This window comes from Desulfuromonas carbonis (assembly GCF_054658035.1).
The window spans coordinates 2,151,352-2,257,745 of the sequence record NZ_BAAHXR010000003.1 but is presented as its reverse complement, the minus strand read 5'-3'; the positions used below and the strand labels follow the sequence as shown (position 1 = coordinate 2,257,745).

At 62.5% G+C, this 106,394-nt stretch carries 113 protein-coding genes, 5 tRNA genes and 3 pseudogenes (1 of these 121 running past the window's edge); 23 read left to right on the top strand and 98 right to left on the bottom strand.

The features are described from left to right. Positions 1-122: 122 nt before the first annotated feature. From ACYQ8E_RS17305 to ACYQ8E_RS17280, 6 genes are all read right to left on the bottom strand, one after another. Positions 123-1,499 (bottom strand): response regulator, encoded by a 1,377-nt coding sequence (locus ACYQ8E_RS17305; protein ID WP_066727902.1) that lies wholly within the window; start codon positions 1,497-1,499, stop codon positions 123-125. Positions 1,500-1,535: 36 nt separating this feature from the next. Continuing rightward, positions 1,536-1,733, bottom strand: coding sequence for a hypothetical protein (locus ACYQ8E_RS17300; protein ID WP_459861608.1), 198 nt, complete (start codon positions 1,731-1,733; stop codon positions 1,536-1,538). Further along, positions 1,645-1,950 carry a chemotaxis protein CheW gene (locus ACYQ8E_RS17295; protein WP_459861569.1) on the bottom strand — a complete coding sequence of 102 codons (306 nt, stop codon included), beginning with the start codon at positions 1,948-1,950 and terminating at the stop codon, positions 1,645-1,647. Before ACYQ8E_RS17295 ends, ACYQ8E_RS17300 begins: the two co-directional genes overlap by 89 nt. Next, on the bottom strand, positions 1,947-2,372 hold the full coding sequence (locus tag ACYQ8E_RS17290) for a chemotaxis protein CheW (protein WP_066727904.1): 426 nt from the start codon (positions 2,370-2,372) through the stop codon (positions 1,947-1,949). Before ACYQ8E_RS17290 ends, ACYQ8E_RS17295 begins: the two co-directional genes overlap by 4 nt. A 100-nt stretch (positions 2,373-2,472) precedes the next feature. Continuing rightward, entirely contained in the window at positions 2,473-2,958 is a 486-nt protein-coding gene (locus tag ACYQ8E_RS17285) for a deoxyguanosinetriphosphate triphosphohydrolase family protein (RefSeq protein ID WP_459861566.1), read from the bottom strand. A 14-nt stretch (positions 2,959-2,972) separates the two neighbouring features. Beyond that, positions 2,973-3,239, bottom strand: a complete 267-nt coding sequence (locus ACYQ8E_RS17280; RefSeq protein ID WP_459861564.1) for a hypothetical protein — start codon at positions 3,237-3,239, stop codon at positions 2,973-2,975. On the opposite strand from ACYQ8E_RS17280, the gene ACYQ8E_RS17275 reads away from it, so the two are divergent. After that, positions 3,183-3,515, top strand: coding sequence for a hypothetical protein (locus ACYQ8E_RS17275; RefSeq protein ID WP_459861606.1), 333 nt, complete (start codon positions 3,183-3,185; stop codon positions 3,513-3,515). The two genes, ACYQ8E_RS17280 and ACYQ8E_RS17275, sit on opposite strands and share 57 nt — an antisense overlap. Positions 3,516-3,916: 401 nt before the next feature. Next, on the top strand, positions 3,917-4,297 hold the full coding sequence (locus ACYQ8E_RS17270; protein ID WP_459861562.1) for a MucR family transcriptional regulator: 381 nt from the start codon (positions 3,917-3,919) through the stop codon (positions 4,295-4,297). A gap of 150 nt (positions 4,298-4,447) precedes the next feature. Here the strand turns inward: ACYQ8E_RS17270 and ACYQ8E_RS17265 are convergent, their stop codons facing one another. Then, positions 4,448-4,837 carry a DUF2914 domain-containing protein gene (locus tag ACYQ8E_RS17265; RefSeq protein ID WP_459861560.1) on the bottom strand — a complete coding sequence of 130 codons (390 nt, stop codon included), beginning with the start codon at positions 4,835-4,837 and terminating at the stop codon, positions 4,448-4,450. A 133-nt stretch (positions 4,838-4,970) separates the two neighbouring features. On the opposite strand from ACYQ8E_RS17265, the gene ACYQ8E_RS17260 reads away from it, so the two are divergent. Next, positions 4,971-5,753 (top strand): PilZ domain-containing protein, encoded by a 783-nt coding sequence (locus ACYQ8E_RS17260; protein ID WP_066727908.1) that lies wholly within the window; start codon positions 4,971-4,973, stop codon positions 5,751-5,753. A gap of 7 nt (positions 5,754-5,760) precedes the next feature. Here ACYQ8E_RS17260 and ACYQ8E_RS17255 read toward each other — a convergent pair whose 3' ends face one another. From ACYQ8E_RS17255 to ACYQ8E_RS17220, 8 genes are all read right to left on the bottom strand, one after another. Continuing rightward, a complete protein-coding gene (locus tag ACYQ8E_RS17255) occupies positions 5,761-6,951 on the bottom strand; it encodes a phosphopentomutase (protein ID WP_066727909.1) in 1,191 nt (396 codons plus the stop codon). After that, positions 6,948-7,619 (bottom strand): deoxyribose-phosphate aldolase, encoded by a 672-nt coding sequence (deoC, locus tag ACYQ8E_RS17250; RefSeq protein ID WP_066727910.1) that lies wholly within the window; start codon positions 7,617-7,619, stop codon positions 6,948-6,950. The genes ACYQ8E_RS17255 and deoC overlap by 4 nt, the downstream gene beginning before the upstream one ends. Before the next feature lie 16 nt (positions 7,620-7,635). After that, on the bottom strand, positions 7,636-8,817 hold the full coding sequence (gene argJ, locus ACYQ8E_RS17245) for a bifunctional glutamate N-acetyltransferase/amino-acid acetyltransferase ArgJ (protein WP_066729849.1): 1,182 nt from the start codon (positions 8,815-8,817) through the stop codon (positions 7,636-7,638). A 78-nt stretch (positions 8,818-8,895) separates the two neighbouring features. Continuing rightward, positions 8,896-11,592: a preprotein translocase subunit SecA gene (secA, locus tag ACYQ8E_RS17240; RefSeq protein WP_459861557.1), complete on the bottom strand. Its 2,697-nt coding sequence runs from the start codon at positions 11,590-11,592 to the stop codon at positions 8,896-8,898. A gap of 201 nt (positions 11,593-11,793) precedes the next feature. Beyond that, positions 11,794-12,663 (bottom strand): M23 family metallopeptidase, encoded by an 870-nt coding sequence (locus ACYQ8E_RS17235; RefSeq protein ID WP_459861555.1) that lies wholly within the window; start codon positions 12,661-12,663, stop codon positions 11,794-11,796. A gap of 111 nt (positions 12,664-12,774) precedes the next feature. Next, a complete protein-coding gene (locus ACYQ8E_RS17230; protein WP_459861553.1) occupies positions 12,775-13,224 on the bottom strand; it encodes an N-acetyltransferase in 450 nt (149 codons plus the stop codon). Positions 13,225-13,270: 46 nt separating this feature from the next. Next, positions 13,271-14,938, bottom strand: a complete 1,668-nt coding sequence (gene recN, locus ACYQ8E_RS17225) for a DNA repair protein RecN (RefSeq protein WP_459861551.1) — start codon at positions 14,936-14,938, stop codon at positions 13,271-13,273. Between the two features lie 59 nt (positions 14,939-14,997). Next, positions 14,998-15,852, bottom strand: a complete 855-nt coding sequence (locus ACYQ8E_RS17220) for an NAD(+)/NADH kinase (RefSeq protein WP_066727915.1) — start codon at positions 15,850-15,852, stop codon at positions 14,998-15,000. Between the two features lie 222 nt (positions 15,853-16,074). Here ACYQ8E_RS17220 and ACYQ8E_RS17215 point away from each other — a divergent pair, with 222 nt between their 5' ends. Together ACYQ8E_RS17215 and ACYQ8E_RS17210 are read left to right on the top strand one after the other, a co-directional pair. Then, on the top strand, positions 16,075-17,409 hold the full coding sequence (locus ACYQ8E_RS17215) for a replication-associated recombination protein A (protein WP_066727916.1): 1,335 nt from the start codon (positions 16,075-16,077) through the stop codon (positions 17,407-17,409). Between the two features lie 79 nt (positions 17,410-17,488). Next, a complete protein-coding gene (locus ACYQ8E_RS17210) occupies positions 17,489-19,462 on the top strand; it encodes a monovalent cation:proton antiporter family protein (protein ID WP_066727917.1) in 1,974 nt (657 codons plus the stop codon). Between the two features lie 58 nt (positions 19,463-19,520). On the opposite strand, the gene ACYQ8E_RS17205 is transcribed toward ACYQ8E_RS17210, so the two are convergent. The 6 genes from ACYQ8E_RS17205 to ACYQ8E_RS17180 form a co-directional block, all read right to left on the bottom strand. Beyond that, positions 19,521-19,715: a hypothetical protein gene (locus ACYQ8E_RS17205; RefSeq protein WP_066727918.1), complete on the bottom strand. Its 195-nt coding sequence runs from the start codon at positions 19,713-19,715 to the stop codon at positions 19,521-19,523. A 24-nt stretch (positions 19,716-19,739) separates the two neighbouring features. Beyond that, positions 19,740-19,961: a NifU family protein gene (locus tag ACYQ8E_RS17200; protein WP_066727919.1), complete on the bottom strand. Its 222-nt coding sequence runs from the start codon at positions 19,959-19,961 to the stop codon at positions 19,740-19,742. A gap of 106 nt (positions 19,962-20,067) precedes the next feature. Then, positions 20,068-21,234: a class I SAM-dependent methyltransferase gene (locus tag ACYQ8E_RS17195; RefSeq protein ID WP_066727920.1), complete on the bottom strand. Its 1,167-nt coding sequence runs from the start codon at positions 21,232-21,234 to the stop codon at positions 20,068-20,070. 100 nt (positions 21,235-21,334) lie between these two features. Continuing rightward, a complete protein-coding gene (locus ACYQ8E_RS17190; RefSeq protein WP_066727921.1) occupies positions 21,335-21,979 on the bottom strand; it encodes an HAD family hydrolase in 645 nt (214 codons plus the stop codon). A gap of 59 nt (positions 21,980-22,038) precedes the next feature. Continuing rightward, positions 22,039-22,833, bottom strand: coding sequence for a glycerophosphodiester phosphodiesterase (locus tag ACYQ8E_RS17185; RefSeq protein WP_066727922.1), 795 nt, complete (start codon positions 22,831-22,833; stop codon positions 22,039-22,041). Beyond that, on the bottom strand, positions 22,830-23,225 hold the full coding sequence (locus ACYQ8E_RS17180; RefSeq protein WP_231875335.1) for a rhodanese-like domain-containing protein: 396 nt from the start codon (positions 23,223-23,225) through the stop codon (positions 22,830-22,832). Before ACYQ8E_RS17180 ends, ACYQ8E_RS17185 begins: the two co-directional genes overlap by 4 nt. Before the next feature lie 164 nt (positions 23,226-23,389). On the opposite strand from ACYQ8E_RS17180, the gene glpX reads away from it, so the two are divergent. The 12 genes and pseudogenes from glpX to ACYQ8E_RS17120 form a co-directional block, all read left to right on the top strand. Further along, a complete protein-coding gene (gene glpX, locus ACYQ8E_RS17175) occupies positions 23,390-24,343 on the top strand; it encodes a class II fructose-bisphosphatase (protein ID WP_066727924.1) in 954 nt (317 codons plus the stop codon). Between the two features lie 110 nt (positions 24,344-24,453). Next, positions 24,454-25,290: a cytidylate kinase family protein gene (locus tag ACYQ8E_RS17170; RefSeq protein ID WP_066727925.1), complete on the top strand. Its 837-nt coding sequence runs from the start codon at positions 24,454-24,456 to the stop codon at positions 25,288-25,290. Positions 25,291-25,472: 182 nt separating this feature from the next. Continuing rightward, entirely contained in the window at positions 25,473-26,219 is a 747-nt protein-coding gene (locus ACYQ8E_RS17165) for a YebC/PmpR family DNA-binding transcriptional regulator (RefSeq protein WP_066727926.1), read from the top strand. 87 nt (positions 26,220-26,306) lie between these two features. Next, positions 26,307-26,810, top strand: a complete 504-nt coding sequence (gene ruvC, locus ACYQ8E_RS17160) for a crossover junction endodeoxyribonuclease RuvC (RefSeq protein ID WP_066727927.1) — start codon at positions 26,307-26,309, stop codon at positions 26,808-26,810. Positions 26,811-26,819: 9 nt separating this feature from the next. Further along, on the top strand, positions 26,820-27,416 hold the full coding sequence (gene ruvA, locus ACYQ8E_RS17155; RefSeq protein ID WP_066727928.1) for a Holliday junction branch migration protein RuvA: 597 nt from the start codon (positions 26,820-26,822) through the stop codon (positions 27,414-27,416). Positions 27,417-27,467: 51 nt separating this feature from the next. Beyond that, positions 27,468-28,490 carry a Holliday junction branch migration DNA helicase RuvB gene (gene ruvB, locus ACYQ8E_RS17150; RefSeq protein WP_066727929.1) on the top strand — a complete coding sequence of 341 codons (1,023 nt, stop codon included), beginning with the start codon at positions 27,468-27,470 and terminating at the stop codon, positions 28,488-28,490. Positions 28,491-28,538: 48 nt separating this feature from the next. Then, the gene (locus tag ACYQ8E_RS17145; RefSeq protein WP_066727930.1) at positions 28,539-29,867 is read left to right on the top strand and encodes a GGDEF domain-containing protein; all 1,329 of its coding nucleotides are present in this window, start codon (positions 28,539-28,541) and stop codon (positions 29,865-29,867) included. Further along, positions 29,864-30,253: a hypothetical protein gene (locus ACYQ8E_RS17140; RefSeq protein WP_066727931.1), complete on the top strand. Its 390-nt coding sequence runs from the start codon at positions 29,864-29,866 to the stop codon at positions 30,251-30,253. Before ACYQ8E_RS17145 ends, ACYQ8E_RS17140 begins: the two co-directional genes overlap by 4 nt. Positions 30,254-30,430: 177 nt before the next feature. Continuing rightward, the gene (locus tag ACYQ8E_RS17135) at positions 30,431-32,788 is read left to right on the top strand and encodes a hypothetical protein (RefSeq protein ID WP_066727932.1); all 2,358 of its coding nucleotides are present in this window, start codon (positions 30,431-30,433) and stop codon (positions 32,786-32,788) included. 112 nt (positions 32,789-32,900) lie between these two features. Next, positions 32,901-33,440 carry an epoxyqueuosine reductase QueH gene (locus ACYQ8E_RS17130; RefSeq protein ID WP_459860513.1) on the top strand — a complete coding sequence of 180 codons (540 nt, stop codon included), beginning with the start codon at positions 32,901-32,903 and terminating at the stop codon, positions 33,438-33,440. 2 nt (positions 33,441-33,442) lie between these two features. Next, a complete protein-coding gene (locus ACYQ8E_RS17125; RefSeq protein WP_459860515.1) occupies positions 33,443-33,697 on the top strand; it encodes a DUF2905 domain-containing protein in 255 nt (84 codons plus the stop codon). 81 nt (positions 33,698-33,778) lie between these two features. Then, positions 33,779-34,879: pseudogene (locus ACYQ8E_RS17120) on the top strand (IS4 family transposase); the annotation flags it as partial. Between the two features lie 169 nt (positions 34,880-35,048). Here the strand turns inward: ACYQ8E_RS17120 and ACYQ8E_RS17115 are convergent. The 11 genes and pseudogenes from ACYQ8E_RS17115 to ACYQ8E_RS17065 all read right to left on the bottom strand — a co-directional run bounded on the left by ACYQ8E_RS17115 (position 35,049) and on the right by ACYQ8E_RS17065 (position 49,376). Further along, positions 35,049-35,171, bottom strand: coding sequence for a FitA-like ribbon-helix-helix domain-containing protein (locus ACYQ8E_RS17115; RefSeq protein ID WP_459861549.1), 123 nt, complete (start codon positions 35,169-35,171; stop codon positions 35,049-35,051). A gap of 15 nt (positions 35,172-35,186) precedes the next feature. Beyond that, positions 35,187-35,795, bottom strand: a complete 609-nt coding sequence (locus ACYQ8E_RS17110) for a DUF1318 domain-containing protein (protein WP_459861547.1) — start codon at positions 35,793-35,795, stop codon at positions 35,187-35,189. Positions 35,796-35,880: 85 nt separating this feature from the next. Next, positions 35,881-39,120: a hypothetical protein gene (locus ACYQ8E_RS17105; protein ID WP_459861545.1), complete on the bottom strand. Its 3,240-nt coding sequence runs from the start codon at positions 39,118-39,120 to the stop codon at positions 35,881-35,883. Positions 39,121-39,688: 568 nt separating this feature from the next. Beyond that, positions 39,689-40,111 carry a hypothetical protein gene (locus ACYQ8E_RS17100; protein ID WP_459861544.1) on the bottom strand — a complete coding sequence of 141 codons (423 nt, stop codon included), beginning with the start codon at positions 40,109-40,111 and terminating at the stop codon, positions 39,689-39,691. Next, a complete protein-coding gene (locus ACYQ8E_RS17095; protein WP_459861541.1) occupies positions 40,092-40,703 on the bottom strand; it encodes a nucleotidyltransferase domain-containing protein in 612 nt (203 codons plus the stop codon). The genes ACYQ8E_RS17100 and ACYQ8E_RS17095 overlap by 20 nt, the downstream gene beginning before the upstream one ends. Before the next feature lie 305 nt (positions 40,704-41,008). Continuing rightward, a complete protein-coding gene (locus tag ACYQ8E_RS17090) occupies positions 41,009-41,284 on the bottom strand; it encodes a type II toxin-antitoxin system RelE/ParE family toxin (RefSeq protein ID WP_459861539.1) in 276 nt (91 codons plus the stop codon). Continuing rightward, the gene (locus ACYQ8E_RS17085; RefSeq protein ID WP_459861537.1) at positions 41,284-41,556 is read right to left on the bottom strand and encodes a prevent-host-death protein; all 273 of its coding nucleotides are present in this window, start codon (positions 41,554-41,556) and stop codon (positions 41,284-41,286) included. Before ACYQ8E_RS17085 ends, ACYQ8E_RS17090 begins: the two co-directional genes overlap by 1 nt. 620 nt (positions 41,557-42,176) lie before the next feature. Then, entirely contained in the window at positions 42,177-42,932 is a 756-nt protein-coding gene (gene istB, locus ACYQ8E_RS17080) for an IS21-like element helper ATPase IstB (protein ID WP_066723645.1), read from the bottom strand. 14 nt (positions 42,933-42,946) lie between these two features. Next, complete coding sequence (gene istA / locus ACYQ8E_RS17075; RefSeq protein ID WP_066723643.1) at positions 42,947-44,473, bottom strand: IS21 family transposase; 1,527 nt, start codon at positions 44,471-44,473, stop codon at positions 42,947-42,949. Positions 44,474-44,720: 247 nt separating this feature from the next. Continuing rightward, positions 44,721-45,905 (bottom strand): annotated as a pseudogene (locus ACYQ8E_RS17070) (IS256 family transposase); the annotation flags it as partial. Between the two features lie 339 nt (positions 45,906-46,244). Then, a complete protein-coding gene (locus ACYQ8E_RS17065) occupies positions 46,245-49,376 on the bottom strand; it encodes a DEAD/DEAH box helicase (protein ID WP_459861535.1) in 3,132 nt (1,043 codons plus the stop codon). A gap of 86 nt (positions 49,377-49,462) precedes the next feature. On the opposite strand from ACYQ8E_RS17065, the gene ACYQ8E_RS17060 reads away from it, so the two are divergent. Next, positions 49,463-50,536, top strand: coding sequence for an IS630 family transposase (locus ACYQ8E_RS17060; RefSeq protein WP_082820209.1), 1,074 nt, complete (start codon positions 49,463-49,465; stop codon positions 50,534-50,536). Here the strand turns inward: ACYQ8E_RS17060 and ACYQ8E_RS17055 are convergent. From ACYQ8E_RS17055 to ACYQ8E_RS16740, 64 genes and pseudogenes are all read right to left on the bottom strand, one after another. After that, complete coding sequence (locus tag ACYQ8E_RS17055) at positions 50,520-50,927, bottom strand: (deoxy)nucleoside triphosphate pyrophosphohydrolase (protein WP_459861533.1); 408 nt, start codon at positions 50,925-50,927, stop codon at positions 50,520-50,522. The two genes, ACYQ8E_RS17060 and ACYQ8E_RS17055, sit on opposite strands and share 17 nt — an antisense overlap. Before the next feature lie 513 nt (positions 50,928-51,440). Next, positions 51,441-52,184: an enoyl-CoA hydratase/isomerase family protein gene (locus ACYQ8E_RS17050; protein WP_459861531.1), complete on the bottom strand. Its 744-nt coding sequence runs from the start codon at positions 52,182-52,184 to the stop codon at positions 51,441-51,443. A 480-nt stretch (positions 52,185-52,664) separates the two neighbouring features. Beyond that, positions 52,665-52,919: pseudogene (locus ACYQ8E_RS17045) on the bottom strand (mobile mystery protein B); the annotation flags it as partial. Between the two features lie 47 nt (positions 52,920-52,966). After that, on the bottom strand, positions 52,967-54,181 hold the full coding sequence (locus tag ACYQ8E_RS17040; protein WP_066722594.1) for an IS256 family transposase: 1,215 nt from the start codon (positions 54,179-54,181) through the stop codon (positions 52,967-52,969). A 69-nt stretch (positions 54,182-54,250) separates the two neighbouring features. Further along, the gene (locus tag ACYQ8E_RS17035) at positions 54,251-54,586 is read right to left on the bottom strand and encodes a mobile mystery protein B (RefSeq protein WP_459861529.1); all 336 of its coding nucleotides are present in this window, start codon (positions 54,584-54,586) and stop codon (positions 54,251-54,253) included. Next, positions 54,583-55,053 (bottom strand): mobile mystery protein A, encoded by a 471-nt coding sequence (locus ACYQ8E_RS17030; RefSeq protein ID WP_459861527.1) that lies wholly within the window; start codon positions 55,051-55,053, stop codon positions 54,583-54,585. Before ACYQ8E_RS17030 ends, ACYQ8E_RS17035 begins: the two co-directional genes overlap by 4 nt. A gap of 272 nt (positions 55,054-55,325) precedes the next feature. Continuing rightward, positions 55,326-56,327, bottom strand: a complete 1,002-nt coding sequence (locus ACYQ8E_RS17025; RefSeq protein ID WP_459861526.1) for a methyltransferase — start codon at positions 56,325-56,327, stop codon at positions 55,326-55,328. A gap of 317 nt (positions 56,328-56,644) precedes the next feature. After that, positions 56,645-57,478 (bottom strand): exodeoxyribonuclease III, encoded by an 834-nt coding sequence (gene xthA / locus ACYQ8E_RS17020; protein WP_459861524.1) that lies wholly within the window; start codon positions 57,476-57,478, stop codon positions 56,645-56,647. Positions 57,479-57,502: 24 nt separating this feature from the next. Beyond that, the gene (locus tag ACYQ8E_RS17015; protein WP_459861522.1) at positions 57,503-58,291 is read right to left on the bottom strand and encodes a TIGR00266 family protein; all 789 of its coding nucleotides are present in this window, start codon (positions 58,289-58,291) and stop codon (positions 57,503-57,505) included. Between the two features lie 261 nt (positions 58,292-58,552). Then, positions 58,553-59,767 (bottom strand): MFS transporter, encoded by a 1,215-nt coding sequence (locus ACYQ8E_RS17010; RefSeq protein ID WP_459861521.1) that lies wholly within the window; start codon positions 59,765-59,767, stop codon positions 58,553-58,555. Positions 59,768-59,988: 221 nt separating this feature from the next. Further along, entirely contained in the window at positions 59,989-60,297 is a 309-nt protein-coding gene (locus tag ACYQ8E_RS17005) for a rhodanese-like domain-containing protein (protein WP_066725480.1), read from the bottom strand. Positions 60,298-60,385: 88 nt separating this feature from the next. Continuing rightward, positions 60,386-60,886, bottom strand: a complete 501-nt coding sequence (rplQ, locus tag ACYQ8E_RS17000; protein ID WP_459861518.1) for a 50S ribosomal protein L17 — start codon at positions 60,884-60,886, stop codon at positions 60,386-60,388. A 39-nt stretch (positions 60,887-60,925) separates the two neighbouring features. Continuing rightward, a complete protein-coding gene (locus ACYQ8E_RS16995; protein ID WP_066725474.1) occupies positions 60,926-61,942 on the bottom strand; it encodes a DNA-directed RNA polymerase subunit alpha in 1,017 nt (338 codons plus the stop codon). A 42-nt stretch (positions 61,943-61,984) separates the two neighbouring features. Further along, on the bottom strand, positions 61,985-62,614 hold the full coding sequence (gene rpsD, locus ACYQ8E_RS16990) for a 30S ribosomal protein S4 (RefSeq protein WP_066725471.1): 630 nt from the start codon (positions 62,612-62,614) through the stop codon (positions 61,985-61,987). A gap of 21 nt (positions 62,615-62,635) precedes the next feature. After that, positions 62,636-63,031 carry a 30S ribosomal protein S11 gene (rpsK, locus tag ACYQ8E_RS16985; protein ID WP_066725462.1) on the bottom strand — a complete coding sequence of 132 codons (396 nt, stop codon included), beginning with the start codon at positions 63,029-63,031 and terminating at the stop codon, positions 62,636-62,638. Between the two features lie 11 nt (positions 63,032-63,042). Further along, a complete protein-coding gene (rpsM, locus tag ACYQ8E_RS16980) occupies positions 63,043-63,411 on the bottom strand; it encodes a 30S ribosomal protein S13 (RefSeq protein ID WP_066725459.1) in 369 nt (122 codons plus the stop codon). 20 nt (positions 63,412-63,431) lie between these two features. Continuing rightward, entirely contained in the window at positions 63,432-63,545 is a 114-nt protein-coding gene (rpmJ, locus tag ACYQ8E_RS16975) for a 50S ribosomal protein L36 (RefSeq protein WP_066725456.1), read from the bottom strand. A gap of 80 nt (positions 63,546-63,625) precedes the next feature. After that, complete coding sequence (gene map, locus ACYQ8E_RS16970; protein WP_066725453.1) at positions 63,626-64,372, bottom strand: type I methionyl aminopeptidase; 747 nt, start codon at positions 64,370-64,372, stop codon at positions 63,626-63,628. 1 nt (position 64,373) lies between these two features. Next, the gene (locus ACYQ8E_RS16965) at positions 64,374-65,021 is read right to left on the bottom strand and encodes an adenylate kinase (protein WP_459861514.1); all 648 of its coding nucleotides are present in this window, start codon (positions 65,019-65,021) and stop codon (positions 64,374-64,376) included. An 18-nt stretch (positions 65,022-65,039) separates the two neighbouring features. Beyond that, positions 65,040-66,350, bottom strand: a complete 1,311-nt coding sequence (gene secY, locus ACYQ8E_RS16960) for a preprotein translocase subunit SecY (RefSeq protein ID WP_066725439.1) — start codon at positions 66,348-66,350, stop codon at positions 65,040-65,042. Further along, positions 66,350-66,790 (bottom strand): 50S ribosomal protein L15, encoded by a 441-nt coding sequence (gene rplO / locus ACYQ8E_RS16955; RefSeq protein ID WP_459861511.1) that lies wholly within the window; start codon positions 66,788-66,790, stop codon positions 66,350-66,352. The genes secY and rplO overlap by 1 nt, the downstream gene beginning before the upstream one ends. Before the next feature lie 24 nt (positions 66,791-66,814). Next, the gene (gene rpmD, locus ACYQ8E_RS16950) at positions 66,815-66,991 is read right to left on the bottom strand and encodes a 50S ribosomal protein L30 (protein WP_066725433.1); all 177 of its coding nucleotides are present in this window, start codon (positions 66,989-66,991) and stop codon (positions 66,815-66,817) included. 16 nt (positions 66,992-67,007) lie between these two features. Beyond that, positions 67,008-67,508, bottom strand: coding sequence for a 30S ribosomal protein S5 (gene rpsE, locus ACYQ8E_RS16945; protein ID WP_066725430.1), 501 nt, complete (start codon positions 67,506-67,508; stop codon positions 67,008-67,010). 18 nt (positions 67,509-67,526) lie between these two features. Continuing rightward, on the bottom strand, positions 67,527-67,895 hold the full coding sequence (gene rplR / locus ACYQ8E_RS16940) for a 50S ribosomal protein L18 (RefSeq protein ID WP_459861509.1): 369 nt from the start codon (positions 67,893-67,895) through the stop codon (positions 67,527-67,529). 26 nt (positions 67,896-67,921) lie between these two features. Next, positions 67,922-68,458, bottom strand: a complete 537-nt coding sequence (gene rplF, locus ACYQ8E_RS16935; protein WP_066725424.1) for a 50S ribosomal protein L6 — start codon at positions 68,456-68,458, stop codon at positions 67,922-67,924. 30 nt (positions 68,459-68,488) lie between these two features. Continuing rightward, entirely contained in the window at positions 68,489-68,887 is a 399-nt protein-coding gene (gene rpsH, locus ACYQ8E_RS16930) for a 30S ribosomal protein S8 (RefSeq protein ID WP_066725422.1), read from the bottom strand. 22 nt (positions 68,888-68,909) lie between these two features. Continuing rightward, entirely contained in the window at positions 68,910-69,095 is a 186-nt protein-coding gene (locus tag ACYQ8E_RS16925) for a type Z 30S ribosomal protein S14 (RefSeq protein WP_459861506.1), read from the bottom strand. Between the two features lie 24 nt (positions 69,096-69,119). Next, positions 69,120-69,659, bottom strand: a complete 540-nt coding sequence (gene rplE / locus ACYQ8E_RS16920) for a 50S ribosomal protein L5 (RefSeq protein ID WP_066725416.1) — start codon at positions 69,657-69,659, stop codon at positions 69,120-69,122. A gap of 12 nt (positions 69,660-69,671) precedes the next feature. Beyond that, the gene (gene rplX / locus ACYQ8E_RS16915; protein WP_459861503.1) at positions 69,672-70,001 is read right to left on the bottom strand and encodes a 50S ribosomal protein L24; all 330 of its coding nucleotides are present in this window, start codon (positions 69,999-70,001) and stop codon (positions 69,672-69,674) included. Between the two features lie 23 nt (positions 70,002-70,024). Beyond that, the gene (rplN, locus tag ACYQ8E_RS16910; RefSeq protein ID WP_066725409.1) at positions 70,025-70,393 is read right to left on the bottom strand and encodes a 50S ribosomal protein L14; all 369 of its coding nucleotides are present in this window, start codon (positions 70,391-70,393) and stop codon (positions 70,025-70,027) included. A 12-nt stretch (positions 70,394-70,405) separates the two neighbouring features. Continuing rightward, positions 70,406-70,672, bottom strand: a complete 267-nt coding sequence (gene rpsQ, locus ACYQ8E_RS16905; RefSeq protein ID WP_066725407.1) for a 30S ribosomal protein S17 — start codon at positions 70,670-70,672, stop codon at positions 70,406-70,408. 21 nt (positions 70,673-70,693) lie between these two features. Beyond that, positions 70,694-70,882 (bottom strand): 50S ribosomal protein L29, encoded by a 189-nt coding sequence (rpmC, locus tag ACYQ8E_RS16900; protein ID WP_066725404.1) that lies wholly within the window; start codon positions 70,880-70,882, stop codon positions 70,694-70,696. Then, complete coding sequence (gene rplP / locus ACYQ8E_RS16895) at positions 70,872-71,297, bottom strand: 50S ribosomal protein L16 (protein ID WP_459861500.1); 426 nt, start codon at positions 71,295-71,297, stop codon at positions 70,872-70,874. The genes rpmC and rplP overlap by 11 nt, the downstream gene beginning before the upstream one ends. A gap of 12 nt (positions 71,298-71,309) precedes the next feature. After that, complete coding sequence (gene rpsC / locus ACYQ8E_RS16890) at positions 71,310-71,957, bottom strand: 30S ribosomal protein S3 (RefSeq protein ID WP_066725395.1); 648 nt, start codon at positions 71,955-71,957, stop codon at positions 71,310-71,312. 26 nt (positions 71,958-71,983) lie between these two features. Further along, a complete protein-coding gene (gene rplV, locus ACYQ8E_RS16885) occupies positions 71,984-72,316 on the bottom strand; it encodes a 50S ribosomal protein L22 (RefSeq protein ID WP_066725392.1) in 333 nt (110 codons plus the stop codon). A 22-nt stretch (positions 72,317-72,338) separates the two neighbouring features. After that, the gene (gene rpsS / locus ACYQ8E_RS16880; RefSeq protein ID WP_066725389.1) at positions 72,339-72,617 is read right to left on the bottom strand and encodes a 30S ribosomal protein S19; all 279 of its coding nucleotides are present in this window, start codon (positions 72,615-72,617) and stop codon (positions 72,339-72,341) included. 26 nt (positions 72,618-72,643) lie between these two features. Further along, positions 72,644-73,468, bottom strand: coding sequence for a 50S ribosomal protein L2 (gene rplB, locus ACYQ8E_RS16875; protein ID WP_066725381.1), 825 nt, complete (start codon positions 73,466-73,468; stop codon positions 72,644-72,646). Between the two features lie 34 nt (positions 73,469-73,502). Then, positions 73,503-73,790 (bottom strand): 50S ribosomal protein L23, encoded by a 288-nt coding sequence (locus tag ACYQ8E_RS16870; protein WP_066725378.1) that lies wholly within the window; start codon positions 73,788-73,790, stop codon positions 73,503-73,505. Beyond that, positions 73,787-74,410 carry a 50S ribosomal protein L4 gene (rplD, locus tag ACYQ8E_RS16865; protein ID WP_066725375.1) on the bottom strand — a complete coding sequence of 208 codons (624 nt, stop codon included), beginning with the start codon at positions 74,408-74,410 and terminating at the stop codon, positions 73,787-73,789. The genes ACYQ8E_RS16870 and rplD overlap by 4 nt, the downstream gene beginning before the upstream one ends. A gap of 33 nt (positions 74,411-74,443) precedes the next feature. Then, positions 74,444-75,082 (bottom strand): 50S ribosomal protein L3, encoded by a 639-nt coding sequence (gene rplC / locus ACYQ8E_RS16860; RefSeq protein ID WP_066725372.1) that lies wholly within the window; start codon positions 75,080-75,082, stop codon positions 74,444-74,446. A gap of 39 nt (positions 75,083-75,121) precedes the next feature. Next, a complete protein-coding gene (rpsJ, locus tag ACYQ8E_RS16855) occupies positions 75,122-75,430 on the bottom strand; it encodes a 30S ribosomal protein S10 (RefSeq protein ID WP_066725369.1) in 309 nt (102 codons plus the stop codon). 17 nt (positions 75,431-75,447) lie between these two features. Continuing rightward, positions 75,448-76,647 (bottom strand): elongation factor Tu, encoded by a 1,200-nt coding sequence (tuf, locus tag ACYQ8E_RS16850; protein WP_066725325.1) that lies wholly within the window; start codon positions 76,645-76,647, stop codon positions 75,448-75,450. A 27-nt stretch (positions 76,648-76,674) separates the two neighbouring features. Further along, entirely contained in the window at positions 76,675-78,753 is a 2,079-nt protein-coding gene (gene fusA / locus ACYQ8E_RS16845; protein WP_066725365.1) for an elongation factor G, read from the bottom strand. Positions 78,754-78,795: 42 nt separating this feature from the next. Then, a complete protein-coding gene (rpsG, locus tag ACYQ8E_RS16840; RefSeq protein WP_066725358.1) occupies positions 78,796-79,266 on the bottom strand; it encodes a 30S ribosomal protein S7 in 471 nt (156 codons plus the stop codon). 20 nt (positions 79,267-79,286) lie between these two features. Further along, entirely contained in the window at positions 79,287-79,658 is a 372-nt protein-coding gene (gene rpsL, locus ACYQ8E_RS16835; protein ID WP_066725350.1) for a 30S ribosomal protein S12, read from the bottom strand. A 151-nt stretch (positions 79,659-79,809) separates the two neighbouring features. After that, a complete protein-coding gene (gene rpoC / locus ACYQ8E_RS16830; protein ID WP_066725347.1) occupies positions 79,810-83,991 on the bottom strand; it encodes a DNA-directed RNA polymerase subunit beta' in 4,182 nt (1,393 codons plus the stop codon). A gap of 84 nt (positions 83,992-84,075) precedes the next feature. Then, positions 84,076-88,185 carry a DNA-directed RNA polymerase subunit beta gene (gene rpoB, locus ACYQ8E_RS16825; RefSeq protein ID WP_066725344.1) on the bottom strand — a complete coding sequence of 1,370 codons (4,110 nt, stop codon included), beginning with the start codon at positions 88,183-88,185 and terminating at the stop codon, positions 84,076-84,078. Positions 88,186-88,269: 84 nt separating this feature from the next. Further along, complete coding sequence (gene rplL, locus ACYQ8E_RS16820) at positions 88,270-88,653, bottom strand: 50S ribosomal protein L7/L12 (protein WP_066725342.1); 384 nt, start codon at positions 88,651-88,653, stop codon at positions 88,270-88,272. Between the two features lie 57 nt (positions 88,654-88,710). After that, on the bottom strand, positions 88,711-89,229 hold the full coding sequence (gene rplJ, locus ACYQ8E_RS16815; RefSeq protein ID WP_066725340.1) for a 50S ribosomal protein L10: 519 nt from the start codon (positions 89,227-89,229) through the stop codon (positions 88,711-88,713). A gap of 203 nt (positions 89,230-89,432) precedes the next feature. After that, positions 89,433-90,134: a 50S ribosomal protein L1 gene (gene rplA / locus ACYQ8E_RS16810; RefSeq protein ID WP_066725334.1), complete on the bottom strand. Its 702-nt coding sequence runs from the start codon at positions 90,132-90,134 to the stop codon at positions 89,433-89,435. A gap of 26 nt (positions 90,135-90,160) precedes the next feature. Further along, a complete protein-coding gene (gene rplK, locus ACYQ8E_RS16805; RefSeq protein WP_066725331.1) occupies positions 90,161-90,583 on the bottom strand; it encodes a 50S ribosomal protein L11 in 423 nt (140 codons plus the stop codon). A gap of 105 nt (positions 90,584-90,688) precedes the next feature. Next, positions 90,689-91,222, bottom strand: coding sequence for a transcription termination/antitermination protein NusG (gene nusG / locus ACYQ8E_RS16800; protein ID WP_066725330.1), 534 nt, complete (start codon positions 91,220-91,222; stop codon positions 90,689-90,691). A 23-nt stretch (positions 91,223-91,245) separates the two neighbouring features. Then, positions 91,246-91,431 (bottom strand): preprotein translocase subunit SecE, encoded by a 186-nt coding sequence (gene secE, locus ACYQ8E_RS16795; protein ID WP_066729693.1) that lies wholly within the window; start codon positions 91,429-91,431, stop codon positions 91,246-91,248. A gap of 35 nt (positions 91,432-91,466) precedes the next feature. Next, positions 91,467-91,543, bottom strand: a tRNA-Trp gene (locus tag ACYQ8E_RS16790). Positions 91,544-91,583: 40 nt separating this feature from the next. Continuing rightward, positions 91,584-91,733 carry a 50S ribosomal protein L33 gene (rpmG, locus tag ACYQ8E_RS16785; RefSeq protein WP_066725327.1) on the bottom strand — a complete coding sequence of 50 codons (150 nt, stop codon included), beginning with the start codon at positions 91,731-91,733 and terminating at the stop codon, positions 91,584-91,586. A gap of 62 nt (positions 91,734-91,795) precedes the next feature. Continuing rightward, positions 91,796-92,995, bottom strand: a complete 1,200-nt coding sequence (gene tuf, locus ACYQ8E_RS16780) for an elongation factor Tu (protein ID WP_066725325.1) — start codon at positions 92,993-92,995, stop codon at positions 91,796-91,798. A gap of 121 nt (positions 92,996-93,116) precedes the next feature. Continuing rightward, positions 93,117-93,192, bottom strand: a tRNA-Thr gene (locus tag ACYQ8E_RS16775). Positions 93,193-93,227: 35 nt separating this feature from the next. Then, positions 93,228-93,304 (bottom strand) — tRNA-Gly (locus ACYQ8E_RS16770). A gap of 121 nt (positions 93,305-93,425) precedes the next feature. Beyond that, positions 93,426-93,510, bottom strand: a tRNA-Tyr gene (locus ACYQ8E_RS16765). A gap of 48 nt (positions 93,511-93,558) precedes the next feature. Beyond that, a tRNA-Thr gene (locus ACYQ8E_RS16760) sits at positions 93,559-93,634 on the bottom strand. Between the two features lie 274 nt (positions 93,635-93,908). Further along, on the bottom strand, positions 93,909-94,679 hold the full coding sequence (gene rlmB / locus ACYQ8E_RS16755) for a 23S rRNA (guanosine(2251)-2'-O)-methyltransferase RlmB (protein ID WP_459861489.1): 771 nt from the start codon (positions 94,677-94,679) through the stop codon (positions 93,909-93,911). Beyond that, positions 94,648-95,382 carry an orotidine-5'-phosphate decarboxylase gene (pyrF, locus tag ACYQ8E_RS16750; RefSeq protein WP_066725319.1) on the bottom strand — a complete coding sequence of 245 codons (735 nt, stop codon included), beginning with the start codon at positions 95,380-95,382 and terminating at the stop codon, positions 94,648-94,650. The genes rlmB and pyrF overlap by 32 nt, the downstream gene beginning before the upstream one ends. After that, positions 95,379-96,611 (bottom strand): DUF4388 domain-containing protein, encoded by a 1,233-nt coding sequence (locus tag ACYQ8E_RS16745; protein ID WP_066725317.1) that lies wholly within the window; start codon positions 96,609-96,611, stop codon positions 95,379-95,381. Before ACYQ8E_RS16745 ends, pyrF begins: the two co-directional genes overlap by 4 nt. Positions 96,612-96,732: 121 nt before the next feature. After that, entirely contained in the window at positions 96,733-98,454 is a 1,722-nt protein-coding gene (locus ACYQ8E_RS16740; protein WP_066725314.1) for a proline--tRNA ligase, read from the bottom strand. A gap of 254 nt (positions 98,455-98,708) precedes the next feature. On the opposite strand from ACYQ8E_RS16740, the gene ACYQ8E_RS16735 reads away from it, so the two are divergent. The 4 genes from ACYQ8E_RS16735 to ACYQ8E_RS16720 all read left to right on the top strand — a co-directional run bounded on the left by ACYQ8E_RS16735 (position 98,709) and on the right by ACYQ8E_RS16720 (position 102,060). Then, entirely contained in the window at positions 98,709-100,196 is a 1,488-nt protein-coding gene (locus tag ACYQ8E_RS16735) for an AAA family ATPase (RefSeq protein WP_066725312.1), read from the top strand. A 9-nt stretch (positions 100,197-100,205) separates the two neighbouring features. Continuing rightward, the gene (locus ACYQ8E_RS16730; RefSeq protein WP_066725310.1) at positions 100,206-100,985 is read left to right on the top strand and encodes a TIGR01458 family HAD-type hydrolase; all 780 of its coding nucleotides are present in this window, start codon (positions 100,206-100,208) and stop codon (positions 100,983-100,985) included. Positions 100,986-101,057: 72 nt separating this feature from the next. After that, complete coding sequence (locus ACYQ8E_RS16725) at positions 101,058-101,543, top strand: cupin domain-containing protein (protein WP_066725307.1); 486 nt, start codon at positions 101,058-101,060, stop codon at positions 101,541-101,543. After that, complete coding sequence (locus ACYQ8E_RS16720; protein ID WP_066725302.1) at positions 101,536-102,060, top strand: shikimate kinase; 525 nt, start codon at positions 101,536-101,538, stop codon at positions 102,058-102,060. The genes ACYQ8E_RS16725 and ACYQ8E_RS16720 overlap by 8 nt, the downstream gene beginning before the upstream one ends. Positions 102,061-102,123: 63 nt before the next feature. On the opposite strand, the gene mltA is transcribed toward ACYQ8E_RS16720, so the two are convergent. Then, on the bottom strand, positions 102,124-103,335 hold the full coding sequence (gene mltA, locus ACYQ8E_RS16715) for a murein transglycosylase A (RefSeq protein ID WP_066725299.1): 1,212 nt from the start codon (positions 103,333-103,335) through the stop codon (positions 102,124-102,126). Positions 103,336-103,567: 232 nt separating this feature from the next. On the opposite strand from mltA, the gene ACYQ8E_RS16710 reads away from it, so the two are divergent. Then, the gene (locus ACYQ8E_RS16710) at positions 103,568-106,165 is read left to right on the top strand and encodes a PEP/pyruvate-binding domain-containing protein (protein ID WP_066725295.1); all 2,598 of its coding nucleotides are present in this window, start codon (positions 103,568-103,570) and stop codon (positions 106,163-106,165) included. Positions 106,166-106,304: 139 nt separating this feature from the next. Here the strand turns inward: ACYQ8E_RS16710 and gdhA are convergent, their stop codons facing one another. Further along, positions 106,305-106,394, bottom strand: partial view of an NADP-specific glutamate dehydrogenase gene (gene gdhA / locus ACYQ8E_RS16705; RefSeq protein ID WP_066725292.1) — the 3' portion only. The gene runs 1,257 nt beyond the window's last position; the window shows 90 of its 1,347 coding nt (coding positions 1,258-1,347); the start codon falls outside the window, past its right edge; it ends in the stop codon at positions 106,305-106,307.

Below are 106,394 nucleotides of genomic sequence, written 5' to 3'. Positions count from 1 at the left end.
CATGTAAGTCACAGTCCTTGACCACAAAAGAGTCGCTAGGAGCCGTCCGCCGGCCCAGAAAAGGAAATGGGGATTTTAGCAATCCCCATTTCTTCAGTCAACGCCATTGTCTGGCCCTCGCTTCAGGCCGTTTTTTTCTTGATTTTGCGAATTTCGTCACGGATCAGCGCCTCGGCCAGGTCGGGCACCACCTCCCAGGCTATCTTCTCCAGGATGCTGCCGGCAAGACGCTCGACGACGGCACCGGCGACCTTGGCAACGATCTTCTCCAGGTCGGCCTCGGAGAGGGAGGCGACGCGCTCCTCCACACCGACCGGTGCAGGTTCCGCAACAGGCTCAGCGGCAGGGGTCTTCGGCACTTCCGGTGCCGCCACCGTAACTGCCGGCGGAACGACGGGCTCCGGTTCCGGCTCTTCCGCGAGATCGAAGGCCCAGTCGTCGCTCTCGGCCGCCGCCGGCTCGGCAGTTTCGGTCGTTTCCTCAGCCGGGAACTCCCATGCTTCGGAGGCAGCCGCCATGGCGGTATCGGGCTCGTCGGCGAAGGGGTCCTCAATCTCCAGAGCCTCGGCGGCCTGCTCCAACGACTCTTCTTCGAAGAAAAACTCTTCCTCCGCGGAAGTCCCCTCGGTGGCCTGCTCCACCGCCTCTTCAACCGCGCTGGTGAACTCCTCGTTTTCCTCGTCAGTGAGCTCTTCGGCGTCGAGGATATCGCTCTCGTCGAGGGGCAGAATTTCTTCCTCGAGATCGCCCCAGTCGGGCTCCGCGGGCTTGGCGACCACGGTGGCTGCCGGGGGAGCAGGCGTGGCTGCCGGGGCAGGAGCTGCCGTCTCGGCTGCCACCGGCTCGGCGAAAAGGTCTTCCTCTTCGAACAGAAATTCCTCTTCGAGTTCCGGAGCCGCCGGCTGGAGGTCGTCCTCCTCAAAAGCGATGGACCCCCAGGGATCGTCAACGGGCGCAGCAGGACCCTCGGTAGCGGCGACCTCGACGGCTGTCGCGACTTCGGGCGCGTCAAAATCCTCCCAGTCGGAACCAGCCGACACTTCCTCGGCGGGAGGAGGAGCTGCCGCTACGGCGGCTGGCGTTTCCGGCGGGGGGGAGGGAGCCACGGGCGGAGTAGCCGCCGGAGCCGGTACGGCACTGAGGAGCTGCTCGACCCGATCGATCAGGGCCTGGGACTCGAAAGGCTTGGCGATCCAGCTTTCGGCGCCGCAACTGCGCGCCTTCTCCTCGTCAAACGGTTCGAAGGTGCCGCTCAGGAGCAGCACCGGAACCCCCTTGAGGTCGGGATCCTGTTTGATAGCGGAGCAGAGATCGTAACCGTTCTTGCCCGGCATAAAGACATCAGCAAGGATCAGGTCGGGATGAATCTCCCGGGCCTTCGCCAGAGCGGTATCACCATTATCGACGACTGTCAGTTCGTAGTCTTCGTTGGCAAAGGTGATGCCGATGACCTTTTGAATCGTGATACTGTCGTCGGCCAACAACAGTTTCTTGCTCATCCAGGCCTCCTTGCCCGCAAAAGGGGCATGCAAAAGCTAACGGGGAAGAGTCGCCAGCAATGCTCCAAGGTCGAGCAGCGGATACGTGTTCCCGTTGTAGACAAAACTCTTTTCCGCCGAAAAGCGGTCGCTCTCCGGTTCACATTCACCCAAGGTGCCCAATCGGCATTCGACAATCTGCAGAATCTGGTCGACCGGAAACCCGAAGGGACCGAACTCGCTCCCGCAAACCATGACATAGGGGCATCCCTCCCCGGAACCGAACCGACAGCAGTCCCGGCAAATCCAGGAGGGGCAGGACGTCGCCCTGATGGAGAAAAACCCCCTTGAATCCTGGCCGTATCAATGCCAGTGGGAAAAGCCGCGGTGCCAGCAGGATATGCCAGACATTCTCCAGCGACAGCGCAAACTGCTTCTCCCCAAGCCGAAGCAGAACCAGGCGGGGGGTCACGCTTCGCCCCTGAATTGTTCAAGTTGCGGGGCACGGCAGGCTTGCAGCACCTCACCCCGCCAGAGCGCCAGTCGCTGAAAGGTGGGAAGAACATCCCGCCACAACAGCTCCGGCAAGGGGCGATGTTCAAATTCGCTGGCCGGAAAGATGCCGTCGATATGTTCAACATACAATATCCACGGCTGCGGATTGCCACAGAGAACAACGCGGGCGCCAGCATCGGTATTCGCTTGGCTCAACCCTAATGGGCGGCGCAAATCAACCAGCAAAGACTCATCACCGGCAACGGCAGCAGGTGTCTCCGGCGTTGCTTCGCGAATCTCCACCAGGTCATCGATCGGCAGCACAAAGCCGATCCCGCCCAGACGAAATACCAGGTTCATTTCAGCAGAGTCGGTCATGCCCGAATCCTGGCTCAGCATCAAGCCACTCCCGCAAGCGGCAAACCGGCATCAAAAGTAGCATAGCCAAAGCCGGAGTGTCAAGCCTTCTGAAAGAGAAAAACCGAGAAGTTATGCCAAGTTAAAAGATCTTCCAGGTCTGGGGAAGAAACAGTCGCTGATAGAGATTCATGGCAAAGCGGTCCGTCATTCCGGCGATAAAATCGGCCACCGAAACTTCCCGGGGATCTCCGTCCAGAAATCGTCCCCCATGCTGCTCCAGCGCCTCGGGATGATCCATGAAAAAGCTGAAGAGTTCCTGCAGAATGCGCGATGCCTTTTCAAAATCCTCATGCACACTCCGCACCTGGTAGACATGCTCAAAGAGCCAGCTGCGCAGGGCCACGATCGCTTCGGCCACGGGCTCGGTGAGCCGGACGTCTGCGCCGCCACAGCCAAGAGAGGCCTCAATCATGTCGAGAACCATGGTATTGATCCGGCGTCCATGATCCAGTCCGAGCACTCGTGTAATCACTTCCGGAACCAGCGCGGGGCTGACCAGGCCGGCACGAACGGCATCATCCAGATCGTGGTTGACATAGGCGATGATGTCGGCAAGGCGCACCACCCGCCCCTCCATGGTTAAGGCAAGGGTCTCGGTAGACCTTCTGCAGCGGTCCACGCCCCTTGGAAAACGCCTCTGCGAACAGACCATCCAGAACCTCGGCGGTCAGATTCAGCCGGCCCTTCCCGTTCCAGGACGCTGACGACCCGGCCACTCTGGCGAACGTGGCGGAACCCGCCCGGCACCAAGGAATCGAGGACCCGCTCACCGGCGTGACCAAAGGGCGTGTGACCAAGATCATGCCCCAAGGCGATCGCTTCGGTGAGGTCTTCGTTCAGGGCCAAGGCCCGGGCGACCGTTCTGGCAATTTGCGCAACTTCGAGAGTATGGGTCAGCCGGGTCCGATAGTGATCCCCTTCCGGGGCAAGAAAGACCTGGGTCTTGTATTTCAGACGTCGAAAGGCCTTGCAATGCAGGATCCGGTCGCGATCGTGCTGAAAGACGGTACGAATGGGACAGGGCGGTTCCGGGCGAGCCCGACCGCTGCTGGCGCTGCTCAGGGCGGCCCAGGGGGCAAGAAACTGGCGTTCACGATCTTCTACGCTCGCGGATATTCATAAAGTCCGGAGCATATTGCCTTGATTGCCTGCGATGCTGCTACTCTATACCCTACCCCATTTCATTGTTGCAAATCAAAACACCGGAGCACCACAGCCATAAACACCGGATCACGACAATGAAAACACCCGCAAGCTCTCCTTCAATCACCTTTGAAAGTCAAAAGTAAAAAAAACCCCCCTTGGTTCATCAAAATTTCACGCATACTTACCTGTCAGGATTATCCCCCTACAAACTTTTTCTGCAGCAGATAACAGAAAACATCTGGGTGAGTTTGATAAAACCGGTACAAAATTTTTTGAATTTTTACTTTTATTATTGATTTATCCAAGAATTATTGTAATAGAATGAACTCTACAACAGCAGCTTCCCCGCATAACAAACAGACCAAGGAGGATATTCAATGGCATCACTTCTGAAAATGGCTACTGAAATCGTTTTGTCGATGGCCGCTTCATCCACCATGTCGAAGGAGGAACTTCTGGTAGTATTTCGGCATAAAGGCCTTGCAGCCATCGAGAAGGGCGAGTCCCTACCCGAACAGACCACTGAAGAGCCGACAATGCCCACCATTACGCGCAAAAAGGCATTCGGCAAAGACAAGATCACCTGCATGCTCTGCGGCAAAGAGATGAAGACCCTGGCGCGCCACCTGAAGACCGCCCACGACCTCAAGCCGGGCGAGTACCGCAAGCAGTTTGACATCCCCCGTACCCAGCCGCTGGGCAGCGCGGGCCTATTCGGAAAGCCGCCGGCAGATGGCGGTCGATCGCGGCCTCGGTGAAAACCTCGCCAAGGCGCGGGCGGCGCGGGGCAAAACCAAGAAAAAGAAATAGTATTGCCGCTTTGCACGATCCATCAAAAAGGCCGCCCGGGTAACCCCGGGCGGCCTTTTTGATGGATCGTTCGCGGGAGGCGGCTCCCCTCCTTTCGGCTACTGAATGGTGAAGGGGAGAACCTGCAGCACCGTTCCACCGGCATCCCGCACCTCAACCCGCCAGGCCCCGGTCCAGGCCGGGAGGATCTGCTTGGAACTCCAGGTCCGCCAGTTCCCGGAGTGGACCGGCAGTTCAACCCGGGCCATCTCTTCATCTCCGCGGAACCAGACATGGGTCACCGCCGTCGCATCGGTAGCTCCGACCAGTCGGGTATAGCAATAGAGGGTGCCTACCGTAGGCGGAAAGATCTCGGCGACGGCGACCGGGTTACGATCGACCACCTGGGTGGCAATCACCCCTTCGGCCACGGTCACACTGGAAAGGGCAGTCGCGGGGAAACTTCCGGCCAGCAGGATGGCGATCAACAACAGCGGCAACAGGCGCATGACGTCTTCTCCTCGGTTGGTGTCGTAAGTTACGGGTGGGCAAGGCCGGGCCGGTCCCGGGCTACGATTGCCCTTGACCCGGCCATTAGGATACCGTACATTTGGCGGGCTGAAAAGTACCCGGGAATACACCATGAAACGGATTCTGCTCGGCGACCGCCGGGAAAAACTTGTGGCCACCATCGAGATGATCCTCAAGCATTGGGGTTACCGCGTGATGGCGTCCTGCCAACCCGAGCCGCTGTCCCGGTTCCTGGCCGAAGTCCCTCCCGACCTGGTCATCCTCGGCAGCAACCTGTTGACGAGTAAAAACGCCCCCTTTACTGCGCAGGTAACGGACCAGGTCCGGGAGCGACAGCTTCCGCTGCTGGTTCTCACCGATGACGAAGAGCGGGACGACAACTTACCTCCCCACGAAACGATGACAGTCCCCCTCGACATCTTCCGACTCTTCACCCTGATCCAGGACCGCCTGGAAAGTACCCCGCGCCGCAACCTGCGCCTGAAAATCCAACTTCCCGGCATGTTCTACAGTGGCGGCGCACCGGTGATGGCCGAAGTTTTGAGCCTGAGCGCCTATGGCCTCTTCATCAAAACCGGATGCCGGGTCGACAACCTCGAACAACTTTCGGTGATCTTTCCTCTGCTCGGCATGCAGACCGAAATCGAGGTTGCCGGCAGGGTCCTTTACCGGGTCAAACCGGGGCCTGAAAACAACTATCTCCAGGGCGTCGGCATTGAATTTACCGACATCGCCCCGGAGACGGCGCAAACCATCCAGGACTTCATCGAAAGCCGGGTTCTCGAAGAGCTCGCCGAGAGCCATGAAGGGCCGCGGCATTTTGACCTCGCCCAACTCCAGGTTCACAGTCATCGTGATTTGAGCCTACGCGGTACGCCGGCAGACAGGCCCTAGGCGCACTTCAAACTACCAGCCCACACCCCGCCAGCTCGGCCAGAAAGCTCTCCCCTCCCCCCCGGCCAACCGTAAAGAATTCATCGAGAGTCGCGGCGACATCGGCAAAACTTTCCCGCACCCCGAGAGGCACACCAGCCACCATCCCGAGTCCCCAGGCCAGTACCGGTACCGCCTCGCGGCTGTGGTCGGTTCCCGGAGTGGTCGGGTCGCAGCCATGGTCGGCGGTCAGCAGCAGCAAATCCCCGCGCTCCAGTCGTCCCAACAGTTCCGGCAACCAGCGATCAAAAGCTTCCAGCGCCTGGCCAAAACCGGCCGCATCCTGGCGATGGCCGTAGAGCATGTCGAAATCGACCAGATTGGTAAAGATCAGGCCACCCTGGCACCGGTCGAGGGCAGCCAGGGTTTTTCCCATGCCGTCGGCATTCCCCTTGCTGGGCTGCCCCTCGCTGATCCCCCGCCCGGCAAAGATGTCCGAAATCTTCCCGATCCCCAAGACCGGCAGACCGGCCGCCTGCAAACGGTCGAGGAGTGTTTCGTCACCAGGCGGCAGCGAAAAGTCGCGGCGCCCGGCAGTGCGCTGGAAGGTTACAGCTTTGTCGCCGCGGAAGGGGCGGGCGATCACCCGTCCAATCCGGTAGGGGTCGAGGATCCTGCGCGCCACACGGCAGATTTCATAGAGCTGCGGCGGCGGGATCACCGCTTCGTGGGCAGCGATCTGGAAGACCGAATCGGCGCTGGTATAAACGATCGGCCGGCCACTGCGCAGGTGCTCCTCGCCGAGGCGCTGCAGGATTTCGGTACCGCTGGCGGCGCAATTGCCCAGGGGGTCGAGACCGGTCGCGCGGCGGAAGGCGGCGATAATATCTGGAGGGAAACCGTCGGGGTAGGTCGGAAAGGGCTGCGGCTGGATAATGCCTGCCAGCTCCCAGTGGCCCGTAGTCGTATCCTTCCCGGCCGACTGTTCCAGCATGCGGCCGAAGCCGGCCCGGGGCGCTGCAACAGGCGGCACCCCAGGAAGATCGAGGAGATTGCCAAGTCCCAGCGACTGCAGGTGGGGGAGATAGAGGCCGCCACAGGCGGCGGCGACATGCTGCAGCGTATTGGCCCCGGCGTCACCGTAGGCCGCCGCATCCGGAAGGGCCCCGATGCCGACGCCGTCGAGGGTAATCAGCACGGCCCGGGAAGGGTGGGTCACTGGCACCCTCCCAGGCTGGCCTGCCAACCGGCCACGATGGCTATCCCGGCACTGGTGCCGATGCGGGTCGCCCCGGCAGCGAGCAGGGGCTGACAAGCGGACCAGTCGCGAATTCCGCCGGCAGCCTTGACCTGGATCCGGCCGGCGGCGGCAGTCACCAGCAACCGGACATCGTCCAGAGTTGCCCCGCCGCTGCCGAAGCCGGTCGAGGTCTTGACATAGGCGGCCCCGCCCGCCACCACGCAATCGACCAGGGTCCGTTTCTGATCGTCGCCCAGGTAGCAGCACTCGATGATCACCTTGACGACGGCGCCGCGGGCGGCGCGGACCACCTGCCGGATCTCTTCAGTCACGGCGTCGAAGCGCCCCTCGCGAACGGCGCCGAGGTGAATCACCATGTCGATCTCGCCGGCGCCGGCGCTCACAGCCGCGGCGGCTTCCGCCGCCTTCTGGGCTGGCGGCTGGTAGCCGAGGGGAAATCCGACCACCGTCGCCACCGCGACCCCGGAACCGTACAGGAGATCCGCCGCCTGGGTCACGTAGACGGGGGGAATGCAGACCGCAGCAAAACCGTACTCCACCGCCTCTTCGCAGAGGCGGTGGATATCCGCTGTCGTTGCAACCGCTTGAAGCAGGGTATGATCGATGAAGGGCGCGGGGGAAGTCATGGTTCCAGATGCGGGCTCAGGTGCGGTAGGACGCGTTGATCTTGACGTAGTCGTAGGTCAGATCCGAGGTGTAGTAATCAGCGCTGCCGTCGCCAAGCTGAAGATCGACGGTGACGGTAAACTCGGGCTGTTTGAGAACCCTGGTCGCCTCCGCTTCGAGTTCCTTGCCGGTACCGAGTCCATTTTCGACAACAGCAACCTGGTCGAAGCGGATCGCGACCCGGTCGGGATCAACCTCCGCCCCCGAGTAGCCGACCGCGGCGATGATCCGCCCCCAGTTGGCATCCTCGCCGAAAAAAGCGGTCTTGACCAGGCTGGAGGTGGCGACGGCCACCGCGGCCTGACGGGCCTGGGCCGCGTCCCGGGCACCCTGCAGGTGGATCCGGACCAGCTTGGTCGCCCCCTCGCCGTCGCGCACGATCATCTTCGCCAGGTCGAGCAGGATCTCGTCGAGCAGATGCTGGAATTCCGCCGCCTCCGGCGTTCCGGCGACGATCTCCGGCGTCTCGGCCATGCCGTTGGCGAGGATCAGGACCATGTCGTTAGTCGAGGTATCGCGATCGACGGTGATGCTGTTGAAAGAGCCATCGACCGCGCGACGCAGCGCCTGGTCGAGGAAGTCGGGCGCCACTTTGGCATCGGTGAGGACAAAAGCGAGCATGGTCGCCATGTTCGGATGGATCATCCCCGCGCCCTTGGCAAGGGCAAGCAGGGTGTAGTCCCGCTCGCCGGCAGAGCCCCGGGCGGCGACCAGCTTGGGAAAGGAATCGGTGGTCATGATCGCCGTGGCAACCGCTGCCGCACCGGAGTCGTCCAGCGCGGCGACCAGGGGCGGAATCCCGGCGGTAAAGCGCTCCATCGCCAGCGGTTGGCCGATCACCCCGGTGGAAGAGACCGCCACCAGTTCTTCGGCGATGCCGAGTGCCTGCGCCGCGAGGCGGCCACAGGCGATGGCGTCGCGCAGGCCGGCCTCACCGGTGCAGGCGTTGGCATTGCCGCTATTGACGAGGATCGCCTGGCACTGTCCGGAGCGAACCCGCGGTGAGGTCACCAGCACCGGCGCCGCGACCACCTTGTTGGTGGTGAAGACCCCGGCGCTCGTTGCCGGCACCGCCGAAACGATCAGTCCCAGGTCGAGCTTCCCCGACTTTTTCAATCCCGCCGCCTGCGCGGCAAACCGGAATCCCTTGACTTCGATCCGCTCGTCCCTGTCCATCGCTGTCACTCCGCTTCGCGAGGGGAACCACCCTGCCGTTCCCGATATAAGGCTGAAACGCTACTGCCCACAGCACTTCTTGTACTTCTTGCCGCTGCCGCAGGGGCAGGGGTCGTTGCGCCCGACCTTCTCCTCCTCGCGGGTCACCGGCTTGGCCGGCTGATCGTCCCCGCCGGCCCGGTTGAGGACGACCCGCCGTTTACGCTGTTCCGCCTCCATGCGCTCGACATCGTCCTCGCGGGCGAGCTGGATGCGGAACAGCTTGTTGATCACCTCGAAGCGAATCCGCCCCATCATCGCCATGAAGAGCTCGTAAGCCTCGCGCTTGTACTCCCCCTTGGGATCGCGCTGGCCATAGCCACGCAGGCCGATCCCCTCCTTGAGATGATCGATGGAAAGGAGATGGTCTTTCCATTGCAGGTTCGATCCGCTACTCGCCAGCAGCAGGACCTTCATCAGGTGTTCGAGAACCGGGGTGGTGAACTCCTCTTCGCGCTCGGCAAAGCGGCGCTCGACCTGGGAGCGGAGGTCCGCCTCCAGATCCTCCCGGGTCAGGCTGCGGTCGGGTTCGGCGGGGAGAGTAACCGGAAAGGAAAACTGGCCATGGAAATCCTCGGCCAGGGCATCCCAGTTCCAGTCGGCCGGCAGGGTCTTTTCGGGGCAGAAGGTCGCCACCATGTCCTCGATCGCTTCGCTGATGATCCCCGTCACCGTTTCGCGAACGCTCTCCCCGGCGAGCACTTCGCGGCGCTGGGTATAGATCACCTCGCGCTGCTTGTTCATGACATCATCATACTCGATGAGGTGCTTGCGGATTTCGAAGTTGTGTCCCTCGACCTTCTTCTGGGCATTCTCGATCGCCTTGGAGATCATGCCGTGCTCGATCGGTTCCCCTTCGGGGATGCGCAGTTTCTCCATGACGAAGGCGACGCGGTGCGAGCCGAAGATCCGCAGCAGGTCATCCTCGAGGGAGAGGTAGAAGCGGCTCTCCCCGGGATCCCCCTGACGCCCGGAACGTCCGCGCAGCTGGTTGTCGATACGCCGCGACTCGTGGCGCTCGGTGCCGAGGATATAGAGCCCGCCCGCCTCCAGCACCGCGGCTTTCTCGGCGGCGCATTGGGCACGGAACTTTTCGAGCGCCGCCGGGAAGGCAGCTTCCGGATCCTCGGCGGTGGCCGCTTCGCGCCGGGCCAGCATCTCGGGGTTGCCGCCGAGAACGATGTCGGTACCGCGGCCCGCCATGTTGGTGGCAATCATCACCGCCCCCTTGCGGCCGGCCTGGGCGACGATCTCCGCCTCCTTTTCGTGGTGCTTGGCATTGAGAACGGTATGCGGGATGCCCCTTTTCTTGAGCATCTCCGACAGCTCTTCGGACTTTTCGATGGAGATCGTCCCGACCAGGGTCGGCTGCCCCTTGGCGTGGCGCTCGACAATATCTTCGATCGCCGCCTTGAACTTCTCCCGTTCAGTCTTGTAGATCACGTCGGACTGGTCAATTCGGACCATCGGCCGGTTGGTCGGGATGACCATGACCTCGAGCTTGTAGATCTCGGAAAACTCGGCCGCCTCGGTATCGGCGGTACCGGTCATCCCGGAGAGTTTTTCGTACATGCGGAAGTAGTTCTGGAAAGTGATGGTCGCCAGCGTCTGGTTCTCGCTCTCGATCTTGACCCCTTCCTTGGCTTCCACCGCCTGGTGCAGGCCGTCGCTCCAGCGCCGCCCGGGCATCAGCCGGCCGGTGAACTCGTCGACGATCATCACCTCGCCGTCCTTGACCACGTAGTCGACATCGCGCTTGAACAGGGCATGGGCCTTGAGCGCCTGGTTGACGTGGTGCAGGGTCTCGATGTTGCGCGGCTCGTAGAGGTTTTCGATGCCGAGCAGCTTTTCCACCCGGCTCACCCCCTCTTCGGTGAGGGTCGCGGTTTTGGCCTTCTCATCGACAGTGAAATCGCCGGTATAGGTCTTCTGGGTCTGGCCGAGCTTGCCGTCCCGGTTCTCGATGATCTCCCCCTTCTTGAGCATGGGGATGATGCGGTTGACGGTGTAGTAGAGCTCGCTCGAAGCCTCCGAGGGGCCGGAGATGATCAGCGGGGTACGCGCCTCGTCGATGAGGATGGAGTCGACCTCGTCGACGATGGAGAAGAAGAAGTCGCGCTGCACGTAGTCGGCGAGATCGAACTTCATGTTGTCGCGCAGGTAGTCGAAGCCGAACTCGTTGTTGGTGCCGTAGGTGATGTCGCAGCCATAGGCCGCCTTGCGCTGCGCATCGGTGAGGCCATGGACGATGCAGCCGACGGTGAGGCCGAGAAAGCGATGGATCTGCCCCATCCAGTCGGAGTCACGCTTGGCCAGGTAATCATTGACGGTGACGACGTGGACCCCTTTGCCGGCGAGGGCATTGAGGTAGGATGGCAGGGTGGCGACCAGCGTCTTCCCCTCCCCAGTCTTCATCTCGGCAATCTTCCCCGAATGAAGGACCATGCCACCGATCAGCTGGACGTCGAAGTGGCGCATGCCGAGCACCCGCTTCCCCGCCTCCCGCACCACGGCAAAGGCTTCCGGCAGCAGGTCGTCGAGGGTCTCGCCCGCGGCCAGGCGGGCGCGGAATTCGACGGTCTTGCCGCGCAGACCGGCATCGTCAAGGGCCGCCATCGTCTCTTCGAGGCCATTGATCCGGGCGACGATGGGCTGCAGACGTTTGAGTTCACGATCGTTTTTGCTGCCGACAACTTTTCTGACCAGACTTCCGATCATCGATATCACTCCGTGATAAGGGGCGCTAGCCAGCCGCCCCGGGTCACTGTGCTGGGTGCCGGCAACCTCCGGCAAAGGTTGGAAGTTTAGCACAAAGCCGGAGCCGGCCACAAGTCCGAAAGGGCCACCCGAACCTCTCCAGGCAGAAACAAAAAAGCCCCGGAAAACCGGGGCTTGTAGACAGTCGCGACAAAGTGGTGATTAGAGGTATTTGCGAGGATTGAGCGGAACTCCGTTGCGCCGGACTTCGTAATGGACGTGGGAACCGGTGGAACTGCCGGTATTCCCGACCGCCGAAATGCGTTCGCCGCGCTTGATGCGCTGCCCGACCTTGACGAAGATTTTCGAATTGTGAGCGTAGTAGGTTTTGTAGCCATAGCCATGATCGATGACCACCAGCTTTCCGTAGCCGGGCGCCGTTTCCGCCTGGCTGACGATCCCGTCGGCACAGGCATAGACCGGCGTGCCGGTGCGAGCGGCGATGTCAAGCCCCTCGTGCATCTTGCGCTTGCCGGTGAAGGGGGAATTGCGCATGCCGAAACCGGAGGTCATCCACCCCTTGACCGGCCACCCCTGGGGCTTGGCCGCGAGCAGCGAGCGCTGGTCATTGAGGAACCCCTGGATCTCCTCCTGGCTTTCGCGGCGCAGGTCGATCGCCTGGCGGACTGCGTCGATCTGCTGCTGCAAGGCCGAGAAGCGATCAGAACCCTCCTCCTCGGGAGGTCCGCCCACCCCGGCGAGGGTGTCGCTGCGCGGCTTGGAGAGTTGGGCCAGGACGCGGACCTTGGCATCGTTCTGGGCCAGCACCACCATCTCCTGCTGCAAATCCTGCAGGCTCGCCACCAGGCGCTGCAACTCCATCTGCTGGCTGCGATTCTCTTTCTTCAGGCGGGCAAATTCATGGCGGTCGAGATTGTTGCGGAAGTAATCGACGGCGAAGAGGCCGACTGTTACCAGCAACACCACGCTGACCCCCGCCAGCCACTGCAGCACGCTGCGGCGGAGATTGAACCGGCGGACCTGATGGGAGCCCTCCGGAATAATCAGGATGGTGTACTTTTTGGCAGACAAGACCGAAAACCTCCGCAACACCTTGAAATGACACAAGCCGAATCTGGCACCGTAGCGATTAATACGGCAACTTCCCAGGAAGTGTCAAGCTTTTTAACGCCTTTTGGCGGATTACAGGGTAATACTCAAGGCAATTTCGTCACATTCGGGAAACTTCGCGCACTTCATGCAGTCGCCCCAGATCTTCTGCGGCAGTTCCGATTTTTCAATTTCATGAAAACCGAGCTTGGCAAAGAAAACCGGCTTGTAGGTGAGGGCGAAGACCCGCTTCATCCCCAGATCCCGGGCCTCGACCAGGCAGGCCTCAACCAGTTCGCGACCGAGACCGCGCCCTTCGCAATCGGCGGAGACGGCGAGGCTGCGCACCTCGGCAAGATCCTCCCAGCAGATATGCAGGCAGACGGTGCCGACGGTTTCGCCATTCTCTTCAAATACATAGAAGTCGCGGATGTTCTCATAGATATCCGGCAAGGACCGGGAGAGCATCATCCCTTCGCGGGCATAGCCAAGCAACAGCTTGTGGATCGCCCGGGCATCGGCAATACGCGCTTTGCGCACCATGAACGAACTCCTCAGAAGATCTTAACGAGCCGGCGCCGGGCCGGTCTCAGGCTCGGCACGACTGGCCGATCAATTCCCGGGCGTGCTCCAGGGTCCGCTCGGTAACCCGTGCCCCGCCGAGCATCCGGGCCATTTCCCCGACCCGCGCGGTGTCGTCGAGGGGGAGGATAGTCGTCACTGTCCGCCCCTCGACCTCACTCTTTTCAACCCGGAAATGGTGATCGGCAAAGGCCGCCACCTGGGGGAGATGGGTAATACAGAGCACCTGCAACCCCCGGGCCACCTTGCGCAGCTTTTCGCCGACAGCGGTCGCCGCCGCGCCGCCAACGCCGGCATCGACCTCGTCGAAGATCAGCGTTTGCACCCCTTCGGCCATCGGTGCGGCCCGCCGCAGCGCCAGCATGATCCGGGACAACTCCCCGCCCGAGGCAATGCGCGCCAGGGGCTTCGGCTCCTCACCGGGATTGGGCGCGAGATAAAACTCGACCCGCTCGAGCCCCTGGCTACCAGGCGCTGCCAAGGGAAAAAGCTGGACCACAAACCGCGCTTTGGCCAGGGCGAGGTCGGCCAGTTCCGCCTCGACCGCCTGGCTCAGGCGCACTGCGGCGGCACTGCGGGCACAGCTCAACTGTTTCCCCGACTGGTGCAAGGCCGCCGCGGCGGCATCGAGCTGCCGCATCAGCTCCTCCCGGGTGGCAGCAAGGTCACCGAGTTCAGCAAGTTCCCGCTCGACCTGATCACGATGCTCCAGGACCGCGGCGATGGTTGGCCCATACTTGCGCTTGAGCTGGCTGAGCTGGGCGAGGCGGCTCTCGACCTCCTCCTGCCGCTGCGGCTCGAACTCGATGCGCCGCCGGTAGTCCCGCAGCTGCGCGGCGCAGTCCTCAACGCTGTACTGGGCGCTGCGCAGCGATTCGCCCAGACTGCCGAGCAATGGATCGATCGCGGCCAGACCTTCAAGGTCCGCCGCCACTCGCGCCAGTTCGCCACAAACGGCGGCTTCACCACCGTAGAGGGTCTCGAAACCGCCGCTGGCGGCGGTGGCCAGCCGTTCGGCATGCTGCAGCAGGAGCCGTTCGGCGGCCAGTTCCTCGTCCTCCCCGGGAACGGGCGCGACGGCGGCGATCTCCCGCTGCTGGAATGCGAGCACCTCCAGCCGCTGCTGCCGGTCCCGCTCCGCGGCCTCCAGCCCGTCCAGCCGCTGCTGCAGCTGGCGATGCGCTGCATAGTGGGTGGCATAATCGAGAAGAAGCGGCCCGTGGCCGGCGAAGCTGTCCAGCAGGGCGAGGTGGGTCTCGCCCCGCTGCAGGGTCTGGTGCTCGTGCTGACCGTAGATCGTCACCAGCTGTCCGCTGAAGGCCTGCAACTGGGCCAGCGTGGCCAGCGAGCCGTTGACGTAAACCCGGTTTTTGCCGGCGCGGGAGACGACCCGTCGCACCAGCAGCTCCCCCTCGCCGTCGAACCCGGCCTGCTGCAATTCCTGCTGCAGCCCGGTCTGCCCGGAGAGATCGAGCAGGGCCTCGACACTCGCCTCATCGGCGCCGTTGCGAATCAGTTCCGGCCGCGCCCGGTCACCGAGCAGCAGACCGACCGCATCGATAATGATCGACTTGCCAGCGCCGGTCTCGCCGGTCAGGACGTTGAACCCGGCGGCAAACTGGACCTGTAGCTGGTCGATGATGGCGAGATTGCGGATCTGCAGTTCGACGAGCATGGTGACAAGACCGATTGGTTATTGGTGGCCGATAAAAGAGGAGCACTCAGCACTCAGCACTATCTCTCCCCCCAGCGCAGCTTGGTGCGCAAGACCTCGAAATAATCCCGGGTCGGACTTTGAATCAGCAGGGTACGCTCCCGGGCCTGGCGCAGTTCGACCAGATCCCCCCCCTGCAGCTGCATCCCGACCTGGCCATCGGCGGTGAGAACCACGTGCTGATCCTGGAACTTGACTTCAATGCGGATCACCGCTTCGCTCGAGACGATCAGTGGCCGATTGCTCAGCATGTGCGGACAGATCGGCGAGATGACCAGGCAGGCGACGCCCGGGTCGATAATCGGCCCGCCTGCGGCCAGGTTGTAGGCGGTCGACCCGGTCGGCGTGGCAACGATCAGGCCGTCGGCCTTGAAGGTTGTCAGGTAGACGTCATCGACCCAGACCGCCATATCGATAATCCGGGCCAGAGCCCCCTTGTTGATGACGGCGTCATTCAGGACCGCGTAGCGGGCAATTTCGTCCCCCTGGCGGCGAACCACCACATCGAGCATCAGCCGCCGGGAGACCCGAAAATCCCCCTGCAGGACGCGCTCGAGAGTGGCGAAGGTCTCATCCCGGGTGATCTCGGTCAAAAAACCGAGGCTGCCGAGATTGACCCCCAGGATCGGCTTCATCTGGGCACCGACGTGGCGGGCGACCGAGATCAGGGTGCCGTCGCCGCCGAGGACCACGATCAGGTCGGCCCGCTGCGGAATCTCGTTATCGGCATAATCGCGGGTCACCCCCAGGCTCTGGGCCAGATCCTCCTCCAGGAGAACCTCAAGCCCCCGGGATAGCAGCCACTCCATCACCTCGCGGCCAAAGACAACAGCGTCCGGGTGCTGTTTTTTTGCATAGATACCGACCTGCTGCATTTTCCACTCCCTCGGCCTGTCCATTGCACCACGTTATTACCACACCTCGGGCACGGAGTCCATACAACTACTGACGCCGGCGCGCTCCCCAGGTACACGCAGCTCAGTCTTTGACCCAGCGGCCGTTGCCACAGAGAAGCTATGAGGGCGGTGGTTGCGACACAGTTGAGCCCGGCACCCCCATGTGCTAGAGTCGAGCCTGCGTTTCACTGGAGACAACCAATGGACCTTTTCACCCAGGCCGCCAGCGAATCCTCCGACGCCCCGCTCGCCGAGCGGATGCGCCCGCGCACCCTCGACGAAGTCGTTGGCCAGCGCGAGCTGCTCGGCGAAGGGAAGCTGCTGCGGCGGCTGATTGAGACCGACCAGCTCGCCTCGGTGATCTTCTGGGGGCCGCCGGGGACCGGCAAGACGACCCTGGCGCGGGTCATCGCCGGCACCACCAAAAGCCGCTTCGTCTTCTTCTCCGCCGTCCTCCAGGGAGTCAAGGAGGTGCGCGAGATCGTCGCCCGGGCGAAGGAGGAAAAGGCCTACCACGGCCGCCGCACCCTCCTCTTCGTCGACGAAATTCACCGCTTCAACAAGGCCCAGCAGGACGCCTTCCTCCCCTTCGTCGAAAGCGGCGACATCATCCTCATCGGCGCCACCACCGAAAATCCGAGCTTTGAGATCAACTCGGCGCTGCTGTCGCGCTCGCGGGTCTTCGTCCTTGAGCCCCTCGCCCCCGAGGAGATTCTCCTGCTGCTGCAACGGGCCCTGACCGACCCGCGCGGCCTCATCGCGAAAGAGCTGCAGGTCGCGGACGATGCCCTCGCCTTCATCGCCGCCCAGGCCGATGGCGACGCCCGCATCGCTCTCGGCGCCCTGGAGGTGGCGGCGGCCGCCAGCCGCGAGGAGCGCATCGAGCTGGCGGATGCCCAGCAGGCGCTGCAAAAGAAGGCCCTCCTCTACGACAAGGGGGGAGAGGAGCACTACAACGTCATTTCCGCCTTCATCAAGAGCCTGCGCGGTTCCGACCCCGACGCCGCCCTCTACTGGCTGGCGCGGATGCTAGAGGCGGGGGAAGACCCTCTCTTCATCGTGCGGCGGATGGTGGTCTTCGCTTCCGAGGATGTCGGCAACGCCGACCCGCGGGCGCTGCAGATCGCCCTGGCGGTGCAGCAGGCAGTCCACTTCGTCGGCCTGCCCGAGGCACGCATCAATCTCGCCCAGGGGGTCACCTACCTCGCCACCGCACCGAAGAGCAACGCCAGCTACCTCGGCATCGACCAGGCGCTGGCCGAGGTGCGCAAGAGCGGCGCGCTGCCGGTGCCGCTGCATATCCGCAACGCCCCGACCCGGCTGATGAAGGAGCTCGGCTACCACAAGGGGTACCAGTACGCCCATGACCATGCCGAGGGGATCGCGCCCCAGGATCATCTCCCCGACGCCCTGCGCGGCAAGCGCTACTACCGGCCGACCGCGCGGGGCTACGAGAAGCTGATCGGCGAGCGTCTCGCCCACTGGGCCGACTTGCGCCAGGGGAGAGCAAAACCCGACCCGGACGAGAAGGACTGACCGCCACCGCCACCCGCTAGGTCCCGGCATCTGCTATACTCGTCAAACAATTTGTCACCTTCCACCGCGGCGAGAGCCCATGAACGACCTCCCCTTCCTTCTCGACCTCCTCATCCTGCTCGGCCTGGCCCTCGCCAGCGCCTGGCTCTTCAGCCACCTGCGCCAGTCGCCGATCGTCGGTTACCTGGTCACCGGCCTGGTCATCGGCCCCTACGGCCTGAACCTGGTTCGCGGGGTCCACGAGGTCGAAGCGATGGCGGAACTGGGGGTGATCCTGCTCCTCTTCACCATCGGCCTGGAATTCTCCTTTACCCGGATGCTGCGCATCAAGGGGCTGATGCTTCGCTGCGGAGCGACCCAGATGGCGTCCACCACCCTGCTGGTCTACGGCGCGGCGCGCCTGGCCGGCATCGGCAATGCCGCCGCCTGGGTCCTGGGGATGGCCCTTGCCCTCTCCTCCACCGCCCTTGTCCTCAAGCTGCTTTCGGAGCGGGGGGAGATCGATGCCGCCCACGGCCGGATCGCCCTTGCCACCCTCCTCTTCCAGGACTTGGGCGTCATTCTCTTCCTGTTGCTGCTGCCGCTGCTGGCAGGCAGCGACAGTGGCTTCACCCTGTTTGGCCTGCTCCAGGCAGGAGCGCTCCTCGCCCTCCTCTTCGGCTTTTCGCGCTACCTGCTGCAACCGCTGTTGCGGGGGATCCTCCGCACCCGGACCCCGGAACTCTTTCGCCTGACGGTGCTGACCCTCCTCCTCGGCACCACCTGGATCACCGCCCAGGCCGGGCTCTCCCTCGCCCTCGGCGCCTTCCTGGCCGGTCTCGCCCTGGCGGAATCGGACTACGCGCACCAGGTCCTGGCCGACGTCATTCCGTTTCGGGACGCCTTTCTCGCCATCTTCTTTATCTCCATGGGGATGCTGGTCGATCTGCATGCCGTGGCAGACCACGGCCTGTTGATCGCCGGCGCCTTCCTGCTGCTGACCCTGCTCAAGATCGCCACCGGGACCCTTGGCGCCCTCTGGGCCCGCTATCCGCTGCGCACCGCTCTCACCGCCGGGCTCCTCCTTTTCCAGGTCGGCGAATTCGCCTTCGTCCTGCTGCGCAAAGCCCTCGCCCTGGAGCTCATCTCGCCGCCCCTTTACCAGGGGACCCTAACCGTGATTGCCCTCTCCCTGCTCGCGACACCGCTGCTCGCCGCCCGGGCCGAGCCGTTGGCGCGGCGCCTTGCCGGCCGCTGGGGGAACGGCGCCGAGCTTCCCGACGCCAGCGGTGAGCGAACCGCCAATCTCGAAGGGCATGTCATCATCGCCGGCTATGGGCTCTCCGGGCGCAACGTCGGGCGGGCTCTGCGCGAGATGCGTATCCCTTGTATCCATGTCGAGACCAACGGCACCGTCGTCAGTCAGGCACGCACGGCAGGGGAGCTGATCGTCTTCGGCGACGTCACCGCGGCGGCGGTCCTCGAAGGAGTCGGCATCGGCCGGGCGCGGGCGCTGGTCCTCGCCATCAACGACCCCGCCGCCATCGCCCGGGCGGTGCCGACGGCGCGCGGGCTCAATCCCGATCTCTACATCCTGGTCCGAACCCGCTTCGTGGCCGAGCTTGAATATCTTTCCTCCCTCGGCGCGGACGAGGTCGTCCCGGATGAATTCGAGGCCAGCATCCAGCTCTCCAGCCTGCTGCTGCGCCGTTGCGGCATCGGCGAAGGGCAGGTCCTGAAGCAGATGGCGACCCTGCGCCGGGAACACTATGACCGGCTGCGGTCCCCCGGCAAGACGCCGAGCAACCTCTCCGGCTACCTGTCGGTGCTGGAACAGGGGCAGATCGAGTTTCAGGCGGTCCCGGACGACTCTCCTTGCCTTGGCAAGTCCCTTGGCGAGCTCGCTTTTCGCACCCGCACCGGGACCATGGTCGTCGGCATTATCCGCAACGAGCGGGTCCGCTACAGCCCGGCAGCCAGCCTGGTCCTCGAACCGGGGGACACCCTGCTCCTCCTCGGCGCTCCCGAGAACGTGCTGCAAGCGCGGGAGCTGCTGCACGGGCATCCGGTATAAAAAAAGAAAACGGGAGCCCCAAGAGGCTCCCGCTGAACTGCTTCGCTGCTGTTGTCGGCTATTCTTCGTAAACCAGAACCCGGATCAGGCCGATGGTCGAGCCATTCTCGCTGGTCGGCGAATCGCTGACGGAAATGACCTTGCGGATATTATTCCGGCGGATAAAGTCGTTGATACGTTCGTCCAGTTCCCCAAGTTCGCGCTGGGCCTTGAAGGCCGCGAGCGGTTCACCAAAGGTCTTGACCTTGATCATCGGCACCTCCCCGGAGTAAACGAATCAGACCTGTACCACCGACTTGACGGCGGGAATTTTTTCCCGCAGGGTCTTTTCAATCCCCATCTTGAGGGTCATGGTCGACATCGGGCAGGAACCGCAGGCGCCCTTCAATTTCACGCTGACCACACCGTCCGCACTGATATCGACCAGTTCGACATCGCCCCCGTCGGCCTGCAACGCCGGGCGTACCATTTCGAGAACTTTCTGAACTTCTTCACGCATTGAATGAATCCTCCTCTGTGATGTGTGCTTATTATAGCCCGACCTCCCTGCTACGCAACAGGGGGTCGGGCTAGTCGGACTATTTCGTCTCCTCGTCGTTCTCCCGTCACAGGGACGGCAGGGGGAGGTCCCGCAGACGTCGGGCGCAAAGGAGTTCGGGAGTACCGACGCCTCGCCCCTGCAGCAGCACCTTGAAAGTTTCCCCCATGCCGCCCTCGGGCAGGATCAGGTTTTTCAGGGTCATGCGCAGCGCCTGGGCCCGGCGCGGGTCTTCCTCGCGGGCCTGCAGGGCGATCAGTTCCTCGACAAACCCAAGGCTCATCAGAAACCGGTACTGCTCCCCGAAGTAAAGGGTGGTCAATCCCCCTTCCGTCCCCGCCTGTTGCAGGCTGGTGAAGTCGACGTGGCTGGTCAGGTCCTGCTGGCCGACCAGGCGATAGAGGTCGTCGCTCGCCTGGTGTCGGTGATAGGCGAGCAGGGTTCCCTGACGCCGGAACGGGGCGTAAAGCTCTGCCGCCGGGTAGCCGTAATCGATCGTCAGTACGAAACCGCGCCGCAACAGCTGCGCCACCTGGCGCAGCCAGCGCGGGGCCGCCAGGTTGACCTCGGCCCGGTTTCCCTCTACCGGGGCGACACCGAGCCACTCGAAGTGGGCGGCGAGCGAGGGGGAGGAAAGGGGCCGCAATTCTTCGCCGAAACCCTCGTCCGTGCGGACAACGAAGACCTCCCGCAGCTCCCCGTCGCGCTTTTCCACAAGGTGAACAGGGAAGGCATCGACCAGTTCATTGGAGAGGAAGACCCCTTCCATGCCGGCGAGGTCCGCCAGAGAACACCAGTCGACCACCTGGCGATGGGCAGCCAGCGAATCGGCCTGGCGACGCCGGTTGTCGGGGCTCAGCTCAACGATCCGGTAGCGCAGAGAGTGGTAAAGGTCGGGTGCCAGCTCGCGCAGCGCATCGAGGATATCGAGGGCGAGATGACCCTCCCCGGCGCCCTGCTCGGCAAGCGTCAGCGGGCCGCCGCCGAGCAGTTCGAGGCACTGCCGGAGCTGGCGGGCGAGCAGGCGCCCGAAGAGGGCATGAACACTGGAGCTGGTAAAAAAGTCTCCCTCCTTGCCGATTCGCGACCGGGGGACCATGTAATAACCCCAGTCCGGGTGATAGAGGCAATGCTCCATGAACTCGGCAAAAGGAATCCCTCCCGCGGCATCGATACGTCGTCGCAGAAAGGTCGCCAGATCGGCCTGTCGCTGGTCGCCATTCGTTTCGGTCATCGGCTAGCGTCTCCCCTCTGGGCGGCTTCAAAGTCGGGGATTCTACCCCGGGGAAGGTCTGCTGGCAAGGGGAAGATAGGGAAGATAGGGTGCCGGGGCTTTAGGGGATGATCCCAAGCAGGCGGTGAATCTGCAGCAGGTCGGCCGTTTCCCGCACCAACAGAGTCGCCATGCCGGCGTCTGCGGCGGGGCGCAGATCGACCGGTTCCCGGTCGCCAACGAAGAGGAAACTCTCCGGCAGACCGCCGATGTCCTCAACGACCTTGCGAAAGGCATCGAGGTCGGGCTTGGGTTGGCCGCAGTATTCGATCGTGTAGAGGCGTTCAAAGTACTCCGAAACATCAAGCAGGGCAAGGATTCGCTGGGCCAGAGGATAACTGTTGTTGGTATAGATATAGAGGCGGCAATGCGCACTGAGCGACTCGAGTAACGCCCGGAGAACGGGGTCCGGCACCAGGCAGTCCTCGGGGCGCACCTGTTCCTGAAAAGCCCGGTGCAGGGCCGCAATCTCTATGCCCAGTTCCTGACAGGTACGGGTCAGGGTGGGTTCCTCGTCCCCGGAGTCGGTCAGCGCCCGCCGCGCCCGCCGCAACAGCGCACGGCCATCCACCAGCGACAGCCCGCGGGTGGCCGCGATCAGGGTTTCCGCCGCCCGTTGAATCTGGTCGGCAATGGGTTGCGCCGAGTAGAGCGTACCGTCAAGGTCGAAAACAATCGAGCGGATCGGGGGGATGGCCAGGCTCATTGGGCACCAACCTGTGAAGGAGGGGGACAACCGCAGATTAGCATGCGCGTACGCCGATTTTAAACAGTCCTGCCCTCCCTGTCAAAAGCCTGCCACCACCCCACCCGGAGGGAGGAAAGCTCTGCTGGATAATTGGTAAAGAGACCATCGACCCGAAGCCGCCGCAACCGCAGCGCCTGGCGCGGGCTATTTACGGTCCAGGGATAGACGCGCAGGCCATGCCGCTGACAGGCCTGGACCAGCTGCCGGCTGGTCCGGTCGACCCGCGGATGAAAACTTTCGGCGCCGGCAGCGACAGCGCGGGAGAGGGCGCGATGCCAGAAGAGCGTATCGCAAAGGAATCCGAGGGGGAGCCGGGGCGCTTGCTGGCGCATCAGCGCCAGCAGGCGATGGTCGAAGGAGGAGACCAGGACTCTTACCTGCGGGTAGGCCTGGAGCAGTTCGAGGACCTTGTGCCCGGCCGCAGCGTCCTTGATCTCGACATTGATCCGTAGCCGGTTTTCGGCCCAGGTAAAGACCTCCTCCAGGGTTGGTAATCCTTCTCCGGCAAAAGGGGTGCCGAACCAGCTGCCGGCGTCGAGGCGGCGCAGCTCGGCGAGAGTGAAGTCCCGCACCGGTCCCCGGCCGTCGCTGGTGCGTTCCAGGGTTTCGTCGTGGATGACCACCGGGACTCCGTCCCGGCTCAAATGGACATCGAGTTCGATACCGTCGGCGCCGTCCGCTTCGGCCGCACGGAAGGCCGCCAGGGTATTTTCCGGCGCCCGACCCGAGGCGCCACGATGGGCCCAGATCAGGAGCCGGCGCTCCGTCCCGCCGCCGGGCAGAGGCTGCCCTGTTCCCCCGCGGCCACTCATGGCGGGCCCTGGATGACCGGGTAGCCCCGCAGCTGCCAGCCCCAAATCCCACCGGTCAGGTTGTAGACTTCCGGGTACCCCTGGCTGGCCAGATAATTGGCGACCTGGGAACTGCGTGAGCCAACGGCGCAATAGACCAGGACCGGGCGATCTTTGGGGACTTCACGGGACCGGGCCTGAAACTGGTCGATCGGAATCAGGGTGGCGCCCGCCAGCCGTAATTGCAGGTATTCACCGGGAGTGCGAACATCGAGCAGAAAAGTATCCGGTTGGCGCTGTAACAGCTGGAAGGCCTCGGGCGCCATCATGCTCGTAACCGGCGCACTCCAGGCCTCGGCCGTTAGGAGCAGCAGCAAACCCAGCAACCAGCAGGCGCGATTCACAGTAGCCACAACAGAATCCTCCCCAATGTTAAATATGGGCCATCGGCCCTTGGGACAACTATATTCAGTTTTGCGAATTCCTTCCAGCCCAAACTTGTCTTCCCGGGTGAATCATGCAATGATACCGCCCGTCTCACCCCACCGCCGGCAGCGGTCGGCAAGGAGAATCATCTATGGATCGCAATCTCGCGCTGGAACTGGTTCGGATTACCGAAGCAGCGGCCCTGGCCTGCGGACGCTGGGTCGGCAAGGGGAACAAGCTTGCTGCCGACGAGGCCGCCACCAACGCCATGCGGCGTACCCTTGACTCGGTCGGGATAGATGGCACGGTGGTGATCGGCGAGGGGGAGATGGACGAAGCGCCGATGCTCTATATCGGCGAAAAGGTCGGCAATGGCCAGGCGCCGGCCGTCGATATCGCCGTCGACCCGCTGGAAGGGACCAACATCTGCGCCAAGGGGACCAGTGGCGCGATTGCCACCATCGCCCTCGCCCCCCGGGGCGGATTCCTCCACGCCCCCGACATGTACATGGAGAAAATCGCGGTCGGACCTTCCGCATGCGGCGCCATTGATATCAACGCATCGCCAACGGAGAATCTCAAGCGGGTCGCAGCGGCGAAGGAGTGCTATATCGAGGACCTGACCGTGGTAATCCTCGACCGGCCACGTCACGAGAAGATCATCGAAGAGATTCGCAAGGCTGGCGCCCGTATTCATTTGATCTCCGACGGCGATGTCGCCCCGGCCGTGGCGGCGGCCGTGGAAGGGAGCGGCGTCGACCTGCTGATGGGGATTGGCGGTGCCCCGGAAGGGGTGTTGGCGGCGGCGGCCCTCAAATGCATGGGCGGCGACATTCAGGCGCGACTCGTCTTCATGACCCAGGAGGAGCGGGAGCGCGCCAAGTCGATGGGGATCGATGATTTCGAACGTGTCTACAATTGCGAGGAGATGGCCCATGGCGATGTTTTTTTTGCCGCGACCGGTGTTACCAATGGCGACCTGTTGCGCGGGGTCCGCTATTTTTCCGGTGGTGCCGAGACCCATTCTATCGTGATGCGTTCCAAAAGCCGGACCATCCGCTTCATTGAAGGGCGTCACCAGTTCGACTACAAACCGGTTTACTGAGGCTTGCGAAAGAAGGCCGATTTCCCCGCTTGTCATCGCGGCAGGAAACTGTTAGGATTTTTCGGCTTATTGCCTCCAGTCAAAGAAACCGCACGGCGAAAGGGAACAGTATGGCGATCATTACCATTTCCCGGGAAATGGGCAGCGGCGGCATTCCCATTGCCCACAAGGCAGCGGAAAAACTTGGCTACACCCTGGTCGATGGCGAGGCGATTGCAAAGGTTGCAGCGTCCTACGGCCTGACCCCCGAAGCCCTCGAAAAGGCGGACGAAAAGCCGCCGGCCTTTGTCGATGAAATCGATGCACAGGTTGAAATCGACTCCCACCGCGTCGAGTTGATCATTCTTGAATACGCCCTCAAGGGGAACATCATCGTCTATGGCCGTGGCGGGCAGGATCTCCTCAGCGGAATCAGTTCCGTCTTCCGGGTCCGGATCACCGCGCCCTTTGAGGACCGGGTCGAGCGCTGGGCGGAACGCGAGTGGCTCGATCCGGATCTGGCGCGGATCCTGGTGCGCAAGAGCGATCAGCAGCGGGCCGGCTTCATCAAATACTACTTTGACCGCGACTGGCTCGATCCTCTCGGTTACGATCTTATCGTCAACACCCAGCGCCTCTCCGAAGAAACAGCCGTCAAGCTGATCTGCGAAGGGGTCCGGGATCGCAACCTGCAGGAAAGCAAGGATTCCGGCAAAAAGATACTGCAGGACCGGATCGTGGCCAAGAAGGCGGAAATCGCCCTTCTGGCCAATGGCGTCATCGAAGGACTCCACCACTACCACTTTCACCTCACGGTAAAAGATGGCGTCGCAACCCTTTTCGGCCATGTCCACGCCGAAGAACAGCGGGAGGCGGTGAGAAGAACGGTGGCCGCCGTGGAAGGGGTCCAGAAGATCGATGACCAGCTTGAGATCCGCCAGTACCGCTCCCTGCCTGAAGAGCACTGACCCCGGATTCCTTACCCAAATCTTCCAGCCGGCCCCGAGGGCCGGCTTTTTCTTTGCCTGGCCTCGCCCCGCCCCATGCACTGGCGCTCATGGTTCTTGTCGACGGGTACTGATCATGCTAGGATGGGACGCTTTTTCCGGCTTCGTCCGGAGGATGAATCGAACAAGGAGAGAATATCGGTATGGCTGGACACAGTAAGTGGGCAAACATCAAGCATCGCAAAGGCGCTCAGGATGCCAAGCGTGGCAAGGTTTTCACCAAGCTGATCAAGGAGATCACCGTTGCCGCCAAGATCGGTGGCGGCGAACCGGGGACCAACCCGCGCCTGCGTACTGCCATCGACAAGGCGAAGAGCGAAAACATGCCCAAGGATACGATTGAACGGGCGATCAAGAAGGGGACCGGGGGCCTCGATGGCGTCGAATACGAAGAGGGCACCTTCGAGGGGTACGGACCGGGCGGGGTGGCGGTTATCGTCGAATTCATGACCGACAACCGGACTCGCACCGTGGCCGATGTCCGCCACATCTTCACCAAGCATAACGGCAGCCTTGGCGTTAACGGCAGCGTCAGCTTCCTCTTCGAGCGCAAAGGCCTGATCGCCTTTAATACCGATTGTGACTTCGACCGGATTTTCGAGGCCGCGCTGGAAGTGGGCGCCGAGGATGTCAAGGACGAAGGGGATAGCTACGAGGTGATCACCGACCCGGCCAATTTCATCGAAGTCCGTGAGGCCATGAAGGAAATGGGCCTGAACTGGGAGAGCGCCGAGGTGACGATGCTGCCACAGACAATGGTCCAGCTCGAGGGAAAAGCTGCCGAGCAGATGCTCAAAATGATGGACAAGCTCGAAGATAACGACGACGTGCAGAACGTCTATGCCAACTTCGACATCTCCGATGATGAGATCGAGAAGGCGATGGGCTGAAACCAGGGAGACCGGATTCCGGCGCAGGTAATTAATAGCCTTGGGCACGGATTATGAGACGGGCCCCCGCAACCGGACACCAGGCCTATGAAAATTCTCGGCATCGACCCCGGGAGCCGGATAACCGGGTATGGGGTCATTGCAAAAGAGGGGAATCGCCTGCTGCATGTGGACAACGGGGCGATTGCCACCACCAGTGATACGCCCCTGGCCTTGCGTCTGTTCGAAATTCACCGCGGGCTGGAGCAGGTCATCGCGACCTATCACCCCGATGCCATGGCGGTCGAGCAGGTCTTTCTCGCCAAGAATGCACTCTCCGCCCTGAAACTGGGGCATGCCCGCGGCGTCGCCCTGGTCTGCGGGGTCAATGCCGGGCTGCCGGTTTTCGAATACAGCGCCCTGCAGGTGAAGAATGCCGTCGTCGGGTACGGCCGGGCGGCCAAGGGACAGGTCCAGCAGATGGTCCGGGCCTTGTTGAACCTCCCGGAGATTGCCCAGGAGGATGCCTCCGATGCCCTTGCGGTTGCCATCTGCCATGCCCACAGCCACGGACTTAATGAACGTCTCGACCAACTGCGCCGCGGACGCTGAGGTGAACGCATGATCGCATCACTGCACGGAATCATCGCCTACCGCAGCATTGATCATGTCATTGTCGATGTCGGCGGCGTCGGCTACCGGCTCCTGATTCCGCTTTCGACCTTCTACGCCCTGCCCGAGGAAGGGAGTGTCCGCTTCCAGGTCTATACCCACGTCCGGGACGACGCCATTCTCCTCTTCGGCTTTTTGACCAGCGCCGAACGGGACCTTTTCGTGCTCTTGATCTCGGTTTCGGGCATCGGCCCCAAACTGGCCCTGAATATACTCTCGCATATTCCTGCGCCGGCACTCCTCGATGCCCTCGCCGAGGGGGATGCCAAGCGCCTCGCCACCCTTCCCGGCATAGGCAAAAAGACGGCGGAGCGGCTGGTGCTGGAATTGCAGGACAAGGCCCACAGACTCAACCCCGCTCATCCGCGCGTGCCGCCGCAAACCGGGCCGACCAAGACGACCTCGCTGGAAGACGCCCAGTCGGCTCTGGTCAACCTGGGATACAAGGAGGCCCAGGCCCGCAAAGTCCTTGAGAATATGGAAATCTCACCGGACGCCAGCCTGGAAGAGGTCCTCAAGGGAGCCCTCAAGATCCTGCTCCGCTAACCGGGGCGGCGGTAACCGAATGCTGCGACCGTATCCCAACCCTGGGGAATCATGAGCGAACGGCTGATCACACCTGATATTGCCGGCGACGATGCCTGCGTCGAAGTCTCCCTGCGGCCCCGCACCCTGACCGATTACGTCGGCCAGTGCAAGGCGAAGGAGAACCTGCAGATTTTCATCGATGCCGCCCGGGGACGCCGGGAAGCCCTTGACCACGTCCTCTTCTACGGCCCGCCTGGCCTCGGTAAAACCACCCTCGCCAACATCATCGCTGCCGAGATGGGCGTCAACATCAAGAGCACCTCCGGTCCGGTGATTGAAAAGACCGGCGATCTCGCCGCCATCCTGACCAATCTCGAGGCCGGGGATGTCCTGTTCATCGATGAAATACATCGCCTCTCGCCGGTGGTCGAGGAGATCCTCTATCCGGCAATGGAGGATTACCAGCTCGACATCATGATCGGCCAGGGTCCCTCGGCACGCACCATCAAGCTCGACCTCCCCCGTTTTACCCTGGTCGGCGCCACCACCCGGGCCGGTCTTCTCTCCTCGCCACTGCGCGACCGTTTCGGTGTCATCAGCCGGCTGGAATTCTATACCGACGAGGAACTGGCGATCATCGTCAGCCGCAGTGCCGGGATTCTCGAAATTCCCATCGAGGCACAGGGCGCCCTGGAACTGGCCCGACGCAGTCGTGGAACGCCGCGCATCGCCAATCGCCTGCTGCGCCGGGCCAGGGATTTCGCCCAGGTCAAGGGCGATGGGGTGATCACCAGGGAGCTTGCGGATCTGGCCCTGACCCGGCTGGAAGTCGACAGCCGTGGCTTCGACCACATGGACCGCCGGATCCTGCTGACGATCATCGACAAATTTGGGGGTGGACCGGTCGGCCTCGACACGCTGGCAGCGGCCGTCGGCGAAGAACGGGACACCATTGAGGACGTCATCGAGCCCTACCTGCTGCAACAGGGATATCTCAATCGCACACCCCGGGGTCGGACTGCCACCCCGGCTGCCTACCACCATTTCCAGCGGCTGCCGAAAACGGCCGCCGAGGGTGGCCTGTTCGCCTGACCCAAGAGCGAAGGGTGGTTTCCGGCACCCATTGCAGCGGAGCGATCGATGAAACGTCCTGCCTTCACCGTCTCCCAGAAGATCGCGGCCGGCTACCTTCTCATCGTCCTGTTCAGCCTGATTGCTCTGGGCTACGCCCTCTCCAGCTTGCAGCGACAGACCCAGCGTTCGCGCCAGCTGGTCGGCGTCGAGTTCAAACTCCTCAATCTCTATCGTGATCTGCGGGACACCTTGCTGGCCCAGGAACGGCTGGAAAAGCAGCTCCTGGTACTCCGCGACTCCGACATGCTGAACCTTGCGGCAAACCGTTCCCAGGAGTTTGCAGCCACCTGGGAAAAACTCGCCGCACTCCCCCTGCCGGAATCGGCCCCCAACCTGAGATCCCTTGCCGGGTCCTACATGCAGGCGGACCAGGCCTGTTCGGAGCTGCTGACCGACAAGCGCTGGGCAGCGGCAAGTCAGTGCACTCACGAGCAGACCGGCCCGCGCCGCGAAACCCTGCTGGCGGCCCTCGCCACCCTTACCGATCGTCAGCAGGCGACCCTGGATCAGGCGTTGCAAACCCTCTCCAGCGGCAGTAGCCAGGCCTACAAGGTGACGCTGCTGCTGGTTTTCATCGGACTGGCCCTGTCGGCCCCGGTGGCGATAACGGTTATCCTCGGCATCCATCGCTCAATCCGCACCCTGATCCTGGCCACCAAGCAGATTGCCGGCGGCAGCTTTGACCAGCCGATTGCCATTAGTGGCGTCGACGAATTCACCCTGCTCGCCCGGGAATTCAATGAGATGGGTTTAAAGCTCAAGGACCTGGAGCAGATGTCCCTCGACGCCAACCCGCTGACCCGGCTCCCCGGAAACCTTGCCATCGACCGCGAAATTGCCCGCCGGATCGAAAGCGGCATCCCGTTTTCCCATCTTTATATCGACCTTGACAACTTCAAAGCTTACGGCGACCGTTACGGCTATAAAGCCGGGAGCGAAGTGATCGCCCAGGTTGGCGACCTGATCCGCAAAACGGTGCGTAACTTTGGTACGCCTGAAGATCTGGTCGGCCATATCGGTGGTGACGATTACGTGATTCTCACCCCCCCCGAGCAGGGTGAAAACATAGCCCGGGCCTTACTCACGGAGTTCGACCAGATGGCGCCCTCCTTCTATTCGGAGGAAGACCGGCAGGCCGGTTTTTTCATGGCGCGGGACCGTTTTGGAATCGAACGGACCTTTCCCCTGCTGACCATGTCCGTCGCAGTGATCCGCGTCGACCTTCTTGAGGCACCAACAGCCCTGGCGATCAGCAGGGAGTGTGCTAAGATGAAGGAACATCTTAAGGAACTTCCTGGCAGCAATCTACTTGTCAACCGACGCAAGGTTCTATGACGCGGTTCCTGCTCTCTTGCCTGCTGATTTTCCTCCTGGCGGCCTGTGCGCAGCCTCCCGCCCCAGCCGCAACAGCCATCGTCGAACCGCAGCGGGAATTGTTCTTCCAGGGGTTGGATGAATTGCTGGCAACGGGAACCAGCCCGGCCCTGCAAAGACTTGTTCAGGAGAATGGCGCCTCCCCCTGGAAGGGGCCGGCGCAGAGCCTGCTCGATTGGCAGGCTGCAGCGGCCGCCGAACTCCAGCGCAAGACAGCCGAGCAACAGCAGAAAATCAAACAATGCATCGATAGCAATGAAAAACTCGTCCGCGAGAATGAGACGCTTAATCGCGACCTCCAGGAATTAAAGCGCATCATGGTCGAAATGGAAAAAAGGGCCCTATAGGATTGGACGCCGCCGGACAAAAGGGGTTTTAGAAAACCGGGCAATATGTTACTTTTCACTCAAAGGGGGGGCCTGCACTAGCCCTGCTGAGTTCGCCCCCGGGGCCGTCACTGTGGCGGCCCTTTTTATACCCTGGGCTGCCAACCCTCCGGACCTTGGCCATTGGTTCTCCCTGCGATGAGCAAAGACTCCCTCGATCAATTTACCCGCCAGTTGGCCCGCTGGGCAGAAGAACAGCTGGAGCGAAGCCGCTCTCCGTTGCGCCGGATCGACCTTTCGCCACGGGTGTTGACCCCGCAGGGGGCGCTTTACCCGGATCTGGTCCTCTGGATCAACCGGGACAGCGGCATGGCCGGGGGGGTTATTCTCGTCCCGCCCCGGGAGAGCGATTGTAGTGAGGAGCAGGGACGCCTTTGCGCCCATGCCCTTGGTTTGCGGCATTTTGTCGTATGGGGGGCGGATGAGATTGTCTTCTGGGAAATTCTCCCCGGCGGATTGTCCCGGCACCGGACGGTTGCCGCCCCACCTGCCGGCAGCGACGCCACTAGCTTTCGCCATACCCTGGCCACCGTCCTGGAGGAGATCAAATATCTCACCGTTGCGGGGTCCCTCACCCCGGAGGAGCTTCCGCCCCATTACCTTGTCAACCTTTGTCTGGGGGGACTTGCAGAGGTTGTCCCCGGACTGAAGGAACTGATGCGGGTCGCCTGCAGCGAAGGTCGTTGCAGTGCGACAGGCGTTCCTCCCGAGCAACAGGCGCAAGACAAGGCGTTCTTGACCCTGGTGCGGATTGCGGCACTGCTCCACCTCGACCAGCTGCCGACAGCGGTCCAACCGGAGGGACTGGAGCGGGCGATGCTTTTTGCCATCGATACGCTTCCGGCGGAACTTCGCAAGGCACTGGCTCCCCTCCCGGGCGAATTCCCACTTCCTCTCGATATCGCCGTCCGCTTCCACCACCTGTCGCGGCGCCTGGCCCAACTCGGCGGGTGTCAGGACAGTCAGCGGCTTGCCCGGGTCCTGGAACTGCTGCGGGAGGACCACCAGCTTCCCCTCGGCCAGCACGCCCTGACGGCACCCGTCCCGAAAACCCGCGGACCGCGGTTGATTGCAAACCTGGCCAACATTCCCCCAGGCCCTGAAGATTGGGAGGTAGCGCCACCGTCCCTGCTGGCCTGCTCTGTCCTGTTGCGCCATCTGCAAGGGCAGCCGGCGGCGCGGATTCAGGCCGCTGACCCGTTCCAGCTTCCCGGGACGCCGGCACCGACCCTGATCCTCGCGGCCCTGACCTCCCCGACCACGCTCCCCGCCCGTGAGCGGGCGGCACTGCAGGCCGGTTTGCGAATCTCGTGGCCGACCCGGAGATTTCGCCTCCCCCCGGATCTACCCCGCTGGGGGTGGGAACTTCTCCATCTCGCCGGGCTGGCGGCCCGGGAGGGGAAACTGCGGCTGAAGGTCCCCGGGGACTGGCTCAGCGCCCCCTTTGCCGATGTCTTGCTCGACACACTGCGGGAAGATTTCTCGATCGGCGAGATCCGCCGCATCTCCGCCCATCAAATGGAGATCGACCTCTGTAAAGATGGGGGCGCCGATAGCACCTGCCTTGTCAATCCGGGAAGGGACAACCGCTACCTGGAAGGGGAGCTTTCCCGAAAGGCTCCGGCCCTCTTCTGGGCCCTGGCGCTGGACCTCCCCGACCCGGTCTGGACCCTTTTTGAGAACGGCCACCTCCATCTCGATCCCTCTGGCAACTCGCCGCAAGACCTCGAGGCCGGGGTGAACCTTTTTGTCGCTTCAAGCCTCGGCCGATTGCTCTGGCAGGTGGCCGGCAATAACCAGCCGCTGCCCGGACCAAGAAGGTTTGCTGCGACCTGGGGAAAACGGCCCTTCCCCTTGCCCAACCGGGACATCCTGACCCTGTTGCAACGCCTGGCCGAGGAACACCCCGCCACTCCCAGCACCGCCGAGATCGATGCCGAACTCGCCCCCTGGTTTGCCCTCCCACTTTCCGCCACTGGCAGGGTCGCCAACCACCAGGAGCCAATGGCCACTGCGGCGGCGGCTACGCCCACGCCGACTCTTGATTTGGCCGACCTGAGCAACACGCTTTATCGGGAAGTCTTCAGTGACGGGCTACCGCTCTTCCCCGAGCATTATCTTTTTGACCATTTCCGCCCAGAGCTGCAAGAGTACCGGCTCAGCCTGCCGTTACAGCGAGGAGAGCCATTCTTCGGCCGGGTAGTTCTGACCGGCGCCGACGGCGACAGCTTTGAAGTCTCCTCCGAGCTGGCTGCCCAGGCGGTTGAATTGGCCGCCGCCGCCGGCAGGGAAGTCGTTCTGCTCCCCGCAGACCCCCTGATATTGCAAAATATTCTCGGCCGTTATCTGCAGGACTTGCAGACGCTTCACGAGGCGCTGTTACGCCGGGCCCACCTTCTGCTCACCAATCCCCGGCAGGCAAGGGCAGTCGCGGGAAAACTCTGGGAGAGACTCCCGCTCCCGCCGCCGGAGTTCTTTCGCGCCAAGCAGAGGTAATGCCGGGAACGGCCATCGTAGTGCCGGTGGCCAGGATGGATAAAATCTGCTGAAACTGGCAGAGAAAACTGTTATCATTCGAGAACATGTCCCCTCCATCAAGAAGGTCGCCATGAACGTTCTATTGCACCTTTGCTGTGCGAACTGCGCTATCTACCCGGTCAAGGTTCTACGGGAGCAGAACCACCAGGTCACTGGTTTTTTCTTTAACCACAACATCCACCCGTACCAGGAGTTCAGGCGACGGCTGGAAACGGTCCGCGACTATGCGGCCGGGGTGGAACTCGAGGTCCAGTATCGGGAGGACTACCAGCTGGAGGAGTTTCTGGCCCAGGTCGCCCAGGTCCCGCTCTTGCGCTGCGATTATTGCTACCACTCCCGTCTTGAAGAGACCGCCCGGCGCGCTGCCGACCAGGGTTTCGACGCGTTTAGCACCAGCCTGCTCTACAGCCGCTATCAGCAGCATGAGACAATCCGCAGCCATGGCGAGTCCCTCGCCCATCAACTTGGCATCAAATTCCTCTATCACGATTTCCGGCCTGGCTGGCGCGAGGGGATCGAAACTTCCAAGGCGATGGGGCTCTACCGCCAGCAGTACTGCGGTTGCATCTATTCGGAGAAGGAACGCTACTGTCCACCAGCCCGGACCTGAAGATGCCCCTCGGCAAGCTGCTCATCCTGATCGGCCTGTTATTGGTCTGTGCCGGGGTTTTTCTCTCCCTGGGGGGAAAGATTCCGCCCCTCGGCCGGCTCCCCGGCGATCTTCACATGGAATCGAAGAACTTTTCCTTCTATTTCCCCCTCACCACCTGTATTCTGGTTTCACTTCTCCTCTCCCTCAGTAGTGTCCGGTTAGCAAATTGCATTCACCCAAAGTTGCAGATAATTGTAAATATTTTCACAAGTTAGCGTATTTTTTGCTTGACAAATCGTCGTGAAGTCGGCGCGGCGATTTTCGTAAATACCTATTTTATATGAGGATTTACGAAAATGTCATTACTTGTTCGCTGCCACCGTACCCGGCTTAGCAGGCGCTCCATTGTCCGACTTTTTACCCCGTTCAAGGGCGCTCTCGAACATGCCCCGGTTCTTGAGGCCCGAGGCAACAGGCCACTTCAGATGACGTTTGAAGATCAGTTGAAAATCCTGACCTACTATCACCTCGAAGAGCATTCTTCGGGGCGTCATCTGCTTCAGGTTCTGACGCAGGAAGATTTTGCCGCGACTCATATTGCACCGCCCGGCGGTATCCGGAAAAGCGCCTTCTTTGAGGCGATCAATACCCGAGGGCTGGAGCAGATGATTCATGTTTACGAAGACCTGCAGAAACAGGTCTCACAAAAGATTCCTGTCGCCAAAGACATCTCCGATCTCGGCGATCTGATCGCCGTCGATGGTTCGCTGATTGACGCTACGCTGTCCATGCTCTGGGCGGACTATCGAGACGGAGCCAAAAAGGCCAAGGTTCACCTGGGGTTCGATATCGGTCGTGGTGTCCCCCAGAAAGTCACATTAACCGACGGCAAGGGCGACGAGCGTCCTCAGGCGGAACGGCTCGTGGCTCCCGGTCAGACAGGTGTCTATGACCGCTATTACCAGTGTTACAAAAACTTTGACGACTGGCAGGATCAGGGACGCCACTTTGTCTGCCGCATCAAAGCCAGTTCTCGTAAGACGGAGTTGAGCGCCAATCCTGTTGTCCCCGGCAGTCATGTTTTCTATGACGCCAGGGTGTTGCTCGGCACCAAAGATGTCAACCAGACCGAACGAGAAGTGCGTGTGGTCGGCTACAAGGTTGACCAAAAATCCTATTGGGTCGCCACCGACCGCTTCGATCTGACCGCCGAGCAGATTGCCTTGATCTACAAGCTACGCTGGACGATCGAGTCCTTCTTCGCCTGGTGGAAGCGCCACCTCAAGGTGTATCACCTGATTGCCCGCAGTCCCTACGGCCTGCTGGTGCAGATCCTCGCAGGGTTGATTACTTATTTGCTGCTGGCCATCTACTGCCACGAAGAGCATGGCGAACGTGTCAGCATCAACAGGGTGCGTGAGCTTCGCAACAATATTCGCAACGAGGCCGCCGAGGATGCGGCCGCAGGCTTAGGGCCTCCCGATATCATTGACTTGGACTTCGGAGCCTATGCAACTTCTTAACCGGACACTACTGCCCAAAACAGGCTTTTTAGCTTGTTTTGGGCAGGGTTTTTCATGGATTTGATTTGTATTTCGACCAGTTGGCTTGGTCCGACCCCGGAATTCACAAGGCCTCCCGCAGCAACCGCAAGGTCACGGCGTTGACGCTGACGCCCTCCCGGCTGCCCCGCTCCTTCAGGGCCTGGGCGGTCTGGTCGTCGATACCGCGTAAGGTCATGGTGGCCATGCCCGGAAACTACCCCTACTTGCGCGACCAGCTCCCCGATTCCCCCTCCACATACCATCCCTTGCTCGCCTGTGCCTGCCAGGAATCGGCAAAAATCGCCTGCACTTCATCGGCCTTATCGGGGAAGCCGTTGGCCCGCGCGATCTCCTGGTAGAGGCGCAGCCGGTCGTCGTTTTCCGCCTGGACCAGCCGGGTCGCCTCGGCCCGGGCCTTCAGATCGAGGCCGTCACTGGTGCGCAGCTTGAGCAGACCGTCGTTGCCGATCCCGACCTGTCCGCCGTCAAGATAGGGGAAGAGCCTGGTTGAGCGTGCCTTGATGCTCGCCTGGATGGCGCGGATTTCCGGGGTGCTGACGTTGATATCCTGGGCGGCATAGGCCACCCCCGGCTGCCAGCCGTGGAAAAAGGAGCTGCCCGGGGCTTTCTCCCCGGCAGGCGGCGGGGTCGGGGTGGCGGGAATGGTTGGGGCGGCGGGGGAACCGGGCCGCTCGCTCCAGACTTCATTGACGATGCGATCGGCGGCGCCGCGCATCTCCTCGGCGGGGAAGTAGATATTAATGGTGACGCAGGAGACCGCCAGCAGCAGGCAGGACCACAACAGATAACGCAGCAGGGCAGGCTTCATGAACAGCTCTCCTTCGAAAAGAGGTCAGGGGCAGGTCCCTTGTGTGCCGGATCGTTCCTTGACTATACTCCGCAATCGGGCTATTTCAACGGGGCGCGCCACTGGTACCAGCCCGGTCGAGGCGTTTGAGCCGCCTGACCATCTCCCGGAAGGAGGCGGCCGGGCTGGTGGCGATTACATCGATGCGCGGCGGCAGCCAACCGCCGTACACCAGGTAACGGTCGGAACCTTCGCGGGCGGTCCCACGCAGGCGAAAGAGGTCGTTGTCGAGGGTACAGGCAAAGCCGATGTTCCGATAGCGGTAGAAATCGATAAAGCGATAGATCCCCCGGGAGAGGGCCGCCGAGAGTCCACCCTGGCTGAGAATGGAGAGGTTGTTCAGGGCCTTGACGCTGATGTTGCGGGTACCGCTCTCCCGCGAATGGAGGGTCGCCGCAAAATGGGTGGGGGTCGTGCCGAAGAGGCGCAGCTGGTGGATATGGCCGTCCACGACCCCGTTCATCTCTCCGAAGGCCAGAGTGCTGGTCAGGCGATAGAGGTCGATGCCGGAATAGTCGATATCGGCGAGAAAGACCGGGTAAGGGGAGAAGAGTTCCCGTACCTGCATATTGCGCAGCTCGATCTCCCCGCCAAATACCTCGATGCGGGCCTCCCCGGCGATCTTGAGTTCGCCGCCCAGGTAATGGAGCCGGCCGAGGTCGGCGCTGATGGCGCCACGCAGCTCCGGCCAGGCCAGCTCACGGGTGAGGGTCTGCAGTTCCACGTTGGTGACCCTGATCTGGGCGGCGAGTTCCGGGGCGTGGGGCGGCAGGGCCAACTCGAGATCCACCAGCGCCAGTTCGCCGCCGGCCAGAACGAGGTGCAAAGCCCCCGGCAGGCGCAGCTGGCCGGGGCGCGCAAGGATTGCCATCTCACCCGAAGCGGCGTGCAGGGGGCCGGCGCGCAGGCTGGTCCAGGCCAGGCGGGTGGAAGATTCTCCTGCGGCCGCCAGGGTCCCGAGCTGCAGGGGGACCGTACCGCGAAGCCCGGCGAGCCGGATCGTCTCCCCCCAGCCGAGGGTTGCATCGCGGGGTTCCAGGTTCAATAGCAGGCCCCATTCCGGCGCCCGGCGGAGCCCGCGAACGCCGATCGCCAAGCCGCCGGCCAGGGAGAGCTTTTTCAGTTGCGGGAAGGCCTCCCCGAAAAGGCTGCGCCCCGGCCCTTCCAGGGCCTCCTTCAGGTCCGGCAGCTCGATCACCCCGTCCAGGACAGCGTCTGTCGTACCGATCTCCCCGGTCAGGTCGAGCCTGCCGAGGTGGGGGACCGCCAGATGCGCCGGGGCGACGTGTAGGGTACCCTGAGCGAAGGTTCCCCGCATTCCGAACCGGGCGGAGACTTCCGCCAGGGAGAAGTAATAGGCGCCGAAGAGGAGCTCGCCGCCGGCCAGCTCCCCGTCCAGGGCCAAGCGTATCGGGGTCGCCGGGGCGGCCACCGCCTCCCCACTGATCTTCAGCCGCTCGCCGAGAAGAGCGGCAAGACCGTCGGGCGCCATCCAGGAGGGTTTGCCGACCGCCAGCTCCTTCAGCCGCACCGACCACCCCGCCCCGTCCAACTCCCCCTGAAAGCGCCCGGCGAGGGTGGCGCTCAGCGCTCCCGCCAGGGCGCCGTCCAACCGCCCTTTCCGCAAGCGCCACTTTGCGCCGGCGCGCGACAGGGTCCCGGCGAACTCGCCGCTGAAGGTGCTGAGCGCAGCAGCCCGGGGCAGAGTCACCTCCCCGGCCCGGACCAAAAGGGCCAGCTCCGGCCGCGCAGGACTGCCGCCGATCCCCACCACCAGGGAGAGTTCCCCGGCCAGGGAAGGGAGCCCGAGGCCCGGTTGCTGCCGCGGCAACCGGGCGAGGGCGGGCAGCTGCAGATCGACCGTACCGGCCCAGTTCTTTTCGCCCAGGTGCAGCGTCCCCCGCCAGAGGTTTCCCGCTCCCAGTTCCCCCTCCCCGTTCAGGTTCCAGCTGTCCGTCGCCCCCTCGCCCGCCAGGATAAACGGGCCCAGGCGAAGCGTCCGTTCCCCCGTGCGGACCTCGCCGGAGCCGCCTTCGATTTTGATCCGCAGTCGCCGGCCATCCCAGGCCGGCTCCAGCACCAGTTGCTGCAGAGACCATTGCGGCTCGGCCGGCAGTTGTATCCCCGCCAGGGCGAGCAGGGGCCGCAGTGCCCGGTCATCGAGCTGCGCCAGTTGCAGCGCCGCGCTCAGCTCCCGCCCCGGCCCGGCCGGCGAGAAGCGCAAGGGACGGACAAGAAGCGACTGTCCCCGCCAGTCGAGGCGGGTCAGCTCCAGGGTTGGCGCGGGAGCAGGGCTCAGCTGCCCCGCGAGGGAGAGGGGATCTCCGGCCGGCCCGAGACGGGCCGACAGTTCCCAGAGGAAGGGAGTGCTGGTGCCGGAATGGCCGGTCAGCACCAGGTTCTGCAGCAGGGGCCGGGAAAAGTCCCTCTCCAGGGCCATGGCTCCAAGCTGCATATCGAGGCGCCAGGCGCCGTTGGCCAGCTCCGGGCGCAGGCGAAAGCCCGCGATCCGCCAGGGGAGCTTCCCTGGCAGCGTCGTCCCGAAGGCCCGGGCCAGGGGACGCATCTCACCATCGGTCACTCCGGCCAGCTGAACTTCGCCGCTCAGGGCCACCAGCTTCCCCTGCTCCAGGGTCAGCCGCAGCGGCTCCTGCAAAAGCTCCCGCTCGCCCCAGGCAAGGTGCTCGATCCGGGCCTGCAGGGTCCCGGCCCAGGTTCCCGCGGCCGCGAGAGAGAACCGCTGCTCCGGGTTGCTGGCGGAGCGCAGCTGCAAGGCGAGTTCCCATTGGCGCCCGAGCTTTCCGCGGCCGACGAACCGCCAGCCAGGCCTCCCGGCACCCGTCGACAGCTCTCCGTCGCGGCACTCGATCTCGGCGATGGCGAAGGGGGGCGATTCGGGCCAGGAGAAGGCTGTGCTATCCGTCGCCTTCTCACGGGAAAAGAGCCGGATTTTCGGTCCCACCAAAACCAGCCTCGGCAACCTTCCCGCGGTCAGCAGTTCCCGACCGAGACCGAGCCCCAGGCGTTCCATCTCCAGTTGCCAGTCCCCCGGCCGCCGGACCCTCACCCCGGTGATCTGCAGCCCCTCCCGATCCAGCAGCAAGCGCTCGATCTCCACCTCCGCCTGAAACCGCCGGGCCAACTCGCGGACCAGCAGGGGCCGCACCACCTCCTGCAGCAGTCGATCCCGAAAGAGAAAGACGGCGCTGGCGGCCAACACGGTCACCAGCAGGGTCAGGGCGAAGATTTTCCGAAAACGGCGCAGGAGGATGGAGTGGGCTCTCATGCCCCTGAGTATAGTGGAGAAGGGGGCGGGTGGCGAATTCCCCGGGAATGGCCATCAAAAAGGCAGCGATTTCCCGGGTTCAGAAGATGGCAATGGGGAGGGGGATGCGCGGGACAGCCATTCAGGCCAGACCCTCGGGCCTGCGCAAACAACAACCATCCAGGTTGCAACTTTGCAGGCCTTTGGCCTCCCCCCGGGAGCCCGGTCACCGATACACGTCGTTGTGACTGCCGATGTCGAGGAGGATAATCTCCCTCTCGGTGATCATCAGGCGGGCGCGTCGTCCCCGAGCGCTTTAGTTCCTGGGCAGGGATGGTATTCATGGCTGGTCTCCTCGGGGTACTTGATCTGGTACTGAGAAATCCTGCCGGGACCTTGGAGTGCAACGATTCGCTGCTATTCGGCCTTTCCGTTGCACCTGGTGCAGGCGTCGAGGATTATCAGAGGGGGCACCGCCCATGGCGATTTTAACGCCGAAAACAGGCCTTTAAGCCTGTTTTCGTCAGATATTTTCATGGATTTGATTTGTATTTCAGGTAGTTGGCTTGGTCCGACCCCGGAATTCGAATCAGGTGACGGGTCCCATTTCGTCGACCTTCTCAAGGAGACGCCCTGTTGCTCGTACCAGGTCGGCTACCAGCTGTTCACTGATATCGAGAAATCCTTCGTACTCGCCGCGGTTGCGAAGGTTGTGGCAGTGAGACAAAACTCTCCAGACCTCCGGTCCCACACCCAGGGTATGCGGAAGGCATTGGAACACGATGAAGCGCGTATCTGCACGATAGCCATACCAGCGCAGTGCTGCCAATGCGAGTGCATGCGATGCGTTGTAAGCCAGATCGAACCGGCTTTCCAGGGCAAGGGCGTCTCTGCGAGAATCATTCAAGCGCGCCCGTGCCGAGCGCACGAGGCCATCGAATTCCGCCTGATCGGGTGGTTCCTTCTTCAGCTGGCCGGTATTGGCAAGGTTCTCAAGGTTTGGGGATGTCATTCCTTGTCCCGATCAGAAATATTTTCGGCTGGTCCATGATCCTGGAAAGAAAGCTGCTGTCGGCCAACAGCTTGTCGCGAATTTCGGCCGGCCGGTAAAGCGTTGGATTCACGGTTCTGCCCAGTTTCGATTCAACCGGCGCGAGAACGGAAAAGAGCCTGTCGTAGGACAGATCTTCCGAAATGATCATGACATCGATGTCGCTCTGAGCCTTATCGGTCGCCTTGGCGACCGATCCGTAAACGAAGGCCACCTGGATTTGGTCCGCCAGCTCTGCCAGGGCCAGGCGCAGCAGATCACCGACACCGAAGGTCTTCAGTACGATGCCGCGCAGCTCCTCAAAGATCGGTGATTGCTGGTCGGCCTGGTAGTGCGTCTGGTTGCCGATCTTCCTGACCGACAGCAGCCCGGCCCGGGAGAGCTTTTCCAGCTCCCGCTGAACGGTTCCGATGCCGATGCCGGCGAGCCGGAAAATCTCCTTGGCATAGTAGCTTCTGTCCGGGTTCCCGAAAAGCAGTCCCAGAACCTGGCGCTGCGTCTTGGAGAAAAGGGCTTCGCCCAGGCCGGTATGTTTCGTCTTAATCGTACCCATACTGGGAACTATAGTTCCCATTTTGGGAACGATCAACAAAAAAGTTCCCACGTACCTCGATGACAGAAGGGGAACTTTCGGCTGCCGGGACCTTGGAGTGCAACGAACCCCTTCTATCTCCGGACTTCCCGTGGCGCTTGGTGCAGGCGTCTGGGACTATCAGAGGGGGGGGGGACTGCCTGGGACGATTTTGATGCCAACAACAGGCATTTAAGCCTGTTTTTGGCAGAGATTTTCATGGATTTTATTTTGATTTCAAGGAGTTGGCTTGGTCCGACCCCGGAAATCGACCCGGGCAGCGACCGTCACCGATACACTTCGTCGTGACTGCCGATGTCGAGAAGGACAATCTCCCGCTCGGTGATCATCAGGGTGAGGGTGATGCGGTAGCTGTGGGTCAGGCTCACCGCATGGCAGCCGGAGAGTTTGCCGCCGAGGGGGTGCAACTCCAGGCGCGGCTGGAAAGGGTCGGCCTGCAGCTCTGCAAGGAGTCTGGCAAAGCGGGGCTTTAAGTCGGGATGCTTTTTGAAGAACCTGCGGGCCTGGCGCAGGAACTGTTCGGGCGTAACGAGGGTAAACATCAGGCGGGCTCGTCGTCCCCGAGCGCTTTCAGCAGGTCGTCGGCGGTAACGAACTTCCGCACCCGGCCGGCCTTGACATCCTCGAGGGAGGAGCGCACCCGGGCCAGGTAGGCCTCCTGCGCCTCCGCTACCAGTTGCTGGTAGCGCTCCTCCGAGAGGACCACGTAGTGCGGCTGGTTGTTGCGGATTACGTGGACATCCCCCTTGGCAATGACGTCGTCAACCGCGGCAAGCCCGCGGCGCTTGAGTTCCTGGGCAGGGATGGTATTCATGGTTGGTCTCCTCTGGGTATTTGATCAGGTACTGAAAGATCCTACCCTCTCGGGACCTGGAATGCAACGATTCGCTGCTATTCGGCCTTTCCGTTGCACCTGGTGCAGGCTTCGGAGAGGGGCAGCGGGCACCGTCCGGGGCGATTTTGATGGATTATATTTTGTTTTCAATGGGTTAGCCTGGTCTTACCCCGACAATCAACGCGAAGTTAAGTATACTGTCCCCGGAACTTCGAGGGCCATGAGGATGGCGATGGGGACGAGGATGGTGTAGGGGATGTCTTTGAGGATCGGGATCATGGGGGGCTCCAAGTGAGCTGAGATAGACATTGTCTTGTACTAGGTCAAGGTTCAGTCTTTCAGTCCCGAATCTCAGGACGGTCGAATAAGCTCAACATCCAAAGGTCAGAAGCGTTTCCAGACGAAATACCCACTTGTCAGGCGGTGTAAATCAGTTTGTGTAAATGGCTTGGGTTTTTGTCGTCAGTAAACCGGCAACCTGCCTTCGAACAAGATTGCGGATTCCGATGAAAGTTGCCAGCCGTTCCAGCGCAAAGTTGCCACTCGTTCCAAGGCAAAGTTGCCAGTGATCGGAGCGTAGCGACGCTGGAGTTTTTGTCTTACGCCAAGTTGCCGATCGGGTCAAGCTGGGATCGCCGTTTGCGCATCGATTCTCCTTTCAAGGTGAGCCGGTAGGCGTTGTGGATGAGGCGGTCGAGGATGGCGTCGGCGACCGTCGGATCCCCGAGGTAGTCGTGCCAGGCTTCGACCGGAAGCTGGCTGGTGATCAGGGTCGAACGCAGATTGTGGCGGTCCTCGAGGATTTCGAGCAGATCGCGGCAACCGGCGGCGGTCATGGGGGCGAGCCCCCAATCGTCGAGGACGAGCAGTTGAGTCTTGGCGACTCTATCCATCATCTTGGGGTAGCGGCCGTCGGCCCGCGCGAGGGCCAGTTCCTCCAGGAAGCGGGGCAGGCGCAGGTAGAGGGTCTTGCAGCCGAGGCGGCAGGCCTTGTGAGCCAAGGCGCAGGCGAGGTAGCTCTTGCCGACGCCGGTGGGGCCGGTGATGAGAATGTTGTGGCCCTTGGCGAGGTAGCGACCGCCGGCCAGCGCCAGCACGAGGTCGCGGTCGAGTCCCCGGGGTGCCCTCCAGTCGAGGTCCTCGATGCAGGCGCTCTGACGCAGCCGGGCCGTGCGCAGGCGAGTGGTGAGCCGGCGGCTGTCGCGCTCGGTCTGCTCGCGGTCGACCAGCAGGCCGAGGCGCTCCTCGAAGCTCAAGGCATCGGCGGTCTCGCTAAGGCGCTGTTCCTGAAGGGCCTTGAGCATGCCGGTCAGCTTGAGGGCGCGCAGTTTGTCGTCGGTGGGGTGGCTGAGCATGGTGGTCTCCTTGGTCAGTGGTAGTAGCCGGCGCCGCGGATGTTGTCGTGACTCGGCAGCAATGAGAGTTGGGATTCGGTGGACTCGGGGAGCGACTGGCGGTCCAGTCCGGTTTTGAGGATCGAGGCGACGCTCTTGAGGCGACAGGCGTTTGTTGCCAGGGCCCGCTGGCAGGCCGCTTCCAGGCGCTCGGGCGTGTAGGTCTTGGCCAGCCGGATCAGCCCCAGGACGCTGCGGTAGCCCTGCTGGGGATGGGCCCGTGAGGCCAGGATCTTCTCTGCCAAGGCGGCGGTGTGCGGTCCGGTTTTGGCCGCCCAGGAAACCAGGCGCTGCGGCGTCCATTCGGCATACTCCCTGTGGCTTTTGGGCATGTGCTCGCCGAGAGTGGTGTGGCGACCGCGCTCAGAGGAGCGGACATGGGAGGCCACCCGTTGCCCTTTGTGCAGAAATTCGACGGTGGTCGCCGTCAGGCGCACGTCGAGCTGCTGCTTCACCAGCACATACGGGACCGAGTAGTAGTGGTGGTCGACTTCGGCATGGTAATCGATGTTGACCCGCGCATGGCGCCATTCGGCGAACGTATAGGGGGTCGCCGGCAGAGGATTCAGAGCCGGACGTTCCAGGGTGTCGAAGAGCTGCTGGCGGCAGCCGGGAAGCTTCTTGAAGGGGCGCCGGTTGAGGTGCTCCACCAGCTCCCGAATGGCGGCGTTGGCCTCGGCCAGACTGAAGAAGGTACGGTTGCGCAGCCGCGCCAGGATGAAGCGCTCGGCGACCAGAACCGCCGCCTCGACCTTGGCCTTGTCTTTGGGTTTGCGCACCCGCGCCGGAATCACCGCGCAGCCATAGTGAGCGGCCAGCTCCGCATAGGTGGGGTTGATGTCCGGTTCGTAGCGGCAGGGTTTGGAGACGGCGCTTTTCAGGTTGTCCGGAACAACGATCTCGGGCACTCCGCCGTAGAAGGAGAAGGCCCGGACATGCGAGCCGATCCAGTCCGGCAGCCCTTGGGTCCAGGTGGCTTCGGCAAACGTCTGGGAACTCGCCCCCAGGGCCGCGACGAACAGTTGCGCTTCGCGGATCTCGCCGGTGCGGCGGTCGACGATCGGCAGGGTCTGGCCGGTGTAGTCGACAAACAGCTTCTCGCCGGCTTTGTGCACCTGACGCATCGACAGACGCAGTTTGCCGGACCACTCACGGTACAGATCGCAGAAACGGCTGTAGCGATACCCCTCGGGATGGCTGTTCTGGTATTCCTCCCAGAGCAGCCCCAGGGTGACGCCCTTGCGCTTGAGTTCCTGATGGATGGTCGCCCAGTCGGGCATGGGGCGCTGGTCGGCGGGAATGACTGGCGCTGGCGGAAAGAGCAACTGTTCAAGTCGGGTTTCGTCCAGATTCTCTGGCAGCGGCCAAGACAACCCGGCGTGAGCGGCGCGTCTCAGAAATTCGCCCACCGTGGTGTGTGACGTGCCGACGGAGCGGGCGATGGCCCGCTGTGTCAGGCCGGCTTCGTAATGCAGACGCAGAACGTCCTTGATCTTGCGCATGGATAACCTCGTGTGTGCCAATGGGACCACCTCCTGGAAAAAGTCCAGAAGGTTGTACCCCGCGGTTACCCAGCGTCGCGAGAACTTTGATCAGTCTGACAGATTCACCGACCTCTTCCGCTCAAACTGGAAAGTTTGGATCGGAACGGGTGGAAACCTTGCGTCGGAATGACTGGCAAGTTTGGATCGGAATCAGTGGCAAGTTTGCATCGGAATCGGTGGAAAGTTTGGCTCGGAATACGCACAAGATAGAGAACTGGTTGAGGGCGGCCTTCCAGTCCCGAATCGGCAGGGTCCATTTCTTGGCGATATTGTTCAGCGCCAGGTAGAGCAGTTTGAACATGGCTGCGTCGTTGGGGAATGAGCCCCGGTTCTTGGTGACCTTGCGCAGCGACATGTTTAGCGATTCGATCGCATTGGTGGTGTAGATCACCTTGCGAATCTCCGCCGGGTAGGCGAAAAACGGGGTGATTCTCTCCCAGTTCCGCCGCCAGGACTGGCCGATGGAGGGGTGGGTTTTATCCCACTTCGCTTCGAACTCCGTCAGGTTCATTTCGGCCTGCTCGGCCGTCGCGGCCTGGTAAATGGACTTCAGATCGGCCGCCACTTCCTTGCGCTGTTTCCAGGAGACGTAGCGGAGAGAATGGCGCACCATGTGAACGAGGCAGAGCTGGACCTGGGTGCGAGGAAAGACTGCTTCGATGGCCTCGGGGAAACCTTTGAGCCCGTCCACGCAGGCGATGAAGATGTCTTCGACACCCCGGTTTTTCAACTCGGTCACCACCTGTAGCCAGAACTTGGCGCCCTCGTTCTCGGCCACCCACATGCCCAGGACCTCCTTGATGCCGTCCAGGGTGACGCCCAGGGCCAGGTAGACCGCTTTATTGCTGACGTGGCCGTTGTCTCGCACCTTGACCCGGACCGCGTCCATATAGACGATGGGATAGAGGGCGTCGAGCGGTCGGTTCTGCCAGATCTTGACCTCGTCCGCGACGGCATCGGTCACGCTGGAAATGAGGGCGGGAGAGACCTCGACGCCATAAATCTCTTCCAGATGCCCCTGGATCTCCCGGGTCGTCATCCCCCGGGCGTAGAGGGAGATGATCTTGCCGTCGAAGCCGGCGAAGCGGGTCTGGCCCTTGGGAATGATGAGCGGCTCGAAGCTGCTGTCCCGGTCACGCGGAACCTCGATCGGCAGTTTGCCGAATTCGCCCTTGATGGTTTTGGCCGACTTGCCATTGCGGGCATTGCCGCCTTTCGTGGCCACGGGAGCATGCTTCTCGTGCCCCAGGTGTTGGGTCAATTCCGCTTCCAAAGCTCGTTCCAGAAGGGCCTTGGTGAGCTGTTTAAGCAAGCCGGTTTCGCCGATCAGGTCTTCGGGCTTCTTGTAGTCGGCAAGCAGACGGTCCAGCAGATCTTTTTCGATGGCCATGGGGGCTCCTTAGAGGGTGGGGTCCCGGTGTACCCCTGAATGGCCATTTACACAATCTTTTTTACACCCTCCGCGGGAGTTTTTTACCCTATTGACCGGCGCCTTTTAATGGGTGACCCTGGAGACTTGTTTGCATCCCAAGCATGTCCTGCCCAGTGATGAATGTCTTTTCTGCCCCCCAGAAGGGGGCGAGCCATTCTCCGTTCCGTAGTGCCGCCATGTTCCTCCCTGAATCCCCTTATATGAAGTAGATTATGCGAAGAGAATTTAACTTGCATCTGCATGTGACATTTCAACTAAATCAACGCGACAATCTCTCCCATCCGCGAACAAGGCAATTTACCCACCCCTTCGATTATCCTCAAACATCTCCACCGGCATGGCATACCTGAGCCGCCAGACCATCTTGATCGGCCGCTCGTTCTCGTAACTCACCATATCCACCGGCCCCAGGTAGGTGAACGGCACCGTCACGTTATTCCGCTTCTTCTGCTCACGGGCAAAGACCAGAATCGTGTAGCCCCGCTCTTGATGGTGAATCAGGTTCTGCCCGTCGGTGTGGTGCTGGGCGGTGTTGGCCTGTGACTCCCAGTGCAGCAGCTCCCGGCTGATGGGGTAATCCGCATACATGGTGCTGGGGGAGAACTCCTTTTTCGTCTTCTGGAAGGTCACCAGCAGGGCATAGGTCTTCTGCTCGGCAAAGTGCATCACCCCGACGCCGGCCTGGCCGCTGCTCTCCAGCGTCGCCCGGCCAAAGGCCGCCTGAACTTCCCTGATGCCATACTGGGCGTGCAGCTCCAACGGCACGGCATACGGCAACTCCGGGACGATCCCGGCAACCTCGGTGCTATCCAACGACCAGGCCAGAATCTCATCCAGATCGGCGCAGACCGTCGGGTTAGCGGCGAGCCGGTGGAAGGCATCGGCCAGCGACGCTATACCCACTTTCTCCGCCTTGTCCCCCCAGATGCGGTAATAGAGCAGCATAGCCGATGAACCGGCAAGCTCCAGCGCCTCAGCCACCTGCCCGACCGCCAGCATGGCCAGCACCTGCCGCAGCAGCGCCGCTTCCCGTGGCCCATTGATAAAGGCGGCCCGGATAAGTGCCTTTTTGAGCCGTGCCAGATCGGGATCGACCGGGAGCGGCGCCAGTTGGGCCTTGGCTTTCCACTCGCTCCACGACTCCTTGGCCAGCAGCACTTCCGGCTCGTAATCGTGGTAGCGGATAAAGTTACCAAAGGTCAGCTCCTGGCCGGTCTCGCTGGTGAAGGTCTGGAGACGGTCCGGCACCTGCACGGCCAGTCGTCCGAGGTTCTCCCGGATGTTCTCCAGCACGTACTGGCGGGAGAGCCGGTCAAGCTGGATGGCGCAGCCGGCCGGGAGATGGGGGAAATCCTGCTCTACTTCCTTGTCGATGGAGAAGCGGTGCCGGGGGAGGAGCGCTTTCAGTTTGGTGTCGATGCGGTAGCGGCGGTGGGCCTGACCGACAAAGTCGAGGACGGTGAGACAGTCCTTCTCCGGGGCATGGCGCAGGCCGCGGCCGAGCTGCTGGAGAAAGACCGTCAGGCTCTCGGTGGGGCGCAGGAAGAGGACGGTGTTGATCTCCGGCACGTCCACCCCTTCACTCAATTTGTCCACGGTGAAGAGGAAGGTGAGCTGGCCGTTCTTCAGCCGGGCAAGCAGGTCGGCGCACTGGTCGCTATCGCTATTGGAGGTAAACGCGGCGGACGGGATGCCGTGCAGGCTGAACTGCTCGGCCATGTATTCGGCATGGCGGATGGTGACACAGAAGCCGATCCCCTTGAGGCTCGCCACAATCGGCTCGTAGCGGTGCATGGCGGTGATGATCGCCCCAACCCGCTGGCGAGCGCGAGCCGCATCCAGCACATAGACGTTTTCCAGCGCAGCGGCGTCGTACTTGCCATTGCGCCAGAACTGATCGCCATGGATGGCGATGGGGTCGGCAATGCCGAAATAATGGAAGGGGCAGAGGAGCTTTTCCTCCAGCGCTTCGGGGAGGCGAATCTCGGCGGCAAAACGATTGCCAAAGTCGGCGGCGACGTTGTCGCCATCCATCCGCTCCGGGGTGGCGGTCAGGCCCAATAGAATCTGTGGGGCAAAGTGGTCGAAGATCGGTCGATAGCTGCTGGCAGTGCCGTGATGGGCCTCATCGATGACGATGTAATCGTAGAAACCGCTCCCCACCTGATCCCAGAGACGGCGGGATGCGAGCATGCCGACAGAGCAGAACAGGTGCTCCAGGCGGGTGGCTTCAAAGGGGCCAACCTGCAAATCGCCGAAATTCTGGTCGCGCAGAATGTTACGGAAGGTGCCTAAAGCCTGCTGCAGGATCTCTTGCCGGTGAGCCACAAAGAGCAGCCGCACCTGCCGCTTGCGCTGCTCGAAGAAGCGTTTGAAATCGAAGGCGGCCACCACCGTCTTGCCGGTGCCGGTGGCGGCGATCACCAGGTTGCGCCAGCGGTCGTGGGCGGAGCGCTCCCGCTCCAGGGCTTCGAGAATCCGCTCCTGAAACGGATGAGGACTGAGGTCGAAAAAAACCGCTGGGCTGTATGCCCCATTACTCTTGGCGCGTGCCAGAGCACTGCGAAACTGCTCGGGCCGCTCCGGATCGAAGGGAGTAAACTCGCGGCTGTTCCAATAAGTTTCAAACTCGACAATGAACTTGTCGAGAATGTGCGGCATATCCTGTGCGGTAACCTTAAGGTTCCACTCAAGCCCACTGGTGATAGCCGCTTGGGACATATTGGCCGATCCGATGTAGGCGGTAGAAAAACTGCTCTGCCGCCGGAAGTGGTAGGCCTTGGCATGGAGGCGGGTGCGCTCGGTATCGTAGGAGACGCGCACCTGCACGTTGGGCAGCTTTGCCAGCCACTCTACTGCCGGGGCATCGGAAGCCCCCATGTAAGAGGTGGTAATCAGCCGTACCGGCACCTGCCGGTCGCGCAGGTCTTCAAAGGCCGGTAGCAGCAGTCGCAGTCCGGACCATTTGATGAAGGAGACGAGAATGTCCACGCCATCGGCGGAGCGCATCTCTTCCAATAGTTCGTGGCCGAGTTGCGGCTCCTGTGGGGAGCCGGTGAAGAGAGTGCTTTCGGCAAGCGGCGTGTGAGGCCGGGGGATGCCAGAGGAACCATAGTGTGGAGGAGTGATTTCGAGCAAGAGCGGCTTCTGGTCCGAAACAAGCCGATGCCCCTCCAGGTGATTTCTGCCAGGCTCCTTAGCGACCTGTTCAAGAACATGGTTGCAAAGGGCGCGACGCCTCTCAGGATCAGGCTCTTCACGTAGTGCCTGCTCAAGCACCCTGGCGACAAAAGCGGCGTAGCGGGCCGGCTGCTCCTCTGTGTCGATCTTGCCAAAGACAGTGCGCAGCTCAGGGTGCTTAAAAAGCACATTTTGAAGATCCTCTGAGAGGAGGGCTTCATAGATTCCTGAGGGCGGCTTATTTGCCATTGGTTCCCCCAGCTAGTGTTTAATTGCAAAACTAAGCGTTATAATATAGACTTCTTTCACCCCCACCATCGTGAAAGGAGTCGCTTATGCCGAGAAAATCTCCAATACCCCTGTGCAGCGAAAAGGACCGCCAGACACTCAGGGAATGGGCAAGCAGTCGAAGCATGGAGGCGCGCCTTGTTGAACGTGCCCGGATTATCTGCAAACTCCTTGACGGAGAATCCGTCAGCAAGGTCGCCATGGATCTTAACGTGCGCCCGAACACGGTTATTGAATGGCGGAACCGTTTCTCCGCTGCGGGTATTGCCGGGCTATATGATCGCCCGCGCTCTGGCAAACCGCCGAAATATGACCAGGCGTTTCAAACGCGAGTTCTGAAAGCGTTGGAACTTCCGCCACCGCCCGGCCAGGCATGTTGGGACGGCCCGGCGCTTGCCAAGCAGTTTGGCGCTTCGGATGATGCCATTTGGCGAGTGCTGCGCAAGCACAATATCAGCCTTGCCCGACAACGAAGTTGGTGCGTAAGCACTGATCCAGAGTTCGCACCAAAGGCGGCTGACATTATCGGGCTCTACCTGGCGCCCCCCGAAAAAGCCTTGGTGATCTCAGTCGATGAGAAACCGAGCATCCAGGCGCTTGAGCGCGCCAAAGGGTATGTCTGTACCAGTAGCGGCAAAGTCGTCCAGGGCCTAAAGAGCACCTACAAACGGCATGGAACCCTGAACCTTTTTGCGGCGCTCAACGTAGCGACAGGCGCCGTGCATACGCAGACAACCGAGTTCAAGAGAAGGGTTGATTTCCTAGCCTTCATGGATCAGGTCCTCTCAGAACTTCCGGACAGCGACCAGCGAGAAATTCACGTGATCCTGGACAATTATTGCATTCATAAACGCAACGACGAATGGCTTGCGCAGCACCCAAACGTCATGTTTCACTTTACACCGACTTCTGCAAGTTGGCTCAATCAAGTCGAGATATGGTTCGGCATTCTTTCACGTAAGGCACTGAAGAACGCCAGTTTTCAAAGCATTGACCAGTTGCGTGCGGCCATCGAGGCCTTTATAGAAGCCTATCAGCCCAACGCCAAGCCTTTTGTATGGCGTAAGCGAGAGGTCAAGGGGTCGCAACTGAGAAACACTATCGCTAACTTTTGCAACTAGACACTAGGTACTTGAGATAGTTCTGCAGCACCGGGATGTCAGCGTCAGCCCAGTCAAGGGAAGGGAGTTTCACAGGCACTACCCATGCAACAGCCTTATGCTCGGTTAGGACGATGACGTCCGAATTCATTGTGCATATGAAGGGGTGAAGGGTAATTCCAAAGGCGGGGTATTGCCAGTCCGAGGGAGGGAGGGAATCCTTGATGTGAATGCCAATACCTAATTCCTCTTCAATCTCCCGTTTCAAACACGTGGCAGCGTCTTCATGGGGGTGAAGCTTACCGCCAGGGAACTCCCACTTAAGGGGGAGGCTCATCGACTCGCTGCGTTGAGCGGCTAGAACCAAGCCGTCTTTTTCGATGATTGCGCAGGAGACATCAATCGTTTTCAAGATCCTACCCCTCATCAAACAAAAGAATTAAACCACCATCAAAACAAAGAAGGCCGCGCCACCGGCATTACCCGGCAGTCGCGGCCCTTAATTTTAAACTTCCATTTTCCCGAACGATCCCGCCAACATCATCCCCCCACAGGGTCTAAGAAATAAGACCTTGCCAAGATACGCCGTGGGGGATGAAGGTGTCAATGCGGAATCCGTGGTCGGCGCTGGCAACTGGCGCCTGGCAACGGCGACAATATCGGACGAAAACCCGGTTTCGCGCGGATCAGGTCCGATCAGTTCGGATAAGAATCTGATTAACCCCTGATCTCCTGTTTGAGTCCGACCTTAATCGGACCTGATCCGAAGTTATCCGCGAGAGACGCCTTAAGCCTTTGGGTATCACACGGATCAGGCCCGATCACTTCGGATAAAAATCGGATCAAGCCTTGGTCTCTGGGTCAATCCGAACTTAATCAGACCCGATCCGAATTTATCCGCGTGCGACGCCTCTTACCCTTCCTGTTACGGCTGACCACCCCTCCCCCGCTCCGCCATCAGCGGCAGCAGCACCTCCCGAAACGCCCGGTCGTGCTCCACCGCAAAGGTCGCCTCGAAATCCCCGCCGGCACTGGCGTTCATCATCGCCTTGGCAAAACGCAAGGTCGCCGCCGGCGCCGCCAGGATCTCGGCGGCAAGGGCCAGCGCCCGGTCCAGCAGCCCGTCGCCGGAGACGATCTCGTTGACCAGGCCGATCCGCAACGCCTCGGCAGCATCGATGCGCCGGCCGGTGAGACAGAGTTCGCGGGCGCGGCCGGCGCCGACCACCCAGGCGAGGAGCGAGTAGAGCGGCGGGGCGCCGAACTTTCCCTCGGGATGGCCGAAGCTGGCACTTTCGCTCGCCAGCCGCAGGTCGCAGAGGAGCGCCAGGTCGAGGCCGCCCCCCAGGGCCGGGCCGTCGATGGCGGCGATGACCGGCTTGGGGAAGTGCCAGAGGTCGCGGTGGTAGCGGGCCGAGGAGGCGAAGAGGTCGTCGAAGCGCGCCGGGTCGGCGAAGTCCTTGAGGTCGAAGCCGGCGCAGAAGACCGGCCCGCTGCCACGGATCACCACCGCCCCCACCGCCGGGTCGTCGCGCCAGAGGGCAAGGCAGGCACTCAACTCTTCGCGCAGGGCGATGGAGAGGGCGTTGCGCTGCTGCGGACGGTTAAGGGTAAGGAGGGCGGCGCCGTCGGGGCGGATTTCGGTGGTGAGGTGCTGAAAGCTCGACATCGGTTCCTCCGCTTGCAGTCAAATTCAAAGACGGATTTCGCGCGGATCAGGTCCGATCACTTCGGATAAAGATCGGATCAGGCATTAGTTTCTGGATTGAATCAGAACCTGATCAGATCTGATCCGAAGTAATCCGCGTGACACGCCTTTAAGGCCTTGGGGTTCTCGCGGATCAGGCCTGATCACTTCGGATAAAATTCGGATCAAGCCCTAGCCATTTCGATCAATCAGAACCTAATCAGATCTGATCCGAAGTAATCCGCGTGACACGCCTTTAAGGCTTTGGGTTTCTCGCGGATCAGGTCCGATCACTTTGGATAAAAATCGGATCAGGCCTGGGTTTTTGGTTCAATCCGAAACTAATCAGATTCGACCAGAAGTTATCCGCGCGAGACGCCTATGCCGCACGTGGAAGGGACATTCCCGGAGCAACCACCGGACCAGACGTCAATAAAACCGCGGTATTCGCGGCGAATAGTTTTACGACCGAACAAAAACCAGCAGTGGGCCATAGTCGTGGCGATCTGCTGCCTGCAGGGCCTCAATGTAGCGGCGGCGGCATTCACCAGCGTTGGTCAGATTCTCCTGACCCCAGCTGAAACGTTTCTGCCCCAGCAGATGAACCAGCAGCACATCAGCCATCAGGCGTGCATGGCGACCATTCCCGTTGGCAAACGCATGAATGGCGACCAGGCGATGATGAAACCTGGCGGCAATCTCATCGGGTGGGTAGGATTGAGGCGGTGTAAATCAGTTTGTGTAAATGGCTTGGGTTTTTGTCGTCAGTAAACCGGCAACCTGCCTTCGAACAAGATAGAGAACTGGTTGAGGGCGGCCTTCCAGTCCCGAATCGGCAGGGTCCATTTCTTGGCGATATTGTTTAGCGCCAGGTAGAGCAGTTTGAACATGGCTGCGTCGTTGGGGAATGAGCCCCGGTTCTTGGTGACCTTGCGCAGCGACATGTTTAGCGATTCGATCGCATTGGTGGTGTAGATCACCTTGCGAATCTCCGCCGGGTAGGCGAAAAACGGGGTGATTCTCTCCCAGTTGCGCCGCCAGGACTGGCCGATGGAGGGGTGGGTTTTATCCCACTTCGCTTCGAACTCCGTCAGGTTCATTTCGGCCTGCTCGGCCGTCGCGGCCTGGTAAATGGACTTCAGATCGGCCGCCACTTCCTTGCGCTGTTTCCAGGAGACGTAGCGGAGAGAATGGCGCACCATGTGAACGAGGCAGAGCTGGACCTGGGTGCGAGGAAAGACTGCTTCGATGGCCTCGGGGAAACCTTTGAGCCCGTCCACGCAGGCGATGAAGATGTCTTCGACACCCCGGTTTTTCAACTCGGTCACCACCTGTAGCCAGAACTTGGCGCCCTCGTTCTCGGCCACCCACATGCCCAGGACCTCCTTGATGCCGTCCAGGGTGACGCCCAGGGCCAGGTAGACCGCTTTATTGCTGACGTGGCCGTTGTCTCGCACCTTGACCCGGACCGCGTCCATATAGACGATGGGATAGAGGGCGTCGAGCGGTCGGTTCTGCCAGATCTTGACCTCGTCCGCGACGGCATCGGTCACGCTGGAAATGAGGGCGGGAGAGACCTCGACGCCATAAATCTCTTCCAGATGCCCCTGGATCTCCCGGGTCGTCATCCCCCGGGCGTAGAGGGAGATGATCTTGCCGTCGAAGCCGGCGAAGCGGGTCTGGCCCTTGGGAATGATGAGCGGCTCGAAGCTGCTGTCCCGGTCACGCGGAACCTCGATCGGCAGTTTGCCGAATTCGCCCTTGATGGTTTTGGCCGACTTGCCATTGCGGGCATTGCCGCCTTTCGTGGCCACGGGAGCATGCTTCTCGTGCCCCAGGTGTTGGGTCAATTCCGCTTCCAAAGCTCGTTCCAGAAGGGCCTTGGTGAGCTGTTTAAGCAAGCCGGTTTCGCCGATCAGGTCTTCGGGCTTCTTGTAGTCGGCAAGCAGACGGTCCAGCAGATCTTTTTCGATGGCCATGGGGGCTCCTTAGAGGGTGGGGTCCCGGTGTACCCCTGAATGGCCATTTACACAATCTTTTTTACACCCTCAGGATTGATACTCCAGCCAGCCATTGACCTCTTGAAACAACTGACGCAGCGCGACCGGAACCTGCATCCATTCGATACCGATATTCTTCTGACTCCGGCGAAAGTCACCAGCCCAACGCCAGACGTTGCCGAACATCCTCTTGTGCAGATCGCGAGCGTATTTCTCGGTCAGGATGTCCTTTTGCTTGCGCCTGAGAACCGCGTCCTCTGCCCCCGAGATATTCTCCTGCTCCCAGCGATCGAGCTCTTCTCGCGTGCGGATATGCGGCAACAAAAGCCCCTGCGCCTCATCGGGATCGATCGGTGTGGCCCCTGCAGGATAGTCAAAGTTCATGGGATATCGGACCAGAAATCATTGGGAATGTTGCGGATCAGCTCTTCGACCTTCTCTTCAAGCATCTTTTGCTGTTCATCGTCCGATACCAACTGGTCTTCCAGAAGCATGGTATGCGAAGTCCGGGCGAGACGCCTGGCGGCAACCTTCCGGGCTTGCTGACGTACGGTCTCTTCCAGACTGGTACGTGGCACGACCGCGTAAACAAACTGACAGTCCATGGCTGCGGCGGCCTGCCGCATGCTCTTGAGAGTCAGCGCCCCGGACAGCTCGTCCCTCTCCAGTTGAACGATACGCGGCTGACTGACCTCCAGCCGCTCACCCAGTTGCTTGCCGGACATGCCGAGGGCTTCCCGGATGGAACGCAACCAGCCCTTGACGGGGGGCTGCAGGGCTTTGACATTGGCCAGCTGGGCAAAGGTCTTATCGAGCTGGTCCCGCATGGTACGACGATGTTTTGGCTGCATATATAACCCCTATATTATTAATCTCCATGATTTTTATAATATATGGATTATATTTGTCAACAAAAAGATAACTTATTTATTATACAGCTGCGCATGTTAAGCAGGCCCTCCGACAGCTTCCCCCGGGGGAAAAGCCCTTATGCGGGGTCTCTCGCGGATCAGGACTGATCACTTCGGATAAAAATCGGATCAGGCCTCGGTTCCTGGTTCAATCCGAACCTAATCAGATTCGATCCGAAGTTATCCATGTGACACGCTTTTGCCTTGCTGGTTCAGGGTTTCCGTCCCACCATCACCCCCGCCCCGTTGGGCAGCTCCAGGGGAATCCGCTCGACCGCTTGCAGCCCGGCCTCGCGCAGCATCGCCGCCAGCTCCGGCTCGCTGTAGGACTGGCCGTCAGGAGTGCCGATCAGCATGTTGAGGGAGAAGAGGGCCGGGAAGAGGGGCGAAGTGCGCTCAAGGTCGAGGATGAACTCCTGCACCAGCAGCAGGCCCCCCGGCTCCAGCGCCGCGACTGCCTTGGCGAGAAGCGCCGCGCATTGCCGCGGACCCTCGCTGTGAAGGACGTGGGAGAGCCAGGCGACGTCGAAAGAGCCGGGAATGGCGTCGTCGTTGAAATCGCCGGCGACAAAGTCGATGCGCTCGCGGAGACCGAACCGGGCGACGGTCTCTTCGGCGAAGGGGCGGGTCGTCGGCAGGTCGACGATGGTGGCCCGCAGCTGCGGGTTGCGGCGGCAGAAGTGGATGGCGTAGGTGCCGGGACCGCCGCCGAGATCAAGCAGGTGCCGGCGCCCGGCGAGGTCGACCTGGGCCGCGACCTTGGGGGCGAGGAGGTTGGCGAGGTTGAACATCCCCATCAGGAAGGCTTCGCGCTCTGCCTCCCCGGCATCGTGGGAGGCGCGCCGCCGCACCGGCGCACCGCTGCGCACCGCCTCGTCGAGGCGGCTCCAGCTCTCGACCAGGTGATGGTGGTGCAGGATGATGTGGCCGAGGTAGCCGGGGGCGTTGCGGTCGAGGAAGGCGGCGGCAAAGTCGGTGGCGGCGTAGTTCTCCCCCTCCTTGCGCAGCAGCTCCAGCGCGGCGAGGGCGTCGAGGAGCATCGCCAGCCCGCGCGCGGGGATCGCCAGCGCCGCGGCGAGCTCGGCGGCGCTGCGCGGCTGCTCCGTCAATTGGGTGAAGAGGTCGAGCTTGACCCCGGCGTGCAGGGTGCAGGTCTGCCAGTAGCTGCCGGAGAGTTTGAGCAGCTCGGCGGGGGTCCAGGTGGTCGTTTCCATGGGATCTCCTGTTTGTAAGACTCAAATGGCAAGGGCCTAACTGCGGGGTTTCTCGCGGATCAAGTCCGATCATTTCGGATAAAAGTCTGATCAGCCTTAGGCTCTTGACTCAATCCGAACCTGATCAGATCTGATCCGAAGTTATCCGCGCGAGACGCCTTTAAGGCCTGGGGTTTCTCGCGGATCAGGTCCGATCACTTCGGATAAAAATCGGATCAGACTCAGGCTATAGGTTGAATCCGAACCTAATCAGATCTGATCCGAAGTTATCCGCGCGACACGCTTTGAACTTATCGTCGCCCCGCAAACCTCGCTCCTTAATCGAGCTCCACCCAGACCGGGCAATGATCGGACGGCCGCTCCATGGCGCGGATCTCGTAGTCGATACCGGCGCCGGTGCAGCGCGCCAGCAGTGGCGCGGTGACGAGGATGTGGTCGATGCGCAGGCCGCGGCGCGGGTCGGACTCGAAGCCGCGGCTGCGGTAGTCGAACCAGCTGAAGCGGTCGTCGAACCAGCTGAAGCGGTCGTCGACCTGCGGATGGAGGGCGCGGAAGCTGTCGTGCAGCCCCCAGGTGGTGAGGCGTTCGAACCATTCACGCTCCTCGGGGAGGAAGCTGGTCTTGCCGGTGCGCAGCCAGCGCTTGGCGTTGTCGGCGCCGATGCCGATATCGAGGTCGACGGGGGCGACGTTGAAATCCCCCAGCAGGGCGAGGGGGGTGGCCGGGTCACAGTGCTCCTCAAGGTAGCCCAGCAGATCGGCGTAGAACTGTTCCTTGGCCGGAAACTTGACCGGGTGGTCGCGGCTCTCTCCCTGCGGGAAGTAGCCGTTGAGCACCTGCAGCTCGCTGCCGTCAGCGAGCCGGTAGCGGCCGGCGACGAAGCGCTTCTGCGCCCCGTTGCCGTCGCCGGGAAAACCGATCTGCTCCTGGAGCGGCTGCTGCCGGGAGAGGAGGGCGACGCCGTAGTGGGTCTTCTGCCCGGCGTAGACCGGTTGGTAGCCGAGGGCGGCAATCGCGGCGAGGGGAAAGTCGCCATCCTGGACCTTGGTCTCCTGCAGGCCGATGATCTCCGGCTGGTGGGCGGCAACCAGCGCCTCGAGCTGGTGGAGGCGGCTGCGGATGCTGTTGACATTGAAGGAGACGAGTTTCATGGGCATTTCCTGGTGACCGGTATTTCAGTTGCCGTCGAGGAGCCGGCCGAGGCCGCCGAGGACCGACCCTTCGCCGGTCTGGGCGCCCCCCTGGCGCGGCGCGTTGGCAAGGATGCGGTCGGCGAGACGGCTGAAGGGGAGGCTCTGCAGCCAGACCTTGCCATGCCCGCGCAGGGTGGCGAGAAAGAGCCCCTCGCCGCCGAAGAACATGCTCTTGAGGTTGCCGGCGCGCTCGATGTCGTACTGGACGGTCGGCTCGAAGGCGACGAGGCAGCCGGTGTCGACCCGCAGCGTCTCCCCCTTGAGCTCGCGCTCGACGATGGTGCCACAGGCGTGAATGAAGACCAGGCCGTCCCCCTGCAGCCGCTGCAGGATGAACCCCTCGCCGCCGAAGAAGCCGACGCCGAGCTTGCGCTGGAAGGCGATGCCGAGGGCGGTGCCGAAGGCGGCACAGAGGAACGATTCCTTCTGGCAGAGGATCTCCCCGCCGAGGCGGCCGAGGTCGAGGGGGATGATCCGCCCCGGGAAGGGGGCGGCGAAGGCGACGTGGGCCTTGCCGGGACCGCGGTGGGTGAAGTGGGTCATGAAGAGGGATTCGCCGGTCAAGGCACGCTTGCCGGCGCTGAAGAGCTTGCCGAGCATCCCCTGGTCGGGCCGGGAGCCGTCCCCCATGCGGGTCTCGAAGACGATCCCCTCCTCCATGTAGTTCATCGCCCCGGCCTCGGCGATCACCGTCTCGCCCGGGTCGAGTTCGACCTGCACCATCTGCATATCGTCGCCGATAATCCGGTAGTCGACTTCGTGACATTTCATCGGTCTGCTCCTTGAAAAAAGAAGGGTCAAAGGGGTTGCGCGCGGGTCACTGCAGATCAAACCGCGATTTTTCCATCCGATTCTAGCAGATTCTATTTGACAGAAACCAGGGTCTTAACTGCGTGTCGCGCGGATAACTTCGGATCAGGTCTGATTAAAATCGGATTTTACCAAAGACCTGGGCCTGATCCGATTTTTATCCGAAGTGATCGGACCTGATCCGCGTGAAACCCAGCCTTGGCCTGGATTTGAGCCAGCCAGTCAGGAAGGCCCGGCCCCATTGTAAGGCCGCAATTTAATACGCCAGGCGTAAAAGAAGAGCGGAACCATCAGCAGGCCACCGCAGAGGTACGGCAGGGTTGGATGGAGCTGGTAGAGGCTGGTGCCGATCAGTGGGCCGAGGACGAAGCCGGCCGCCGGACAGGCCGAAACCAGGCCGCCGACCGCCCCCTGCTCCCTCGGACCGACAGCGAGGGAGGCGCCGGCGGTGAAGCCGGGGGCGACCAGGCCGAGGCCGAGGCCGAGCACCGCCATCGCGGCGACCAGCAGCGGGATGCTGCCGGCGGCGAGGAGAGCCGCGTAGCCGAGCAGCAGGATCGGCAGCCCGCTGCGCAGCAGTCGGGTCGGCGTCATCGCCCGCCGCCGCACCACGAAGGTCTGGGCGAAGAGAGACATCACCGCCGAGGCCATCAGCCCCATGCCGATCGCCTGGGCGGTGGCGCGGGCGTCGAGGACGAAGCGGTCCTGGAAGTAGAAACCGATGGTCTGGCTCGTCATCGAAAAGGCGAAGAAGGTCGCGAAACCGACCAGGATAAAGGGGAAGTAGCGCCGGTCGAAGAGCTTGAGGCGCCCGCGGCGGTTGCGCGCCGGCTCCTGCCGCTCCGGCTCACGGACGATCAGCGCCAGCAGCAGCGCGCTCAGCAGGGCAACGCCGGCGGCAATGTAGAGGGGGGCGAGGAGGCCGAGGGCGACCAGCAGGCCGCTCAGGGCCGGGCCGAGGATCGCGCCGAGGGTGCGGGCGGCGCCGAGGCGCCCCATCCCGGCGGTGCGCTCCCCGGCGCTGGTGGTGTCGGCGATATAGGCGGCAGCAGCACTCGGCGCCGCCGACATCAGCGCCGCCATCAGCACCCGCGCGCTGATGGCGAGCAGGTAGAGGGGGAGCCCGGTAAGCAGGCCGCGCAGCCCGACGAAAAAGACGAGGGCGAAGAGAAAGCAGCCGAGGGCATAGCCGAACTGGCCGACGAGGAGCCCCGGCTTGCGCCCCCAGCGGTCGCAGAACCGGCCCCAGACCGGGCTGGCGAGGGTAAAGACGAGGGAGGAGCAGGTGATGATCAGGCCGACCTGCAGTTCGCCGAATCCGACTTCCCGCCCCAGCGGGGCGAGCAGGGCGAAGGTCATCGACTGCCCCATGCCGGTGGCGAGGAGACTGAACAGGACGAGGTTGGTGGCGAGGGTGGCCGAGTGGGCGAATTTCATCTGCGGGCGTCTTGACAGGGTGGAAGAGGTGCAGGCTGCACCGCCACCATACCCCCGGGGGGAGGGAGTGTCAACGGGAGGGGGGGAGTTGAATTTTGAATTTTGAATCAAAAGTTGGGTTCAATTCCCCGCAGCTTGCTGCGCGATTTTTACTAAGGGTGTAGGCTGTTGATACCCCGTAGCTTGCTGCGGGGTAGTTCATTTTTGAATTTTGCGGCAAGCTACCTGGCCAGGGGCAGGCCGGCGCGGCGCCAGCCATTCATGTGGCCGTCGAGGAGTTCGACGTTGCGGTAGCCGGAGAGGGCGAGGAAGGTCCTGCCGAGCTGGGCGCGGGGACCGTGTTCGCAGGTGACGACCAGCTGCGTCCCCTTGTCAGCAGGGAGCTTCGCCAGGCGCAGCAGGATCTGCAGCGCGGGGGCATGGATGGCGCCGGGGATGTGGCCGGCGCGGTATTCGAAACCGCTGCGCACATCGACGACCACGGGCGGTTGTTTGCTCTTCAACTGGCGGGCGAGTTCCCTGGCCTGCATCGGTTCACCTCATCGCACTTGCGCATAACGACAAGAGGGCAGGCCGCCATGCGCCCTGCCCTCCTGTTCGATCCAAACCTAATTTGGCTTACTCGGCCTTCGGCTCTTCCGCCGCAGCGGCTTCCGCGGCCGGGGCCTCTTCGACCGTAGCGGCTTCCTCGACCACCGGGGCCGGCGCAGCTTTCTTCTTGGCGGCAGGCTTGGCCTTGGGCGCCTTCACCTTGGCGGTGAACTCTTCCTCGACCAGCTCGATGATCGACTGCGGCGCGTTGTCGCCGAGGCGGTTGCCGAGCTTGATGATCCGGGTGTAACCACCGGGACGGCTGGCGTAACGGGGTCCGAGGCGGTCGAAGAGCTTGGCGACGACCTTTTTGTCCATGATCGTCTCGGCAGCCTGGCGGCGGGCGTGCAGGTCGCCGCGCTTGCCGAGGGTGATCAGGCGGTCGGCAATCTTGCGCAGTTCCTTGGCGCGGCAGTCGGTGGTGACAATCCGCTCGGAGTCGAGCAGGCTGGTCACCATGTTGCGCATCATGGCCTTGCGGTGGCTGGAGTTGCGTCCGAGCTTGCGGCCGGATTTATTGTGACGCATCGTCTGGTCCTTTCTGGTTTATCCGTCGGGCAAGGAGCCTTAAAGCTCCTCGTTCCCTTTCTGAATCATTCGCAGGTACTCGGGATCGGGGAAGTTGTCGATCTTCATCCCCAGGGTCAGTCCCATCTCGGAGAGGATGTCCTTGATCTCGTTGAGGGACTTGCGGCCGAAGTTCTGGGTCTTGAGCATCTCCGCTTCGCTGCGCTGCACCAGGTCGCCGATCAGGCGGATGTTGGCGTTCTTCAGGCAGTTGGCGCTGCGCACCGAGAGTTCGAGCTCTTCCACCGAGCGGTAGAGGTTCTCGTTGATCTTGCGGCTCTCTTCGCTCGCCGCCTCGTCGGAGGGCTCGCTCGCCTCATCGAAGTTGATGAAGATCTGCAGCTGCTCCTTGAGAATTTTGGCGGCGTAGGCGACGGCGTCCTCGGGCTTGACGCTGCCGTCGGTGACGACTTCGAGGGTCAGCTTGTCATAGTCGGTGATCTGACCGACGCGGGCATTGGAGACCGCGAAGTTGACCTTCTTGATCGGCGAGAAGATGGCATCGATCGGAATCGTCCCGACCGGGGCCTTCTCGTCGCGGTTACGCTCGGCGGGGACGTACCCCTTGCCGTTGGCGACGACCATGTCCATCTCGAGGTCGGCGTCCTTGGAACAGGTGCAGATATGATGCTCGGGGTTGAGGATCTCGACATGGGAATCGGTGATGATATCCCCGGCGGTGATGACCCCGGTCCCCTTCTTGACGATACGGATGTTGCGGCTGTCCTGGCCGTGAATCTTGAGCAGAACCCCCTTGAGGTTGAGGATGACGTCGGTGACGTCCTCGGTTACCCCGGGAATGGTCGAGAACTCATGCAGCACACCCTTGATCCGCACCGAAGTGATCGCCGCACCCTGGAGGGAGGAGAGGAGCACACGGCGCAGCGAGTTGCCCAGGGTCGTACCGAAACCGCGCTCGAAGGGCTCGGCGTAGAACTTGCCATAGGTGTCGCTGAGGGTATCCGTCTCGACCTGGAGGCGCTTGGGCTTGATGAGTTCTCTCCAGTTTTTGTACATTCGATTCCTCCGTGGGAAGTTTGTCGTCGCAGCCGGTCCGGGTTACTTGGAGTAAAGCTCGACGATGAGGTGTTCCTGGAAGACCGGAGTGGTCATCTCGTCCCGCACCGGCAGGGTCTTCAGGCTCCCCTTGAAGGCGGCCCGGTCGAGTTCGACCCAGGAGGGGACGCCGCGGCGCATGACACCATCGAGGGCCTCGTTGACGCGGGCGATCTGGCGGCTCTTCTCGCGCAGCTCGACGACATCGCCGACCCGAACCTGGAAGGAGGGGATGTTGACCTTGCGGCCGTTGACCAGGAAGTGTCCCTGGCGGACCAGCAGCCGGGCTTCGTTCCGGGAGGTCGCGAAACCAATGCGGTAGACGATGCTGTCGAGACGACGCTCGAGGAGGATCAGCAGGTTCTCGCCGGTCACGCCCTTGAGGCGGTCGGCCTCGACGAAGTAGGAGCGGAACTGCTTTTCGAGCAGGCCGTAGGTACGCTTCATGCGCTGTTTTTCACGCAGCTGGGTACCGTAGTCGGAGACCTTGATGCGGCCCTGGCCATGCTGGCCGGGGGCGTAGGCGCGGCGTTCGACGGCGCATTTGTCGGTATGGCAGCGATCGCCCTTGAGAAACAGCTTCATGTTTTCCCTTCTGCACTGACGGCAGACGGGACCTGTATATCTGGCCAACGTTCGTCCTCCTTGTCCTGGTTAGACTCTTCTACGCTTGGGGGGACGGCAGCCGTTGTGCGGAATCGGCGTGACGTCCTTGATCACGGTGATGGCGAGGCCGGCGGCGGAGAGGGCGCGCAGCGCCGACTCACGACCGGCACCGGGGCCCTTGACCTGTACCTCGACGCTGCGCAGGCCATGTTCCTGGGCCTTCTTGGCGGCGCTTTCGGCAGCCATCTGGGCGGCGAAGGGAGTGCTCTTGCGCGACCCCTTGAAACCCTGACCACCGGCGGTGGCCCAGGAGATCACGTTCCCGGCGGCATCCGTGATGCTGACGATGGTGTTGTTGAAGGTCGCCTGGATATGGACCACGCCATTGGCGATATTCTTCTTCTCAACTTTTTTTCTGACGACTTTTTTCCCTGGCTTAGCCATGGTTCCTCCAATTATTTCTTCTTACCGGCGACGGTCTTGCGGGGCCCCTTGCGGGTGCGGGCGTTGGTCTTGGTCTGCTGACCGCGCACCGGCAGTCCGCGACGGTGGCGCAGCCCGCGGTAGCAGCCGAGATCCATGAGACGCTTGATGTTCATGGAGATTTCCCGGCGCAGGTCACCCTCGACCCGCACTTCACGGTCGATGATGTCGCGCAGCTTGCCGACTTCAGCCTCGGTCAGGTCGTCGGAACGGGTGTTCCCGTCGACCCCGGCCTTGGCAAGAATGTTCTGGGACGAGGAGCGGCCGATGCCGTAGATGTAGGTGAGGGCCACCTCGATGCGCTTATTTCTCGGTAAGTCGATACCAGCGATGCGTGCCAATGTCTGTTCCTCCTAATCCCTTAGCCTTGTTTCTGCTTATGCTTGGGGTTCTCGCAGATAATCCGGACGATGCCCTTGCGCTTGATGACCTTGCACTTGTCGCAGATGGTCTTGACCGAAGCTCGGACTTTCATGGGTTGGTTCCTTTTCTGAAACAGTGTCGAAATCGAAAGCTTATGCCCGGCTCCCCCCTGGGGCGGTCCGGGCCACGATGTTAGACCAGGGTCAGAATCTCCGGGCCGTGTTCGGTGATGGCCACGCTGTGCTCGAAGTGACAGGAGAGCTTGCCGTCCAGGGTCACCGCGGTCCAGCCGTCACCGAGAACCTTGACCCCCGGTGCGCCGGCATTGATCATCGGTTCGATCGCCAGGGTCATTCCCGGCTTGAGCCGCGGCCCCTGTCCGGCCGGGCCGAAGTTGGGAATCTGCGGCGATTCGTGCAGGGCGCGGCCGATGCCATGGCCGACGAAATCACGCACCACCGAAAACCCTTCCGCCTCCACACAGGTCTGCACCGCGTGGGAGATATCGGAGAGGCGCCCGCCAGGGACGGCAGCGGCGATCCCGGCGGCGAGGGAACGCTCGGTGACCGTCAGCAGGCGTTGCGCCTCGGCGCTGATGCGGCCGACCGGGGCGGTGAAAGCGGCGTCACCATACCAGCCGTCTTTGATCACCCCGAAGTCGATACTGAGAATCTCCCCCTCCCGCAGCGGTGTGGCGTCGGGAAAGCCGTGCACCACCTTTTCGTTGGGCGAGGCACAGACCGTAAAGGGAAAGCCGCCGTACCCCTTGAAGGCGGGCTTGACCTTGCGCTTGCGGCATTCGCTCTCGGCGAGCCGGTCCAGCTCGGCGGTGGTCACCCCCGGCACGATCCGTTCCTTGAGCAGGGCGAGAATCTCACCCACGATCCGCCCGGCGACCCGCATCCGGTCGAGTTCCGCGGCGGACTTGATAATGATCAACTCAGGCCGCCTGCAGCGCGGCCAGCAGTTGCTGCTGGACGCTGCCGATCTCCTGCATGCCGTCGACACGGGTCAGCAGGCCGAGTTCCTGGTAGTAACCGGCGAGAGGCAGGGTCTGTTCGCGGTAGACCTCGAGGCGCTTGCGGATCGTCGCCTCCTGGTCGTCGTCGCGCTGCATCAGTTCACCGCCGCAGGCGTCGCAGATGCCGGCCTTTTGCGGGGGGTCGAACTTGACATGATAGCCGCGCCCGCAGTCGCGGCAGGTGCGCCGCCCGGTCAGCCGCTCGACCAGCGCTTCGACATCGACCTCAAGGGAGAGGACGGCGTCGAGGTTCTTGCCGAGTTCGGCCAGGGTGACGGTCAGCGCTTCGGCCTGGGGGACGGTGCGCGGAAAGCCGTCGAGAATGAAACCGGCCTGGCAATCCTTCTCCTGCAGGCGATCGCGGACAATTCCAACCACCACGGCGTCCGGAACCAGGGCCCCGGCGTCCATGCAGGCCTTGGCCTGAAGACCCATCTCGGTGCCGGCCTTGACGGCGGCACGCAGGATATCCCCGGTCGAGATCTGCGGAATGGAGAAACGGTCGGTCAGCATCTTGGCCTGGGTACCCTTGCCGGCACCGGGCGGACCGAGCAGTATCAGTTTCATCGGTGAACTCCCGTCCCTCTAGCCACGCCGCCCCTTGATGGTGACGCCCTTCATGAACCCCTCGTAGGAACGGGAGATCAGGTGCGCCTCGATCTGGGAGGCGGTGTCGAGACCGACACCGACGACGATCAGCAGCGAAGTTCCGCCGAAAAAGAACGGCACGTTGAACTGGCCGATCAGGATCGTCGGCAGCACGCAGACGGCCGAGACGTAGATCGCTCCGGCAAAGGTCAGACGGCTGAGGGTGGTATCGATGTATTCGGCGGTAGCCTTCCCGGGGCGGATGCCGGGGATGTAACCCCCCTGCTTCTTGACGTTGTCAGCCACGTCGACCGGGTTGAAGGTGACAGCCGTGTAGAAATAACAGAAGAAAATGATGAATGCAACGAAAAAAACGTTGTAGAGCCAGTGGCTCGGGGTCATCATCGCCGCGATGCTCTGCACCCAGGGGACGTCGACCAGGTTGGCCACCGTCGCCGGGAACATGATGATCGAGCTGGCGAAGATCGGCGGGATAACGCCGCTCATGTTGATCTTCAGCGGCAGGTGGCTGGTCTGGCCGCCGTAGCTGCGCATGCCGACCACGCGCTTGGCGTAGTGGATCGGTACCCGGCGCTGGCCGCGCTCCATGAAGATGATCGCCCAGATGACGGCGACCATGGCGGCGAGGATCACCAGCATCACCACCGGCGACAGCGCCCCGGTCTGCAGCAGCCGCACCGAGTTGACCACCGCCGACGGCAGGTTGGCGATGATGCCGGCGAAGATGATCAGCGAGATGCCGTTGCCGATGCCGCGTTCGGTGATCTGCTCACCGAGCCACATGATGAAGGCGGTGCCGGCGGTCAGGGTGATGACGGTGAGGAGAATGAAGCCGAAGCCCTGGTTGGGGACGACCAGTTCCCCGGCCGGGCCGCGCATCGACTGCAGACCGACGGCTATCCCGGCGCCCTGGATGACCGACAGTGCCACCGTCCCGTAGCGGGTCCAGCGGGTGATGGTCTTGCGCCCCTGCTCCCCTTCTTTCGAGAGCCGCTCGACCGGTTCAAAGACGACGGTCAGCAGCTGCAGGATAATCGAGGCGCTGATGTAGGGCATAATCCCGAGGGCGAAGACGGTCATCCGCTCCAGCGCGCCGCCGGTGAAGGCAGAGACGAGGCCGAGCAGGGTTCCCGAGGTCCCCTCGAAGAACTTGGCGAGCACCGTGGCGTCGATTCCCGGGGTCGGCACATGACAGCCGACCCGGTAGACGGCAAGCATCCCCAGAGTGAAGAGGATGCGGCGGCGCAGCTCCGGAATGGCGAAGATGTTCTGCAGGCTCGCGAACACTAGATAACCTCGGCTTGGCCGCCGGCCGCGGCGATCTTCTCAGCGGCCGACTTGCTGAATTTGTGGGCCTTGACGGTGAGGGCAACGGTCAGTTCGCCGTCCCCGAGAATTTTGACGCCATCGTAGATCTGGTTGATCAGCCCGACCTTGCCGAGGGCTTCCAGATCGATCACGCTGCCGGCCTCGAACTGGGCGAGGTCATGCAGGTTGACGAGGGCGTACACCTTCTTCGACAGCGGGGTGAAGCCGCGCTTGGGGAGGCGCCGCTGCAACGGCATCTGGCCCCCCTCGAAGCCGGCCTTGATGCTGCCGCCGGAGCGTGCCTTCTGCCCCTTGTGCCCCTTGCCGGAGGTCTTCCCCTGGCCGGTACCGGGACCGCGGCCGAGACGTTTCCTGTTTTTGGTCGAACCGATTGCCGGTTGCAGATTGCTCAGATCCATGACGTTCAATCCTCGTGTCTCAGTCTATTCCTCGACCGCGACCATGTGCGCGACCTTGCGGACCATGCCGCGGATCTCGGGAGTGTCCTTGAGCACCACCGTCTGGTGGAGCCGGGTCAACCCGAGGCCCTTGAGTACGCGGGTGAAATATTCGGGGCGGGCGATGCCGCTCTTCTTCAGGGTGATCTTGATTTCGGCCATTGTCCGTCTCCTGCTGTTACTCGGCAGCGGCGGCGACATTCAGTCCCCGGCGCTCCATGATTTCCTCTGCGCTCTTGAGCTGGGAGAGGGCGTTGACGGTCGCCTTGACGACGTTGTGCGGGTTGTTGGAACCCAGGCACTTGGAAAGAATGTCGCCAATCCCGGCCACTTCGAGGACGGCACGGGCAGCGCCACCGGCGATGACACCGGTACCGGCCGAGGCCGACTTGAGCAGCACCTTGCCGGCACCGAACTTGCCGAGCACGTCGAAGGGGATGGTCCGGTCCTTGAGCGGTACCCGGATCAGGTTCTTCTTGGCCTGCTCGACCCCCTTGCGGATCGCTTCGGGCACTTCCTTGGCCTTACCCAGACCGTAGCCGACATATCCCTGACCGTCGCCCACCACCACCAGGGCGGAGAAGCTGAAGCGGCGGCCACCTTTGACGACCTTGGCGCACCGGTTGATGTGAATCACCCGGTCGTTCAGGTTCAGTTCGTTAGCATCGATGCGAAGCAAAGGTTTTCTCCTTTTCCCTTAGAAAGACAGGCCAGCTTCACGGGCCGCGTCGGCGAGGGCCTTGACCCGGCCGTGGTAGAGGAACCCGTTGCGGTCAAAGACCACCTGGTTGATGTTCTGGGCCAGCGCCTTCTTGGCAATGGCGGCGCCGATCGCCTTGGCAGCCTCGATATTCCCGGTGTAGCTCACCCCTTCGGCATCCCCCTTGACGACGGTGGAGGCTGTGATCAGGGTGCGGCCGGTGGCATCCTCGATAATCTGGGCGTAGATGTGTTTGGCGCTGCGGAAGATGCACAGGCGCGGGCGCGACTCGGTCCCATGGACCTTGCGGCGAACCCTCACCTGGCGCTTCAGGCGCGCCTGACGCCTGCTCTGTGCAACGTTCACTGTGTTTCTCCTTGAACTGAAAGGATTTATTTTTTACCGGTCTTGCCGGCTTTGCGCAGAATCCGCTCGTCGGCGTACTTGATCCCCTTCCCCTTGTAGGGTTCGGGTTCCCGGAAGGAGCGGATCTTGGCCGCGGTGGCGCCGACCAGTTCCTTGTCGATCCCCTTGACGGTGATCTTGGTCTGCTTCTCGACCTCGACCGTGATCCCCTTCGGCAGGGGATAGTCGACCGGGTGCGAGTAGCCGAGGCTGAGGTTGAGGATCGGGCCCTTGAGTTCGGCGCGGTAACCGACGCCGTTGATCTCGAGGACGCGGGAGAACCCCTTGGTCACCCCTTCGACCATGTTGGCGATCAGGGTCCGGATCAACCCCTGGCGGGCGTTGTTGATCGCGTCGGGAGCGGAGCTAACCAGGATGCGGTCGGCTTCGACGGCGACGTTGACGCCGGAACAGAGGGTACGCTGCAGGCTGCCGCCGGGGCCCTGGACGGAAATCGTTTCTCCGGAGAGGGCGACCTTCACCCCCGAGGGAATCGCGATGGGCTGTTTGCCGATACGAGACATTGCTCTCTTACTCCTTGTAACGGATATTCGTTACCAGATGGTGCAGATGATTTCGCCGCCGACCTGGGCCTGGCGGGCCGCGCCGTCATCCATCACCCCCTGGGAGGTGGAGAGGATCGCCGCACCGAGACCATTCTTGACCCGCGGAATCTCGTCCTTGCCGACATAGACCCGGCAACCGGGCGTCGACACCCGCTTGATCTCGTGAATGACGTGCTGGTTGTCGCCGTCAAACTTGAGGTAGATCCGCAGCACGCCCTGCTTGTCGTCGCTGACGGTCTTGAAATTCTTGATATAGCCGAGGTCCTTCAGCACCGCCGCCACCGCCACCTTGAGGTTGGAGGAAGGCATGTCGAGCTTCTGGTGCTTGGCCATCCCCGCGTTACGGATGCGAGTCAGCAAATCCGCGATCGGATCAGTCATTGCCATGGGTTGAGCTCCTTGAGGTTCTTTACCAACTGGACTTGGTCACGCCCGGGAGTTTCCCCTCGGACGCCAGCTTGCGCAGGCAGATCCTGCACATGTCGAATTTGCGATAGTAAGCCCGGGGCCGGCCGCAGAGCGGGCAGCGATTGTAATGGCGCACACCGAATTTCGGGGTCCGCTGGGCCTTGATCATCATCGATTTCTTTGCCACGGTAGTCCTCCGCTTTGCTGCGTCTTATTTTCTGAAAGGCATCCCCATCCCGGCGAGCAGGGCGCGGCCCTCCTCGTCAGTCCGGGCGGTGGTCACGATGGTCACGTTGAGTCCCTTGACCTTCTCGATCTTCTCCAGGTCGATCTCGGGGAAGATGATCTGCTCGCGGATGCCGAGGGTGTAGTTGCCACGGCCGTCAAAGGCCTTGGGCGATACCCCCTTGAAGTCGCGCACGCGGGGCAGGGCGACGTTGATCAGGCGATCAAGAAACTCGTAGGCGCGGTCGCGGCGCAGGGTAACCATGCAGCCGATCGGCATCCCTTCACGCAGCTTGAACTGAGCGATCGATTTCTTGGCCTTGGTGATAACCGCCTTCTGGCCGGTAATCTGCCCGAGCTGGTCGACCGCCGATTCAAGTACCTTGATATTCTGGATCGCTTCCCCGAGGCCGATATTGACGATGATCTTCTCGAGCCGGGGAGCTTCCATCACGTTTTTCAACTGCAGGTCCTTCATCAGCCGTGGGGCCAACTCGGCCTGGTACATCTCTTTCAGGCGGGCCATGGAAATCCTCCGTTACTTGTCCACGATCTCGTTGCACTTCTTGCAGAAGCGCACTTTGCTTCCATCCTCCAGGTTGCGCATGCCGGTGCGGGTCGGCTTGTTGCAGGCTCCGCACAGCAGCAGCACGTTGGAGGCGTCAAGGGGGGCTTCCTTTTCGATGATGCCCCCTTCGGCGTTGGCCCGGTTGGCCTTGGTATGCCGCTTGACAACGTTGAGGTTCTCGACGACCAGCCGCCCCTTTTCAGGGAAGACGCGGGTGACCTTGCCGGACTTTCCCTTGTCCTTCCCCGTTATGATCATCACCATGTCGTTCTTCTTGACATGAAGTCTGTTTGCCGCCATTGCTCTCTTCTCCTGTTTCCTGTTTAAAGGACTTCCGGCGCCAGCGACACGATCTTCATGAAGCGGCGGGCGCGCAGTTCGCGAGCGACCGGACCGAAGATGCGGGTTCCGACCGGCTCCCCGGCGGCATTGACGACCACCGCAGAGTTGTTGTCAAAACGGATGTAGGAGCCGTCGGGCCGGGGTACTTCCTTGGCCGTGCGCACGATGACCGCCCGCACCACGTCCCCCTTCTTCACCCGGGAATTCGGCATCGCTTCCTTGACCGAGCAGATGATGATGTCGCCCAGGCCAGCGTACTTGCGCTTGGAGCCGCCGAGGACCTTGATGCAGCAGAGTTTCCGGGCACCGGAGTTATCTGCAACGTCAAGTGTCGATTGCATCTGAATCATGACGTGTATCTCCTAGACAATGACTTGCTTTTCGAGGATTTCGCGGACTCTCCACCGCTTGTCGCGTGACAGCGGCCTGGTCTCCACGATCAGGACCTTGTCCCCGACAGAGCAGCTGTTCTGCTCGTCATGGGCTTTGCAGGTGACCTTGCGCTTGATGTATTTCTTGTAGACCGGGTGCATGACCAGCTGGTCGAGCTTGACGACGACCGTCTTGTCCATCTTGTCGCTGACCACGATCCCGACCCGGGTTTTCCGATTGCCACGTTCCTTCGTCATATCGTCCTCGCCGATGCGCGTTTATGCGAGCTTCTGCCGCAGCACGGTTTTTGCCCGTGCGATATCTTTCCGAACCTGGGCGATACGGGAGCTGTTCTCCAGATGCCCGGTGTGCAGCTGAAACTTCAGATTAAAGAGTTCCTGGCTCAGCTCCTGCGCCTTCTTGCTGAGCTCGTCGACATTCAGCTCCTTGAGCTCACTAGCTTTCATTCGCCAGTTCCTCCCTCATCACGAACTTGGTCTTCATCGGCAGCTTGTGAGCCGCCAGGCGGAAGGCCTCGCGGGCCGTCGCCTCGTCCACACCCTGCATTTCGTAAAGCATCATGCCGGGGCGAACCACGGCAACCCAGCTGTCCGGGGAACCTTTACCCTTACCCATGCGGGTTTCGGCGGGCTTGCTGGTCAGGGGCTTGTCCGGAAAGGCACGGATCCAGATCTTGCCCCCACGCTTGATGTAGCGGGTCATGGCGCGCCGGGCGGCCTCGATCTGCCGCGAGGAGAGCCAGCCGCATTCGAGGGACTGGAGCCCGAAGTCGCCGTAGTTGATCGCGTTGCCGCGCTGGGCAGCGCCGGTCATCCGACCCTTGAACGTTTTTCTATGTTTAACCTTTTTGGGCATTAACATGGCTTGAGACTCCTATCCCTTCCGTTCCTGTTCCTGGGCCAGGACCTCGCCCTTGAAGATCAGGACTTTGACGCCGATGATACCGTAGGTGGTCTTGGCTTCGGCGAAACCGTAGTCGATGTCGGCGCGCAGGGTGTGCAGCGGCACACGCCCTTCACGATACCACTCGGTGCGACTCATCTCGGCACCGCCTAGACGACCGGCGCAGTTGATCTTGATCCCTTGGGCCCCGAACTTGAGGGCCTGGCTGACGCTCTTCTTCATCGCCCGGCGGAAGGCGACGCGGCGTTCGAGCTGCAGGGCGACACTTTCGGCCACCAGCTGCGCGTCGATTTCCGGCTTGCGCACTTCCTGGATATTGATGAAGACTTCCTTGTCGGTGAGTTTGGCCAGCTCTTTCTTGAGCGCCTCGACCTCGGAACCCTTCTTGCCGATGATGATCCCGGGACGTGCCGCGAAGATATTGATCTTCGCCTTGCTGGCGGCCCGCTCCAGCTCGATCTTGGCGATGCCGGCGTGGAACAGGCGCTTCTTCAGGTAATTGCGAAGCTTGATGTCCTCGTGCAGCAGCTGGCTGTAATTGCCCTCTGCGTACCACTTGGAATCCCACGTCCGGATAACGCCCAGACGAAAACCGATTGGATGAACTTTCTGGCCCAAACTATCACCTCCTTGAGGACGAACCGTTATTTCTCGTCGAGGACGACGGTAATGTGACTGGTCGGCTTGCGAATCTTGGTTGCCCGCCCCTGGGCGCGGGGGATAAAGCGCTTCAGCGCCGGTCCCATGTCGACGGTGATCGTCTTGACGAAGAGCCGGTCGACGTCGGAGACCCCCTTCTGCTCGGCATTGGCAACCGCCGAGCTCACCAGCTTGGCGACGATCGGAGCCGCCTTCTGCGGGGAGAACTTGAGGATATTCAGGGCATCCTGGATCCCCTTGCCACGGACCATGTCGACGATCAGACGGGTCTTCTGCGGCGACAGGCGGGCATATTTCAAAGTGGCTGTGCTTTCCATGTCTGACGACTCCTTGATGTCCTTAGCGCTTCTTGCTCTTCTTGTCAGCGCCGTGGCCGTAGTAGGTCCGCGTCGGCGCGAACTCGCCAAGCTTGTGCCCCACCATGTTCTCGGTCACGAATACCGGGATAAACTTCTTGCCGTTGTGCACGGCGAAGGTGCAACCCACGAATTCGGGGATGATGGTGGACCGCCGCGACCAGGTCTTGATCACCTTCTTGGACGGGGCTCCTGCCTCGGTGTCGATCTTGCGCAGGAGGCACTCCTGAATATACGGACCTTTTTTGATCGATCTAGCCACTGCCGTCTCCTCTATCTAAGCGGTGATTATTTAGTTCTGCGGCGCACGATAAAGCCGTCGGTGCGCTTGTTGGTGCGGGTCTTGTAGCCCTTGGTCGGAACCCCCCAGGGGGTGACCGGGTGACGCCCGCCGGAGCTCTTGCCTTCGCCACCGCCATGGGGGTGGTCGACCGGGTTCATCGCCACGCCGCGGGACTGGGGGCGTTTGCCGAGCCAGCGGTTACGCCCGGCCTTGCCGATCTTGACATTTTCGTGATCGGCGTTGCCGACCTGGCCGATGGTCGCCAGGCAGTCCTGATGGACGAGACGAACCTCACCGGAAGGCATGCGCAGCTGGGCGTACTTCCCTTCCTTGGCGGCGATCGAGGCGTAGGTACCGGCGCTGCGGGCGAGCTGCCCCCCCTTGCCGGGCTTGAGCTCAACGTTGTGGACCCAGGTACCAAGCGGGATCGAACGGATCGAGAGAGCGTTCCCCGGCTGGATGTCGGCCGTGTTGCTGGCGATCACGCTATCGCCGACCTTGATGCCGAGGGGCGCCAGGATGTAACGCTTCTCGCCGTCAGCGTAGTTGAGCAGGGCAATGCGCGCACTGCGATTCGGATCGTACTCGACGGAGACGACCCGGGCCGGGATCTCCTTCTTGTCGCGCTTGAAATCGATGATCCGGTACCGCCGCTTGTGGCCGCCGCCGGTGTGCCGCTTGGTGATGCGGCCATGGTTGTTGCGTCCGCCGGTGCGCTTGAGGCTGGTTACCAGGGACTTTTCAGGGCTGCCGGTGGTGACTTCTTCGAAGGTCGAAGAGGTCATGCCACGGCGGCCAGGAGAAGTCGGTTTGTAATTCTTGATCGCCATTATCGTTACTCCGTATCGCTAGGTAACAGTCGGTTTAGACGCCGAAGAAGTCGATGCTGCTGCCCTCGGCCAACGTCACGTAGGCCTTCTTCCAGTTGGCGCGCTTGCCCATGGTGCGGCCGACACGCTTCGGTTTGCCGGCGACGCGCACGGTGTTGACGTCGGTCACCTTGACATTGAAAGCCTTTTCCACCGCCTGCTTGATCTCGATCTTGTTGGCTCCCGGGGCAACCTCGAAGGCGACGACACGGCCGGTCTCCTTCTGCAGGCTGGTCTTCTCGGTGATCAGCGGTCTGTTGATGATCTGGTGCAACGGCTTCATAGCGCTAACGCTCCTTCCAGCTGCGACACGGCTCCTTCAGTCAGGATCACGTGGCGGTATTTCATCACGTCATAGACGTTGACGCCCTCGCTGCGCAGCACCTTGACAAAGGGGAGGTTACGCGCCGACAGTTCCAGGTTGCGATTCTCGCCATCGATCACCACCAGGGTGTTGGCAAGGTCGAAACGCTGGAGAACCTCGGCGAACCCCTTGGTGCTGATCGCTTCGAGCTCCAGGGCGTTGAGGACAGTCAGCTTCTCCCCCTTGAAGCGCAGCGACAGGGCGCTGCAGAGGGCGGCTTTCTTGACCTTGCGATTGAGCTTGAAGTCGTAGCTGCGCGGGGTCGGCCCGAAGGCGGTGCCGCCACCGACATAGTGCGGTGCGCGGATGCAGCCCTGACGGGCGTTGCCGGTCCCTTTTTGCTTGTAGGGCTTCTTGCCGCCACCCGAGACTTCGCTGCGGGTCTTGGTCTTGGCCGTTCCCTGGCGGCGCGCGGCCAGCTGGTAACGCACCATGTCATGGATCAGGTACCCCTTGACGTCGGTGTTGAACACCGCGTCGTTGAGCTCGCGCTCGGCGACCTGTTTCCGGTTGATATCGTAGACTGCGATCTTCGCCATGGTTCTATCTCCCAGAGACTCTCTCGGTATCGATTACTGCTTGACCTTGATCCCCTTGTGGAGGACGACCAGGGCATTCTTCGCCCCGGGGATCGCCCCGCGCACCAGGATCAGGTTCTCTTCGGGGCGCACTTCAACGATCTGCAGGTTCTGCACGGTCACCTGCTCGTTCCCCATCTGGCCGGCCATCTTCTTCCCCTTGAAAACCCGGGACGGCCAGGCGCTGGCGCCGATGGAGCCGGGCGCGCGATGGAACATGGAACCATGGGTGGCGCGGCCGCCGGAGAAATTCCAGCGCTTGATAACGCCCTGGAACCCCTTCCCCTTGCTGGTGGCGGTCACATCGATGACGTCACCGGCGACAAAGATGTTGTCGAGGCGAATCTCGTCACCGATATTGATCTCGTCGAGACCTTCACCGCGCAGCTCGCGCAGGTACTGGAAGGCGCCCTGGCCCGCTTTCTTGAAGTGGCCGAGTTCCGGCTTGTTGACGCGGTGCGCCGGCTTGGCGATAAAACCGAGCTGGAGTGCGCTGTAACCGTCGCTGGCGACAGTCTTCTTCTGCACCACGGTGCAGGGGCCGGCTTCGACAACCGTCACCGGGATACGCCGGCCGTCATTGGCGAAGAGCTGGGTCATGCCCAGTTTTTTGCCCAGAATTCCCTTGATCATTGCACTTACCCTCTATGTTCGAAAGTCGGTCGGTTGCGGTTAGAGCTTGATTTCCACGTCGACACCGGCGGAGAGGTCGAGCTTCATCAGCGCATCGACGGTCTGCTGGGTCGGTTCGAGGATATCGAGGAGACGCTTGTGGGTGCGCATCTCGAACTGCTCACGGCTCTTCTTGTCGACATGCGGGCCACGCAGCACGCAGTACTTGTTGATCACCGTCGGCAGGGGGACCGGGCCGGCAATGCGGGCGCCGGTACGCTTGGCGGTATCGACGATCTCGTTGACGGAGAGATCGAGCAGCTTGTGGTCGTAAGCCTTCAAACGGATACGGATCTTCTGGCTCGGCATGGCAGTAATATCCTCACTTACTCGATGATGTCGGAGACGACACCGGCGCCGACGGTGCGGCCGCCTTCGCGGATCGCGAAGCGCAGTTCCTTGTCCATGGCAATCGGGGTGATCAGGTTCACGGTCATGGCGATGTTGTCGCCCGGCATGACCATCTCGGTCCCTTCCGGCAGCTCGACGATCCCGGTCACGTCCGTGGTCCGGAAGTAGAACTGGGGACGGTAGCCCTTGAAGAACGGGGTGTGACGACCCCCCTCCTCCTTGGTCAGGATGTAGGCTTCCGCCTTGAACTTGGTGTGCGGGGTGATGCTGCCGGGCTTGGCCAGCACCTGGCCGCGCTCGATGTCCTCGCGCTTGACGCCGCGCAGCAGCACGCCGACGTTGTCACCGGCCTGCCCCTGGTCGAGCAGCTTGCGGAACATCTCGACACCGGTGACGACCGTCTTCGCCGTCGCCTTCATGCCGACGATCTCGATCTCCTCGCCGACCTTGACCACGCCGCGCTCGACACGACCGGTCGCCACGGTGCCGCGGCCGGAGATCGAGAAGACGTCTTCCACCGGCATCAGGAAGGGGCGATCGATGGCCCGCTCCGGCTCGGGGATGTAGCTGTCGACCGCGTCCATCAGGTCGAGGACCGGCTTGCAGGCCGCGCACTCCACCTTGCCGCAGCCGCACTCGAGGGCTTTCAGCGCGCTGCCAGGGATGATCGGAATGTCGTCGCCGGGGAAGTCGTAGGCGGAGAGGAGCTCACGCACCTCCAGCTCGACCAGTTCCATCAGCTCCTCGTCGTCGACCATGTCGGCCTTGTTGAGGAAAACGACCATGGCGGGGACACCGACCTGGCGGGCGAGCAGGATGTGCTCGCGGGTCTGCGGCATCGGGCCGTCGGCCGCCGAACAGACCAGGATCGCGCCGTCCATCTGCGCCGCACCGGTGATCATGTTCTTGACGTAGTCGGCATGGCCCGGGCAGTCGACGTGGGCGTAGTGCCGCTTCTCGGTCTGGTACTCGACGTGGGCGGTGGCGATGGTGATGCCGCGCTCGCGCTCCTCGGGAGCGTTGTCGATCATGTCGAAGGCTTTGAACTCGGCGCCGCCCCGGGACGCCAGAACCTTGGTGATGGCGGCGGTCAGGGTCGTCTTGCCGTGGTCAACGTGACCGATCGTCCCGATGTTGACATGGGGCTTGGTTCTTTCAAATTTGGCTTTGGACATGGGAAACGCTCCTTGGCGACTTAAAATTTAGCCTTTGACCTTGGCGATGACTTCTTCGGAAATGGCCCGGGGGACCTGCTCATAGTGGTCGAAGACCATGGTATAAGTGGCGCGGCCCTGGGTGGCGCTGCGCAGGTCGGTGGAATAACCGAACATGTTGGCGAGAGGGATGTGGGCGTTGACCACCTGGGCACCGGCGCGCCCTTCCATCCCCATGATCTTGCCGCGACGGCTGGAGAGGTCGCCCATGACGTCACCCATGTACTCTTCCGGGGTGACGACTTCGACGGCCATGATCGGTTCGAGCAGGACCGGGCCGGCCTTGGCCGCACCCTCCTTGAAGCCCATGGAGCCGGCGATCTTGAAGGCCATCTCCGAGGAGTCGACGTCATGATAGGAACCGTCGAAGCAGGTAACCTTGACGTCGACGATCGGGAAGCCGGCGAGGATGCCGTTCTGGGAGGCCTCTTCCGCCCCCTTGCCGACGGCCGGGATATATTCCTTGGGAATCACGCCCCCCTTGATGGCGTCGACGAACTCGAAGCCGACACCCGGCTCCTGGGGCTCGATGCGCAGCCAGCAGTCGCCGTACTGACCACGGCCACCCGACTGGCGGACAAACTTGCCCTGGACTTCGACGGTCTTGGTGAGGGACTCGCGGTAGGCGACCTGGGGGGCACCGACGTTGCACTCAACCTTAAACTCGCGCTTCATGCGGTCGATGATGATCTCGAGGTGGAGCTCGCCCATCCCGGAGAGGATGGTCTGGCCGGTCTCTTCATCGGTGCGGCAGCGCAGCGAGGGATCTTCCTGCAGCAGCTTGCCGAGGGCGTTGCCCATCTTCTCCTGGTCGGCCTTGGTCTTCGGTTCGACGGCGACATGGATAACCGGCTCGGGGAACTCCATCGATTCGAGCAGGCAGGGCTTGTTCTCATCGCAGAGGGTGTCACCGGTGGTGGTGTACTTGAGACCGACGGCGGCAGCGATGTCACCGGAGTAGACCTGTTTGATCTCCTCGCGCTTGTTGGCGTGCATCTTGAGAATGCGGCCGATACGCTCCTTCTTGTCCTTGGTGGAGTTGAGGACGGCGGAGCCGGACTCGATCACCCCGGAATAAACCCGGAAGAAGGTCAACTGGCCGACGAAGGGGTCGGTCATGATCTTGAAGGCGAGGGCGGCGAAGGGCCCGTTGTCATCGGCCGGCCGGGTCAGCTCTTCCTGGGTGTCGGGATTGATCCCCGGGATGGCCGGCACGTCGGTCGGCGACGGCATGTAGTCGATGACGGCGTCGAGGAGGTGCTGCACCCCCTTGTTCTTGAAGGCAGAACCGCAGAGGACCGGATTGATGGCAAGGGCGATGGTCGCCTTGCGGATACCGGCCTTGAGCTCGGCGTTGGTCAGCGTCTCGCCGGCGAGATATTTCTCCATCAACTCCTCGACGTGGGTCGAGACTTCCTCGATCAGCGCTTCGCGGGCCGCTTCGGCCTCCTCGCGCATCTCGGCGGGGATTTCGGCGACATCGAACTTGGCGCCCAGGGACTCGTCGTCCCAGGTGATCGCCTTCATTTCGATGAGGTCGATGACCCCCTTGAAGTAGTCTTCCTTGCCGATGGGGAGCTGGATCGGGATCGGGTTGGCGCCGAGCCGGTCGCGCATCATCTGCACGCCGCGGTTGAAGTCGGCGCCGATGCGGTCCATCTTATTGATGAAGGCGAGACGGGGAACCCCGTACTTGTCGGCCTGACGCCAGACGGTCTCGGACTGGGGCTCGACGCCACCGACGGAACAGAAGACCGCCACGGCGCTGTCGAGCACCTTGAGGGAGCGCTCGACTTCGATGGTGAAGTCGACGTGCCCGGGGGTGTCGATGATATTGACGCGATGGTCCTTCCAGAAACAGGTGGTGGCGGCGGAGGTGATGGTGATGCCGCGCTCCTGCTCCTGCTCCATCCAGTCCATGGTCGCGGCGCCGTCGTGGACTTCGCCGATCTTATGGGAGATGCCGGTATAGTAAAGGATGCGCTCGGTCGTCGTCGTCTTGCCGGCGTCGATGTGAGCCATGATCCCGATGTTACGGGTTTTTGCGAGGGAAACTTTGCGTGCCACGATTTCGGGTTCCTTCTTCTGGGTTCGGTCGGACCGCAGGGGTTACCAGCGGTAGTGGGCGAAAGCCTTGTTGGCCTCGGCCATGCGGTGCGTATCTTCCTTCTTCTTCACCGCAGCGCCACGGTTGTTGGCGGCATCCAGGAACTCACCAGCGAGCCGCTCGCGCATCGTCTTCTCACCACGGGCGCGGGCATAGGTGATGATCCAGCGGAAGGCGAGAGCATTGCGCCGCTCGGCACGCACCTCGACGGGAACCTGGTAGGTGGAGCCACCGACGCGGCGGGACTTGACCTCAAGCATCGGCCGGACATTATCCAGGGCCTTCTTGAAGACTTCCAGCGGTTCATCGCTGGTCCGCTCGGAAATCAGGTCAAAGGCACCGTAGACGATCGACTCGGCAATACTCTTCTTGCCGTCGAGCATGACCGCGTTCATGAACTTGGCCACCAGGCGATCGTTGTATTTGGGATCGGGGAGAATAACCCGCTTGGCAACTTCTCTTCTTCTCGGCATAACGTCCTCTCAGCCCTTGGTTATTTCGGCCGCTTGGCCCCGTACTTGGAACGACTCTTCATCCGGCCCTTGACACCCGCCAAATCGAGGGTGCCACGCACGATGTGGTAACGTACACCCGGAAGGTCCTTAACGCGGCCGCCACGGATCAGCACCACGGAGTGCTCCTGGAGATTGTGCCCCACCCCGGGGATATAGGAGGTGACGACGATCCCGTTGGTGAGACGCACGCGGGCAACCTTGCGCAGCGCGGAGTTCGGCTTCTTCGGCGTGGTGGTGTAAACACGGGTGCATACCCCGCGCTTCTGGGGGTTCCCCTTCAGCGCCGGCGCCGTCGACTTTTTCTCCTTTTTTTCGCGTCCCTTACGGATCAACTGATTAATTGTCGGCATCTACTTACTCCCGAAATCGCGTATTCACAAAGTTAAAAGAGCGGTTGGTATTTTGCGGGGAAAAACCCGCGAATAGTAGCAACGCCCCCGACCCTTGTCAAGGACTTTTTTCAGACTTCTTTTCCTGGCTCTGCGGGGTTGCTCCCGGCCCTCAATCGAGGGCCGGTTCGATCCCTTCTTCGAGCTCACTTACGTCGCTGTCGTCGATCTCTTCCTCTTCCGGCATCGGCTCGGGGAGCTCTTCCGGCTCCTCGATGAGGAGCTTCGCGCCCCGGTACTTGGAGACACCGGTCCCGGCCGGGATCAGGCGGCCCATGATGACGTTCTCCTTGAGTCCGCGCAGGAAATCGACCTTCCCTTCGATCGCCGCCTGGGTGAGAACCTTGGTGGTCTCCTGGAAGGATGCGGCGGAGATGAAGGACTCGGTGGAGAGGGACGCCTTGGTGATGCCGAGCATCAGCGGCTCGCCGACGGCGGGCTGGCCATCCTCGGCCATGACCCGCTGGTTCTCCTGTTCGAACTCCCAGCGCTCGACCTGGTCGTCGAGGAGGAAGCGGGTATCGCCGACCTCCTTGATGCGGACCCGGCGCAGCATCTGGCGCACGATCGTCTCGATGTGCTTGTCGTTGATCTTGACCCCCTGCAGGCGGTAGACCTCCTGCACCTCGTCGACCAGGTACTTGGCCAGCTCCTTCTCGCCAAGGACGCGCAGGATGTCGTGGGGGTTGGAGGAGCCATCCATCAGCGCCTCGCCGGCCTTGACATGATCCCCCTCGTGGACGCTGATGTGCTTCCCTTTGGGGATCAGATATTCCTTTGCCTCGCCAAGCTCGGGAGTGACGACGACCTTGCGTTTCCCCTTGCTGTCCTTGCCGAAGGAGACCATGCCGTCGATCTCGGAGATGACGGCGAACTCTTTCGGCTTGCGCGCCTCGAAGAGCTCGGCGACGCGCGGCAGACCCCCGGTGATGTCCTTGGTCTTGGTCGTTTCGCGGGGGATCTTGGAGAGGATCTCACCGGCGCTGGCGAGCATGTCCTCGGTGACGACGATGTTGGCGCCGACCGGCAGCATGTAGCGCGCCGGAGCTCCGTTGGGAAGCTTGGCGGTCTTCCCCTCGGCGTCCTTGAGGGTAATGCGCGGCCGCTTCGCCGGGTCTTTCGACTCGATGATGACCTTGCGGGAGAGGCCGGTGACTTCGTCAACCTGCTCCTCCATGGTGATCCCCTCGATAATGTCGCCGAAGCGCACGACACCGGCGATCTCGGTGAGGATCGGCATGGTGTAGGGGTCCCACTCGGCGATCAGGACGCCGCTCTTCACCGCTCCGCCGGGGCCGATCCGGAGCTTGGCGCCGTAGACCACGCCGTAGCGCTCGCGCTCGCGACCGGTCTCGTCGATCACCGCGATTTCACCGTTGCGGTTCATGACGACATGGTTGCCGGCGGTATCGACGACGGTGTTGAGGTTGATGTATTTGAGCTCGCCGTCGAAGCGGGCTTCGAGGGAGGTCTGTTCGGCCCGCCGCGACGCGGTACCACCGATATGGAAGGTCCGCATGGTAAGCTGGGTGCCCGGCTCGCCGATCGACTGGGCGGCGATGACGCCGACCGCCTCGCCGAGGTTGACCAGGTGGCCGCGGGCGAGATCGCGCCCGTAGCAGGTGGCGCAGATGCCGCGCCGGCTCTGGCAGGTGAGGACCGAGCGAATCTTGAGCTTTTCGATCCCGGCGTCCTCCACCTTCTTGACCAGCGCTTCGTCGATCTCGGCGTTGGCTTCGACCAGCACCTCACCGGTGACCGGATCGAGGACATCCTCCAGGGCCGAGCGGCCGAGGATGCGATCGCCCAGAGGTTCGATCACCTCGCCTCCCTCGGTGAGCGAGGAGACCTGGATGCCATCGAGAGTGCCGCAATCGGTCTCGGTGATGATGGCGTCCTGGGCGACATCGACCAGGCGCCGGGTCAGGTAACCGGAGTTGGCGGTCTTCAGCGCGGTATCGGCGAGACCCTTGCGGGCGCCGTGGGTCGAGATGAAGTACTGCAGAACGGTCAGACCCTCGCGGAAGTTGGCGGTGATCGGGGTCTCGATGATCTCGCCCGACGGCTTGGCCATCAGACCGCGCATACCGGCCAGCTGCCGGATCTGCTGGGCGGAGCCGCGGGCCCCAGAGTCGGCCATCATGTGGATGGCGTTGAAGGAGGGAACCTTCACCTTCTCCCCGGAAGCGGGGTCGACGAGGACGTCGACGGAGAGGTTGCCCAGCATGGTCTGGGCGATATCCTCGGTACACTTGGCCCAGATGTCGATGACCTTGTTGTAGCGCTCGCCGTCGGTGATGAGACCCTCGGTGTACTGCTGCTGGATCTCCTTGACCTCTTCGACCGCCTTGTTGATGAAATTCTCCTTGCCGGCGGGGATGACCATGTCATCGAGGCAGATCGAGATGCCGGCCAGGGTCGAATACTTATAGCCGGTCTCTTTCAGCTTGTCGGCGAGGATGACCGTCTCCTTGTTGCCGGCGAGACGGAAGGAGGCGTCGATCAGCTCCGCCACCTGCTTCTTGGTCATCCCCTTGTTGATGTATTCAAAAGGGATCGACTCGGGAACGACGTCGCGCAGCAGGACGCGGCCGATGGTGGTTTCGATCAGCTGCGGCGCTTCGCCGACGGCATTGACCATGCGCACCTTGACCTTGGCCTGGAGGTCGGCCTCCCCCGCATCGAAGGCGATGCGCACCTCTTCCGGGGAAGCGAAGATCTTGCCGCTCCCCTTGACGAAGGCACGCTCGCGGGTCATGTAGTAGATGCCGAGGACCATGTCCTGGGAGGGGACGATGATCGGCTTGCCGTTGGCCGGCGAGAGGATGTTGTTGGTCGACATCATCAGCACCCGGGCTTCGATCTGGCTCTCGACCGACAGCGGCAGGTGGACCGCCATCTGGTCACCGTCGAAGTCGGCGTTGAAGGCGGTGCAGACCAGCGGGTGGAGCTGGATCGCTTTCCCTTCGATGAGGACCGGTTCGAAGGCCTGGATGCCGAGACGGTGCAGGGTCGGTGCGCGGTTGAGCATCACCGGGTGTTCCTTGATGACCTCCTCGAGCACGTCCCAGACTTCCGGCTTCTCCTTCTCCACCATCTTCTTGGCGCTCTTGATGGTGGTGCAGTAGCCGCGCTCTTCGAGCTTGTTGTAGATGAAGGGTTTGAAGAGTTCGAGAGCCATCTTCTTCGGCAGGCCGCACTGGTGCAGCTTCAGCTCCGGGCCGACGACGATAACGCTGCGCCCCGAGTAGTCGACGCGCTTGCCGAGCAGGTTCTGGCGGAAGCGGCCCCCCTTCCCTTTCAGCATGTCGGAGAGGGACTTGAGGGGACGCTTGTTGGGACCGGTGATCGCCCGGCCGCGGCGGCCGTTGTCAAAGAGGGCGTCGACCGCCTCCTGCAGCATCCGCTTCTCGTTGCGGATAATGACCTCCGGGGCGCGCAGTTCCATCAGCCGTTTCAGGCGGTTGTTGCGGTTGATCACCCGGCGGTAGAGGTCGTTGAGGTCGGAGGTGGCGAAACGGCCGCCGTCGAGGGGGACGAGCGGGCGCAGCTCGGGGGGGAGGACCGGGATGGTTTCGAGGATCATCCACTCGGGGCGGTTGCCGCTTTCGCGGAAGGCCTCGACGACCTTGAGACGCTTGGCGACCTTCTTGCGCTTCGCCTCGCTCGCCGCCTCCTTCATCTCCACCCGCAGGCTGCTGCCGAGCTCGTCGAGCTCGATGGCGGAGAGGAGCTCACGAATCGCCTCGGCCCCCATGCTGGCGGTGAACTGGCCGGAGAACTCCTCCATCAGCTCGTGGTACTTCTCCTCGGTGAGGATATTGCCGACCACAAGGTTGCTCTCCCCCGGATCGAGGACGACATAAGCCTCGAAATAGAGGATCTTCTCGACCTCCTTGAGGGTCATGTCGAGAAGGGTCGAAATCCGCGACGGCAGCGATTTCAGGAACCAGATATGCGCCACCGGGCAGGCGAGGTCGATATGCCCGAGTCGCTCGCGGCGCACCTTGCTCGGAATGACCTCGACGCCGCACTTTTCGCAGACGATGCCGCGGTGCTTCATGCGCTTGTACTTGCCGCAGTTGCACTCGTAGTCCTTGGTCGGACCGAAGATCTTGGCGCAGAAGAGGCCGTCCCGCTCGGGCTTGAAGGTCCGGTAGTTGATCGTCTCGGGCTTCTTGACTTCGCCGAAGGAACGTTCGCGGATCTTCTCCGGGCTGGCCAGGGAGAGCCGGATGGCGTTGAAGTTGAGGGGATCTTTCGGCCGCTCAAGCAGAGTAAAGATATCTTCCAAGGCACATCCTCCTTATAGGATGGTTGGTTATAAGGCAAAAACCTTGCATCGGCCCGCCAGGTTCCGGGGAACCTGCAGCAGGTCCTATTCCTCTTCTTCCTCGAGCAGTTCGACGTCGAGGCAGAGCGACTGGAGTTCCTTGATCAGGACGTTGAAGGACTCGGGGAGTCCCGCCTCCAGGGTATGCTTCCCCTTGACGATCGCCTCGTAGATCCGGGTGCGGCCGGCGACGTCGTCGGACTTGACGGTGAGGAACTCCTGCAGCGCATGGGCTGCGCCGTAGGCTTCGAGCGCCCAGACCTCCATCTCGCCGAGGCGCTGGCCACCGAACTGGGCCTTGCCGCCCAGCGGCTGCTGGGTGACGAGGCTGTAGGGGCCGATGGAACGGGCGTGGATCTTGTCGTCAACCAGGTGGTGCAGTTTGAGCATATACATGATGCCAACGGTGACCTGTTCCTTGAAGGGGTCGCCGGTCTTGCCGTTATAGAGGGTCATCTGCCCGCCGCTGGAGACGCCGGCCCTGGTCATTTCGGCCTTCATCTGCTCTTCGTTGACCCCCTCGAAAACCGGGGAGGCCATCGGGATGCCGCCGGCGAGGCGGCGTCCCATCGCCAGCACCTCGTCGTCGCCGAGGCCGTCAATGAACTTGGCGAGCTCCTTGTCGCCGTAGATCGTCTTGACCTTCTTCTTCAGCGCCGCCGGGCTGTAATCGCGGTCGAGCACTTCCTGGATCTGCAGACCGAGGCCGCGGGCGGCGAGCCCGAGGTGGGTCTCGAGGATCTGGCCGACGTTCATACGGGACGGGACGCCGAGGGGATTGAGGACAATCTCCACCGGGGTGCCGTCGGCCATGTAGGGCATATCTTCTTCGGGGAGGATGCGCGAGAGGACACCCTTGTTACCGTGGCGACCGGCCATCTTGTCGCCGACCGAGAGCTTGCGCTTGATGGCGATGTAGACCTTGACCATCTTGATCACGCCCGGGGGGAGATCGTCGCCACGCTTGAGCTTCTCGATCTTGTCGGCAAAAACCCCCTTGATCAGGTCCTCCCGTTCGGCGAGGCGCAAAAAGACCGTCGCCACCTTCTCTTCGATCTCCTCGGCCTTGGCGAGGGAGATTTCGCGCCAGGCGAGGAACGGCAGCTGATCGAGGGCTTCCTCGGTCAGCTTTTTCCCCTTGGCAACGAGGACGGTCCCGCTCTCGTTGACGACCTGGACCGCCGCGGTCTGACCGACCAGCAGCGATTTCAGTTTCCCCTTGGTCGAGTCGCGGATGATGCGGATCTCGTCGTGCTGATCCTTGAGCAGCTTGTCGATCTCCGCCTTCTCGATCATCTCGGTGCGGCTGTCCTTGTCCGCCCCCTTGCGGGAGAAGACGCGGGCGCCGATGACGACCCCCTCGACCCCCGGCGGGACCCGCAGCGAGGTATCGCGCACATCGCCGGCCTTTTCGCCGAAGATGGCACGCAGCAGCTTCTCCTCGGGGGAGAGCTGGGTCTCCCCTTTCGGGGTGATCTTGCCGACCAGAATGTCGCCGGGCTGAACCTCGGCGCCGATGCGGATAATGCCGCTCTCGTCGAGATCGGCGAGGGCGTCCTCACCGAGGTTGGGGATGTCGTCGGTGATCTCTTCCTTGCCGAGCTTGGTGTCGCGGGCGACGCACTCGAACTCCTCGATGTGAATCGAGGTGTAGCGGTCCTCCTTGACCAGCTTCTCGGAGATCAGGATCGAGTCCTCGAAGTTGTACCCTTCCCAGGGCATGAAGGCGACCAGGACGTTCTGCCCGAGGGCGAGCTCCCCCCACTGGGTCGAGGGGCCGTCGGCGATGATCTCGCCGCGCTTGACCTTGTCGCCGACCTTGACGATCGGTTTCTGGTTGAGGCAGGTGTTCTGGTTGCTGCGGATGAACTTGATCAGGTTGTAGATGTCGACACCGGTGCCGGTCTCGTCGACTTCCCCTTCGTCGATGCGCACCACGATGCGGGCCGCGTCGACGCTCTCGACGGTGCCGTGATGGCGAGCGACGACCGCGGCGCCCGAGTCATGGGCGACGATGCGCTCCATGCCGGTACCGACCAGCGGCGCGTCTGCCCGCAGCAGCGGCACCGCCTGACGCTGCATGTTCGAGCCCATCAGGGCGCGGTTGGCGTCGTCGTTTTCGAGGAAAGGGATCAGCGAGGCGGCGACCGAGACCAGCTGCTTGGGCGAGACGTCCATCAGCTCGATGTCCTCGCGGTTCATCAGCATGAACTCGCCGTTCTTGCGGGCATTGACCAGCTCGTTGACGAAGGTGCTGTCCTCGTTGAGGGGCGCGTTCGCCTGGGCGATGGCATGCCCCTCCTCCTCGAGGGCCGAGAAGTAGCGGATATCGGTGGTGACCTTGCCGTCCTTGACCAGCCGGTAGGGGGTCTCGACGAAACCGTGCTCGTTGATGCGGGCATAGGTCGAGAGCGACGCGATCAGGCCGATGTTCGGCCCCTCCGGGGTCTCGATCGGGCAGACGCGGCCGTAGTGGGTCGGATGGACGTCGCGCACCTCGAAGCCGGCCCGCTCGCGGGTCAGGCCCCCCGGTCCGAGGGCCGAGAGGCGCCGCTTGTGGGTGATCTCGGAGAGGGGGTTGGTCTGGTCCATGAACTGGGAGAGCTGGCTGGAACCGAAGAACTCCTTGACCACCGCCGAGACCGGCTTGGAGTTGATCAGGTCGTGGGGCATCAGGCTGTCGACTTCCTGCAGGCTCATGCGCTCCTTGATGGCGCGCTCCATGCGCACCAGGCCGACCCGGTACTGGTTTTCGAGCAGCTCGCCGACGGCGCGCACCCGGCGGTTGCCGAGGTGGTCGATATCGTCGATGGCCCCCTTGCCGTTGCGCAGGTCAATCAGGTAGCGCACCACTTCAAGGATATCCTCCTTGGTCAGGGTGGTGTGCTCCAGCGGCGTCTCGAGACCGAGCTTGTAGTTGAGCTTGAGTCGGCCGACGGCGGAGAGGTCGTAGCGCTCGGCGTTGAAGAAGAGGCTGTCGAAGAGGGCCCGGGCGCTCTTCAGGGTCGGCGGATCACCGGGGCGCAGCCGCCGATAAATCTCGATCATCGCGTCGTCCGGGGTCCCGACCTTGTCGAGGAGCAGGGTGTCGCGCAGATAGGGGCCGACATAGAGGTGGTCGATGAAGAGGACCTTGAGCTCGCTGATACCGCGGCTGCGCAACTCTTCGATCTTGCCGGCGGTCAGTTCCTCGTTGCATTCGACGACAACCTCGCCGGTGGCGGTGTCGACGATGTCGGTGGAGGCGATCTTGCCGAGGACATCCTCCTCAAGGATCTGGATCGTCTCAATCCCCTTTTCGGCCAGCTTGCGGATCGCCGCCTTGGTAAACTTGCGGTTCGCCTTGACGATCACCTCGCCGTCGGCTGCCACCACGTCGAAGGCGGCGCGCTGTCCCGGGAGGAGGTCGAGGTTGACCTTTTTCTGGTATCCGTTGCTGTCGATCAGCAGGGTATCGATGTCGTAGTAGTAGTTGAGCAGCTCCTCGGTCGAATAGCCGAGGGCCTTGAGCAGCACCGTCGCCGGCAGCTTGCGGCGGCGGTCGATGCGCACGTAGAGGAGGTCTTTATGATCAAAGTCGAAGTCGAGCCAAGAGCCGCGGTAGGGAATGACCCGGGCGGAATAAAGGATCTTGCCGCTGCTGTGGGTTTTTCCCTTGTCGTGGTCGAAAAAGACCCCGGGGGAGCGGTGCAACTGGCTGACGATGACCCTTTCAGTCCCGTTGATGATGAAGGTCCCGTTTTCGGTCATGAGCGGAATCTCGCCGAAATAGACCTCCTGTTCCTTGATGTCGCGGATCGACTGCACGCCGGAATCCTTGTCGACATCCCAGGAGACGAGGCGCACCCGGACCTTGACCGGGGCGGCGAAGGTCATGCCGCGCTGGTGGCACTCGTCGACGTCATATTTGGGAATTCCCAGGGAGTAGGAGACATACTCGAGGGAACAGGTTTCGCTGAAGTCGCGGATCGGAAAGACGGAGCGGAAGACTGCCTCGAGGCCGATATTCTGCCGCGCCGAAGGAGGAAGCTCCGCCTGGAGGAAACGCTTGTAGGAATTCTTCTGGATATCGATCAGATTGGGGATATCGATGATCCGCTTGATCTGCGCGAAGTGTTTCCTCAGAAGCTGGTTATTCGCGATCGAATAAGCCATGATTTCTCCTTGTGCTAACGAAAGTAGAATAGCCAAGGCCGCACAAGGCGACCTTGGCTAATGGCGAAACTATCGGACAGGGTACTATTTGAGCTCCACTTTGGCGCCGGCTTCCTCAAGCTGTTTCTTCAGTTCTTCGGCTTCGGCCTTGGGCATCGCTTCCTTGACGGTCTGGGGAGCGCCGTCGACGAGGTCCTTGGCTTCCTTGAGGCCGAGACCGGTCACGGCACGGACCACCTTGATGACGTTGATCTTCTTGTCGCCGGCTTCCTTGAGGACGACGTCGAACTCGTCCTTCTCTTCGACCGGGGCGGCAGCAGCAGCGGCCGGGCCGGCAGCGGCAACGGCGACCGGGGCCGCGGCGGAGACGCCGAATTTCTCTTCCAGTTCCTTGACCAGTTCAGACAGTTCGAGAACGGACATCTTCTCGATAAATTCGACAACCTGTTCCTTGGTGATTGCAGCCATGGTTTCCTCCGTATCGGTGCTTAACGTAAAGGGTTAAAAAGTAATCGGAATGGCGGCTCAGGCCGCCTTCTTGTCCTGGATTGCCGCGAGCACCTGGACCAGCGAACGCGGTACCGCCGCCAGTACGCCAACAAAGTTGGACACCGGGGCGTTAAGGGTACCGAGCAGCTTGCCGAGCAGCACTTCGCGCGACGGCAGTTCGGCCAGGGCCTTGATGTCGTCGATCGACAGCAGCTTGCCGTCGAGAGCGCCGGCCTTGAGCTCGAATTTGGCGTTGGCCTTGGCGAATTCGCTGAGAATCTTGGCCGGGGCGACCGGGTCAGCGCCGGCGATGGCGATGGCGGTCGGGCCGGCCAGGTGCGCGTCGAGGCACTCGGCGCCGGTGCCCTTGGCGGCAAGGCGCAGCAGGGTATTCTTCACCACCTGGTACTCGACGTCGGCCTTGCGCAGTTCGCCGCGCAGGGCATTGACCTGCTCGACGTTCAGCCCGCGGTAGTCGGCGAGAAAGGTAGCCTTGGCGTTCGCCAGCTTGGCGGCGAGGTCGGCAACGACTTGTTCCTTGCTGTTCTTATTCAACGTCTCTCCTCCTTTCTAAGTAGTCTGGGGTCTGCATTGAGTCCCGCGCCCTAGACTGAGGACCTGGAGGGAGACGGATAACCCGTTCCCCGTGGTACGGCCTCGGCAGGTGGCATCATCCATTAACCGTCAGGTTCGACGGGCCTGCTGTCTTTGACCTAGAGCGTTGCTATGCCATGACCGCAACCAGTGCGGCGATGGAATTACTTGACCAGCGCCTGGACCGCCGGGACATCGAGATTGATGCCCGGGCCCATGGTGCTGGAGAGGCTGATCTTCTTCAGGTAGGTCCCTTTGGAGGTCTGCGGCTTGGCCTTGACCAGGGCGTCCATCACCGCCAGGATGTTGCCGGCGAGTTTTTCCGGGTCAAAGGAGACCTTGCCGACCGGCGCGTGGACGATCCCGGCCTTCTCGACGCGGTATTCGACCTTGCCCGACTTCGCCTCGTTGACGGCGCGGCCGATGTCGAAGGTGACGGTGCCGACCTTGGGGTTCGGCATCAGGCCGCGGGGGCCGAGGAGCTTGCCGATCTTGCCGACGGTCCCCATCATGTCCGGGGTGGCGATGGCGGTGTCGAAATCGAACCAGCCCCCCTGGATCTTGGCGACCAGGTCATCGGCACCGACGTAATCGGCACCGGCAGCCTGGGCTTCCTGGGCTTTCTCCCCCTTGGCAAAGACAAGGACACGTACGGTCTTGCCGAGGCCGTTGGGAAGGACGACGGCGCCGCGGACCATCTGGTCGGCCTTGCGCGGGTCGACGCCGAGGCGCACCGAAATATCGACGGTCTCGTCGAACTTGGCGAAAGCGGCCTGCTTGACCAGGGCGATCCCCTCTTCGAGGGTATAGACTTGGGTGCGGTCGATCTGGGCCTTGGCTGCTTTATGCTGTTTTCCTGTTGGCATTGTTTTACTCCAGACGTGCCGATAAATTATTCGACTTCGAGACCCATGCTGCGGGCGGTACCCTCGATGGTACGGATCGCGGCGTCCAGGTCGAATGCGTTAAGGTCGGGCATCTTCAGCTCGGCGATCTCCTTGACCTGGGCCTTGGTCACCTTCCCCACCTTGGTCTTGTTGGGAACGCCGGACCCCTTTTCGAGTTTGGCCGCCTTGAGCAACAGGACCGCCGCCGGCGGGGTCTTGGTGATAAAGGAGAAGGAGCGGTCACCATAGACGGTGATCACCACCGGGGTAATCATCCCCGCTTCAGCCTGGGTCTTGGCGTTGAACGCCTTGCAGAATTCCATGATGTTGACCCCGTGCTGACCGAGCGCGGGACCGACCGGCGGCGAAGGGTTCGCCTTGCCGGCAGGAATCTGCAGTTTTATCATTCCGATAACCTTCTTGGCCATACGGTACTCCTTCAGTTACTTCAATTAGGTTCAAGGCTCAAGGCATCACGTTCCCGGGCTCAGGACACCCCGAACCGCGAACCGCAAGCAGTGAACCCAGTACGTTTAGCTGGTTTTTTCGACCTGTATGAATTCGAGTTCGACCGGGGTAACCCGGCCAAAAATGCTGACCATAACCTTGAGCTTCGCCTTGTCGGGCTTGACGTCCTCGACGACACCGGTGAAATTGAGGAACGGCCCGTCGACCACCCGCACCGTCTCACCGACTTCGAACTGGACCTTCGGCTTGGGCCGCTCGACCCCTTCTTCCATCCGGGCGGTGATCTTCGCCACATCCTCGTCGGGGATCGCCGGCGGGGTGGCGCCGCCACCGACGAAACCGGTCACCTTCGGCGTATCCTTGACGATGTGCCAGGTCTCGTTGTCGAGCTCCATCTGCACCAGGATGTAGCCGGGGAAGAATTTCCGCGACGAAGTGCGGCGCTCGCCCTTTTTCAGCTCGACGACGGTCTCCGAGGGAATCAGCACCGTCCCGAAACGGTCTTCCGCTCCGAACTGGCGTATGCGCTCCTCGAGGTTGAGCTTGACCTTGTTTTCGTACCCCGAGTAGGTATGAACCCCGTACCACTTCATTGCCATGAAAGACGCCTTCCCTGTCGCACTCAGCGGAGGAGCAAACGGATCAGCGTGGAGAGGGCCGAGTCGACCACCCAGAGAAAGACGGCGACGGCCATGACCAGCGAGATGACCACCAGCGTCGAAGCATAGGTGTCTTTTCGGGTCGGCCAGGTGACCTTTTCGAGCTCACCCTTGACGTTGCTCAGAAACTGGGTCGCTTTACCAAGCACTATCTGAACCCCCACAGAGGATCGTTGTTAAAATTTGGCAGGCCAGGAGGGACTCGAACCCCCAACACCCGGTTTTGGAGACCGGTGCTCTAGCCATTAGAGCTACTGGCCTGCATGCGTAAAGCCGCAGACCGCTGCGGCTCGTCCGGTTGCTATTTGGTCTCGCGGTGCGGTGTGTGCTTCTTGCAGAAGCGGCAGTACTTGCTGAATTCCAGCTTGTCCGGTGTGTTCTTCTTGTTCTTGGTGGTGGTGTAGTTGCGTTGCTTGCACTCGGTGCAGGCGAGGGTAACGATGTCCCGCATGATGACTTATCCTTCAACCCCCACCCCGGCACACCGGGGCGGGGGCCTGCGCAAGAATGAAATTACTCGATGATGTCGGAGACGACACCGGCGCCGACGGTGCGGCCGCCTTCGCGGATCGCGAAGCGCAGTTCCTTGTCCATGGCAATCGGGGTGATCAGGTTCACGGTCATGGCGATGTTGTCGCCCGGCATGACCATCTCGGTCCCTTCCGGCAGCTCGACGATCCCGGTCACGTCCGTGGTCCGGAAGTAGAACTGGGGACGGTAGCCCTTGAAGAACGGGGTGTGACGACCCCCCTCTTCCTTGGTCAGGATGTAGGCTTCCGCCTTGAACTTGGTGTGCGGGGTGATGCTGCCGGGCTTGGCCAGAACCTGGCCGCGCTCGATGTCCTCGCGCTTGACGCCGCGCAGCAGCACGCCGACGTTGTCACCGGCCTGCCCCTGGTCGAGCAGCTTGCGGAACATCTCGACACCGGTGACGACCGTCTTCGCCGTCGCCTTCATGCCGACGATCTCGATCTCCTCGCCGACCTTGACCACGCCGCGCTCGACACGACCGGTCGCCACGGTGCCGCGGCCGGAGATCGAAAAGACGTCTTCCACCGGCATCAGGAAGGGGCGATCGATGGCCCGCTCCGGCTCGGGGATGTAGCTGTCGACCGCATCCATCAGGTCGAGGACCGGCTTGCAGGCCGCGCACTCCACCTTGCCGCAGCCGCACTCGAGGGCTTTCAGCGCGCTGCCGGGGATGATCGGAATGTCGTCGCCGGGGAAGTCGTAGGCGGAGAGGAGCTCACGCACCTCCAGCTCGACCAGCTCCATCAGCTCCTCGTCGTCGACCATGTCGGCCTTGTTGAGGAAAACGACCATGGCGGGGACGCCGACCTGGCGGGCGAGCAGGATGTGCTCGCGGGTCTGCGGCATCGGGCCGTCGGCCGCCGAACAGACCAGGATCGCGCCGTCCATCTGCGCCGCACCGGTGATCATGTTCTTGACGTAGTCGGCATGGCCCGGGCAGTCGACGTGGGCGTAGTGCCGCTTCTCGGTCTGGTACTCGACGTGGGCGGTGGCGATGGTGATGCCGCGCTCGCGCTCCTCGGGAGCGTTGTCGATCATGTCGAAGGCTTTGAACTCGGCGCCGCCCCGGGACGCCAGAACCTTGGTGATGGCGGCGGTCAGGGTCGTCTTGCCGTGGTCAACGTGACCGATCGTCCCGATGTTGACATGGGGCTTGGTTCTTTCGAATTTGGCTTTGGACATTGCGTCAACCTCCCTTGTTTCGTTCTTAGGAAAATCTCGCCTCGGGCCCGACATCCGTTGCCGGAACGCCGGACCGCTGGACCAAGGAGTGAAAACAGAAAAATCTCCCCAAGGCAGTGAATGGAGCCCACAACCGGATTCGAACCGGTGACCTCTTCCTTACCAAGGAAGTGCTCTACCTACTGAGCTATGTGGGCCTGACACTGACTACCCGCGGAGAACCGTTATAATTTGGAGCGGGAAACGGGACTCGAACCCGCGACCCTCAGCTTGGAAGGCTGATGCTCTAGCCAACTGAGCTACTCCCGCCCAAACGAAAAACCGCTATGTGAAGCGTTGTGGACTTGCATCCGGCCTCCGTCCCAGTTCGCGTAGCCCGCCGTGGGCCTCCTGGTTTCCGTCGACCGAACCGCGTCCGGCAAGTGTCTTATGGTGGAGGGGGGAGGATTCGAACCTCCGAAGTCTACGACGGCAGATTTACAGTCTGCTCCCTTTGGCCACTCGGGAACCCCTCCAGGGGACGCACTGCTGATTTTCAAGGGCCAACCGGCCCGGTAGCTCAATGGAGCTGGCGACAGGAATTGAACCCGCAACCTGCTGATTACAAGTCAGCTGCTCTACCTGTTGAGCTACGCCAGCACAGGGGGGGATTTATACATCAGGGTCCGGTAAATTGCAAGGACTTTTTTCCACCCCGATCCGCTGTCATCACAAAGACGCATGTATAGAGGAGACCACGGGGGCTTGTCAAGTATTTCGCGGGGGCAGACCAAGATTTTTTCGCGCCAGAAGCAGAAAAACCAAACTCCCCCTTGACAAAGATAACCGGAGTAGTTATAAATAGAGCCAAGAACAACACATTCGGGGCGTCCTCTCCCTCCTGGGACGCCCCGCTTTTTTTTGCCCGCCTGGCTCATCCTTCCCGTTTTTCCCGCTGCCTGACCACCTCAAAGAGCGCAACCCCGGCCGCCACCGAAGCATTCAGCGATCCGACCCGTCCCTGCAGAGGGATCGCCAGCAGCCCATCGCAGTGCTGGCGCACGTTGGGACGCAGGCCGTTCCCCTCGCTGCCGACCACCAGTGCCAGGTGACCGTCCAGTTCGGCACCGAAGAGGGGCGTCGCCCCCTCGCCGGCCAGGCCGTAGCACCAGATGCCAAGCCCCTTGAGCTGGTCGAGGGTGCGGGCCAGGTTCGTCACCTGGCAGAGGCGGAGATGTTCGAGGGCACCGGCCGAGCTCTTGTCGACCACGGCGGTGACCGGGCAGCTGCGGTCTTTGGGGACAATGACACCATGGCAGCCCGCCCCTTCGGCGCTGCGCAGGATGGCGCCGAGGTTATGGGGATCGGTGATGCCATCGAGCAGGAGGAAAAAAGCGGGCTCGCCGCTGTTTTGCCAGGCGGCGAGCAGGTCGTCGAGGTCGCTGTAGGGGAAGGGTTCGACGGCGAGGAGCACCCCCTGGTGGTGCGCGGTACCGGCGAGCCGGTCGAGATCGCGGCGCTCCCGGTGCCGGATCGGCACCCCGGCGGCGCTGGCGGCAGCGAGCAGCTCGGCCAGGCGCGGCGAATGGGGGCCGTTGGCGACGGTCAGCTCCAGGGGGCGGCGGCGTTCGCCGGCCAGGGCCTCGCGCACCGGGTTGAAGCCATAGATCAGGTCAGGCATCGCCCAGCGCCGTGGCGATTTCATCGAGGATCAGGTTGGCGGCTGCCACCGGGTCGCTGGCGGCCGAGATCGGCCGGCCGACGACCAGGTAGTCGGCGCCGGCCGCGATCGCCTCGCCGGGGGTCGTCACCCGCTTCTGGTCATCGAGGGCGGCAAAGGCCGGGCGCACCCCGGGGGTGACAATCAAAAAATCGTCACCGCAGGCGGCGCGGATCAGCGGCACCTCCCGGGGCGAGGCGACCACCCCGTCCATCCCGGCATCTTTGGCGAGCCGGGCGAGGCGCGGCACCATTTCGCTGACCGGGCGTTCGATGCCGATCTCCTGCAGGGTCTGGTCGGTGGAGGAGGTGAGAATGGTGACGGCCAGCAGCAGCGGCCGATCGCCAGTTCCCCGCGGCTGGCGCGCGTCGATTTCGGCGACGGTACGGGCCATCATCTCCCGGCCACCGAGGGCGTGGACGTTGATCATGCGGGCACCGAGGCGGGCCGCTTCGACCCCTGCCATCGCCACGGTGTTGGGAATATCGTGGTACTTGAGGTCGAGGAAGACATCGCCCCCCTCCCCCCGTACCATGTGCACGACCTCCGGGCCGCAGCGTGTAAAGAGCTGCTTGCCGACCTTGAAGAGGCCGACCTGACGGTGCAGCAGCTTGACCCAGCGCTCGGCTTCCGCGAATTCGTCGACGTCCAGAGCAAAAATCAACCGTTTGCGGGCAGCATCTCTCATCCTATCCTCCCTACCAGGTTCTTGATCCGGCCGCTGACATCCTGCACCCGCTGGATCAGCGCGGCGGCCTCGGCATCCTTGAGATCACGGCGGGCCCCCATGCAGGCCATGAAAATCAGTTCGTTGAGGGCATCGGCGAGGAGCTTGAGCTTATCCCCCTCCTCGAGCCCGGCGAGGTTGGCGAGGATCCGGCTGCCATCGACGGAGCCGTCCTGGCGTAGCGGGACATCGCGAAAGACGTAGGAAAAGGGTTGCGGCAAATCGCGCAGAAAGAGGCGCAGCTCTTCGTTGAACCCGGGATTGACAGCATTCACCCGGCGGAAGAGGGCGACCAGGGCGGCATTGCAGATCGAGAGCATCTCGCCGAGGTCGCCGGAGATTTCGGCCGGCGGAACATCTTCGAGGCGGATCGCGCCTCGTTCCAGCAGCTGGTAAACCATGCGCAGGGTATCGAACTCGCCGAGGCCACTGCGCCGCAGCAACTGCCGCACATCCTGCGGCTGCGCCGAAATCAGGCCGAGCAGCCGCTTCTCCGCCGGAGCGAGGGCGAGCTGTCCCTCGCCGACCGGCACCACCACCAGGTCGAGGGAGCCGATGCGGCGGAGGAAGAGTTCCCGCTCGTCGATCCGCCGCAGCCCTTCCATGATCAGGTTCTGGGTGCTCATCGACAGCCGCAGGATCTCGTCCTCGACCAGGTCCTTGGCAATAAAGGTAAAGGCGCCCTGGTGGAAGTTAAAGAGGTGGTAGACGATCGTTTCGACCTGCTGCCGGGTGGCGAGCCAGAGGTCCTGGGCGCTGACCGCCCCCTTGTCGACCAGCAGCCGGCCGAGACCGCCCTTGCCGGCGGCGGTGAACTGCCGCGCCTTCGCCAGGACCTCGCGGCTGAGCTTGCCGAGATCGCAGAGGATCTCGCCGATCTCCTCCTCGGGAAAGGTGCTGGTGGCGAAGACGATCTCGCCGTTGTGAAAGTAAAGGTCCCGGCTCCCCCCCGCCAGGGTGAACCGGAGCACCCCGGTCTTGCGGAACATGTTGAAGAAGGAGAGGAGATCCACCACGGAGAATTCACCGAGAGCGCCGGTCAGGGAGAGCTCGCCGTCGCCATCGTTTACCCCGAGCAGCAGGTGACGGTCGCTGGCGGAGATCTGCCGCAGCGGACGACCGGCAAAGGCGCGCACGACCGGGGCCGGCAACGCCAGGCGCCCCTGGCTGTCGATGGTGAGCTTGCTCATGGCAGCGAGGCTTTCATGGGGATGGTTTGCCCGCACATCGAGACCGGGAAAACGCGGGTCAATAGGTTGAAGAATGCGGCAACCGCCACGCAGCGCTGCCGGTTGCCGCCACCCGCAGGGGTCAGGCGTCGGGGTACAGGGCCCGGCGCACCAGCTCGGCAATTTCACTGTCGGCGCTGGCGAGGGGCAGCATGCTGCGCTCGCCGCTGCGGCGCTGCTGCAGCTCCAGGGCCCCCTCCTTCAGACCGCGGGCACCGACCGTCACCCGCAGCGGGATGCCGAGCAGGTCGGCATCCTTGAATTTGCTCCCGGGGCGCTCGTCGCGATCATCGAAGAGGACCTCGACCCCGGCGGCCAGCAGCTGCTGGTAGAGCTCCTCCGCCGCCGTCGCCACTGGGAGGTCGTTGGGGTTGAGGAGGGTGATCAGGACCTGGAAGGGGGCGATCGGCAGTGGCCAGATGATGCCGCCCTCGTCGTGGTTCTGCTCGATGGCGGCCGCCACAGTGCGCCCGATGCCGATGCCGTAACAGCCCATCAGCAGCACCCGCTCCTGCCCCTGCTCGTCGAGGACGGTGGCCCCGAGAGCCTGGGAATACTTGGTACCGAGCTTGAAGACGTGGCCGACCTCGATGCCGCGCCAGGCCTCGAGCCTGCCGTCGCAGCGTGGACAGAGGTCGCCGGCGACCGCCTGGCGCAGGTCGGCAAAACTTTCGACCGTAAAGTCACGCCCATGGTTGACCCCGGTCAGGTGCTCGTCCTTGCTATTGGCGCCGACGACAAAGTCGGCCATCGCGGCGACCTCGTGGTCCGCAAGGATGCGCAGCTTGAGGCCGACCGGGCCGGCAAAGCCGGTCGGGGCGCCGGTCACAGCGAGAACCTCCGCCTCACTCGCCAACTCCAGATCGTTGCACCCGAGCAGCCGGCAGAGCTTGACGGTGTTGAGCTCCCGGTCGCCGCGCAGCAGCACTGCCAGGATCTCGCCGCCGTCACTCTTCACCAGCAGGGTCTTTACCAGCTGCGCCGTTTCGAGTCCGAGGAAGAGGGCGACCTCCTCGATGCTCCTGCGCGCCGGGGTCGCCACCTTTTCCAGCGGGCGTCCGGGGGTGGCCGCAACGGCTGTCGGCGAACGCAACTCAGCCTTCTCGACATTGGCCGCATACTCGCAGCTGTCGCAGGAGACGATGGCGTCCTCGCCCGACTCGGCAAGGACCATGAATTCGTGGGAGGCGGTGCCGCCGATATTGCCGGTGTCGGCCTCCACGGCGCGGAAGCGGAGCCCGCAGCGGGTGAATATCCGCCGGTAGGCCTGGTACATCTTGTCGTAGGCGAGATCGAGACCGGCGCTGTCGAGGTCGAAGGAGTAGGCGTCCTTCATCACGAACTCGCGGCCGCGCATCAGGCCGAAGCGGGGGCGGATCTCGTCGCGGAACTTGGTCTGGATCTGGTAGAGGTTGAGGGGGAGCTGGCGATAGGACCGGATCTCGCGACGGACGATGTCGGTGATCACTTCCTCGTGGGTCGGCCCCAGGCAGAAATCGGCCTCCTTGCGATCCTTGAGCCGCAGCAACTCCTTGCCGTACTGCTTCCAGCGCCCCGACTCCTGCCAGAGTTCGGCGGGGACCACCATCGGCATCAGCAGCTCGATCGCCCCGGCCCGGTCGAGCTCTTCGCGGACAATCTGCTCGACCTTGCGCAGGGAGCGCAGACCGAGGGGAAGATAGCTGTAGATTCCGGCCGCGGCCTTGCGGATCATGCTGGTGCGCAGCATCAGCTGATGGCTGATCACCTCGGCATCGGCCGGGGTTTCCTTGAGGGTGTTGATCAGGTAGTGACTGTAACGCATCGGATACGACCTCGGGGAGGAGATGGGAGCCGCCGGCTTTGGACCGCCGACCGCCGCGGAGGGGCGGGTTTGCGGGGGACTGCCGGCCCGACACCCTCCGGATATTTTCGCATGGACACTAGCCTATTTTGGCCGCCAATGCAAGGCCTCTCGACAGGCCGGAAGGACCGGCGAAGAGATGGACATTTGCCTGCGGCAATGGTTAAATGGTCCCGTTCAGATCGCCCCCCTCATCAACCCAGGAGACCTTCCCGATGTCCGAAATCCTGACCCTCGCCGGGTTCTGCCGTCTGGTCGCCGCCGGCACTCCGCTCCTGCACATCTGCGGCCCGAGTGAGGAACGCTGCGAGGCGCTGCTGCAGCGGGCCTCGCGCCAGGCGATCAAGGGGCTGCCGGAACTGCGCGTCTGGAGTTGCAGCGACGGGTTCAGCGGCGTCGCCGGCAGTGAAGAGCCGCTGGCCGGGGTGCGCTGGGCGATCGAGCAGGAAGGCCCCGGCCTCTTCCTTTTCAAGGACCTCGAATATTTCTGGGACGACCCGAAGATCCAGCGGCTGCTCAAGGACTTTGCCCATGGCCGGCGTCTTTCCGGGAAAAGCCTGGTCTTCTTCTCCGGTCGCCCGAGCGTCCCTGACGGGCTGGAGCGGGAGGTAACGCTGCTGGAACAACGCCTTCCCGACCGGGAGGAGCTGCAGGCCTGGCTCGAAGCCCACCGGGAACGGGATCCCCTGCTCGGCCGGCTTCTGGCCGAGGCCGGGGACCCTACGCCCCTGTTGCTGGCGGCCCAGGGGCTGGAAGTGCGCGACCTGGAGCAGGCGCTGCGCCTGGGCCGGGTCAGCAAGGGCGCCGGACTCGCCGATCTGGTCGCCGCCCTGCACCGCGCCAAGCACCAGGTCATCGCCCGCACCGGGATCATGGAGGCGGTCGACAACGACCTCAATCCGGACCAGGTCGGCGGCATGGATGCCCTCAAGGGGTGGATGGACAAGCGCGAGCGGGCTTTTGGTCTCGCCGGCCTGACCGCGGGGACGAACCTGCCCAAAGGGGTGTTGCTGATGGGAATCAGCGGCTGCGGCAAGAGCCTTTTCGTCAAGGCGATCGCGGCACGCTGGCACCTGCCGCTGCTGCGTCTCGACATGGCGACGGTCTATGCCGGCACCTTCGGCTCGCCGGAAACGAGTCTGCGCCGGGCCTGCCTGATTGCCGAAAGCCTCGCTCCCTGCGTCCTCTGGATCGACGAGATCGAGGCCGGCATCTCGAGCCAGGGCTTCAAGGCGGAAGGGGGGGCCGCCTCGCGGGTACTCGGCTATTTTCTGACCTGGATGCAGGAGAAGAGCGCCCCGGTCTTCGTCGCGGCCACCGCCAACGCCATCGAAATGCTACCGGCGGAATTGCTGCGCAAGGGACGTTTCGACGAGATCTTCTACCTCGCCCTCCCCGGCCTCGGCGAGCGGGAGGAGATTTTCACCATCCACCTGCGCCGTCGCGAGCTCGACCCGGCCGCCTACCAGGTCGGCATGCTCGCCCACGGCAGCAAGGGGTTTTCCGGTGCCGAAATCGAACAGGCCGTCGCCAGCGCCTGCTTCGAAGCGCTGGCCCGGCAGCGGCCGCCGACCCAGCAGGACATCATGGAGGCGATCGGCCGCACCGTCCCGCTGTCGGTGACGATGGCTGAACAGATCAAGAAGATCGAGGCCTGGGCCTTCAAGCGTGCCGTCCCCGCCAGCAAGAGCGCGGAACGCTGAGGGGTGTCGATGCAAGCGCTCCTTTTCGACCTCGACGGTGTCATCTACCAGGCCCGGGAACCGATTCCCGGGGCCCGGGAAGCCCTCGCCTGGGTCCGCGAGCAGGGAATCCCCCACCTCTTCGTCACCAACACCACCTCCCGCCCCTTAAGCTGGCTGCAGCAGCGGCTGCGGCAGATGGAGATTCCGGCCAGCGCCGACCAGATCCTGACACCGGCTCGGGTCGCCCGCCGCTGGCTCGCCCGCCGTACCGACGGACCGATTGCCCTCTTCGTCCCGGACCGGACCCTGGAGGATTTTGCCGGCATCCCCCTGCACCCCCACGACCAGGCCGGCGGCGCTGCGGCGGTGGTCATCGGCAATTGCGGCAAAGCCTGGGACTTCAGCCTGCTCAACAGCGCTTTTCTTCACCTGATGGCGGCCCCCGCGGCGCCCCTGGTCGCCCTCGGCGTGCCCCGCTACTGGCAGGGGCCGGAAGGGTTGCGCCTCGACGCCGGCCCCTTTGTCGCCGCCCTCGAATACGCTACCGGGCGCAAGGCAGTCGTCCTCGGCAAACCGTCCGCCGACTTCTACCAGACTGCCCTCGAAATTCTCGGCACCCCCCCGGAGCGGACGGTGATGGTCGGCGACGACATCCGCGCCGATGTCGACGGCGCCCAGCGCCTCGGCATCAGGGGCCTGCTGGTTCGCACCGGCAAGTTCCTCCCCGCCGATCTGCAGGAGGGGATCGTCCCCGAGGCCGTCCTCGAGTCGATTGCCGACCTCCCCGCCTGGTGGCGCGAGCGTTGAACTCTGGCTCCCGCGCAGCAGATCGTCGCAGCGGGCTCGCCGCCCTTTCAAGATCGGGAGAGTCTTTCTCGCATGTACCAGAAAGCGCACTTCAACTGGGACGAACTCCCGCCGCTGACCTCACCACGCAAACAACTCGGCCTGCGCGGGGTTGCTCTCGGCCTGATCAACCTGCCGGCCGGAGAGGGCTACACCTTTACCCATCACCACCGGGAGCAGGAAGAGGTCTACATGGTTCTGGCCGGCAGCGGCCTGTTGTGGATCGACGGCGAGGAGGTGCCGCTGGCCGCCGGCGACATGGTCCGGGTCGCCGCGGAGGCGCAGCGGGCCTTGAAAGCTGATGATGACGGCCCGTTGCGGATCATCTGCGCCGGCGCCGTCCCGGCCGGTTTTCCAAAACAGCCGGGCTCCCGTTACCTGATCGACGACGGCGTCCCCGACTACGACGACATCCCCCCCTGGTATGCGAAGCATGAAGCGGTCGCCGCCAACAACCGGCGCCTCAAGGAGCGTTACCTGCGCAGTCTCGCCAAACGACGGGAGCGGGAGGATGGATAGGGCGAACCTGGTGATGATCGGCATGCCCGGCGCCGGCAAGAGCACCCTCGGCGTCCTCCTCGCCAAGCGCCTCGGGCTCGCCTTTATCGATACCGACCTACTGATCCAGGCCCGGGACGGTCGGCGCCTGCAGGAGATCATCGCCGGGGACGGCCTCGCCGCTTTTGCCGCCCTCGAGGAGCGGGTGCTGCTCGACCTGGTGACGGTGCGGCCGACGGTCATCGCCACCGGCGGGTCGGCGGTCTACAGCGCGGCCGGGATGGAGCGCCTGCGCCGCCACGGGCGAACCATTTTCATCGATGTTCCCTGTGCCGAACTGGAGGCGCGCCTCGGCGACATCGACCAGCGCGGCCTGGCGATCGAGCCGGGCGAGAGCTTTTCCGCCCTCTTCCGGCGCCGCCACCCCCTCTACCTGCGTTACGCCGATCTGCAGATCGATGGCGCCGGCAAGGGGGTCGAAACGCTGCTGGCGGAAATCAGCAAGCGCCTGCAATCGTCCCTTCCCAGCCGGGCCTGATACCGGCCAGGGCCAGGCCAGGGCCTTATCCCCGTTCGGTTCGGGTTGCGTCCCCCCTCTTTGTCAGAGTGAAGGGGAGAGCTCCGCCGCAGCGGGATTTTTTTCGGTCCCGCCCTCCGTCTCCCCGCTTTCAGCCTCCGGCCGCGGCAGCAACACCCAGAGCTGGCCGGGCTGTTTCATCCTCCCGGCAAAAGATCCCGCCTCCTTACCGATCCCCCAGTAAAAATCCGCACGCACCCGCCCCTTGATGGCGCCGCCGGTATCCTGGGCCACGAGCAGGCGGTTGAGCGGCGCCTTGCCGCCCGGCCAGGTCGTGGCAAGAAAGACCGGGGCGCCAAGGGGAATGCTGCGCGGGTCGACGGCGAGACTGCGCTCGGCGGTTAGCTGGACGCCGAGGGCGCCGTAGGGGCGGGTGACACCCGCCGGCAGTTCGCGAAAGAAGACGTAACTCGGATTTTCGGCCAGCAGCGCCGCCACCTGGTCAGGATTCTTGCGCGCCCAGGCCTTGATGTTCTGCATGGACATCTGGTCGCGGGTCATGGCGCCGCGGTCGAGCAGGAGCTTGCCGATCGAGCGGTAGGGATGTCCGTTCTGGTCGGCGTAGTTGACCATCACCTGGGTGCCGTCATTGAGTTCCACCCGCCCCGAGCCCTGGATCTGGAGAAAGAAAAGCTCCACCGGATCCTCCACCCAGACCAGTTCCTCACCGGCCGTCAGCTTGCCGGCGTCGATCTCGGACCGCGAATAGTAGGGGACGACCCGGCGTCCCTCCAGGCGCCCGCGCAGCCGGTAATCACCCAGTTCCGGGTAGACGCTGCGCAGATCGACCACCAGCAGGTCCTCGGGAACGCCGTAGATCGGCCAGCGGAAGCGCTCGCTGCGGGTCCGGCTCCCCTTCAGGTCGGGGACATAATAGCCGGTGATCAGACCGCTGCTGCTGCCATCCTCCTTCTGCACCCGGTTGGGGATAAAGTAGGTTTCGAAAAAACGCCGCGCACTGTCGGCATCCGGCGCCTGAAACCCGCCGGCCGACTGACAGACCGCCTGCCACTGGGGGCGTTTCTGCAAAGCCTGGCAGCTTTCCCGGAAAGCGTCGAGGGCAGTACGGGGGTCGTCCGCCTGCCAGTCGGGCAAGGCGTCCCAGTCGACCGCTACCAGCACTGGCGCCGGGGTCTCAGCCGCCGGCGGCATCGGTAACGGCGGCGCCTTGATACAACCGGCAATACCGAGGGTCAGGGTGAGCAGGATGGGGAGCAGGCGGGAAGTGCAGCACATAGAGAGAAACCCTCTTTCGAGAAAGGCGATCCTGGACGTTTTGGCCAAGCTGCACGATATCCCTTTTCCCGGCAAGCGTCAAACCAGCCAATCGCCGGACAGGGGAAAACCGGGCGCCGGCGTGCCAAATTTATTGGCAGGATTCCGGTGAATCATGTTATTAAAGCTTTGCCATCCGAAATGATGGGAAAGTTTCCCCGCGCGGCGCCACCCAACAGGAAAAGGTGAATTCATGAACCAGGAACGACGAATTACGACCGGTTTCCCGGCCCTCGATGAAATTCTCGACGGCCTGCGCATCGGCGACAATGTGGTCTGGAAGGTGGACACCATCGAAGACTACCGCTACTTTGTCGCCCCCTTCGTCCGCCACGCCCTCAATGCGGGCACCCGGGTCGTCTACCTCCGCTTCGGGCAGCATCCGCCCCTGATCGAACCCGACCCGGCGGTGACCGTCTACCAGCTCGACGCCCGCCTCGGTTTCGACACCTTCGCCACGCGCATCTACGACATCGTCACCGCCGAAGGGCGCGAGGTTCATTACCTTTTCGACTGCCTCTCCGAGCTGCTGTCGGCCTGGGCCACCGACCTGATGATCGGCAACTTCTTCCGGGTCACCTGCCCCTACCTCTACGACCTCGACACCGTCGCCTACTTCGCCCTGATCCGCGATCGTCACTCGTTTCGCACCATCGCCCGCATCCGCGAGACGACCCAGGTCCTGATCGATCTCTACAACCGCGAAGGGACCCTCTATGTCCACCCCCTCAAGGTCTGGCAGCGCCATTCGCCGACCATGTTTCTCCCCCACCGCAAGGAGGGGGAGCGCTTCGTCCCCCTTGCCGACAGCCTCCAGGCGACCAGCCTGCTGCGCTCGGTGACCGAAAAGTCCATCGACAGCACCAGCCGCCAGCTCGATCACTGGCATCGCCTCTTTCTGCAAGCCGAAGACCTCGCCGCCGATGCCGCCGCCAGCGCCGAGCAGGAACAGATGGTCGATCATCTCTGCCGCCACCTGGTCGGCCGCGAGGAGCGCATCCTGGCCCTGGCCCGGGAATTTTTCACCCTCCCCGACCTGCTCGACATCAAGGCACGCATGGTCGGCACCGGCTTCATCGGCGGCAAGGCGACCGGCATGCTCCTCGCCAACGCCATTCTTCTCAAGGGGAAGGACCGCGACTGGTCGCAGCACCTCGAAGCGCACGATTCCTTCTATGTCGGCTCCAACGTCTACTTCTCCTACATCGTCCACAACGGCCTGTGGAAACCGTACATGCGCCAGAAGACCCCGGAGGGGTATTTCGAGGCGGCCGGCGAACTGCGCCGCGAGATGCTTGCCGGCACCTTCCCCGAGCAGGTCCGGGAAGGGCTGCAGAAGGTCCTCGACTACTACGGCCAGTACCCGATCATCGTCCGCTCCAGCTCCCTGCTCGAAGACGGCTTCGGCAACGCCTTCGCCGGCAAGTACGATTCCTTCTTCCTCCCCAACCAGGGGGCGCCGGAGGAGCGCTACGCCGCCCTCGAGGACGCCATCCGCCGCATCTTCGCCAGCACCATGAGTGAGGACGCCCTCGCCTACCGCCTGCAGCGCGGGCTCGACCGCCAGGACGAGCAGATGGCGCTGCTGATCCAGCGGGTCTCCGGGGCCTACCGCAAGCACTATTACTTCCCCGACCTCGCCGGGGTCGGCGTCTCCTACAACACCTTCGTCTGGGACAAGGAGATGGACCCGAAGGCCGGCATGTTGCGCCTGGTGCTCGGCCTCGGCACCCGCGCCGTCGACCGGGTCGAGGGGGACTACCCGCGCATCGTCGCCCTCGACGCCCCCCTGAAAAAACCCCACAAGGGGTTCGCCGACACCCGCAAGTTCGCCCAGCGTGACCTCGACCTGCTCAACGTCAACACCAACCAGCCCGAAACCGTGGCGCTGCGCACCCTGCTCGCCGAGGGGATCGACCTGCCTATCGCCCGCTACGCGGTCCGCGACCAGGAGACCATGGACCGCCTGGCGGAGCGGGGAAGAAAGGAGGAGCTCTGGCTGCCGACCTTCGATCCGCTCCTCGCCGATGGGACCTTCAGCGAACTTTTCCACGCCCTGCTCAAACGTCTCGAACAGGCCTATCACTATCCGGTCGATGTCGAATTCACCGTCAACTTCACCGGCGCCGGCGCCCCGCGCATCAACGTGGTGCAATGCCGCCCGCTGCAGACCAAGGGCCAGAAAGCGCGCATCGAGATCCCCCAGGATATCCCCGCGGACCGCATCCTTTTTACCAGCGAGGGGAACTTCATGGGTGGCAACATCTCCCAGCGTCTCAAATGGCTGATCTGGGTCGATCCCCTGGAATATACCCGGCTCTCCCTGAGCGACAAGCACGACGTGGCCCGGCTGATCGGCCGCCTCAACCGGCGCATCGCCGACCGCCAGGAGAATCCGACCTTGCTGATGGGGCCGGGGCGCTGGGGGACATCCACCCCTGCGCTCGGGGTACCGATCAGCTTTGCCGAGATCAACAACATCACCGCCCTCGCCGAGGTCGCCTTCAGCAGCGGCGATTTGATGCCCGAGCTCTCCTTCGGCTCCCACTTCTTCCAGGACCTGGTCGAAACCGATATCTTCTATCTCGCCCTCTTCCCCGAATCCTCAGCTTGTCGGTTCGATGCCGCCACCATCCTCGCCCACCCCAACGCCCTCGAAGGGCTGATGCCGGCCAGCAGCCGTTTCAAACAGGTGGTGCGGGTGCTGCGCCTCGGTGAACCCGGTCTGCGCCTGATGGCCGACGTCGTCAGCCAACGTCTGGTCTGTTTTAAGGAAGGGGACGCGGGATGAGGGATGTGGGATAGGGAGGAGCCCTGCGAGCTAGCAGATTCCTCCCACTCTCCCCTGCCCTGGTTTTGGTCTGAAACGACAGAAGGCCCGGCAAGCGCCGGGCCTTCTGTCGTTTCAGACAAGCGGTGATTCGGGAAAATCAGACGAGGCCGAGGGCCACCATCGCCTTGGCGACCTTGATGAAGCCGGCGATATTGGCGCCGACGACGTAGTTGCCGGGGCAACCGTA

Excerpts from the sequence above, each read along its gene's own strand:
- ACYQ8E_RS16730 (WP_066725310.1), top strand. The coding sequence starts at position 100,206 with ATGCAAGCGCTCCTTTTCGACCTCGACGGTGTCATCTACCAGGCCCGG.
- rplP (WP_459861500.1), bottom strand. The coding sequence starts at position 71,297 with ATGTTAATGCCCAAAAAGGTTAAACATAGAAAAACGTTCAAGGGTCGG.
- ACYQ8E_RS17100 (WP_459861544.1), bottom strand. The coding sequence starts at position 40,111 with ATGACATCCCCAAACCTTGAGAACCTTGCCAATACCGGCCAGCTGAAG.
- ACYQ8E_RS17125 (WP_459860515.1), top strand. The coding sequence starts at position 33,443 with ATGCCCCTCGGCAAGCTGCTCATCCTGATCGGCCTGTTATTGGTCTGT.
- rpsH (WP_066725422.1), bottom strand. The coding sequence starts at position 68,887 with ATGGCAATGACTGATCCGATCGCGGATTTGCTGACTCGCATCCGTAAC.
- rplO (WP_459861511.1), bottom strand. The coding sequence starts at position 66,790 with ATGGATCTGAGCAATCTGCAACCGGCAATCGGTTCGACCAAAAACAGG.
- ACYQ8E_RS17065 (WP_459861535.1), bottom strand. The coding sequence starts at position 49,376 with ATGGCAAATAAGCCGCCCTCAGGAATCTATGAAGCCCTCCTCTCAGAG.
- ACYQ8E_RS17195 (WP_066727920.1), bottom strand. The coding sequence starts at position 21,234 with ATGACCGAAACGAATGGCGACCAGCGACAGGCCGATCTGGCGACCTTT.
- ACYQ8E_RS17110 (WP_459861547.1), bottom strand. The coding sequence starts at position 35,795 with ATGAAGCCTGCCCTGCTGCGTTATCTGTTGTGGTCCTGCCTGCTGCTG.
- ACYQ8E_RS17300 (WP_459861608.1), bottom strand. The coding sequence starts at position 1,733 with ATGGTTTGCGGGAGCGAGTTCGGTCCCTTCGGGTTTCCGGTCGACCAG.
- ACYQ8E_RS17190 (WP_066727921.1), bottom strand. The coding sequence starts at position 21,979 with ATGAGCCTGGCCATCCCCCCGATCCGCTCGATTGTTTTCGACCTTGAC.
- ACYQ8E_RS17010 (WP_459861521.1), bottom strand. The coding sequence starts at position 59,767 with ATGAAATTCGCCCACTCGGCCACCCTCGCCACCAACCTCGTCCTGTTC.
- ACYQ8E_RS17050 (WP_459861531.1), bottom strand. The coding sequence starts at position 52,184 with ATGTCGAGCTTTCAGCACCTCACCACCGAAATCCGCCCCGACGGCGCC.
- ACYQ8E_RS17265 (WP_459861560.1), bottom strand. The coding sequence starts at position 4,837 with ATGCGCCTGTTGCCGCTGTTGTTGATCGCCATCCTGCTGGCCGGAAGT.
- rlmB (WP_459861489.1), bottom strand. The coding sequence starts at position 94,679 with ATGAAATCGCCACGGCGCTGGGCGATGCCTGACCTGATCTATGGCTTC.
- ACYQ8E_RS17040 (WP_066722594.1), bottom strand. The coding sequence starts at position 54,181 with ATGGCCATCGAAAAAGATCTGCTGGACCGTCTGCTTGCCGACTACAAG.
- ACYQ8E_RS17220 (WP_066727915.1), bottom strand. The coding sequence starts at position 15,852 with ATGCAGCAGGTCGGTATCTATGCAAAAAAACAGCACCCGGACGCTGTT.
- ACYQ8E_RS17215 (WP_066727916.1), top strand. The coding sequence starts at position 16,075 with ATGGACCTTTTCACCCAGGCCGCCAGCGAATCCTCCGACGCCCCGCTC.
- ACYQ8E_RS17205 (WP_066727918.1), bottom strand. The coding sequence starts at position 19,715 with ATGATCAAGGTCAAGACCTTTGGTGAACCGCTCGCGGCCTTCAAGGCC.
- ACYQ8E_RS17210 (WP_066727917.1), top strand. The coding sequence starts at position 17,489 with ATGAACGACCTCCCCTTCCTTCTCGACCTCCTCATCCTGCTCGGCCTG.
- ACYQ8E_RS16735 (WP_066725312.1), top strand. The coding sequence starts at position 98,709 with ATGTCCGAAATCCTGACCCTCGCCGGGTTCTGCCGTCTGGTCGCCGCC.
- ACYQ8E_RS16720 (WP_066725302.1), top strand. The coding sequence starts at position 101,536 with ATGGATAGGGCGAACCTGGTGATGATCGGCATGCCCGGCGCCGGCAAG.
- ruvC (WP_066727927.1), top strand. The coding sequence starts at position 26,307 with ATGAAAATTCTCGGCATCGACCCCGGGAGCCGGATAACCGGGTATGGG.
- ACYQ8E_RS17060 (WP_082820209.1), top strand. The coding sequence starts at position 49,463 with ATGCCGAGAAAATCTCCAATACCCCTGTGCAGCGAAAAGGACCGCCAG.
- ACYQ8E_RS17270 (WP_459861562.1), top strand. The coding sequence starts at position 3,917 with ATGGCATCACTTCTGAAAATGGCTACTGAAATCGTTTTGTCGATGGCC.
- rpmJ (WP_066725456.1), bottom strand. The coding sequence starts at position 63,545 with ATGAAAGTCCGAGCTTCGGTCAAGACCATCTGCGACAAGTGCAAGGTC.
- ACYQ8E_RS17185 (WP_066727922.1), bottom strand. The coding sequence starts at position 22,833 with ATGAGTGGCCGCGGGGGAACAGGGCAGCCTCTGCCCGGCGGCGGGACG.
- ACYQ8E_RS16870 (WP_066725378.1), bottom strand. The coding sequence starts at position 73,790 with ATGAAGCCGTTGCACCAGATCATCAACAGACCGCTGATCACCGAGAAG.
- ACYQ8E_RS16995 (WP_066725474.1), bottom strand. The coding sequence starts at position 61,942 with ATGTACAAAAACTGGAGAGAACTCATCAAGCCCAAGCGCCTCCAGGTC.
- ACYQ8E_RS17130 (WP_459860513.1), top strand. The coding sequence starts at position 32,901 with ATGAACGTTCTATTGCACCTTTGCTGTGCGAACTGCGCTATCTACCCG.
- ACYQ8E_RS17035 (WP_459861529.1), bottom strand. The coding sequence starts at position 54,586 with ATGAACTTTGACTATCCTGCAGGGGCCACACCGATCGATCCCGATGAG.
- pyrF (WP_066725319.1), bottom strand. The coding sequence starts at position 95,382 with ATGAGAGATGCTGCCCGCAAACGGTTGATTTTTGCTCTGGACGTCGAC.
- deoC (WP_066727910.1), bottom strand. The coding sequence starts at position 7,619 with ATGACTTCCCCCGCGCCCTTCATCGATCATACCCTGCTTCAAGCGGTT.
- ACYQ8E_RS17085 (WP_459861537.1), bottom strand. The coding sequence starts at position 41,556 with ATGAATACCATCCCTGCCCAGGAACTCAAGCGCCGCGGGCTTGCCGCG.
- rpsJ (WP_066725369.1), bottom strand. The coding sequence starts at position 75,430 with ATGCCGAGCCAGAAGATCCGTATCCGTTTGAAGGCTTACGACCACAAG.
- ACYQ8E_RS17170 (WP_066727925.1), top strand. The coding sequence starts at position 24,454 with ATGGCGATCATTACCATTTCCCGGGAAATGGGCAGCGGCGGCATTCCC.
- ACYQ8E_RS16725 (WP_066725307.1), top strand. The coding sequence starts at position 101,058 with ATGTACCAGAAAGCGCACTTCAACTGGGACGAACTCCCGCCGCTGACC.
- rpsG (WP_066725358.1), bottom strand. The coding sequence starts at position 79,266 with ATGCCGAGAAGAAGAGAAGTTGCCAAGCGGGTTATTCTCCCCGATCCC.
- rpoB (WP_066725344.1), bottom strand. The coding sequence starts at position 88,185 with ATGGCTTATTCGATCGCGAATAACCAGCTTCTGAGGAAACACTTCGCG.
- ACYQ8E_RS17165 (WP_066727926.1), top strand. The coding sequence starts at position 25,473 with ATGGCTGGACACAGTAAGTGGGCAAACATCAAGCATCGCAAAGGCGCT.
- ruvA (WP_066727928.1), top strand. The coding sequence starts at position 26,820 with ATGATCGCATCACTGCACGGAATCATCGCCTACCGCAGCATTGATCAT.
- ACYQ8E_RS17115 (WP_459861549.1), bottom strand. The coding sequence starts at position 35,171 with ATGGCCACCATGACCTTACGCGGTATCGACGACCAGACCGCCCAGGCC.
- tuf (WP_066725325.1), bottom strand. The coding sequence starts at position 76,647 with ATGTCCAAAGCCAAATTTGAAAGAACCAAGCCCCATGTCAACATCGGG.
- rplL (WP_066725342.1), bottom strand. The coding sequence starts at position 88,653 with ATGGCTGCAATCACCAAGGAACAGGTTGTCGAATTTATCGAGAAGATG.
- rpsL (WP_066725350.1), bottom strand. The coding sequence starts at position 79,658 with ATGCCGACAATTAATCAGTTGATCCGTAAGGGACGCGAAAAAAAGGAG.
- ACYQ8E_RS16740 (WP_066725314.1), bottom strand. The coding sequence starts at position 98,454 with ATGCGTTACAGTCACTACCTGATCAACACCCTCAAGGAAACCCCGGCC.
- ACYQ8E_RS17200 (WP_066727919.1), bottom strand. The coding sequence starts at position 19,961 with ATGCGTGAAGAAGTTCAGAAAGTTCTCGAAATGGTACGCCCGGCGTTG.
- istB (WP_066723645.1), bottom strand. The coding sequence starts at position 42,932 with ATGCTCAGCCACCCCACCGACGACAAACTGCGCGCCCTCAAGCTGACC.
- rplK (WP_066725331.1), bottom strand. The coding sequence starts at position 90,583 with ATGGCCAAGAAGGTTATCGGAATGATAAAACTGCAGATTCCTGCCGGC.
- ACYQ8E_RS17095 (WP_459861541.1), bottom strand. The coding sequence starts at position 40,703 with ATGGGTACGATTAAGACGAAACATACCGGCCTGGGCGAAGCCCTTTTC.
- rplD (WP_066725375.1), bottom strand. The coding sequence starts at position 74,410 with ATGGCGAAGATCGCAGTCTACGATATCAACCGGAAACAGGTCGCCGAG.
- rplQ (WP_459861518.1), bottom strand. The coding sequence starts at position 60,886 with ATGCGTCACAATAAATCCGGCCGCAAGCTCGGACGCAACTCCAGCCAC.
- rpsK (WP_066725462.1), bottom strand. The coding sequence starts at position 63,031 with ATGGCTAAGCCAGGGAAAAAAGTCGTCAGAAAAAAAGTTGAGAAGAAG.
- rplV (WP_066725392.1), bottom strand. The coding sequence starts at position 72,316 with ATGGAAAGCACAGCCACTTTGAAATATGCCCGCCTGTCGCCGCAGAAG.
- recN (WP_459861551.1), bottom strand. The coding sequence starts at position 14,938 with ATGCTCGTCGAACTGCAGATCCGCAATCTCGCCATCATCGACCAGCTA.
- ACYQ8E_RS17135 (WP_066727932.1), top strand. The coding sequence starts at position 30,431 with ATGAGCAAAGACTCCCTCGATCAATTTACCCGCCAGTTGGCCCGCTGG.
- ACYQ8E_RS17230 (WP_459861553.1), bottom strand. The coding sequence starts at position 13,224 with ATGGTGCGCAAAGCGCGTATTGCCGATGCCCGGGCGATCCACAAGCTG.
- xthA (WP_459861524.1), bottom strand. The coding sequence starts at position 57,478 with ATGAAACTCGTCTCCTTCAATGTCAACAGCATCCGCAGCCGCCTCCAC.
- ACYQ8E_RS17030 (WP_459861527.1), bottom strand. The coding sequence starts at position 55,053 with ATGCAGCCAAAACATCGTCGTACCATGCGGGACCAGCTCGATAAGACC.
- tuf (WP_066725325.1), bottom strand. The coding sequence starts at position 92,995 with ATGTCCAAAGCCAAATTCGAAAGAACCAAGCCCCATGTCAACATCGGG.
- ACYQ8E_RS17025 (WP_459861526.1), bottom strand. The coding sequence starts at position 56,327 with ATGGAAACGACCACCTGGACCCCCGCCGAGCTGCTCAAACTCTCCGGC.
- ACYQ8E_RS17290 (WP_066727904.1), bottom strand. The coding sequence starts at position 2,372 with ATGCTGAGCCAGGATTCGGGCATGACCGACTCTGCTGAAATGAACCTG.
- rplC (WP_066725372.1), bottom strand. The coding sequence starts at position 75,082 with ATGATCAAGGGAATTCTGGGCAAAAAACTGGGCATGACCCAGCTCTTC.
- rpsQ (WP_066725407.1), bottom strand. The coding sequence starts at position 70,672 with ATGACGAAGGAACGTGGCAATCGGAAAACCCGGGTCGGGATCGTGGTC.
- ACYQ8E_RS16965 (WP_459861514.1), bottom strand. The coding sequence starts at position 65,021 with ATGAAACTGATACTGCTCGGTCCGCCCGGTGCCGGCAAGGGTACCCAG.
- ACYQ8E_RS17305 (WP_066727902.1), bottom strand. The coding sequence starts at position 1,499 with ATGAGCAAGAAACTGTTGTTGGCCGACGACAGTATCACGATTCAAAAG.
- istA (WP_066723643.1), bottom strand. The coding sequence starts at position 44,473 with ATGCGCAAGATCAAGGACGTTCTGCGTCTGCATTACGAAGCCGGCCTG.
- rpmD (WP_066725433.1), bottom strand. The coding sequence starts at position 66,991 with ATGGCCGAAATCAAGATCACCCTGAAGAAGAGCGGCATCGCCCGCCCC.
- nusG (WP_066725330.1), bottom strand. The coding sequence starts at position 91,222 with ATGGCAATGAAGTGGTACGGGGTTCATACCTACTCGGGGTACGAAAAC.
- ACYQ8E_RS16710 (WP_066725295.1), top strand. The coding sequence starts at position 103,568 with ATGAACCAGGAACGACGAATTACGACCGGTTTCCCGGCCCTCGATGAA.
- rplF (WP_066725424.1), bottom strand. The coding sequence starts at position 68,458 with ATGTCTCGTATCGGCAAACAGCCCATCGCGATTCCCTCGGGGGTGAAG.
- ACYQ8E_RS17090 (WP_459861539.1), bottom strand. The coding sequence starts at position 41,284 with ATGTTTACCCTCGTTACGCCCGAACAGTTCCTGCGCCAGGCCCGCAGG.
- rplX (WP_459861503.1), bottom strand. The coding sequence starts at position 70,001 with ATGGCGGCAAACAGACTTCATGTCAAGAAGAACGACATGGTGATGATC.
- rplE (WP_066725416.1), bottom strand. The coding sequence starts at position 69,659 with ATGGCCCGCCTGAAAGAGATGTACCAGGCCGAGTTGGCCCCACGGCTG.
- rplA (WP_066725334.1), bottom strand. The coding sequence starts at position 90,134 with ATGCCAACAGGAAAACAGCATAAAGCAGCCAAGGCCCAGATCGACCGC.
- ACYQ8E_RS17015 (WP_459861522.1), bottom strand. The coding sequence starts at position 58,291 with ATGAAATGTCACGAAGTCGACTACCGGATTATCGGCGACGATATGCAG.
- rplN (WP_066725409.1), bottom strand. The coding sequence starts at position 70,393 with ATGATTCAGATGCAATCGACACTTGACGTTGCAGATAACTCCGGTGCC.
- ACYQ8E_RS17140 (WP_066727931.1), top strand. The coding sequence starts at position 29,864 with ATGACGCGGTTCCTGCTCTCTTGCCTGCTGATTTTCCTCCTGGCGGCC.
- ACYQ8E_RS17105 (WP_459861545.1), bottom strand. The coding sequence starts at position 39,120 with ATGAGAGCCCACTCCATCCTCCTGCGCCGTTTTCGGAAAATCTTCGCC.
- rpmG (WP_066725327.1), bottom strand. The coding sequence starts at position 91,733 with ATGCGGGACATCGTTACCCTCGCCTGCACCGAGTGCAAGCAACGCAAC.
- ACYQ8E_RS17145 (WP_066727930.1), top strand. The coding sequence starts at position 28,539 with ATGAAACGTCCTGCCTTCACCGTCTCCCAGAAGATCGCGGCCGGCTAC.
- glpX (WP_066727924.1), top strand. The coding sequence starts at position 23,390 with ATGGATCGCAATCTCGCGCTGGAACTGGTTCGGATTACCGAAGCAGCG.
- mltA (WP_066725299.1), bottom strand. The coding sequence starts at position 103,335 with ATGTGCTGCACTTCCCGCCTGCTCCCCATCCTGCTCACCCTGACCCTC.
- ruvB (WP_066727929.1), top strand. The coding sequence starts at position 27,468 with ATGAGCGAACGGCTGATCACACCTGATATTGCCGGCGACGATGCCTGC.
- ACYQ8E_RS17005 (WP_066725480.1), bottom strand. The coding sequence starts at position 60,297 with ATGCAGGCCAGGGAACTCGCCCGCCAGTTGAAGAGCAAACAACCGCCC.
- rpmC (WP_066725404.1), bottom strand. The coding sequence starts at position 70,882 with ATGAAAGCTAGTGAGCTCAAGGAGCTGAATGTCGACGAGCTCAGCAAG.
- ACYQ8E_RS17260 (WP_066727908.1), top strand. The coding sequence starts at position 4,971 with ATGAAACGGATTCTGCTCGGCGACCGCCGGGAAAAACTTGTGGCCACC.
- rplB (WP_066725381.1), bottom strand. The coding sequence starts at position 73,468 with ATGGCGATCAAGAATTACAAACCGACTTCTCCTGGCCGCCGTGGCATG.
- ACYQ8E_RS16745 (WP_066725317.1), bottom strand. The coding sequence starts at position 96,611 with ATGAGCAAGCTCACCATCGACAGCCAGGGGCGCCTGGCGTTGCCGGCC.
- secA (WP_459861557.1), bottom strand. The coding sequence starts at position 11,592 with ATGATCGGAAGTCTGGTCAGAAAAGTTGTCGGCAGCAAAAACGATCGT.